Genomic DNA, 110686 nt, shown 5'->3' with positions numbered 1-110686 from the left:
GGGGAGCGAAATCGCGAGGATGCTAAGCGAATCCCCCGAGCCCGGGGGTTCACGATCCGGGAGTTCGCGAGCCGGGAGTCAACGGTACGCCTCGAACTCCCGACCGAAGGCCAGGAAGTATCCGGTTCCGACGACGCCGACGGCGGCCGCGACGGTGAAGGCGACCTCGGGACTCACGAACTCCCAGAGGTACCCGCCGAGGGCCGCGCTGGGGATGACGATCGTATTCCGGAGGAGGTAGTAGGTCCCCGTGACGCGACCGCCGGACCCTCGCTCTGCGGGGCCGACGATCAGCGCCTTGTGGGAGGGCAGCCCGGCGAACCGGAGCCCGGAGAAGGCGAAGACGAGGACCATGGTCCACTCGATCGAGAGGGCTGGAGACAGGATCGCGGGTGCACCGATGAGCACGACCGGAAAGAGGGCGTACACCGAAAAGCCGAGCGCGACGACCGGCTTGAGCCCGATCCGCTCTGCGGCCTTGGCGGCCGGCGCCATCGAGAGGAGGGCGATCAGCATCTCGACGCCGAGGAGGTACCCGAAGAACGCCTCCGGGGAGAGGTCGACGGCGAACGATCGACCGAGCGCCGACACGGTCGCATCGAGCCCGACCTCGTAGAACTGCGTGATCACGAGCACGAAGAAGACGTAGACCATGCCGTTCGCGAAGCGGACGAGCGTGTCCCCGACGAGCAGCGGCCGAAGCTCCGGGGGCATCTCGCGGAGGTCGCGTCGGATCGCGTCGATCCCGGAAAACGAGTCGCCGAGGGTGTCCTCGCTCGCGTCGTAGAGGAGGTGCTGGGCGACGGTCCCGACGATTCCGAAGACGACCGCCACGGCGAGGACGTACCGGAAGCTCACCTCGAAGTTCGGATGGAGGCCGATGAGGACGGCGGCGAGGACCGGGCCGATCAAAAACGCCGTCCGCCGGAACGTCTCCGTGCTGGCGAAGCCGGCCGCGAGCCGCGAGGGATCGGTCGCCTGTTTGACCACTGCGAAGGTCGCGCCGAGCCCGAACGACTTCCAGGCCTGCGCGAAGACCAGCCCGACGAAGATCCAGATCCACGGCCGGATCGCGACGTCGGCGACCGTGATCGTTCCGACGCTCGGGGCGAACAGCCAGACGGCGAACCCGAGCGTCGACACCAGTCCGAACAGCGTCAACGCGTACCGCGATCCGAGCCGATCGGAGATCGCGCCGCCGGGGTACGGATAGACGGCCGAGATGACGTTGCCCGCGGTGCCGAAGAGCCCGACGACGAACCCCGAAGCTCCGAGCGCCACCATGTACTCGGGGAGAAATCGGTTCGTCATCTGGAAGCCGAGGCTGAACGCGAACATCGCGAGCGACAACACGAGCACGTCGCGCTCGAGGGCGAAGAACCGTCGAAACGCGTTCAGAGCCCCCGATTCGTCCAGGTCGTCCGCCGATCGATTTCGTGTCATGATCGGATTCGCCGCGGTCACCTCGAGCGGGTCGGCGGCCTCGTTCCTACGTGGATCGTAGGGGGGCAAAAAGGACCACCATGCCGACGGAGACCATCAACAGGAGGACGTTGAGTCCGGCCGCCTACCCGTGGTCAGTCGCCCCGGGGCTTGACCCCGAGGTATTCCGCCCTGACTGCGGATACATATCGGTGGGAGTGATCGACGACTTCCCCAACGCGGATCGACCCCGTCGGAGCGATCGATGGCCGTACGATCCAATGGAGAAGAAGCGGGCTCGGCACTCACGACCCGCTGCGGCCCTCCCGGCCCCGATAAGCCAACCGAACACCCTTCTTGTAGCGCCCGGTATATGCACCAATGCGTGTTCTCGTCGTTGGATCGACCGGGTTCGTCGGCAGTCGGCTCGTCGAGTCGCTGCGCTCGGCCGGCCACGAAGTCGTCGCCTTTTCGAGGAGCGCGAGCCGGTCGACGTTCCCGGACGACGTCGAGAGATTCGAAGGCGACCTCGGTGACCCGGCATCGCTGAAGGGGCTCTGTGAGGGGATCGACGCGGCCTACTACCTGATTCACTCGCTGACGGCCGCGAATTTCGCGGAACTGGACCGGACGTATGCCCGCCGGTTCCGGGAGCTGGCGTCGGCGGCCGGCGTCGACAGGGTGGTCTACCTGAGCGGCATCAGCGGCGATGAGCGGAACCTCTCGCCACACCTCGCCTCCCGCCGGGAGGTCGAGTCGGTGCTCGAGGCAGGGAGCTTCGATCTGACCGTTCTCCGGGCGGCGATCATCATCGGTGCCGGCAGCGCGAGCTTCCGTATCGTCGACGACCTCACCGACCGACTGCCCGTGATGGTGGTCCCGAAGTGGGTTCGGACGCCGTGTCAGCCGATCGGCATCGAGGACGCCGTCGCCTACCTGATCGGCGTCCTCGACGTCGACGAGACCCGGGGCGGAACCTACGACATCGGCGCGCCGACGGTGTGGTCCTACGAGTCCCTGCTGAAGTTGACCGCCCAGGAGAAGGGAAAGCGCGTCCTGATCGTGCCGGTGCCGGTGATGTCCCCGAGGATTTCCTCGCACTGGCTCCGACTGACAACGGACGTCCAGTACGCCATCGCCCGGCCGCTGGTAGAGAGCATGCGGAACCCCGTGACGGTCGACCCCGAGCGCGATCTGCAGTCGGTCGTCCCCATCGATCAGACGCCGGTCGAGGTGGCGGTCCGGCGGGCGCTTGCGGAGGACTGATCAGGGCTCCTCGGCGGAGGGATCCTCGACAGGTATCTCTCGGGCTCGGCGGAGGTCCTCGAGGTGGGCTGCGGCGTCCGCCGACAGCGGGAACGTGCCGTCGAGTTCCGCCACCGTTCGCCCGTGGATCAGTCGTCCGAAGGGGACGCCCCCGACAGCGTAGGTTCGTTTCAGCCCGTCAACGAGCGGGTCAGCCAGGCACGTCCGGCGGAGGACTTGCGAGACGGTCTCCTCGCCGACGTGGACGGAGTCACCCTCAACGAGGATGAACGCGAAGGGGCGAGCATCGAACTGCGCCTCGAGGAACGCCTGTACAGGCTCTGCGTCCCAGCGGACGGCCACGATCTCGTCCGACCGATGGGTGGCCGCCTCGACGACCGCGCGGAACAGCGGATTGCTACCGTCGTAGACGAGGAGCGACTTTTTCACGGGGGCTGTAGGTGCTTTGAGGGTTTGAGTGTTTGTGAGGAGGGGGTCGTCTAGACTGGCCTCGGCACTCATAGGGCTCGTCACGGCCGGTGCCGAGCCGGCTCGGAGCGGTCGATCGTCATCGGCCGGGGCCACGTACGGTCGTCCGGCGGGTAAATCCTCCCATCGAGCGGGCGCGTGTCCCGCCGCCGGAAGTCGCTCGACGTCGAGTCCGTGTTCCGGGGATACCGCGGGAGGGTCCCGACGTCGATCGACCCGCGAAGCGATCCGGGTCCCAGGCGATTCGCGCCCGGATCTCGAACGGTTAATCGCCACGGTCCTCGGGACGAATGGGCGGGATTTAAGCGCCCGACGACCCCCTCTTCGGATGGCAATGAAGCTTCACGAGTATCAGGCGAAGGATCTCTTCGCCGACGCCGGAATCCCGGTTCCGGACTCGCGGCTGGCGGAGACCGTCGAGGAGGTTCTCGACGCCGTCGAGGAGATCGGGTATCCGGCGGCCATCAAGGCACAGGTACACGTCGGCGGCCGCGGCAAGGCCGGCGGCATCAAGATCGCGGGCGACCGCGAGGAGGCCGAGCGGTACGCCGAGGAGATCCTCGGGATGGATCTGAAGGGCTACACCGTCGACCGCGTCCTCGTCGAGTCCGGCGTCGACTTCGTCGACGAGCTATACGTCGGCGTGACGATGGACCGCGGCGCGGGCCGACCCGTCCTGATGGTCTCCACCGAGGGCGGCGTCGACATCGAGGAGGTCGCGGCCGAGACGCCCGACGCGATCGCACGCGAGCACGTCGACCCGGCGTTCGGCCTGCACCCCTACCAGGCCCGCAAGGTGGTCTACGAGGCGGGCGTCGACCGCGACGTGGCCGGCGACGTCGCCTCGATCCTCTCGACGCTCTATGATCTCTACGAATCCAACGACGCCTCGGAGATCGAGGTGAACCCGGTGATGATCACGGGCGACCGCGACGTGGTCGCCGCCGACGCCGTGATGAACATCGACGAGGACGCGCTGTTCCGCCAGCCCGAGCTCTCGGAGCTGGCCGAGGAGTCCTACGAGGACGACCTCGAGCGGAAGGCCGGCGAGTACGGGTTCGATTACGTCCGGCTGTCGGGCAACGTCGGCATCATCGGCAACGGTGCTGGCCTCGTGATGACGACGCTCGACCTCGTCGACCACTACGGCGGCGAGCCCGCGAACTTCCTCGACGTCGGCGGCGGCGCGAAGGCCGAGCGCATCTCGAACGCGCTCGACATGGTGTTTTCGGACCCCAACGTCGACTCCGTCGTCTTCAACATCTTCGGCGGGATCACCCGCGGGGACGAGGTCGCAAAGGGGATCAACGAGGCGTTGAGCCAGTTCGATGAGATCCCGAAGCCCGTCGTCGTCCGCCTCGCGGGGACGAACGCCGAGGAGGGCATGGAGATCCTGAACACGGACCTCATCGAGGTCGAGGAGACGCTGGAGGAAGCCGTCCAGCGTGCGGTCGAGAACGCCCAGGAGGTGGCCCAATGAGCATATTCGTCGACGACGACACGCGCGTGGTGGTACAGGGCATCACCGGCGGGGAGGGCAAGTTCCACGCCGGCCAGATGATCGACTACGGCACGAACGTCGTCGCGGGCGCGGTGCCGGGCAAGGGCGGCCAGGAGGTCGCCGGCGTCCCCGTCTACGACACCGTCGACGAGGCCGTCGAGGCCGAGGACGCCGACGCCTCGGTCATCTTCGTGCCGCCGGCGTTCGCCGCCGACGCGATCTTCGAGGCGCTCGATACGGACCTCGATCTCGCCGTGGCGATCACCGAGGGCATTCCGACCCAGGACATGGCCAAGGTGAAAAAGCGGCTCTCGGAGGTCGACACGCGGCTGCTCGGTCCCAACTGTCCGGGCATCATCACGCCGGGCGAGGCCAAGCTGGGCATCCTGCCGGGCAACATCTTCGCGGACGGCAACGTCGGGCTCGTCTCCCGGTCCGGAACGCTCACCTACCAGGTCGTCGACAACCTCACCAACCGCGGCATCGGGCAGACGACCGCGGTCGGCATCGGCGGCGACCCGATCATCGGGACCTCCTTCATCGACGCGCTCGAGGCGTTCGAGGCCGACGAGGAGACCGAGGCGGTCGTGATGTGCGGCGAGATCGGCGGCGAGGACGAGGAGCAGGCCGCCCGGTTCATCGGCGAGCACATGGACACGCCGGTCGCCGGCTTCATCGCCGGCCGCACCGCGCCGCCGGGCAAGCGGATGGGCCACGCGGGCGCCATCGTCTCCGGCTCCGGAACCGGCACCGCCGAGTCGAAGATCGACGCGCTCAACGCCGCGGGCGTCCCGGTCGGCGACACCCCCGAAGAGGTCGCAGACCACATCGAGAGCTTCCTGTAACGCTCACCGCAACGATTCCGCCACCGGCTTTTCCGATCGTAAAACCGACCACTTAGACGCCGGCGACGTCCTCGCGATACGTCGAGAGCCGGTCGCGGGCGGTCGCTATCTCGTCGCCGTCGTCGATCTCGGCTTCGATCTCCGAAAGCGCGTTCTGGAGCCGCGCGAGCGTCCCGTGATCGAGCGTCCGACCGGCGTCGACCGCGCTCTCGAGCCGGTCGGCGATCGACGCGAGACGATCGTCGAGTTCGCCGTCGGTTCGTTCGCGAGCCGTCTCGATCGAGTCACGCGCCGCCGTGAGTAGGTCGGGGTCGGGCATGATCCGGAGTAGAGCGTCGACCGGCAAAACGGTACGGTTCGAAGCGACGGCGGGACGACGCTGAGACGGTCGAGGCTTATATACCGTCGGCGAGTACGGAGGAGACGACCCCAATGGGACTGTCCTCGATCCTCGGCGGCGTGGTGAAACTCGGGCTCGCGTTCGCGGTGATCGTCGCCGTCGTCGGGGTCGGGGGCGTCATCGGGATCTGTTCGGCCACCGAGATGACCTGCGTCTCCGATCCGGGCCCGATCGAGACGCCGACGCCGGACGGAGCCACGACGTCGGAGGCCTCCTCGACGCCGAGCGAAGCCTCGACGTCGGACGGCGACGAGACGGGTACCGAGGCGTCACCGGGGACGGAAGCGGCGGGCGGGACGACCCGCACCGAAACACCGGATCCGGAGCAGGACAGGATAGAGGGGCCCGATCCGCCCGCGTATCCGCCCAGAACGGACAAGCAGTGGGACGGGACGCTGGAGTTCGACGGCGACCCCGGCGAGACGATCGCGGAGGGGGACCGCTGGCGGGTCTCCTCGGAGGACGTCGAGCGGTTCCTCGCCGAGGACGTCAACGACTACCGCGAAGAGAACGGCAAGAGCCGACTGGAGTACAGCCACGCGCTGGCGAGCGTCTCCCGCGAGCACAGCGAGGACATGCACGACAGGGACTACTTCGCCCACGAGAACCCCGACGGCGAGCGTGCGTGGGACCGATGGGGACACGGCCACTGTCGCGAGTGGTACGGCGAAAACCTCTTTCGGAGCTGGGCCAACGCGCCGCTGGAGGGGGCAGACGAGCCGCTACGCACCGCTGACGGCCTGGCTCAGCGAACCCTTCGCGGCTGGAAGAACTCCCCGCCGCACGACGAGGCGATGTTGGAGGACTCCTGGGACGCCGTCGGCTACGGGGTCTACCTCGTGTACAGCGACGACGACGACGGAAGCTACGAGATGTACGTGACGATGAACATGTGCACCTACAACGAGAACGAACGGTGAGAACGGTCACACCGTGCGGATGAACAAAAATGAACGGGCACAGTGAGTCTTGCCTTGGGGGGATTGAGCTACCTGTAGTGCCGGATTCATCACCTCCGAACTCCCGCACCTCGTAGACGTTGAATTCGCGTTCCTCGTCGGCGTCGTCAGGCGTGTAGGTACGGGTTTCCTCGGTACACTTGATGATATCGACTACATCGCCCCTCGCCGAGATCGTTGGACTCGAGCAGACGATCGATCTGCTTGTTCGACCACATGCACACGACGTCGCCGAGACCGCGAGCGATCTCGAGAACGGTCGTGTCGTAGTCACCGCAGTTGGGAGTGATCGCACGAACCTCGCCCACGACGTTCTCGTCGGGCTCGAGATCGATCCATTCGGTATCGTAATCGTCCTGTTCCTCCGTGTTGGCCTCGACGGGTTCGAGATCGTCGAAAGCCGGGGTTTTCTGGGTCGACATCTGCAAATGGGTCAAGACGCAAAACCATAGTTAAACTCGATATGGCTCTGTGAAACTATAAATTAAAAGAAACGATGAGTATAGATGATCGTATGTCTGTCGAAGAGTGTTGTACTCCGGTAATGAAGTGTTAACTAATTCTCATTTCCGAGAAACGCATCCTCAAATATAAGTATCAGACCATCAACGTAGGAGTATACACACACGGTTTGTCAGAGGTGTGTGTTGTTAATCAACCATGGAACTCAAAAAGATATTCAACGAGGATAGGGCTGTGAGCCCCGTTATTGGGGTAATTCTCATGGTCGCTATCACTGTGATACTGGCGGCTGTGATTGGTACATTCGTATTAGGTCTTGGAGACTCAGTGGGACAGAACGCCCCACAGGCATCATTCAGCTACGACTATAATATGTCCGCAACACCAACTGAGGTTACAGTCACTCACGAGGGCGGGGATACCATCACTAGCGACAATGCGAATTCGATTAATATCACCGATGAAGCCGGAGGTTCCACAAACTGGGGTCTAGATATCTCAGCAGGTGATAATAAAACACATACCGGCTTTAGCGCCGGAGATGAAATCCGGGTTATCTGGACTGCACCAGACGGTTCAGCCACGCAAACGATCGGGAGCTCCACGGCACCAAACTAATGAACATTAAAAAATTACTCAACGACGATCGAGCAGTGAGCCCCGTTATCGGGGTCATACTCATGGTCGCTATCACCGTGATACTGGCGGCTGTGATTGGTACGTTTGTACTGGGGCTCGGTGATTCGATTGGAGACAACGCGCCGCAGGCATCATTTGACTTCGACTACGGAAACACCGGCTCCGTCACGGTCACACACGAAGGAGGCGATACTCTGAACTCAGATAATTCAAATCAAGTGAACGTAACCAGTCCTAGTGGTACTGACACATGGGACCTTCCGATTAGTGCTGGATCAACCTCACCATCGGTGAGTGTCAGTAGTGGCGAAGAAGTCCGCGTGATTTGGGAATCACCAGGCGGTGGTGAATCCGCGACACTCGCCAGATCGACCGCGCCGTAATCAACGGAATAGACAATCCATTTTTTGTAGATCGTGGAACCAACTGCCCAATCAGTAGCGCGTACATACTCCGATCGGGTGTACACCGATCCGTGGGAGAAAGTTCTTGACTATCGACAGGTCAAGGAATATCGGGCGAAACACCCGAACGCCGGTCGTACCAGAATCGGAAAGGCACTCGAATTGCCTCCGGGTCGAGTTCGAGCGTGGATCAACGACGGAATGCCGGATTCCGTCCACGGCATTCAAACTGCGCTCGATTACGGCTGGATCGATCCCGATCCAACTAGCGATACGGCCCAAGCGCTCATCGAGCTGCTTGCGCACGTGCTCGCTGGAGGAAGCATCAACGCCAACTTTTCACCACGTCTCACGGGTGGCAATCGGGTTGGTTTGGAAGAATTACAGCGAGCGTTCACATCCGTTGGCGTGGACTCGACGATCCAACACGAAGACGTCGAGGGACGAGCGACCGAAGTGGTCGCAGCTGATGACGGTTCAGTCCTCGGCCGGTGTCTCGTCGCGATGGGTGCAGTCCACGGATCGAAAACCGATCTAAAGACCTTCCCAGGCGTCGTTGAAGACGTTCCCGTCGACGTCCGGGCGTCGTTCGCGCGCATCTATGCACGGCATCGCGCGGTGAGCTACGAACAGAAGGATACCACCCGCATCACGGAAGATCGACCGGAAAGGTACCGTAACGACCTCCGTGATCTATTCGTCGACGTGACTGGCAAGCAAGTGACCGTGGACGACAGCGGTCTTACCCTTTCAGCAGCTGCGTCGCGATCTCTCGGGATCGGACGGATTGAGATCGATCCGTAAGATGGGGACCAATCCGACCACGATCGCAAGATCGTAACGGTCCCCGTCAAGAGGTCGCCGATCGCACTCCAAAGTGACGAGCGCCAGCTGACCACGCGGCAGGCATATCTGACCACCGAGCTGCACCGACGAACTCGAACGAGGGATGTTTCGGCGAAAGCCACTAAACCGCAGGTTTTGGCACGGGCACGGTGGGATTCGAACCGGATCCAGACGTGCTCGCTTCGCTGCGCGCGACTGGCAGGGTTCGAACCCCGGTGTCGTCACTCCTCGCTTTGCTCGGAGATGACGGGCACGGTGGGATTCGAACCCACGACCATCGGATTAGAAGTCCGACGCTCTCATCCTGGCTGAGCTACGTGCCCTCATCCGTAGCTGTGTCCGATCGGTTAAAAGCGGTGAGGTTCGTCGCCGACGCCTCGTGAGGGTCGCCGTCGACGTTCGGAACCGATCGCAAAACGCGGATCGGGGCGGAGAGGCCGCGCTCCGCAGGCCTTAATGTCGGGCGCGGCGGACGAACCTACGATGCGCGTTATCGGCACCGTCGGGCTTCCCGGCAGCGGAAAGGGGGAGGCGGCGACGGTCGCGAACGAGGAGGGGATCCCCGTCGTGGTGATGGGCGACGTGATCCGCGAGGAGTGTCGAGAACGGGGACTCGACCCCGCCGAGGACCACGGGCGGATCGCGGGTGCCCTCCGCGAGGAGGAGGGCGAGGACGCGATCGCGAAACGGACCGTGCCGCGGATCCGCGAGGCGCTCGCGGAGTCCGACGCGGACGCGGTGGTGGTCGACGGCCTCCGGTCGATGGTCGAGTTGGAACGCTTCCGTGAGGCCTTCGGCGACGACTTCACGCTCGTGTCGATCCACGCCCCCTTCGACGTTCGCGCCGACCGGCTGGCCGACCGAGGTCGCGACGCCGCCGACGAGTCGATCGAGGCGCTTCGCGAGCGCGACGAGCGCGAACTGGATCTCGGCATGGGCGAGGTGCTCGAGGCCGCCGACGTCGAGATCGACAACGTCGGCTCGCTCGCGGCGTTTCGCGAGCGGATCCGGAAGGTGCTCGGCGTGTCGGAGGGCGCCGTGGAGGGGGACCGATGATCTACAGCATCGACGTCCGGATCGAGGCGCCGGTTCGAGACACCGAGGTGACGGACCGGGTCGCGGACGCGGTCGAGAACGTGTTCCCGGAGGCGGACCTCGAGTTTCGAGACGGGAGCCTCGTCGCCGAGACCCACACGCTCGATCCCTTCTCGGACGTGCTCCACGAACAGGAGATCCTCGACACCGCCCGCCGGGTGTTCCGCGACGGCGCCGACGAGGAGGGCTTCGCCTTCGCGTTGAAAAAGCAGGCCGCCTACGAGGGGGTCGTCAACTTCGCGGTCGGGTCGCCGGACGAGCTCGGCGACATCGCAGTCGACGTGACCGTTCGGGAGCCGGACGTCGACTCGTTCATCACCTACGTCGCGCCCGAGACCGAGGAGGGCGTCCCGATCGACGCCGACGCCCGCGATCGCGGGTCGTGACACGGACGGGTACCCACTCCACGGACGCGTTTCGCTTCTCGCTCGAGAACACGTCTCACTCGACGTACTCGTAGGTTCGCTCGTTCATCCGACCCCAGCCGGTGAAGACGAACTCCGCTTCGGGCGCCGTCAGCTCCTCGACCTCGACGCTCTTGTCGAAGTCGTGAACGTCGTGGACCTGTTCGTACTCCTCGAAGGCCAAGTCGTATCGGCTCTCGAGCTGGTCGTCGATGTCGAGCGCCTCGATCTCCTCGCGCCAGCCGTCGCGGACCGTCTCGGCGTGGATCTCCGCCTGGGCGCCGGATCCGTAGGAACCGACGAGAAGCCGGCGGCCGACGAACTCCGAATCGAGCCCGCGGGCGGCCGCATGGCGGAGCGCGCTCGCGCGTGCGAGGTGGACCGAGCCGGTGTACCAGTTGCCGACGACCCGCGAGAGCTCGAGCGTCGGCTCGATCGTCTCGGCGTACCACTCGCGGTACTGTTCCGCCCCCTTCAGTTCGTCCATGTACTCGCGGATCGCCTCCTCGTAGGCCTCACGGGAGTCGTATTCGTCCTCGCGGGGCTGGCGACGGCCGATCGCGGCCGCGATCTCGTCCTCGACCGGGGAGTCGCGGGTGATGTGGCGGTAGGCGAACAGGCCGGCCTTCCGAACCATCCCCGGGAAGGGCGTGTGGAACGGCGCGTAGGACACGTCCTCGACCCCGACGGGACCCGCGACGGCCTCGTAGTCCTCCAGGGCCTCGCGCATCCGCGAGAGGTAGACCTGCACCGAACGCTTGCCGTCGACGCTCGGGAACTGCTGGTTCGGCTTGAGGAAGTCCGTCTCGTCCATGCTCCCGTAGCCCTGATCGGTCGACAGCTCGACGATCGAGGGATCCTCGTCCACGAGCATGGCGACGGCACCGGCGCCCTGGGTCGCCTCGCCGGGATCGCCGCGCTCGTAGAGGGCCGTGTCGGTCGCGATCACGAGCGCCGACCGGCCGCGGTTTCTGCCGGCGCGGATCCAGTTGTAGGCGTCGTCGATGGCCTGGGTGCCGGCGACACAGGCGAACTTGCGCTCGCCCTTGTTGGCGTGTCGAAAGTCGCCGTCGTAGACCTGCTCGAGACAGCCCGCGATGTAGGTCGACACCGGCTTCGCGTGGTCGAAGGCGGACTCCGTCGCGACGTCGATGCGGCCGACGTCCTCGGGGGCGATCCCCTTTCGGTCCATCAGTCGCTTCGCCGCGTTCGCGCCCATCGTGACGATGTCCTCGTAGACGTCCGGGAACGAGGAGGCCTCCAGTCCGAGCCCCTTCGTGTACTTCTCGGGGTCCTCGCCCTTCTTCGGCGCGAAGGTGTTCGGCAGGTCGAGCCGGAGCTTGCCCGTTCGGATCTCGATCGCGTCGATGCCGACGGCGGTCATGCTCCGAGGTTCGGGAACGCCCCATAAGGGCCTGTCGATGGGCCGTTACGTCGATGATCGAAATCCCGAACGGAATCGGCGGTGATTCCGGTTCGATTCGTACACATCTGTGACCGCTTTCGCACACACTTTCACACCTCCGAACAGGTACACGTCCGATCAGTTACGTCTCCGATCAGTTTCGCGTACACGAGAAGTCCGCGAGGGAGTACGTCTCGGAGCCGCCGACGTCCTCGACGGTACACGTAACGCCGCCGTCCGGACCTTCGACGACCGCGCGGAGGGTGAGGTCGCGGTCGTTCGGCTCCTCGAAGGTCACCGAACCCGACTCGGCGTCGGATCCCTCGAACTCCGCCTCCGCGATGTCGTCGCCGCCGGCGTCGAGCACGACGAAGGAGACGCCCTCGACGTCGTCGGCACGCCACTCGAAGGTGACCGCGTCGACCTTGCCGGAGTTGCCTGTTTCGTCGGTCGTCGCCGTCAGCTCCTCGAAGTGGCCGATCGCTTCGACCTCGAAGTCGTCGGTCGTCGTGATCGGCGCGGCCCGGTCGGCGTCGACGGTGATCTCGTAGGCGTACTCGCCCGACTGGAGCGTTCCGACATCGAAGCTCGCGGTTCCCGACTCGTCGCTGAGGTCGCCAACCGACGCGTTCGTTCCGTCGTACACGACGGTTCCGTCGGAGTCCACGAGGACGAGACGGACGGAGACGTTCTCGGCGAGGATGCCCTCGTCCTCGACGACGTCCACGGACGCGGTGGTCGGGGTGACGGAGTCCGCGCCGTCGAGGCCGCGAACCTCGTCGACCGCCAGCTCGGGCCCCTCGACCTCGAAGTCGCCGGCGTCCGACACCGCCTCGGCTCCGTCCGCGTCGACCGTCGCGGTCCACTCGTACTCGCCGCGGTCCAGTCGACCGACGTCGAATGCGGCCGTCGCGACCTCGTCCGGATCGAGATCGCCGACCGGAACGGTACGGTCGAAGGCCGTTGTGCCGTCGGTCCGGGTGAGACGGAGGCGGACGGACGCGTTCTCGGCGCGCACCTCCTCGGCGCCGACGTCGATCTCCGGCGTGTAGCGGTCGTCGGTGTCGCCGTCGTCGAGCCCGCGGTCGTCCTCGATCGACAGCTCGGGACCGGCGACCTCGAAGGAGTCGTCGTCGCTCGCGCTCTCAGCGTTGTCGGCGTCGACGGTGACCTCGTAGACGTACTCGCCCGACTCGAGCGTCCCGACCTCGAAGGCGACGGTGTCGGTTGCCGCGATGAGGTCTCCGACCGACGCGTTCGTCCGCTCGAAGACGACCGGCCCCTCGCCGTCGTCAGCGAGTATCCGCAGGTCGACGGTCACGTTCTCCGCGAGCGCGCCGTCGCCCTCCGCGACGTCGATCTCGGGGCGGTAGTCGGTGAAGACGTCGCCGTCCTCGAACCCGCGGACCGCATCGATCTCGAGACTCGGCGTCTCGCCCTCCTCCTCGACGACGAAGGATCCCGTCTCCGTGACCGTCTCGGCGGTATCGGACTCGACGGTGACCGTCCACTCGTACTCGCCGACCGACAGCTCGCCGATGTCGGAAACGGTGACCGAACCGGTCGTTCCCGTGAGGTCACCGATATCCCGGGTCGCGACGTGGGAATCGGGCCCCCCGATGGCGAGTTCGACCGTGACGTCCTCGGCCGTCCGGCCGGCGGTCTCCTCGACCTCGATGGTCGCCGCGTAGGCGTCGTCCTCGGTGCCGTCCTCGAGCCCGGAGACGTCCGCGATCTCGAGGGTCGGATCGGGATCCGGCGTCGGCGTGGGGGTTGGCGTTGGCGTCGAAGTAGCGCCGTCATCGTCACCACCGCCTCCGTCCCCGCCGTCACCGAAGACCGCACGCTGGCGATCGAGGATCGTGTTCGTCGGCTCGTGGATGACGTACGCGTCGACGGTGACGTCGGAACCGTAAGGAACCGCCTCGAGAGCCCACTCGTCCCCCGGTTCGAAGGCTCCCTCGATCGACGTCCCGTCCGAGTCGAGCCGGTAGACGTCGGTGGTCCCGCCGTGGTCGATGCGGACGACCACCTCCGCTGCCGGCAGGGACTCCCCGCCGGCGTGAACGACGCTCACCGAGTCGAGGGAGACGTCGAGGTCCACGAGCGTCGTCTGGGTGCGGTCGGTGTCCTCGGGAGTGATCATCGCGAGCCCGGTCACGCCGACCGTCGTGGCGACGACGACGACGCCGAGGAGAACGACGACGCCGACGGTCTCGGACTGGGCGCGCACGAGAACGTGTTACTCGGGCGAGGAGTATAACGCTGTCCGTGTTCGAACGGCGAGGAAAGGGCGCCGATCGGGAGTCACTCCGAGGGGGAACACCGGGCGAATACGGCGGCGACCGCGGCGACGCCGACGACGGCGACAGCGACCGCGATCGGGCTCGAGATCGGGATCCCGAGGACGCTTCCGACGCCCGTCACGAAGGTGAACGCGAGGAAGACGGGCAACGCGACCGCGATCGCGACGTACCAGGGAAGCGAGACGAGACGGGCGAGGCGACCGGCGCCGCGTTCGAACTCCTCGCGGGCGAGGCGACCGAGGACCCACCCGTCGAAGAGCAGGAAGCCGATCAGCCCCGCGGTGAGCACGAGGTTGGCGATCGTGTCCGCGAGCAGGCCGAAGACGGCGGGGGAGGCGGCCGCGACGCTGCCGGTAACGAGGAGGAGCCCCCCGGCGCCGAGGGTCGCCTGAAGGCGGGAGCGCCCGTGTTCGTCGATGAGGTAGGAGACGAGCACCTCGAGGATGCTGATCGCAGACGAGAGCGCGGCGAGCAGCACCACGCCGAAGAAGACCACGCCGACGATCCGCCCGTACGGGAGGTCGCCGAACGCGCCCGCGAGGCTGACGAACAGCGCGCCGGGGCCGCCCTGGCCGGGCGACACGCCGAGGGAGAACAAAAGCGGAAAGACGACCAGCCCGGCGAGCACGCCGATGGCGGTGTTGAGCACCGCGATGAGCGTCCCGTCGGCGGCGAGCGACCGGTCCTCGCCGAGGTAGGACGCGTAGGTCAACATCGCGCCGGCGCCGACCGAGAGGGTGAAAAGCGCCTGGCCGGCCGCCGCCACGAGGACGTCGAGGAAGTTCTCACGCAGGTAGCCGACGTCGAGCGAGAGGTAGAACGCGTATCCCTCGGCGGCGCCGGGCAAGGTGGCGACCCAGACGGCGAGCCCGCCGAGGAGGACGACGATTCCGGGAACCATGAGGGTCGTCGAGGCCTCGATCCCGCGGTCGACGCCGAGGTGGACGACCGCGACGGTGGCGAAAAGGAAGGCGGCGTGAAACGCGACGGCGCCGAGGCCGTAGTCGATCGCGGCGAAGTACTCGCCCGGCGCCGCGAAGTAGGCTCCCGTGGCGCTCGAGAGCGTGTATCGGAGTATCCAGCCGCCGACCACCGAGTAGAACGAGAGGACGACGGCGGCCGCGAGGAGCGCGATGGCGCCGAGGAACCGAAACCGATCGCCGCCGAGCTCGCGGAAGGCCCCGACCGGGTTTCGGCCGCTTCGCCGGCCGATCACGAGCTCCCCGATCAGTCCCGGGACCCCGACGGCCACGATCAACGCGAGGTACAAAACCAGGAAGGCCGCGCCGCCGTTCTCCGCGGTCAACCACGGGAACCGCCAGACGTTTCCCAACCCGACCGCGCTGCCGACGGCGGCGAGGATGAACCCGATCCGCGTCCGCCAGGTGGCTCTCGTCATCGACGCGTCCTCGGCGACGGCGGCGAAAAAGGGTGACGAGACGCGACGAAGAAAAGGGGCGGCGAAAACGCGGCCGTGAGACGGCGGTGTCGCGAGTTCAGGCGGTGGTCGGCCTCAAAGCGGCTCGAAGAACGCGGCGTCCTCGACGAGGAACATCTCGTTGACGCCGAGCGCGAGCGTCGCGAGGACGGCGATCACGACGACGATCCGGATCGTCCACAGCCAGACGGTTCCGAACGTTCGATATCCCTCGGCGCCCGAAAGCAGCTCCTCGAGGGCCTCCTGGCCGACCACCCAGCCGACGAAGACGATGAGCAGCAACACCGAAAGCGGGAGGAACACCTGGTAGGCGAAGTTGTCGAACCAGGTCAGCCACGCGGTGTCCATCGCGGAGGGGACGCCGAGCAGGAACAGGGCAATTCCGATGCCGATGGAGAGCACGGGACGCGAGACGTCGAAGTTGTCGTTGGCGTAGGAGACGGTGACCTCGAGCAGGCTGATGGCCGACGAGAGCGCCGCGATGAGCACGACGCCGAAGAAGACGATCCCGAAGAGGCGGCCGAACGGGACCGACCCGAACCCGGCGGCGGTGGCGACGAACAGCGCGCCGGCGCCGCCGGTATCGGTGGTGACGTCCGCGCCGATCGTGAGCAGGATCGGGAAGACGACCAGCCCGGCGAGGACGCCGACGATCGTGTTGGTCACGACGACCGAGGCGCCGTCGACGATCAGGTTGTCGTCGCGGCCGACGTACGAGGAGTAGGTGATCATGATCGCCATCCCCAACGAGAGGGTGAAGAACGCCTGTCCCACCGCGAACGGGATGATGCTGCCCGCGTTCGCGATCATGGTGTCGACGTTGGGGGAGAGGAAGAAGGCGTATCCCTCCGCGGCGCCAGGCAAGGTGGCGACCCAGACGGCGAGGGCGATCATCAACACGACGATGCTCGGGACCATCACCTTCGTGGCTCGCTCGATGCCGTCCTCGATCCCGAGGGCGACGATGGCGACGACGATCCCGAGGAAGAGGGCCTGTGCGACCACGGCCTCCGGGCCGGACGAAACCGCGCCGAAGTAGGCGGCCGGATCGTCGAAGTAGGCCCCGGTCGCGCTCCCGAGGATGTACCGCATGACCCAGCCGCCGACGACGTTGTAGTACGAGAGGATCCAGAAGCCGGTCAGGACGGCGAGGACGCCGACGATCCGCCAGGACCGGTGGCCCATCCGGGAGAACGCGTCGACCGCGTTGCGCTTCGTCCGGCGGCCGAGCGAGAACTCGGCGAGCATCGCCGGGAAGCCGATGAGCAGGACGGCGACCAGGTAGAACACGACGAAGGCCGCACCGCCGTTGGTCGCGGTCTTGAACGGGAACTGCCAGAGGTTCCCCAGACCGACGGCGCTTCCGATCGCGGCGAGGATGAATCCCACCCGGGTCGCCCAGGTTTCTCGTTGTGGCATATACCGGCGTGCTACAGCGTTGAACACGATAATCCCTGTGATCCGAAAGCGGGCGCGGTGATCGCCGAGTGTGAGGGATGGTGATGAGCCGGAACCGGACGGCTCCGAACCGACATTTATACCCGGGGCGCCCGTACCGATCGGCATGGACGTTTCGCCCGATATCGGGTCGCTTGCCGGCGAATCCGTGGTCGTTATCGGCGGCGGGTTCGGCGGGCTCTCCACGGCGTGTTACCTCGCCGACGCTGGCGCCGACGTCACCCTGTTGGAGAAGAACGGGAGCCTGGGAGGTCGCGCCAGCCGGCTCGAGGTCGACGGGTTCCGGTTCGACATGGGGCCGTCGTGGTACCTGATGCCCGACGTCTTCGAGCGGTTCTTCGCCCACTTCGACCGGACGCCGGAGGAGTACTACTCCGTCTCGCAACTCGACCCCCACTACCGGGTGTTCTGGAAGGACGGCGATCAGGTCGACGTGGTCCCGGAGTTGGAGGCGAACCGAGAGCTGTTCGAGTCCTACGAACCCGGCGCCGGCGAGGCGCTCGATCGGTACCTCGAGAAGGCGAGGTACAACTACGAGGTCGGGATGGAACACTTCGTCTACGAGGACCGCCCGCGCCTCCGCGACTACGTCGACACCGACGTCCTCAGACACGCACACGGGCTCTCGCTTCTGGGATCGATGCAGGGACACGTCGAGGACTACTTCGAGCACCCGAAGCTCCAACAGCTGATGCAGTACTCGCTCGTCTTCCTCGGCGGGTCGCCGACGAACACGCCCGCGCTCTACAACCTGATGAGCCACGTGGACTTCAACATGGGCGTCCACTACCCCGACGGCGGGATCGCGGCGGTGGTCGACGGGATCGTCGAACTCGGCTCGGAACTCGGCGTCGAGTACGTCACCGACGCCGAGGCGACCGCCATCGAGGGGCACCGAGGCGGGTTCGCCGTCGACGCGGCGAACGGCGAGCGCTATCTCGCCGACCTCGTCGTCTCAGACGCCGACTACGCCCACACCGAACGGGAGCTACTGCCGCCGGAGAAACGGCAGTACACGGAGGAGTACTGGGAGTCGCGCACCTACGCGCCCTCGGCGTTCCTCGTCTATCTCGGCGTCGAGGGCGAGGTTCCGGAGCTGGCCCACCACACGCTCGTGTTGCCGACCGAGTGGGACGACCACTTCGAGCGGATTTTCGAGGACCCGTCGTGGCCCGAGGACCCGGCCTACTACCTCTGTGTGCCCTCGAAGACCGACGACGCGGTCGCCCCGGAGGGACACAGTAACCTCTTCGCCCTCGTCCCGATCGCGGCGGGCTTGGAGGACGACGCGGAAACGCGCGAACGATACAGAGAACGGCTGCTCGCGGACATCGCGGAGAACACGGGAACCGACCTGCGCGACCGGATCGTCGTCGAGGAGACGTTCTCGGTGAGCGAGTTCGCCGATCGGTACAACAGCTACCGCGGGTCGGCGCTCGGGCTCGCGCACACGCTCTCACAGACGTCCCTCTTGCGTCCCTCGCACGCCTCCGATGCGGTCGACGGGCTCTACTTCACGGGATCGTACACGACGCCGGGGATCGGCGTCCCGATGTGTCTCATCAGCGGGCAACTGACCGCGGAGTACGTCGCCGGATCGGAATGAGCGACGACGGAGCCGAAGATGGAGGTGGAGCCGAAGACGGAGACGGAGTTGGGAGCGTCGATCTCGACGGTGGCGGCGCGAACGGACCCCGTGACGGCGATCGAATTCGGTACCTCCTCGTGCTCTCGCGTCCGCGGTTCTGGTTGTACCTCGCCGGGCCGGTCGTCGTGGGTGTCGCATACGGCGCCGACGCGCTCTACGATCTGTTCGCGCCCGGCGCGCTCGTCCTGTTCGGGTACTTCCTGCTGCCGGCGAACGTGCTGTTGTACGGGATCAACGACGCCTTCGACGCCGATCTCGACGCGCACAATCCGAAGAAGGCCGACTCGGACTCGCGTGAGGCCCGCTGGCGAGGGGACCGTCTCGCGACCGCGGCGATCGCGGTCGCGGCCGGTCTCGGCGTCGTGACGTTCGCCGCCAGTCCCCCGGCCGCGTGGCCGTACTTGATCGGGTTCTTCGCGCTCGCGGTCGGCTACAGCGCGCCGCCGTTCCGGTTCAAGACGACCCCGTTCCTCGACTCGCTCTCGAACGGCCTCTACCTCCTCCCGGGAGCGGCGGCCTACGTGACGGTCGCTGGCGCACATCCTCCGTGGGCCGCGATCGCCGGGGCGTGGACGTGGACGATGGCGATGCACACCTTCTCCGCGATCCCCGACATCGGGCCCGACCGCGAGGCGGGGATCGAGACGACGGCCACGTTCCTCGGTGAGTCGCGAGCCTACGCGTACTGCGGGGCCTGCTGGCTCCTCGCGGCCGGCGCCTTCGGGCTCGTGGACGGTCGCCTCGGGGCGCTGCTTTGCGTCTATCCGGCCTTCGTCGCGGTCGTCGCGGGAACCGCCGTGTCGGTCGAGCGGGCCTACTGGTGGTTCCCGGCGCTCAACACGGCCGTCGGGACGGCGCTCACGATCGGCGGGCTCTGGCGTATCGCGCCGCTCGCGGAGGTGATCGCGGGTGTCGCGTGATCCCGCCTGGGCCCGCTACCTCCCCGTCCCAATTCCGGAGACGCGAGGGGACCTTCAGATCGCATTGGACCGGCTCGTCTCGCGCAATCGGTTCACGATCGCCGTCGTCTTCCCGGCGATCGGAGCGCTCTCGCTCGTCGCCAGCGCGGAGGGGTGGCTCCCCACGCCCCTGCGGTTCAACCCGTGGTTCCTCCTCGTCGGCGTGTTCGTGATGCGCTCGCCGCTCGTCGTCGGCGTGCTGCCGCTCGTCAACCGACGGGCCGGGGCGTGGATCGGCCTGCTGGTGGGATACACCTACGCGATCGAGGTGGTTGGAGTGCGGACCGGGTGGCCGTACGGCGCCTTCGAGTACGGCGTCGACCTCGGGCCGATGGTCGGCGGCGTTCCGCTCGCGCTGCCGGTGTTTTTCATCCCGCTCGTGATGAACGGGTACCTGCTTCGCGAACTCGTGTTCGGAGCGCGGGCCTCGGGCACGGTCGGCCGGTTCGCGATCGTGACCGCCATCGTGGTCGCGATGGACGTCGTGTTGGACCCTGGAGCGGTCGCGCTGGGGTTCTGGGCGTACGCCGCCGGCGGGGCGTTCTACGGCGTTCCGCTCTCGAACTACCTCGGGTGGGTGCTGTCGGCGGCGGTCGCGGTCGTCGCGCTCGATCGGGCCTTCGATCGCGAGCGGCTGGCGCGACGCCTGCGGACGTGTCCGTTCATGCTCGACGACGTCGTGAGCTTCGTGCTCCTGTGGTGTGGGATCAACCTCTGGTTCGGGAACGCGGTGCCGGCGGCCGTCGCCGTGGTCCTCGGGATCGGACTGCTCCGGTCGGACCGGTTCGACGCGCGGGCGTTCGATCCGCGTCGATCGTCGGGAGGCGAGCCGGGAACGAACCGGAGTTAGAGGGACGCCGAGAACGGATCGAAATTAAGAGGATGTAGAACGGCGATCGAAACGTGTCAGATCGAACCGGGAACGGCGGGACCGACGCCGGAGAAGGGGAGGTGCCGCGCGGGCGTCCCTGTCCGCTCTGTGGCGTCTCGATGATCCACCGCCACTGCAAGTACGTCTGTCCCGAACACGGCGTGATCTACGACTGCAGCGACACGTTCTATTGAGCGATGGACCGCCGCCCGCACAAAGCGATCGGGGGGCACACAAGCGCCGAACTGCACGAACAATTATGGTTCTACATGCCGTACGGATCGACGGCATGGGCACCCGCATTCTCAGATTCGATCGCTGTTCGGCGGTGTGTGAATGATCGACGACGATCGGGTCGCTCGCGGGAAACGGATCCAGCGACGCACGGGCCGGACCTTCCACGTCGCGACCAGGCTCCTTCCGGAGCGCATCCGGTATCCGACCTACGTCCTCTACGGGTTCTTCAGGGTGGCCGACGAGGTCGTCGACGCCGAGGACGCCGGCCCGCCGGCGAAACAGCGGGCGGAGCTCGCACGGATCCGCCGGGTGGTCTTAGGCGAGGAACCCGCGGGCGACTCCTCGACCGACGACGTGCTCGCCGCCTTCCGCGACCTTCGTTGTGAATACGGGATCGCCGAAAGCGACGTGGACGTGTTCCTGGACGCGATGGCCTCGGACGTCGATCGCTCGCGGTATGAGACCTACGCCGATCTCGAGGCGTACATGAACGGGTCGGCGGCCGCCGTGGGACGGATGATGACCGCGGTGATGGACGTCGAGGAGCCCGAACGGGCCCTTCCGCACGCCACGAAGCTCGGGGAGGCCTTCCAGATGACGAACTTCCTGCGGGACGTCGGCGAGGACGTCCGCGAACGCGAGCGGGTCTACCTCCCGGAGCGCACGCTCCGCGAGCACGGCGCCTCGGCCGAACAGGTTCTCGAGGGGCGGTTCGACGAGTCGGTCGCCGCCGCGATCCGCTCGGAGCTCGAACGCACCGAGGAGCTCTACGCCGAGGGCGTCGCCGGGATCCGATATCTCCCCGAGGACTGCCAGCTCGCGGTCCTGCTTTCGGCCGTCCTGTATGCCGACCACCACCGGCTCATCAGGGAGCGTGGGTACGACACCCTCTCCGGGACGCCGAGCCTCTCGCTTTCGCGAACGATCCGACTGCTCGTCCACACCCGGTGGCTCTGGCAGTGGAACGACGACCCCGAGACGGTCTTTTATGCCGTCGTCGACTCCTTCGACGCCGACACGCCGGCGTCGGGGACGCTCTCGAAACACGGATTCCGGAGCTGTCGGATCGTCTCGTACCTCTCGCGGTGATCGACGACCGATCGTTCGAATCGACGACGATCGTGAAAAACGACGTCAAAAGACCGCACCCCGCGTCAGTTCGCTCGCGTCGTCCGGATCAACACTCCGACCAGCCGCAGGACTCACACGTCTTACAGCCCTCCGAGAAGTAGAGGCTCATCCCGCCGCATTCGGGACACTCCGGCGACTCGCCGGCCGCGATGAGGTCCTGGGTGACGTCCTGGTCGGGCTCCGCCTCGTCCGCCGCGTCCGGGACGGGTGAGGAAGCGGGACCCTCGCCCACCGAGTCCGCGGCGACTCCGCCGCCGTCGGTCTGTTCGCTCGGGGTCGAAGCGCTGCCCTCGGCTCCCTCCTCGAGGTCGTCGAGTGATTGCTGTTGGGGGATGCCCTTGTCGATCTCGTCGTCGAGATAGCGGCGCAGCGCCGTGCCGATGGCGTCCGGGATCGACTGGATCTGCTCGCCCTTGTCCCAGGCGACCTTCGGGCTGCGAGTGCCCTGCAGCTCGTCGACGATCTCGTTCGGATCGACGCCGGAGCGGAGGGCCGTCGAGATGACCTTCGCGAGCGCCTCCGTGAAGGAGTTCGTGTAGCCGCCCGAGTGGCCGATGTTGGCGAACAGCTCGAAGGGGCCGCCGTTCTCGTCCTCGTTGATCGTCACGTAGAGCTTGCCGTAGCCCGTCTCGATCCGCTGGGTCACGCCGTTGAGCGAGTCGGGACGGGGACGCGTCTCCGCGTAGTTGACCGTCGGCCGCTCGCTCGCCTCGAGCAGGTCGTCGATCTCCGCGTCGAGTTGCGCCCGGACGTCCTCGTTGTCGAGGAACGCCTCCACGCCGCCGAAGACCTCCTCGATCTGCTCGACGATCGTCTCCGCCGCCTCGGACTCGTCGGCGAACTCCGCGTTCTTCGCGCGCGTCGTCAGGACCTGCTTCGAGCGCGTGCCGTCGCGGTAGACGGTGACGCCCTTTCCGCCGTGGTCGTAGATGTAGCGGTAGACCTCGTCCATGTCCTCGAGCGAGGCCGAGTTCGGGAAGTTGCAGGTCTTCGAGATGGCCGAATCGACCCCGCGCTGGCAGGCACACTGGACCGCCGCGTGCTGTTTGCCCGAGAGGTCGCCGGTGACGACGAACAGCTCGCCGATCGGGTTCGGAACCGTCTCGAGTCCCTCGACGCCGTCGAACTCGTTTTCGGCCATCTGTGCTTGGGCCTCGCGTTTGACCGCGTCGACGTCGATGTCGTTGGCCTCCAGGGTCCGCAGGAAGTAGTCGTCGAACTCGACGAGCATCTCGTCGCCCTGGACGTCGTCGGAGACGTTCTTGTAGTAGGCGACGTTGTAGATGGGCTCACAGCCGCCGGTCGTGTTGCCGACCATCGAGGTCGTTCCGGTCGGGGCGATCGTCGTCGTGTTGTGGTTGCGGATCGGGAAGCCGTCGGCCCACTCGTCGGCGTCGAGTCCCGTGTGGTGTTCGAACCACTCGCGGTACTCGGTCGGGTCGGCGTACTTCGAGTCCGCCCAGTCGTTGAACGAGCCGCGCTCCCGGGCGAGTTCGTGTGACGTCTGCTTCGAGACGTGGTTGATGTGGGTCATCAGCTGGCCGGCGATCTCGTTTCCGGTCTCCGAGCCGTACCGGACGCCGAGCTGGATGTACAGCTGGGCCAGCCCCATCACGCCGAGACCGATCTTCCGCATGTCCCGGACCTTCTGTTCGATCTCCGGGACCGGGAAGTCCGACATCGTGACCACGTTCTCGAGGAAGCGCGTGCCGTAGTCGATGCGTTCGTCGAACGCCTCGAAGTCGATCGCCTCCTCGAGGAAGGCGTCGATCGCCGCCTCCTGCGTGTCGTACTCGTCGGCGTGCTCCTCGCTCCAGACGCGCCAGTCGGGCGCGTCCATATCCGCGAGCGTCGAGAGGTTGATGTGGCCGAGGTTGCAGGCCTCGTACTCCTCGAGCGGCTGTTCGCCGCAGTTGTGAACCACGAGACCGTTAGCAACGAACGAACTGGTCTCGGGTTCAGTTAGGTCATATACGGTTTCGTGACCGTCCGGATCAACGGACGCGACCGTCGCTTCAAATCGCTCGGAATAGGGGCCACGATCGTAGTCGTCGAGTCGCTCATCGAGTGCCTCGTTCTTCGAGTCGAGCAGGAAGCCGATCTCGTCGCGGAACCGTAGCAGATTGTCCTTGGAGATGACGAGATCGTGATCCGCCTGACGTTCGTACTCGGCCGTTCCACCGTTTCCGTCCGGCATTTCCTGAACGCCGGCCTCGTGACGTTCCTCGTAGATCTTGCTGTGGACTCCGAAATTAAGCAGGAGTCGCTGTACCTGTTTCAGAAGGTCCGTACTCGTACTTGTCAGACGAACCGAGTTACCCTTCTCGTGAGTTCCGTGTACGCCGCCATCAGCAGTAAACAGAGCGCGAAGGAACCCGCGGGCCATCTCCTCGCTTCCTCGCATTACTGCGTCGGGTACCTGGAGTTTCTCGTCAACGAGGTCAGCCTCCGCAGCGTACTCGTACAGTCGAGACGACCGAACGCGCTGCTCGACTGCCTGTGCGCCGCGATAGTCATCGCTCCGAGCGATCTCCGAAACGCCGATCTCGTAGTCAGCGTTTCCGGCCGGCTCACGGACGACGTCATTTACGTCCGTGGCGAACGCATCGGAAATTTGACTGTCCTCGTCGTAGAAATTGAGAACCGCGCGTTCCTCGCCGTGCTTGAGGTGTCCGTCACCGACGAGCCAGCCAAGGACTCGACCCTCCTCGGCCGATCCGTGCTGTCCAAACTCGCCTTTCCGGTTCTGAACGTGGACGGAATCACCGGCCTCGAGGTTCTCCGCCTCGACCCAACCGTCGTCCGTCATCACGCGGTGGTCGGCAGTCAGACGGAGTTCGTACCCCTCCTCGGTGGTGAGCTTATAAACGTCCTTTTTACCGGTCTTGTAGACGCTGCTCGCTTCCTTGAGCGTCTCTTCACTGAGACGACCGTCGACCACGACGTCGCGCGCGACGCCCTGTTCGTAGAGTTCTTCAGCTTCGATGAGACCGTTTTCCGTACTGATCAGCGTGTCACCGGTGACACACGGATTCGTCGCCAGGATCCGGTGGTCGGGGTGTTCCTCGACGTCGAAGGAGTGCTGTTTGTTCACCCGTTCGAGGTAGATGACGCCTGGCTCGCCGTTCTCGTGGGCGCCCTCGACCATGTGCTCCCAGATCTCGTCGGCCGGGATCGACAGCTCCTCGCCGACCTCGACGTGGTGGCCGAGGTCGAACATGTCGTAGAGCTCCTTCGTCTCGGCGGTCGCGATGTGGGGCTCGTCGGTGCGGGGGTTCGTGAAGACGAACTCCTCGTCGTTGTACAGCGCCTCCATGAAGTCGTCCGTGACCCCGACGGAGATGTTGAAGTTCGACAGGTGGCCCTCGACGGCGTTCCGGAGGTGCTTGGGGACGCGCCCCTCGTCGTCGATCAGCTCGCGGGCCTCATCGAGGGCGTCCTTGAAGGAGGTGTGGGTGTAGTCGTCCGGGTCGTTGAGCCGCAGCGAATGGGCCAGGGAGACGTCCTTGTTCTTGGCGTGGATGAACTGGATGACGTCCGGATGGGAGACGCGCATCACGCCCATCTGGGCGCCGCGCCGCGCGCCACCCTGGGCGATCGTTTCGCACATCTGGTCGTATGTGCGCATAAAGGTGATCGGTCCGGAGGCGATGCCGCCGGTTGACCCGACCGAATCGCCGTACGGTCGAAGCTGCCAGAACGCATATCCCATGCCGCCGCCGCTGTTGTGCGAGACGACGCCGTTGGCGACGTATTCGTGATTGTCCGCGACCGTGACGTCGTAGACCGTCGCCGGGTCGGACTCCTCGACCGCGGTGACCTCCTGGGTCCACTCGCTCTCCGAGTCGAGGTCGCCACAGGTCGTCGCCTCGAGGTCGGCGTCGGCGATCGAGTCGGCCATCGTTTCGCCGCGATCGTCGATGAAGCCGACGTGGTCGGCGTATCGCGTCAGGCCGAGATCGTCGGTCGGCGCGACGGTGTAGTACTCGCGCTCGTCGTTCTCCCACTCCCACTTCGTGGCGGGGATCCCGACGCCCAAGAGGAGCTGGTGAACGCCGTCGATGAGGTCCTCCGAGGCGCTGTAGAGTCGGGGGTAGCGGTCCTTCGAGAGCGTGCCGTCGGCCGAAAAGAGGCCACGGACGAAGGCGCACACGCGCTCGCGGTCGGCCGCTCGGACCGCGTCGGGCACCGTCGCCTCCGCCGAGGAGGGTTTGGCGTCGCCGAAGTTCCGGAGCCAGAACCGCTTGATCTCGTGGCTGTGGATGACGGCCTCGTAACACCCGTCGCTCCAGGTCCAGTCGGCGCCGACGTCGAAGAGGTCACGCGAGAGGCGGTCGACGCATTCGAGCGTCTCCTCACGGGCGATGTGGAAGCGGATCCCGTCCTCGTGGATCGACCCGTCGCCGATCCACAGCCCGAGCAGCTCGGCGAGAGCGCTCGAGAGCGTCTCCGGCTGCGTGACGGTCTTCACGGCCCGGCCGTTCGCCGGGAGCGACTCGGCCGCTCGAGCGTTTCGAACGGTCGTCTGATGGACGCCGAGTTCGGCTGCGATCTCCGCGTCGGTGTGGCCGCCATCGTGGAGCTGTCGGAGTCGATCCTCGTCGAAGCTTCGACCCGCGGGGCGACCGCCGGATCCGTTCGCCGGAAGGTCGAGCTCGCCGGCACGCCGGCGCTGGATGGTCGACGGGGAGGAATCGAGTCGTTCCGCGATCGCGTAGTCGCTGAGTCCCGCCGCGTGCAGTTCCGCGACCGCCTCGTTGGAGACGGTTCGATTGGCCGCCCACTGTGGGCCCGCCTCGACGGACTCCAGCTCGACGTGGTTCGCAGTCTTCTCGGGGAGCCAGCCGAGACGGACCGAGACCGTGCTTCCGGCCTCGATCTCGTCGAGTCGAGTCCACTCGCCGTCGACGAGCAGCCGGTGGTTCGGCGTCCCGCGAACCGTGAGGCCACCCTCCGTCCGGAGCGTCATCGTCGGCGCATCGTCGTAGGCGTGAACCTCCTCGACGGTTCGCGTTCGATGGCTCTCGCCGTCGCGCTGCCGGATCGAATCGCCGGGCTCGACGTCGGCGATCGACACGAGACCCTTCCCCTCGACGTGAACGGTCGCGTCGGCGGTCAGACACTGGAAGACCTCCGCGGCCTCCTTGGCGGTCTGGTGGATGTCGGTGATGTCGTCGTCGGGGGAGTCGACGAAACACGCGGACAGCTGCTGGAGCTCGTCGCCGGCGTTCATCAGCGTCGGCGAGTTCGGCATGAAGGAGAGCGACTCCATCCCCTCGCGGAAGGTCGCGGCGGTCTCCTCGACGTGTTCGCGGATCTCCGCGGGGAGCTCCGGGACGATCGTCTCGTAGGAGAACTTGTTGACGTTGTGGGCTGTGAGCGTCGTCTCCGCGTCGTCGTCGGCGGTGACGCCCGCGCCGAAGACCTCGCTCGCGAGCTCGTCACGTCGCGGGTGGTCGGGTTTGATCTGGTCGGGCGTGACCGTGATCTCGACGTCGCGTCTCTCGGACTCGTAGACGGCCTCCGCGAGCGCGACGTTGTTCGCGACGCGGACGAACAGCTCCTCTTGGGTCTCGATCTGGTTCCCGTCGGCGTCCTTTCGCAGATAGCGGGCGGGGAGAATGTTGTGGTAGGCGTTCGACGTGAGGCGGTCCTCGAGCGTCTCGCCCGTGGTTCGTTTGATCGGCAGTTCGAGCTCGTCTGCGGAGAGATCGCTCCCGCTCATCGCGCGAGAGCGCCTCCTCGGTCACGTGTCGTATGGTGCATCTATCGTGGTGTGGTACTGGCGAGGTGGCCCCTTGTATCTTCGGCTTCCGGGTCCAAACGGACGTCTTTCTATACGATCACTGACACTCGTTCGGTCGCACGGACGAGGCCGTGCGTGTACGTAAATCTGATCGTCCCGGAAGCCACATAAACATGACCCCTCCGGGGCGAAAGTGAAAAATCGAATCGATGATCGCCAGATAGAGACCGGACACACAGTGGAACCGAAGGGGAGGTCGAGGGACGTCCTCGCGGTCGTGTCGGAGGAAACGGGCCGATCGAGCCTCGGCGTCGATCGGTCGTCACGGTCGTTTCGTCCGCGAAATGATCGAATTCATATATTTTTCGGGCGGGCCGAACAGCGCCGTTCCGTCACGCTCGCGCGCGATGGGACGATCGACGCAGAACGGGCCCGGAACGAACCGGTGGCCGGCGAGGGCGTCAAAGGGCGGTCGAATCGGGGGCGGTCAAATCGGTCGTCTCCGAACGCGCTCGGACGCGTTCGACACGTACACTTATACGGTCGGTAGCCCTGCATCCGGACATGTACGATCCGACATCGCTGATCGCGACGGCACCCATGCAGGCGGGCATCGCCGCGAGTCCCTTCGGACGGCTGTTGATCGGGCTCGTCGCCGTCGCGATCGTGATCATCGTCGGGCGCATGGTCCTGGCGGTCGCCTGGCGGCTCGTCACCATCGCGGCCGTGATCGTGGCGCTGCTGTTCGCGATCTCGGCCGCCGGGATCATCTGAACGGACCCGGGATCACTCGGTCGGGAGGTCCGCTCGGGACGAACGATCGGCGACGACCCGCGTCAGGAAGTTCCGGATCACGTCGTGGCCCGCGCCCGTGAGGACGCTCTCCGGGTGGAACTGGACGCACTCGATCGGGTGCTCTCGGTGGCGGATTCCCATCACGAGTTCGGTTCCCTCGTGGTCCGTCGTCGCGGACACCTCGAAGACGTCGGGGACGTCGGTCGCCACGAGCGAGTGGTAGCGGCCGGCCCGAAAGCCCTGATCGAGGCCAGCGAAGACGCCCGAGCCGTCGTGGTCGATCGGGAAGGCCTTGCCGTGGACCGGCTCGGGGGCGTGGCCGACCGACCCGCCGTACTCGTAGACCGCCGCCTCGAGACCCAGACAGACGCCGAGAGTGGGGACCGTCGGCGAGAGCTCCCGGAGCACGTCCATCGTCACCCCGACGTCGCGGTCGTGTTTCGGGTGTCCCGGCCCGGGACTGATCACGATCGCGTCGGGATCGGTGTCGGCGACGTCCGAGAGCGTAGCGCGGTTCTTCAACACCGACGTCTCCACGCCGCCCTCGAGGGGCTGTTCGGAGACGTACTCGACGAGGTTGTAGGTGAACGAGTCGTAGTTGTCGACGAAGGTGACCCTCACGCGCGATCGACCTCCGTCCCGGTCTCGGGTTCCGACCCGGGTTCCGGCGCGACGTCCTCCGAGGCTCCGTCGGGATCGTCGGCGACGTCGCCCTCGCGAATCGCCTCGACGGCGGCCCGCACGCCGTCCATCTTTCGTTCCGTCTCCTCGTACTCCGATTCGGGCACCGAGTCGGCGACGAGTCCCGCGCCGGCCTGGATCGTGATACGGTCGACGTCGTGGTCGCGTCCCGTTCCAGCTCCTACATCGGTGCCCGCGGCGTCGCCGATGTCCACCCCGTGATCGACCGTCGCGGTTCGAATGACGATCGCGAAGTCGGCGTCGCCGGTCCACGAGTAGTACCCCACGCCGCCGCCGTAGACGCCGCGAGGGGAGCGCTCGAGCTCGTCGATGATCTCCATCGCGCGAACCTTCGGGGCGCCGGTCAACGTCCCCGCCGGGAACGTCGCGCGCGTCGCGTCGAAGGCGTCGTTCCCCGCGGCGATCGTGCCGGTCACGGTCGACTCGATGTGTTGGACGTGGCTGTATTTGAGGACGTTCATGAACTCCTCGACGCGGACCGATCCCGGCTCGGAGACCCGACGGACGTCGTTTCGCGCGAGATCGACGAGCATCGTGTGTTCGGCGCGCTCCTTTTCGTCCGCGAGCATCTCGCCGGCGAGCCGCCGGTCCTCGACCGGGCTCTCGCCGCGCTTGCAGGTGCCGGCGATCGGGTTCGAGACGATCCGGTCGCCCTGGACGGACACGAGCGTCTCCGGGCTCGCGCCGACGATCGACCGATCGCCGTGGGACAGCAGATACATGTACGGCGAGGGGTTGATCGACCGCAGCGCGTCGTAGAGGCCGAGCGTGTCGACGTCGCCGTACAGCTCGCGTGTCCGGGAGATCACGCCCTGATAGATGTCGCCGTCGAGGACGCGCTCCTTGGCGGTTCGGACGGCCTCCTCGTAGGCGTCCTGCGGATCCGCCGTCTCCGAGACGCCGCGGAATCCGCCGGTCTCCGGCGTGCTCGCCTCCCGCAGCTCGGCGAGGACGTCTGCCGCCTCGGCCCGAAGCTCGTCGTGGATCTCGCCGGGATCGTCCCCGGAGCGGACGATCGGCGTGAAGACGAGCTCGGCCGTGTCGGCGACCTCGTCGAAGACGAGCGTCCGCGTCGTGAGGCAGAACTCGGCGTCCGGAACGACCGGGTCGGGGCGGTCGACGCCGACCTCCTCGAGCCAGAGATCGTAGACCGAGTCGTAGGCGAGAAATCCGACGAACCCGCCAGAGAGCGTCTGTCGCTCGGTGTCCGGGAATCCGCGCCGCTCGACGTCGGGGAATGCGTCGCGGACGCGGTCGAGGACGTCGCCCGTCCCCGGATCGCCGGCTTCCGCGAGCAGATCCGCGCCCGGACCGAGACGGGTCAGCTCGGTTCGGTCGGGATAGACGGAGAGGACCGCCTCGGGGTCGTAACCGACGAACGAGTAGCGCGCGTGCCGGTCGGCGTCGGTGCCCGCCGCGAAGGCGCCGTCCGGATCGCTGGAGGCGACCTTCTCCGCGGACTCCAACAGGAAGCTGTGGTCGCTGCGGTCCGCGAGCGCCGCGTAGGCGGCGAGCGGCGAGACGTCGGCGTCGAGGGCGACCGAGACGCGAACGACGACCGCGTCGGCTTCGTCGCTCAACGCGTCCTCGGCGTGGTCGACGAACGCCTCGCGGGACGTCGAGAGGTCGACCTCGATCGAGGCGGACTCGGAGCCCGGGGTCACGCGAGGGTCACCTCCCGTCCGGCGTTCCTGACGAACCGGGCGAGCGCGTTGTGGTCCTTGCGGCCACCCTCGAGCTCCACGCCCGAGGCGACGTCGACGGCGAAGGGGTCGGCCACCTCGACCGCCTCGGCCACGTTGTCGGGCGTGAGGCCGCCGGCGAGCACGACGGGCGTGGTGAGTCGCGCGGCCAGGTCGCCGGTCGCCTCCCAGTCGTGGGTGCGTCCGGTCCCGCCCGCGCCCTCCTCGGTGGTCGAGTCGACGACGAGCGCGTCCGCGGCCTCGGCGAGACGCTCCGCACGCTCGTGTTCGTCGGCGTCGACGGTGAGGAGCACCTTCGTTCCGGTCTCGGCACGGACGTAGGCGACCTCCTCGGGCGTCCACTCGCCGTGGAGCTGGAGGGCGTCCGGTCCCACGAGCCCGGCGAGTTCGACCGCGCGTTCCGGCGAGTCGGGCATCGTCACGAGCGTGCCGGTCACGAACGGGGGGACGTCCGCAAGCAGGTCCGCGGCGGCGGCCGGATCGACCTCCCGGGGCGTCTCGACGGGCACCTCGGATACGACGCCGACCGCGTCGGCGCCGGCCTCGATGGCGGCCCGAACGTCCGCGTCCCGGGTCAGCCCGCAGATCTTCGCGCGGGCCATCACTCGCCCGCCCGCGTTCCGCCGGCCCCGTCGGCGAGCGCGTCGGGGGACTCACCGCATAACGCGGCGAACTTCTCTGCGGCCGCGCCGGAGTCGATGGCGTCGCCCGCGACCCCCACGCCCTCCTCGATCGAATCGGCGAGACCGGCGACGTAGACGGCCGCGCCGGCGTTCGCGAGGATCAGGTCGCGTTTCGGGCCGGTCACCTCGCCGGAGACGATGCCGCGGAGGTCGGCCGCGTTCTCCTCGGGCGTGCCGCCGGAGACGTCCTCGATCGGGGCGCGTTCGAGTCCGAGGTCGGCCGGCGTGATCGCGTACTCGGTCACCTGATCGCCCTCGACCTCCGCGACGGCGGTCTCGTCGTGGAGCGCGATCTCGTCCATGCCGGAGCCGTGGACGACGAGCGCGTGTTCGACGGGCATGTGCGCGAGCGAGTTCGCGATCTGGGGGACCAGATCGGGATCGTAGACGCCGAGGACCTGCGCGTCGGCCCCGGCGGGATTCGTGAGCGGTCCGAGCACGTTGAAGATCGTCCGCATCTCCAGTTCCCGGCGCGGGCCGATCACGGCCTTCATCGCCGGATGGAACACCGGCGCCAGCATGAACCCGATCCCGTCCTCGTCGATCGCCGCCTCGACGGCGGGCGGTTCGGCCTCGACGTTCGCGCCCGCGACCTCCAGCACGTCCGCGCTGCCCGACGAGGAGGAGACGGAGTAGTTCCCGTGTTTGGCGACCGCCGCCCCGGCCCCGGCGGCGACGATGGCCGCCGTGGTCGAGACGTTGATCGTGTCGTAGTCGTCGCCGCCGGTCCCGCAGGTGTCGACGAGGTACTCGCGGTCCGGGTCGATCGTCCGTGCCGCGTCGCGCATCCCCTTCGCGAATCCGGCGATCTCCCGTTCGGTCTCGCCCTTCGTCCGAAGCGCCGCCAGCAACGCCCCGATCTGTGCCTCGGTGGCGTCCTCGAAGACGAGCCGGGCCGTCTCGCGAGCCTCCTCGACGGTCAGGTCCGCCCCCTCCGTCACGCGTGTGATGGTGTCGTTGATGGTCGTCATTGATGTATATGTCCGTCTTGTAGTGTACATATGTGTACATCTTCTTAAGCCTATCGTCCCGGGGAGTGCGTCCGCGGCGGGAACGGAGGGACGGAGGGCCGCGGAGAAGAAAGAAAAGAGGAGGAAGGACAGGGAAAAGAAAGGAGAAGAACGCCCCCGGGGGACCGGCGACGTCGGGAAAACGGGCTCCGGACACGTCTCACGTCGAACTGACCGACACCCCGTCTCCCATGGTCGACATGCCGAAACGGCCTATACGTCGCGGGGTCTCCCGATGTGACGCAGTTCGCCGCCGCAGTCCGGGCAGATTCGAACGTCGGGATCGGTCGTGCGCCCCATACATTCGAAACATTCGTACATCGATTCGGATCTAACGTCGATCTTTGGACGCATATGTCGGGTGAAACGAACCGAACATATAGTTCGAACCCTGAAACACCTAATATTCTCGTGTTCCGTTCAAGGCGAGGGGTCGCAACGAAGCGCGGAACGTCCGGCGACCGTCAGCCCGGGGTCCTACCGTGCGTCGTGAACGATCTCCCCGTCGACGACCGTCAGATCGACGTCGATCTCCCGGATGGACCCGGGCTTGTCCCAGGGGGACTCCGAGAGCGCGACGAGGTCGGCGCGCTTGCCGCGTTCGATGGTGCCCAGATCGTCCTCGTCGAACCCGGCGTATGCGGGTCCGCTCGTGGCGGCTCGAAGCGCCTCGGAGACCTCGAGACCCGAGCGCTCGTCTCCGACGTCGACCGCCCGGTGGGCGTCGGAGAGCGGATCAACGGGTCCGCCGCCGGATCCGAACGCGAGAGGGATCCCGGCATCGAGGAACGTGCGGTAGGAGATTCCGCCGTCGTCCGGGTCGGGCGCGGACGGCCGGACGGACGCGACCGCGTTCGCCGCCGCGATCCGGTCGATCTGCTCCTCACGTACGTGCTCTGCACGCTCGATCCGGTGGCGGGCCCCTCGATGTGGGTCGCCTTCTCCCGGTATCGTTTTTCCGCCCGCACCGTCCGTCGTTTTCCCGCCCGCACCGGCCCCGGAAGCGTCGAGAACTGCGTCGACGGCCTCGGCGTCCGTGGCGTCGACGGAGAGTTGGTAGCCGCCACCGATCGCCTCGGCGACATCCGCCGTCGTCTCCTCGGCTGGCGCGAACGCGATCGGACCGACTCGAACGTGCTCGCTGCCCGCGTTCGTGGGGAGTCCCGCCTCCGCGACCGCGTCGAGACGCTCGGCGCCGTAGACGATCCGAACGCGCAGGGACAGCTCGCCGGCCGCCCCGAGTTCCCTGAACGCGCGAGGGGCGAGCGCGGCGGCGGACGCGTCATGAACTCCCGTGACTCCCCGAGCGTTCGCGTGGGCGATCGCCGCCGCGAGGATCTCGCGCGTCTCGCGCGCGTTCGGCTCGTCTCCCGAATCCCCGGAGGCGCTCGTTCGTTCGGCATCGAGAAGCCGGCGTCCGAGGGACGTGAGATCGGCGTACGCGTCGACGAAGCCCGGCAGGAGGACCCGCCCGTCGAGGTCGACGACGGTCGTGTCGATCCCCGCGAGGAACTCGACGTCGTAGCTCGCGCCGAGACGCACGATCTCGCCGTCGCGAACCGCGAGCGCCTCGTGGGTTCGATCCGGATCGGTGAGCGTGTGGATCTCGCCGTCGAGCAGGACGAGGTCCGCGGCGTCGGTCATGTTCGTTCGAGCGGCGCAGATCGGGTTAATTGTTCGGGAGCGGGACGGTCGACGTGATCGCGATGGCGACAAGAATCGCGATAGCGACCGGGATCGATCCCGAGAACCGATACGCCTTAGCGTCCGCCGCGAACACGTCCGTCCATGCCCACCCCAGAGGAACTCGCGGATCGCGTTCGCGCGTGCGAACTCCGCCTACACGAGCTCGAGTCGCACGCCGACGCCGACATCGCCGCCGCGGCCCGGCGACGGCTCGTCGCCGAAACGGCGGATGCCGATCTCGAGACGATCGGCGAGTACACCTTCGAGGCCGCCGCCGCCGAACCGAACGTCGAGAACATGGTCGGAGCGGTCCAGGTTCCCCTCGGCGTCGCCGGCCCCGTGACGATCGACGGCGGCGCGCTCTCGGGGGATCGATACCTCCCGCTCGCGACGACGGAGGGCGCGCTCGTGGCGTCGGTGAACCGCGGCTGCTCAGTGCTCGAGGCCGCCGGCGGAGCGAGCGCGCGAGTGACGAAGACCGGCATGACGCGCGCGCCGGCGTTCAAGACGTCCGGAATAGTCGAATCCGAGGCGCTCGCCGGATGGGTTCGGGACAACGAGGATCGGCTGGCGGCCGCCGCCGAGTCGACGACGAACCACGGCGAGTTGACCGACGTCACGCCCTACGTCGTCGGCAACAACGTCTACCTGCGGTTCCGCTACGACACGAAGGACGCGATGGGGATGAACATGGCGACGATCGCCACCGGCGAGGCCTGCGAGCTGATCGAGGCGGAGACCGACGCCTCGCTCGTCGCGCTCTCGGGGAACCTCTGTACGGACAAGAAGCCGGCGGCGATCAACGCGATCGAGGGGCGCGGCCGGTCGGTGACGGCCGACGTGCGGATTCCCGAGGACGTCGTCGAGGAGCGGCTCCACACGACGCCCGACGCGGTGGCGGAGATCAACACGCGAAAGAACCTCGTCGGGTCGGCCAAGGCGGGGTCGCTCGGCTTCAACGCCCACGTCGCGAACGTCGTCGCGGCCATGTTCCTCGCGACCGGCCAGGACGAGGCGCAGGTCGTAGAGGGCGCGAACGCGATCACGACCGCGGAGGTGACGGCGGACGGCGACCTCTACGTCTCCGTCTCGATCGCGAGCCTGGAGGTGGGGACGGTCGGCGGCGGAACGAAGCTCCCGACGCAGGCGGAGGGACTCGACGTGCTCGGCGTTCGCGGCGGGGGGGACCCCGCCGGCGACAACGCGGACGGGCTCGCGGAGGCGATCGCGACGGGCGCGCTCGCGGGCGAGCTGTCGCTTCTGGCCGCGCTCGGGTCCAGACACCTCTCGTCGGCACACGCCGACCTCGGTCGATAGGGAGTCGAAGACCTGACTATACGGCCTCAGATCGACGCGCCCCCGCGTCCCCCGCGAAGGATCGCGTCCTGTAACAACAACACGCCGCCGACCCCCAGAAGGGCGATCCCGAGCCACGCGATGGCCCCGTCGGCGTCGAGCGCGACCACGAGGAATCCCGCGCTCGCGAGCGTGTGCCCGGCCATCTGCTCGTAGTAGCCCTCACGGGCGTACGCGATCGCGACGACGGCGAACCCGACCCCACAGACGCCCAGCGCGACCCGGACCGCCGCGGCGCTCGCGAGCCCGGGAGCGAACACCGTCGCGGCGACGGCGAGGACGACCGCCCCCACGAGCACCCCCCCGACCGTCCCGATTCCTCGAACCGGATCGACTGCCATGGTAACTGTACGCACAGCACCGGCTTAAACACCAGTCAGACGCCCGTCATCGACTGGAGGGACGGCGAGCGCGATCCGGGGGTCGTCAACTGCGAGTCACAGCCGCCGATAGACACCGCGGGACTCGGAGACCTCCCCCCGACGCCGAAGCTTCTCGAGCAGATCGCGGGCGGCATCGGGTGGAACGCCGTCGTCCGTCGCGTAGGACACGACGTCGTCCTCGGTCGGTTCCTCGAGATCGTCGAGGGCGCCACGGACCACGTCGATACGGGACCCGCTCCCGGATCGGGCGTCGCCGCGGGACGACCGCTCGCCGGCCGTCTCGATGGCGTCGGCGTCCAGTCCGGACCCCTCGAGGTACTCGCGGTCGTCGATGCCCGAGTCGTCGATTCGGTCCTCGAGCTCGCTCACGTGTGCCACCTCCGAGAACGCCTCGCTGTCGTCGTGTTTGTTTGCGAGGAGCGCCGCGCGGGCCTGACGGGCCGCGGCGCGGTCCTCTGACTCGAAGAAGCGCTTCAGCCGTTTCGTCCGGTGGGTCTTGCGACAGCGCGGGCAGGTGGCGGACTCGCTCGTCTCCGGGTCCGCGAGCAGCCACATCGTGCCGCATCGGTTGCACCCGACGACCGCGTACATACGGACCGGTTCGGCGCCATCGTACCTGAACGTGATGGTCGATCCCGGCATCATCGTACCTGAACGAGGTAGTCGGTCCGCCGCCCGAACTGCCACCCTTTTTACTTCGGCGAGCCGGAGTCGACGCCAATGAGCGAGTACGACTACGAGGAACTGGGCCTCGTCGCCGGCTTAGAGATCCACCAGCAGCTGGACACGGAGACGAAGCTGTTCTGTGAGTCGCCGACGACGCTTCGCGAGCCCGAGGAGTCCGACCGGGAGATCACCCGGTACCTCCACCCGACGAAGAGCGAGCTCGGCGAGCTCGACGAGGCCGCCCTCGAGGAGAGCCGCGTCGACCGCGAGTTCACCTATCTGGCCTACGACACCACCTGTCTGGTCGAGGAGGACGACGAGCCGCCCCGCCGCGTCGACGAGGAGGCGCTCTCCGTCGCCCTCCAGATCGCGGAACTCCTCGACGTCACCGTCGTCGACGAGGCGCACGTGATGCGCAAGCTCGTCATCGACGGCTCGAACACCTCGGGCTTTCAGCGCACCATGCTGCTCGGCCAGGACGGCGAGATCGAGACCGAGGAGGGCCCCGTCTCGATCGTCGACCTGCTGCTCGAGGAGGAGTCGGCCCAGCGCGTCGAGGAGACCGACGACGGCGTCGTCTACTCGCTCGATCGCCTCGGAATCCCGCTCGTGGAGATCGGCACCGGACCGGACGTCCGCACGCCGAAGCAGGCCCGCGAGGCGGCGGAGCGGATCGGAACCCTGCTTCGGTCGACCGGCTCGGTCAAACGCGGCCTCGGGACGATCCGACAGGACGTCAACGTCTCCATCGCCGAGGGCGCCCGCGTCGAGATCAAGGGGGTACAGGACCTCCAGGGGATCGAGGACATCGTCCGCAACGAGGTCGGCAGGCAGGCCGAGCTCGTTGAGATCGCGGCGGAACTCGACGAGCGCGACGCGTCGGTCGGCGAGACGCGTGACGTCACGGACGTCCTTTCCGACACCGACTCCGGAGTCATCCGGGGCGCGCTCGAGTCCGGGGGGTCGGTGACGGCGGTTCCGCTCTTCGGCTTCGACGGCCTCCTCGGCCGGGAGATCCAGGATGACCGCCGGCTCGGGACCGAGCTCTCCGATCACGCGAAGCGCCACGGCGCGGGCGGGATCTTCCACACGGACGAGCTGCCGGCCTACGGGATCACGGACGGGGAGGTCGCGGCCCTCCGCGAGGCGGTCGGCGCCGGTCCCGAGGACGGGGTGGCGATCGTCGCCGCGGATTCGGAAACCGCCGAGCTCGCGATCGAAGCGGCGGCCGACCGCGCGCGAACCGCCATCGAGGGCGTCCCCGAGGAGACGCGCGACGCGAACGAGGACGGCACGACCCGGTACCTCCGGCCGCTGCCGGGCGCCGCCCGGATGTATCCCGAGACCGACGTTCCGCCGGTCGAGCCCGACCCGAGCGACGTCGAGACGCCGGAGCTGCTCGACGAGAAGGCCGATCGGTACGTGGCGGACTACGACCTCGATCCGGGACTCGCCGAGCAGATCGCCTTCGGCCGGCGGTTTCCCCTGTTCGAGACGGCGGTCGAACGCGGGGTCGATCCGACGTTTGCGGCATCCACCCTCGCGTCGACGACCACGGAACTTCGCCGAAACGACGTGGCGATCGAGCGCGTCGCGGACGAACAGTTCCTCTCGACCATGGAGCTCGTCGAGTCCGGAGAGCTCGCAAAGGAGGGCGCCCCGGAGGTGCTCGCGGAGATCGCGGCCGATCCGACGCTGTCGGCCGAGGAGGCGATCGAGGAGGCGGACCTCGCCGGCGTGGACCGCGAGACCGTCCGCGAGGCCGTCGTGGCGGTCGTCGAGCGCAACGCCGACCAGGTCGAAACGGAGGGCATGGGCGCCTTCTCCGGGCTGATGGGCGAGGCGATGGGCGAACTCCGCGGGAAGGCCGACGGGGAGGTCGTTTCCGAGGTGCTCCGCGAGGAGATCGGCAAGCGGTCGTGACCCGGACGCGAGAGAACGGACCGCCGCCCGCCACGCCTCACTCGGCCAGCTCGTCGATGAGCGTCTCCAGGTCGTAGGTCGCGGGCGCCCGGGACTCCTCGCGCAACGACGAGATGACGAAGGTGGAGTTGGTCCGCTCGACCTCCGGGATCGCCTCGAAGTCCCCTATCAGCCGCTCGACGGCGTCCGACGAGGAGAGCCGAGCGATCACGATGAAGTCGGTCTCGCCCATGGTGAAGAACGCCTGGGTGACTCCCTCGACGTCCAAGAGCTCCTCCGCGACCTCCTCGTAGGGACCGTCGTAGTCCGCGAGCACCTCGACGATGACGGTCACCCCGAGCCCGAGCGCCTCGTGATCGAGGTCGTAGAGGTCGTTCTCGATGACGCCCGCCTCCCGGAGGTTGTTCAGCCGGTAGTGGATCGTGGAGACGGGGATGTCCGTCTCCTCGTGGAGCCGCTCGGGACTGCCCGTTCCGAGGTCGGCGATCGCCTTGAGCAACCGCACGTCGCGTTCGTCCATGTCGGCGGTATGGTCGCGATCCGTATTGATTGTGTGGGCGAGAGAATTGTATCATTCTCCAATCGAACCCCCGATATCGGAATCGATGTCGAACGAGGCACAATTGTTTGATTCTACATGTAGGAAAAGCTCTTTTCGTAAAGATTAGTTTAAATATTTGAATCTCGTTCGATCCAACAACCAATGTCACGTCTTTCGTTGCAGTCATCTCCGGTTGCGGCGGCGAGCGCGTTCGTCCTGCTGGCGGTGCTTTGGGGCGGCTCGTTCGTCGCCATCGAGGTCGGACTGGCGTATTTCCCCCCGCTGCTTTTCGCCGGGATACGGTACCTCCTCGCCGGGGTCGCGGTGCTCGCCTACGCGGCGGTCGTCGCCGACGGGTGGATCCCGACGACCCGCCGGGAGGTCTCGAGCGTCGTCGTCACCGCCGTGTTCGTCATCGCGATCTACCACGGATTCCTCTACGTCGGCGAACAGTACGTTCCGGGAGCGATCGCCGCCGTGATCGTCAGCCTCTCGCCGGTGTTGACGGCGGCCGTCGCCGCGGTGGTCCTCCCGAACGAGCGGGTCGGTCCCGTGGAGGTCGGCGGGTTCCTCCTCGGCATCGTGGGCGTGAGCGTGGTCGCGAACCCCTCAGCCGACGCGCTGGTCTCCACGCAGACGCTCGGGATCCTCCTCGTGTTCTGTAGCGCAGTCGCATTCGCCGTCGGGGCGGTCCTGTTGCGCCCGCTCCGGACGGACTTCCCCGTCGTCGCGCTCCAGGGATGGGGAATGACTCTCGGCGCCGTACTGCTCTTCGCGGGGGCGGGCGCGCTCGGGGAGTCGCCGGGCGACGTCTCCGTCACCCCGACCGCGATCGTCTCGCTCGCGTACCTCTCGGTGCTCTCGGGCGTTCTCGCGTTCCTCATCTACTTCGCGCTCCTGGACGCCGTCGGGCCGACACAGCTCCACCTCGTCGGCTACGCCGAGCCCGTGACGGCCGCGCTCGCGAGCTGGCTCGTCCTCGGCCACCTGATCGAAGGCGACGCGCTCGTCGGTTTCGCGGCGATCCTCGCCGGATTTCTCGTCCTGGAGCGCCACTCGGTCAGGCGGATGCTCGTGAACCGCGGTCGGACCGCGTGACCGGCTACAGCTCCGGCGGCTCCCCGCGGCCGATCACGAGCCGTCGTCCCTCGACGTCCTCCAGGGCGGCGACGCGGCCGCCGATCTCGACGCGGCCGTCGTCGGTCTCGACGACGAGCGCCGCGATCTCCTCGTTGTCCTCGAGCGTGACGCCGACGATCCGGCCGCGAACGGTCACGGCGTCGCCGGTTTCCACGTCGCGACCCTCGACGGTCGCGTAGAGATCGTCGCCGTCTCCGCCGTCTCCGTCGTCGTCGACCGTACCGATCTCGGAGACGTCCTTGACCGCGCGGCGGATCGACGCGTATCGACGCGGGAAGGGCCGGCCGTCGTCGCCCTCGGCGAGGGTCTCCGCGGTCGTCCACAGGACGGTTCCGAAGAACCCGGAGACGAGAAAGCCGAGCGCGGAGCGGTTGAAGATGACGCCGTAGCGCTCGCGCTCGTCGCGGAGGGCGTCCTGGGTGGTATAAAGCGAGTAGGTGCCGTCGCCGACCGCCACCACGGGCGTCGTGATCCCGCGTCGCGCGCGTGCGACGGTGGCGACTGCCGCGTAGTCGTACGAGCCGGGGTTCGGAGCGCGGCTCGCCGGCGTCACGAGCAGCTCGATGCTGACGCCCGCGCGGCGCTTTTCGGCGAGCCGGTCCTCGAAGCGGCGAAGCAGGTCGGGAGTCAAAGAGACCGCGAGTTCGTACTCCGCGGAGTCGATCACGTCCTCGAGGTACCGCAGGATCGTAGACCGCGACTTCACGAGCGAGACCGCCTCCGTCTCCCTGGCCGGTGCGGTATAGCGGGCGGACAGCTCGTCGACGAGCTCCTCCAGGGAGTCGTTGATGTCACCGAACGACTCGGTGGGATCGACGGCGGCGACCTTCATCGGGCGCGACTCGCGAAGCTCCACGAGTCCGCGGTCGGCCAGTCCGCGAACGGTGTCGTAGACGCGGGGCTGCGGGATGTCCGTGTGGTCCGCGATCTCGCTCGCGGTCAGCTCCCCGCGTTCGACGACCGCGAGGTAGGCGTCGATCTCGTAGGCGCCCAGATCGAAGCGGTCGCCGACGTACTCGAGCGTGCCGCGGAGATCGTCGGTCATACCGGGATACTCTCGACGGGGTCGTAAATCGATTACTATACATCGAGTTGCACGCGATTCCGAACTCGGTCCATCCGGGACGGGACTGCGAACCGGAGGCTCCGGGACGAAGCTCCGAACCCTGCCCTCCGGAGAGCGGGCGCGAACGGGTCACATGTACATCCGGTCGTCCGGGAGGTCGGCCTCCCGCTCGTTCATCCGCTCCGCGAGGTCGGCGTAGTACTGGCGGATCTCCTCGGCGAACGCCTCCAGCGGCCCCGAATCCACCTCGAGGTCGTAGACGGTGGAGACCGTCTCGACGAGACGGATGGCGGCCTCGACGTCGGGCACCTGTGCGTGGACGGGGGTGACGTACACGCAGACGCCGAGGGGAGAATCGATCCCGCGCTTCAGGAGGGCGGCGTTCGTTCCGTCGAGGAACCCGGAGTTCATCCCCTCGATATCGCCGTCCGCGAGGCGATGCTCGCGGTAGTCGTCGGTGGCGATGTAGTAGGTGCGGTGACCCTCGGGGCCGTGCGGAACCGGAACGCCGGAGACGACGGCGATCTCCGAGACGTCGTTCGCCTCGGTCCACCCGAGGATCGAGCCCGCAAACGGGTCCCCAAGCGCCGAAGGGACGAAGAGCTCGCCGACGAGCACGGTGAGGTCGACGTCGGGAGCCGAGAACAGCCGAGTGGGATGTCTCGGCGTCCCGTTCTCGAACGGGGTGATCGAGGGGAGCCCCTCGACCTCGATGTGGCCCGTCTCTCGAAGCTCCAGGGCGTCAACGAGGTAGTTCGCCGCCGTGAGCCCCGCGAGCCCGTACGAGGAGAACCCGGCGAGCAGGACGTCCGATGGCGCCGTCTCGTGTGTGACCTCGAAGGTCGGGTTCCGTCGAATCGAGCCGAACATGGGAACCTCTTCGCTCGGTCGTGTCTTAGCAGTTTGGGCGGGTCGCTCCTCGGCGGTTTGGGCGGGAGCCATCGCGGACGGCGACCCCGTCCGTCGCGGCGAGGAAACGCTTTTTCCGGTGGGGGTCACCCATAGGCCATGGGCAACACGGCGGTGGCGCTCGCGTCATCGATCACCGACTCGCTGCCGGCGTGGGCGGACGTCCCGGGCGTCGACGCACTCCTCGCGGTGCTCGTGGCGGTCGCCGGGTTCTGGTTCTCGAAGCTGCTGGTGCGGCTTCTCGGGCGTCCCATCGCGCGGCGGTTCCACCGCCAGAGCGTCGCACAGACCGTCCTCCGTGGCGTCCGGGTCTCGACGATGGTCACGGCGCTGCTGTTGGCCGGCTGGGTCGCCGGGCTGGGCCTCCCCGATCTGGTCCTCTCCGTCACCGTCTTTTCGGCCGTGGTCGGCGTCGTCCTCGCGCCGCTCATCGGGAGCGTCGTGAACGGCCTGTTCGTGCTCGCCGACCAGCCCTTCGAGATCGGCGACATGGTCGAGCTCGACGACGGCACGAGGGGGTTCGTCGACGACATCACGATCCGATATACGAAGGTGTTCACCGTCGACAACACGTTTCTCGTGATCCCGAACGCGAACATGCGCGATCGCGACGTGATCAACTACTCGGCCGAGGACGAGCGGACCCGGCTCTCGCTCGACCTCCTCGTCACCTACGAGTGCGACGTCGACGCGGCGCGGCGGATCATGGAGCGGGCCGCCCGCGACTGCGAGGGCGTGATCAACGGCGGGCCGGACATTCGAATCGGCGCGGCACGCTACGCGGCGGGACCCGACTGCCGGATCGCGGAGTTCGCCGACGACGGAATCCTGCTTCGGCTGCGCTACTGGGCGAAGAAGCCGTACAAGATCCCGAAGCTCGAATCCCAGGTGAACGTCCGGATCCGCGAGCTGATCGCGGACGCCGACGTGGAGATCGCCTACCCGCACCGCCACCTCGTCTTCGACGAGACGAGCGGCGTCGCCCGCGTCGGCGAGCCGCTCGGACCGAAGGCGAACGCGGAGACGGGGACGTCCGCGGAGCCCGCCCCCGAGGACCCGAACGACTCCCGCGGGAACACAAACGACCCAAGCATGGGCGTGAACGACTCCGGCAAGGACGCGAACGACGAGTCGACGTCGAGCGGCGAGCCGACTCGAGAATCGGCCGAGGGGGCCGAGACGAATCCGACCGATGAACGGTCCTCGGGCACGGAGCGCTGAGGAGGAGACCGATCGAACCGTGGAGAGGCCGGTCGAATCGGAAGAGGCCGGTCAGGGGAACGGGTGGTACTCGCGGTCGAGGTCCGGCTCGAACCCCATCGACTCCGGGACGGAGCGGACGCGATCGCCGAAGAACGGGTCGCCGGTGAAAAGCGGCTGTGCCTCGGGAACGAGCACGCGAGCAGCCTCGAAGCCGAGGTGGGCAACGTCGCGCGTCGTCGTTCGGGAGGCGTAAGCCGTCAACCCGCTCTCGGAGAGCCGATCGAGTACGGCATCGAGTTCGGCGGTGCCTTCGAGATCCGGTTCGCCGAGCCCCTCGGCGTCGACCGCGACGTCGGGAGAGAAGAACTCGCGTGTGACCGCGGGGAAGTCGGCGTGGTGGCCGATCGCGGCGCCCTCCTCCGCGGCCGCCTCCGGGCCCATCGACCGAAGCTCCATCCAGTTTTGCAACGCCTCCCCGACGGCCGAGCGGGCGCCTGCCGCGGGATCGAGGTTCGCCGCGGAGCCGGCCGCGAACCGGGGCCACTCGTCCTCCCGATGGACGGCGGCCGCGACGACCGGGACGTCCACGTCGACGGTGGCGAGAAGCGTCGTGACGGAGAGGTCCTCCGCACGCGCTCGCGATTCGAGATCGGAGAGGGTTCCGTGGTCGCCGGAGGGGCTCCCGTCGTCGAGCGACAGCTCGACCGGCTCGATCGTGGAGTACCACGCGATCATCGTCGCGTCGCGCTCGATCGTCTCGTAGAGCCCGGAGAGCGTGGCCTCGATGCCGGAGTTTCCGAGCCCCAGTCCGGTCGTGATCGACGGACGAAACCGGCTCGAGGGGGGCGGAAAGTGGACGAACTCCGCGGGCAGCGAGACCGGATCGCCCGTGTCGAGGCGCTCGCCGGCCACCCACGGGATGGAGCCCACGTCGTCGGGAGCGACCGGCTCGGGGGTCAAAAATCGATCCGGGGGGATCGGGGACTCGAGGTCGTCCGGGCGAGCGTGCTCGAAGTCCTCGTCGCGGTAGACCCCCGCGGCGTAGCGCTCGAGCCCCTCGCCGAGGGCGCGCATGAACGCGGCGTCCCAGTCGACGTCGACGCCGGCGGCGAACTCGGCGGCGCGGACGTCGCTGAACGGGGTCGTATCCGCGATCCGGGAGATGTAGTAGGGGACCGGGAACGACTCGCGCTCGCCGACCTCCGCGACCGGACCGATCCGGTCGTCGACGGCGCGCTGGGCGCGGTCGAGCGCGTCGTCGAGGGGAACGTCCTCGTGATCGCGGGGGATCGACCGCGTTCGGTCGCCGTCAGTGCACGAACAGCCGGGAACCGGAAGCAGGATCCGCTCGTCGCCGGGAACCTCGACGACGGTGTCCGCGACCGGACGGCCGCCGGAGAGGAGGTCGATCGTCCGCCGGCCGGCCACCGCGCCCGCGTACCGCACGGCGGATCGAACGCCGGTCGGCCGGTCCGCCGGCTCGACGTCTCCAGCCTCGACGCGGGCGTGGAGGCAGTCGTAACACGTCTCATCGAAGACGGTGACGGCCGCATCGAGCGGGTCGATCGGGAAGCCGCCGATTCCGCCGACCTCGATCGCGATCCAGCGGTCGAGCGCGTCGTCGACCGTCCGGAAGGCCGGGTCGCCGGTCGTTCCGGCGACGACCGCCACCGACAACGACTCGAGCACGGCCGGATCCGGATCGACGGGGAAGACGTTGACGCCGACGTCCGAGAGCGCGGCCTCAACCGCCTCTATCGCGGGACCGTCGCCGACGAGACCGATATCCATATCCGTGCCACGGCGGGCGAAGGGAAAGGCGTTCGGAAGGGTCCATGCGCTCGAAAGGGGCCATGCGTTCGGGGAACTCCATGCGTTCGAAACGACGTCGATCTCACCCGAGGACGTCCGACGCCGCGGCGGCGAATCGGTCCGCCGGGAGGTCGGCCAGTCGATCGTCGCCGAGCTTGAGCCGCAGACGCGGACGGCCGACGTCGATGGGGACCTTCTCCGTGTCGATCACGCCGTCGTCCTCGAGGTCGGTCTTCGTCCGCGAGAAGGTGGCCTTGGAGGCGATCCCGACGTCCTCGCCCCACTTCGAGAGGTCATAGAGCAGCACCTCGTTTCGCGCGGCCACGAGCAGCGCGATCGTCACGGCGTCGAGAACGTCCGCGTCCCCGTCGCCGCCGGCGACGGCGTCGAGGATCGCATCGAAGTCGTCTCGAACGTCCTCGCCGAGCGCGTCGGCCATCGTCTCACGGACCTGGCCGATCGCGGGAGTCCGGAGCCGATACGCCGTCGCCTCCTCGAACCGCTTTCGGTAGCTCGAGGCGACCGCGTCGACGAACTCCCCGTCGTCGCTCGAGAGCGCAGCCGTGCGGTCGGCGACATCGACGACGGCGAGTACCCGGTCGTCGGAGACGAAGAGGGCGTTCTCAGCGGGCGACTCGAGCGTTCGCAACGAGAGGGCCTCCCGATCCACGAACTCCGCGATCGTCGAGGCGATCGGGAACGTCGAAAGCGCGTCCTTGAGTGCGTCCTCGTCCGCGAGGAGCAACAGTCGGGGAATCGACTCCCGGTCGGGGTCGACGTCGGCGATCGAAGCGATCGTGTCCACGGAGGGATCGACAACGAGCACCTCCGTCGTCGTGGGAAACGCCGTAGAGAGGATCCCCTCGAGATCCGGTTCGAGTAGGCTCGAGGCCATCGGTGTCGTAGTATGTCCGCCTCGTTGTTACTTAATCTTATGCCCGAGAGACGTATATCATCCGAAGATTCGGTGAAAAAACCGATATCGAGGCCCGAGGACGGCGATGCACACGAGACACCTCCGGAGCCGAGAGAGCGAGGAGCGACGTCGGCGGAGGAGACCGGACACGGAGGCGATTCACGGTCCCGGACCGGACGGACAGGCTTATTGTCGCGTCTCACGCGGAATTCAATATGGAGTACGACCAGGTTAGGGAGGTCGATCCGGCGGTCGCTGACGCGCTCGCGGGCGAACTCGAGAGACAGGAACGAACCCTCGCGATGATCGCGAGCGAGAACCACGCGAGCGAGGCGGTCCTCGAGGCGCAAGGGAGCGTGTTGACGAACAAGTACGCGGAAGGCTATCCGGAATCGCGGTATTACGCCGGCTGTGAGTACGCCGACGACGTCGAGCAGCTCGCCATCGATCGGGCGAAGGAGCTGTGGGGGGCCGACCACGTCAACGTACAGCCGCACTCGGGGACGCAGGCGAACCAGGCCGTCTACTTCGCCATGTTGGATCCCGGCGACCGGATCCTCTCGTTGGATCTCACCCACGGCGGCCACCTCTCACACGGCCACCCCGCGAACTTCGTGGGACAGCTCTACGACGTCGAACAGTACGAGATCGATCCCGAGACGGGGTACATCGACTACGACGCGCTCCGCGATCTGGCGGAGTCGTTCGATCCCGACGTCATCGTCTCGGGGTACTCCGCGTACCCGCGGGAGGTCGAGTGGGAGCGGATCCAGGAGGCGGCCGACGAGGTCGACGCCTACCACCTCGCCGACATCGCCCACATCACGGGACTCGTGGCGGCAGGCGTCCACTCCTCGCCGGTCGGCGTCGCCGACTTCGTCACCGGCTCGACCCACAAGACGATCCGGGCCGGTCGCGGCGGGATCGTCATGTGTGACGAGGAGTACGCCGATGCCATCGACAAGGCGGTCTTCCCGGGCGGTCAAGGCGGCCCGCTCATGCACAACGTCGCCGGCAAGGCGGTCGGCTTCGGGGAGGCCCTCGAGCCGGAGTTCACCGAGTACGCGGAGCAGGTCGTCGAGAACGCGGAGGCGCTCGGCGAGCGACTGGCCGAGCACGGTCTCTCGCTCGTCTCTGACGGAACCGACACCCACCTCGTGCTCGTCGACCTGCGGGAGTCACACCCCGACCTGACCGGCGGCGATGCCGAGGACGCGCTCGCGGCGGCGAACATCGTGCTCAACGCGAACACCGTGCCCGGCGAGACCCGCTCGGCGTTCAACCCCTCCGGGATCCGCGCCGGGACGGCCGCCCTCACGACCCGCGGGTTCGGCACCGAGGAGATGCGCGAGGTCGCAGACCTCATCTACCGCGTCGTCGACGACCACGACTCCGAGGACGTCATCTACGAGGTCGGCGAGCGCGTCGACGAGCTGTGTGGACAGTACCCGCTGTACGAGTGAGCGCACGGCGACGCCGTGCTACTGGCCGCAAACGGCGGTCGTTTTGACCGGCCTCGATCTCGACCGGCCTCGACCGACGGTGAGACGGCCGACTCGGACGGCGATCACGCCAGCCGATCGTCTCTGAACGCGCGGATGACGTCCTGGCGTGCGATGATCCCCACGATCCGGCCCTCCTCGTCGACGACCGGGATCCGGTTGACGTCCGGGTCGCCCGAGAGGTGATCGAGGACGACTTCGACGTCGGTCTCCGGGGTCACCGTGACGACCGCCGTCGTCATCACCTCCGAGACGGGGCGTCCGGACTCCCGGACGAAGTCGATTCCCGTCTCGATCTCGCTCCAGGGAACGTCGATCTGATAGGTCAGCGTGTCCACGAACGGGGGCAGACCGATCGGTATCCAGAGCGTCTCGTCCTCCGGTTCGAACAGGTCGACGAGATCGGACTCGGTGACGATGCCCAGGACGACGTCGTCATCGCCGACGACGGGGAATCCAGAGAACTCGACGCGAGCGAACCGCTTGAGCACGTCTGAGACGTCGTCGTCGGGCGAGACGGTCTGGACGTCCTCGACCATCAGATCGCGGGCCTGCATGCCGGAGGGATCGACCGCGGGGGAGGTAAGTCTTCGGCGATCGGTCTTCGAGCGGGTCGTTCCGATGTTCGACCACGTCGATCCGGCCCCTCAAGCGCTTCGAGACGCTAACGCGATCCATGAGCGACGGTTACACGAGTCGCCTCGAGGAGAGTCGAGCCGAAAAGGACGAGTTCTTCGCCGAACACCCACAGTCGCCGATCCCCCCGGAGGACCGCGAATCGTTCGACGGGCTCCGATACTTCGATCCGGATCCGGACCATCGCGTCGAGGCAACGGTCCGTGTCCACGACGATCCCGAACCGGTGGAAATGGAGACGACCGCCGGACCGAACGTCCGCTATCTCCGCGTCATGAGCTTCGAGTTCGAGCTGGACGGCGAGACGCACACGCTGTCCGCGTACCGTCAAGAGACCGAGGAGGATGCCGTGCTTTTCGTCCCGTTCCGGGACAAGACGACGGGCCAGGAGACCTACCGCCACGGGCGGTACATCGAACTCGAGCCCGAGACGGAGCCGACCGACGGCGACCGGGTCGTCATCGACTTCAATCTCGCGTACAACCCGTTTTGTGCCTACAGCGAGACCTTCTCGTGTCCGCTCGCGCCCGAGGAGAACTGGCTCGAGACGGAGATCCGCGCCGGCGAACGAACCCTCACCGAGTGAGGATCGATCGGCCCTTCAGTGGTCGTGAGCGTGATCGCTGCCGTGATCGTGAGCGTCGTCGTGATCGTGAGCGTCGTCGTGGTCGGGATCGCCGCCGTGGTCGCCTCCCGCCGTCTCTCCACCGTCGCCGGCGACCGCCGCGCCCTTCCCGTCGATCATGTCCATGTTCTTCAGGTTGTCCCGCTCCTCGAAGTCGGCGACGGCCTGCATCACGTCGTCCTGTGTCAGCGTCGTCCGCTCCTCGGTGAGCGCCTGCAGGACCGCCTCACGAAGGACCATCCGGAGGTCGGAGCCGGTGAGTCCCGACGTCCGCTCTGCGACCTCCTCGGGATCGAAGTCGGCGATGTCCATCTCGCGGGTGACGATCCGGAGGATGTCGGCGCGCATCTCCCGGTCGGGCTTCGGGAAGTTGATGATCTCGTCGAACCGCCGCCAGGCGGCGGCGTCGAGCTGATCCGGATGGTTGGTCGCGCCGATGAGGAGCACCTCGTCGCGGATGAGCGAGATGTCGTCGATCGACTTGAGCAGGGTGTTCACCGCCCGCTTTAACGCGGCGTGTTCGTCGGACCGGCGCGTCTTGGCGACCGAGTCGAACTCGTCGATGAAGAGGATACACGGCGAGAGCCGCTTTGCCACCTCGAAGGTCTTCTCGACGTTCTTCGCCGTCTCGCCGAGGTACTGGCTCGTGATCATCGACAGCTTCACCTCGACGAACGGCAGTCCCAGCTCGTGTGCGAGGGCTCGGGAGATGGTCGTCTTGCCTGTCCCCGGCGGACCGACGAACAGGAGCTTGCCGATCTCCCGGAGGCCGATGCTGGCGAGGTACTCGCGGTGTTCGATCGCCTTGACGATCTTCGTGACCTCCCCCTCCTGGTCGGCGGTCAACACGAGGTCCTCGAGGGTCGTCTCGATCTCCTCGGGCGCCCGAACGTTGACGAGATCGAGCATCTCCGCGTCCTCGTCCTCGTCGAAGTACTCCGCCAGCAGCGCGTCGATCCAGACGCGGTCGGCGTGTATCGGTCGCGTGTTCTCGCGTGCCTCCTCGTGGGTCACCGTCGTCTCGAGGTCCTCGCGGTCCTCGATGGCCGCGGCCAGGGTCGGGTTCGTCTCGACCCGATCGGCGTCGGCCCGCTCGTGGACCCACTCGATCGCCATTCCGGGCTGGGTGAGCGAGATCTCCCCGGAGAAGTCCGTTCGCTGGGTGAAGAGCAGATCCGAAACCGCCTCCCAGGGGCGATCGACGCCCGTCGCCGTTCGCACGTTCTCGTCGGTCGCCTTGATCGGGCGATCGACGCCGCCCGGGCCGTCCTCGCCCGGGCGATCGCTCCAGAAGACCTCGCGGAACCGTGGCGGCAGATCGTTCTCCTCGAGGTCCCGGTCTTCCGTGTACAGATGTGTCGTCAGGACGAATTCGACCACGTCGAGGGCCGGGTCACTCATCCCGAACTAGTTGGATCGGCCCGCGTTTAAGCGCATCGAACCACGGCGTCATCGTCGCCCGATACGTGTCCTCGTCCCATACGTGTCGTTGTCCGGGCCGCCTCGGACGCTACCCGGAAAGGTCGCGCTTCGCCTGTCGAGCCCGCTCTGCCGTCCCCGCGTCGCCCTCGACGTCCGCGAGCGTCTCGACCGCCTCCATCGTTCGGATCGAGTCGTCGAGGAACGACCGGACGTCGCCGGTGTAGGCGTAGACCATGTAGTCGTCGGTCATCACGTCGACGATCCGGTCCGGTCCGAGGCCCTCCGCGCGAAGCTCCAGCAGGTACCGCGTGAACTTCCGTTCGGGACAGCCGCAGTAGGGGTTTTGATCGCAGTCGCAATCGAGGAAGTCCTCGGCGAAATCGAGCACTCGATCGCGGGTCGCGGAGTCGAGCTCGGCGATCCCGTCGCCGGTGAAGACGAGATCGAGGGTCGCCCCGGAGAAGGCTCCACGCGGGACGTTCGCCTCCAGCTGGGAGGCGATCTGCCGGTGGTTCTTCAGGTAGATCTTGTCGGTGATGGCCACGCGTGGAGGCGATAGGCGCCGATCGAGTAAAAGCCCGGTGGTGTTCCCCGTGTGCGGGGAAAGCGCATGGGGACGCGGAGTCGTAACGTATATCACCTCCAACCCGATAGATGAGGATGCGTGTCCGGGCTGGGGTAGTGGCATCCTACAGGCTTGTGGTGCCTGTGAGGCGGGTTCAATTCTCGCGCCCGGACCTGTAATTAATCTAATACCATATCGATTCACCCCCGATCGTGTTGTGGTTCTTCCGAAACGGTTCACTTTCACCGTCTGGTCGAGATTAATATCGGATGGGTAGATACCGATCGTATGGCTCACGACTGCCCGACGTGTGATCGATCGTTCGAGAGTACACGCGGCCTCGGCGTTCACCACTCGCATGCACACGATGAACGATTACCGAACCGAACGTGTGGGAACTGCGGGGAACGATTCCACTCTCCTCACGAACGGAAATATTGTTCCGAGGAGTGTTTGCGGGCCGCGAGCCCGTACGCTGGCGAGAAGAACGGAAACTATCGGGGAGCCCGGGATGAGTCGATCTGTGAACTGTGTGAGTCCGCCTTCGAGTATTACCCATCCGAAAAGCCCGGCCGGTTCTGTTCACGCTGCGTCGAGACGCGCCAATGGCGTGACCTTCCGGACGTAGAGGGAGAGCTGAATCCGCGGTGGAAGGGCGGGAAGCGCGAGATCGATTGTCATCATTGCGGGACCGCCATCGAGCGGTACCCTTCGGCGGTGACGGACGGGCGGAACTTCTGTTCGATCGAGTGCCGATCGAACTGGCTCTCCGAGCGGTTCGCGGGGGAGGGACACCCGAACTGGACCGGCGGTTCGGACCACAGCTACGGACCCGGGTGGGCCGCGGTTCGGCGTCGCGCGCTCGAGCGGGACGGACACGCCTGCGTGCTCTGTGGGGCGACCCGGGCGGAGATCGGACGTAACCCCGACGTCCATCACCTGATCCCGGTGCGACTGTTCGCGGGCTCGCCTCGCCACGCGATCGCGGACGCACACCACCTCGGCAACGTTGTCTCGCTCTGTGTCGGCTGCCATCGACGCGCGGAGTACGGTCGCGTTCGCGAGGTCCGCCTCCGTGAGGCCGCCGGGCTGACCGGCTGATCGTCGGCGCGACCTATCGCCTCTCGGATCGACCTATCTACCGTCGGATCGGTCGGGTGGCCGCCGGACTGATCGATCGTCGTATTCGTCGACTGATCGATGGATCGATCATTCACCGTTTGACTCTCGTATCCCTACACCTGCCAGTAGGGTTATCCCGTTTCGAGACAATTAATAGCACATGTCTGACTCGAAACCGTCGGGGACGCTCTCCGAACTCTATCGAACGCGGATCGGAACGCCGCGGACCGACGACGAGGTGCGCGGGTACTGGCTCTTCGCCCTCGGCGTGATCCTCACGCTGTTGGGGGTCGTCGTCTACGCGTACAGCAACGCGGTCGACTCGGCGGCCGTGAACTACACGTACCGCCAGTACGGCGTCGTCCTCAGCGGGATCGGCGCGCCGCTGGTCATGCTCGGCTCGATCGTTCGGTTTCCGCTTCGACGGACCGCGACGACGCTCGCGTCCGTCGGCGTCGCGTTGTGTGTCATCGCGGTGGCGTGGTTCATCGCCGTCTATCCCGGCGGGTGGCAGCCGGGCGTCGGTCGCGTCGACGTGATGGGACTGTACGCGCTCGGCGTCGTGCTCATCGGACTGGCCGGGGCGGTCGTCCCGCTCGTCACCGATCCGGTAGACGTGGCACACGCGGCGCTTCAGGAGTCCGCCGCCGAGACGTCCGCCGAGCTGGACGAGACGGAGACGGAACTCGAGGAGACCCAAACGCGCGTTCGCGAGCTCGAGGAGGAGAACGCTGCGACGACGGCACAGCTGGAAACGCTTCGGACGAGCCGGGCCCGGTTCGAGCTGTACGAGGACGCCGGCGGAAAGCACCGCTGGCGGCTCCGCCACCGGAACGGCAACGTCATCGCCGACTCCGGACAGGGATACGCCTCCCGACAGAAGTCCCAACAGGGCATGCACAGCGTCATGCGGAACGCGCTCGGGGCCGGAGTGTTGCGGATCGATCCGGAGGAGATGGCCGGCGACGAACCGGAGCCGGCCGACGCCGACGAGCCGGAGCTCGCCGTCCCCGACGAGCCGGCCGAGAGTCGGGCGAGCTTCGAGCTCTATGCGGATTCGGCCGACGAGTGGCGCTGGCGGCTTCGCCACGACAACGGCAACGTCATCGCGGACTCGGGCGAGGGGTACGCCTCCCGTTCGAACGCGATGCGATCGATGAACCGGGTTCGCTCGCACGTCGCCGGCGCCGACTACCTGCGTATCGACCCCGCGGCCTTCGAGCTGTATCGTGATTCTTCGGGGAAATACCGCTGGCGACTGCTCCACGAGAACGGGTCCATCCTGGCCGACTCGGGGCAGGGATACGCCTCCCGGGCGAAGGCGCGCCAGGGCGTAGAGAGCGTTCGGTCGAACGTCGCCGACGCGGAAACCGAGGTGATCGAGGAGTGACCCCCCTCGGTCCTCGACCGCCTCGAACGGCGAGAACAGTTATCCCCCTCGACGCCGACTTCCCGGGTGCACCATGAGCGCGACCTTCGAGGTCTACGAGGACGCGGCCGACGAGTGGCGCTGGCGCCTCCGGCACCGGAACGGCAACATCATCGCCGACTCGGGGGAGGGATACGCCTCGCGGTCGGGCGTCGAGGACGCCGTCGAGCGCGCCAAGGAGTACGCCCCCGACGCCGACGTACTCGACGTCGGGGACGCGGCCTTCGAGATCTACGAGGACGCGGCCGACGAGTGGCGCTGGCGCCTCCGGCACCGAAACGGGAACGTTCTCGCCGACTCGGGAGAGGGGTACACCTCGCGGTCGGCCGCGGTCGACGCCGTCGACGGCGTCAAACGGAACGCGCCGGACGCCGACGAGACGGAAACGGACGAGTAGTTCCCGTCCGGAGTCTTGAACCGTCTCGGGGATCGATCCCCGATGATGGATCGCTCATTCGATTCGCCGGACGCCCCGCGGCTCCTCCTCGCCGGAACCGCGGAGTGGCTCGGCCCGTTCGCGGAGGCGGCCGAGGAAGGGATCGGCGCACGGACGCGGATCGCCTCCTCGCTCGCCGAGGCCCGTTCGGCGTCCCGCGCGGGGTCGATCGACTGCGTGCTCGCGGCTGATCGCCTCTCGGATGCGACCGGGATCGAACTCCTCCGGTCGATCCGCGAGGACGACCCCGCCCTTCCCGTCGTCTTCGCCCCCACGGATGGCTCCGAGGCGCTCGCGAGCGAGGCCGTCGAGGCGGGCGTCTCGGAGTACGTTCCGCTCTCGATCCCGAACGAGGACGCGTTCGGCGAGCTGCTCGGCCGGATCGAGGCCGGCCTCGAGTCGGCGCGCCTCGAGCAGGACCGCCGCGAACGGGCCGAGGGGTTCGACGCGATCGTCGAGGACGAACGGACCGCGACGTGGGTTCTCGATCCTGACGGTACGCTCCGTCGTGCGAACCGAACCGCGCGCGAGCTCGCAGCCCCCGACGCGGGAGACGTCTCTCCCGGTCGGTCGTTCCCCTCCCTGCTCCCGTGGTCGCGCGACGGGCAGCTCCAGTCCGACGTCGAACGTGTTCTCGAGCGTGCTCGCGGCGGTGACTTCTCCACGGCAGTCCTCACGGACGTGCCGGGACGCGACGACGGGGACGCTCACGTCATGGAACTCTCCGCGCGCCCGATAGAGACGAGTCGAGGAACGATCGCGTCCGTCCTGGTCGAGGGCGTCGACGTCACCGAGCGCGTCGAGCTCGAACGCGATCTGCGCCGGTCCGAACGGCTCCACCGAGTCACGCTCAACAACATGACCGACACCGTCCTCATCACCGACGAGGACGGCGAGTACACCTACGTCTGCCCGAACGTTCACTTCGTCTTCGGCTACTCGGCCGCGGAGATACGCGAGCTCGGAACGATCGACGAGCTCCTCGGCGAGGACCTCTTCGACCGCGAGGAGCTGGCCGAGCGGGGCGTGTTGAAGAACATCGAGTGTACCGCCACCGACAGGGCCGGACGCGAGCACGTCCTGCTCGTCAACGTCCGGGAGGTGTCGATCCAGGGCGGAACACTCCTGTACAGCTGTCGGGACGTGACCGAACGAAAACGCCGCGAGGAGGCGCTTGCGACCCTCCAGAACACGGCTCGCGAGTTTCTGTATGCGGAGACGCATCCGGAGATCGCGGCCCGCGTCGTCGAGGACGTTCCCGGCTCCCTCGACCTCGACGCCAGCGCCGTCTTCCTGTTCGGCCCCGACGGAAACCGGCTTCGGCCGACCGCGGTCTCCGCGGGCATGGAACGAGCCGTCGGGTCGCTTCCGGAGATCCCGCTTGACGCCGACGGACCGGTCACCCGGAGCTTCCTCGAGGACGAATCCCGGTTTCTCGAGGACGACCGCGACATCGACGTCGGCGGGGATCCGACGACGGAGCTCGCGAGCGCCGGGTACATCCCGCTCGGCGAGCACGGCGTGTTCGTCGTCGGATCGTCGAACGTCGGGGCGTTCGACGAGATCCGCCGCGAGATCGCCGACCTGCTCGCCGCGACCGCGGAGGCTGCCCTCGACCGCGTGAGCCGCGAGCGTCGTCTGCGCGAGCAGGACCGTTCACTCAAGCGTCGAAACGAGGACCTCCGGGCGGTGAACCGGATCAACGAGACGATCCGCGCCATCGATCGGGCGCTCGTCGAGGCGGAAACCCGCGAGGAGATCGACCACGCGGTCTGTGAGCTTCTCACCGCCGAGGACCGGTTCCGGTTCGCCTGGATCGGGGAGATCGATCCGTCCACGGAAACGGTGGTCTCTCGCGCGTGGGCGGGCGAGGAGCGCGGGTACCTCGACGATCAGACGATCGACGTCGGGCTCGAAGGGACCGAACCGGCGGGCCGTACCGCCTCGACGCGGGAGACGACGGCGGTGGCGAACGTCGCCGACCGGCTTCGCGAGGAGCGGTGGCGGACGGACGCGCTCGCGTGTGACTTCCGGTCCGTGGTGAGCGTTCCCCTCGACTACAACGACGTCTCCTACGGCGTGTTGACCGTCTACGCCGACGCCCGCGACGCTTTCGATGAGACCACCCGCGAGGTGCTCGCGGAGCTCGCCGGAACGATCGCCTCGGCGACGAGCGCGATCGAGCGACGAAACGCGCTCGTGACCTCCTCCGCGGTCCGTCTCGAGTTCGAGATCCCGGACGCGACGTTCGTGTGCTCCCGGCTCGCGGAGGCGGCGTCCTGTACGATCGCCTACCGCGGCGGCGTTCGACAGACCGCGGCGGGAAGCGACGTCTTCGTCGAGATCGAGGATGCGCCCGTGGACCGGGTCGAGACCGCCGCGGCGGGCGTCCTCGGCGTGGAATCGGTCGATCGAGTGAGCGAGGACGACGACGGCGGCGTGCTACGGCTTCGACTGTCCGGGTCGTTCCCCGCGCTGGAGCTTGCAGACCACGGTGCCGTGCTTCGTGAGGCCTCAGCCACGCCCGATTCGACCGCGATCGTGGTCGAGATCGCGGAGAACGGGGACCTCAGACACGCCACCGACCTCATCACGGAGCTGTTCGGCGAGGGCGAACTCCGGTCGAAACGGACGATCGACCGGTCGCCGGGCCACCTCCGGTCGCGAGCCTTCGATCGGCTGACGGATCGCCAACTCGAGGTGGTGCGGACGGCCTACTACAGCGGGTTCTTCGAGTCGCCGCGTGAGAACACCGGCGAGGACGTCGCCGAGATGCTCGACATCTCCCCGACCGCCTTCTACCGCCACGTTCGCACGGTCGATCGAACGCTGCTCGGGCTGCTCTTCGACGGGTTCGATCCGGTCTCGACCTCGCAGCCGTGAGGAAATCGTCGGCGCGCCGGGGGCCGGTTATCGACGGAGAGATGTGGTGAGGAGGGTGGGAGAAGAGGGTGGGAGGAGAATGGGAGGAGGGTGGGAGAAGAGGGTGGGAGGAGAATGGGAGGAGGATGAGAGGGGGGAGGGGGTTTAGCATCAAACCCCCTAGTCGATCTGGGGTTGAAATACGAACCAACCCATATTTCCTTATACACCTTGTATGATTCCCCAGATCGTCACCACCACGGCAAGGGGTGGCGGACACCTACCCATGATCGACGTCGAACACCACGACGACCAGGATCGAACCTACGAGTGTTTCGAGTGCGGCGAGGTGATTCCCTCCGAGGAGCAGCCCTCCATCTGTCCGAACTGTGGCGGGTCGCTTCGTAATCGACACGTACCGGTCGAGTGAGCGGCCGACCGCGCGAGCGACCACGCAAGCAGTCGAAGGGGCAGGCGATCACGGGATCGAGTTCGTCGAGGGGCCGCCTCCCAACGATCGTTGGACGATCGCGTCCGGCGGGCCGCTCGACTGGATGACGTTGAACGCCGTCATCAGATCCGTCCGGGAGATGAGTCCGACGAGCTCGCCGGATTCGTCCATCACGGGAAGTCGACCGACGTCGTTTCGCTGCATCGTCTGTATTGCCTCCATCGCGTCCGTCTCCGGCGTCACCGTCACGACGTCGGTTTCCATCACGTCCTCGACGCGATACGCGTCTCGTTCGACCTCCTTGACCTCGCGGGCGTCGGAGAGCGTCACCATGCCCACGAGCGAGTCGCCCCGCATCACGGGATAGCCCGTGTGGCGTTCGCGGAACATCCGGTCCATCAGCTCCGCGACCGTCGTCTCCTCGGCGACGACGTCGAGCTCCGAACGGGGAGTCATCACGTCGGCGACCGTGACGTCCTCGAACGCGGCCGCGAGCGTGGTCTGTTGGGCCTCCCCGGAGGCGGCGATGTAGATGAACAGCGCGAGGAAGATGAGGAACCAGTTCGAGAACAGCCCCACGACCGCGAGCATGAACGCGAACACCTTCCCGATCGAGGCGGCACGCTGGGTGGCGACGGCGTGTGGCATGTTCCGGGCCAGCAGCGCTCGAAGCACCCGTCCGCCGTCCATCGGAAACGCCGGAAGCATGTTGAACACGGCGAGCACGACGTTCAACACGGCGAGGTAACCGACGACGAACCGGACGGCGGAGACGCCGCCGGCGATCCCCAACGCGTCCTGTGGCAGTCCGCTCGTCGCCACGATCGCGACGTAACAGACGACGCCGACGCCAATGGAGACGATCGGGCCCGCGATCGCGATCCAGAACTCGTGTCTCCAGTCGTCCGGGATGTCCGCGAAGTTGGCGAGCCCGCCGAGCAGCCACAGCGTGATCGAGTCGATCTCGTAGCCGTACCGCATCGCGACGATCGAGTGGCCGAGCTCGTGAAGCAGGACGCCGACGAACAGGCCGACGACGGAGGCGAACCCGAGTATCCACGGGAGATAGCCCTCCTCGAGCAGCGCCACGTCGATCTCGGCGGGCAGCGTCCCGCCGATCATCCCGGCGATCACCGACACGTCACGTCCGATCAGGAAGGCGAAAAGCGGGAGAACGAGAAGGAACGTCCAATTGAGTCGGATCGGTATTCCGAACGCGCTCCCGATCTGGATGCCTCGCATGTCCGTTCCTTCGACGCCATCACGTAAAAGCGTGGAGGCACGCAGGGCCCGTTTCCGATCACTTTTTATCCGAACCGGCACACGCCGCGTACGGATGTCGATCGTCTCCGCGTTCACCTCCGCCATTCTCCCCATACTCGCGATCATGGGGCTTGGTTACCTGCTCTCCGAGACGCTCGATATCGCTCTCAAGCCACTCAACGACGTCGCGCTCTACGCCTTCCTGCCGGCGCTCGTCTTCCACAATCTCGCCACGACGTCGCTCGGCGGGGCCGTTCTCCTCAAGGTGGTGATGGGCGTCGTCGCGTTCGTCGCCGCGATGTGGACGGTCGCCGAGGTCGTCGGCCGCACCGCGGAGATCGCAGAGCCGTTTCGAAGCGCCGACGTGCTCGCCGCGATGTTTCCGAACGCGGGGTTTTACGGCGTTCCGCTGGCCGCCTTCGCGTTCGGCGAGGCCGGCCGGACGACGGCCATCCTGTGGATGACGCTCCAGTCGTTTCTGATGTACACGGTCGGCGTCTACGTCGCCTCGCGGGGCGGAGGCGAGACCGGGTGGGGCGCGGTCGGCTCCGTCTTCCGGCTCCCGCTCATATACGCGATCCTCCTCGCCCTGATCGCGAGGGTGGCGGACGTCGTTCCGTCGGAGACGGGCGTGGCGATGCAGACCGTCCAGATGATCGGCGAGGCGTCGATCCCCCTCATGCTCGTCGTCGTCGGCATTCGACTGGCCGAGATGGAACACACGTCCTTTTCCGGCGCCATCTCCCCGTCCGTCCTTCGGCTGTTCGTGGCCCCGGCGGTGGCTCTCGCCGTCGCGCTGGCGTTGGCGTTCGACGATCCCACGATCGCTCGAACGTTCGTCGTCCTGTCGGCGACCCCGGTCGCGGTGGTCCCGCTCGCGCTGGTCATCACCTACAGCGACGACCCCGGCCGTGACGGGCGGGCGGCCTCCGAACACCTCACCACGACCATCTTCGTGACCACGCTGGCCAGCGTTCCGGTGCTCACGGTGCTCATCACCGTGATGCAGTCCGGAGCGATCGTTTGAGCCCGCGACCGCCGCGGCGGGGTCGCCGCGACCGTCGTCGGTCGTGTTATCACCCTTCGACGTGTGGGTACGCGTGTACCCACATGAACAGCAACGCTATCACGGCGTCACCCTCGACGAACGCCACCACGGGGAAGACGATCGCTCCGGACCCGATCGCCGCACAGTACTGCGCCCTCGAGGTCGATCACGAGAAACCGCCGCGGACGGGAGCCCGATCGCGATGAGCGACGGCCCCACGATCAACCGCGACGACGAGATCGACTACGAGGTCGTCGAGGCGGCCGACGGCATGGGTCGCGGCGTGTTGATCGACGAGACGGACGGCGCGCCCAACTTCGCGATGCGTCGGTTCATTCTCGAGCCCGACGCGACGGTGCCGAGACACACGAACGCGGTCGAACACGTCCAGTACGTCCTCGCCGGCGAGTACACGGTCACCCTCGGCGATGAGGACCGGACCCTCTCACACGGCGACTCGCTTTTCATCCCCGCCGGCACGGAACACGCCTACCACAACGACGGACCAGAACGCGCCGCGTTCATCTGTGTCGTCCCCCACGGCGACGACGAGATCGAACTCGTGAAGTGACGCTTCGGCTCCGTCGAAAGCGAAAAGAGAGATATCCGCATCGTTCGGTCGCCTCGACGCTGTGACCGCCGGCGGCCGTTTCTGCTTGGCGGCGGCGGCCTCCGATCAGTCGTTAGGGTCTCCGATCGCTCGCGGCAGTCCCCGATCAGTCGTCGGCGGGGGCCGCGCCGCTGCCGGACTGATGCTGCTTTTTCGTCCACGAGAGCTTGCCGCCGGCCGCGAGGATCTCGAGCTCGCGGTCGGAGGCGTCCAGCTCGGCGGTGAACTCCCAGTCGTCGTTCACGCGGGCGGTGAACGTCTCCTGGCCCTCACGGACCGCCGCGTCGACGTCGTCGAGGATCTCGACGTCGTCGCCCTGGTCGATCTTCTCGTAGGTCTCCGCGTCGATCTCCAGCGGGACGATCCCGAAGTTGAACAGGTTCGCCTTGTGGATGCGCGCGAAGCTCTGTGCGAAGACCGCCTCGATGCCGAGGTACATCGGACACAGCGCGGCGTGTTCGCGCGAGGAGCCCTGTCCGTAGTTCTCGCCGGCCACGAGGACGCCCTCGCCGGCCTCCTTCGCGCGGGTCGCGAACGTGTCGTCGACCCGCGAGAGGGTGAACTCCGAGAGCTTCTCGATGTTCGAGCGGTACTTCAGGATGTCCGCCGTCGCCGGGATGATGTGGTCGGTCGTGATGTTGTCCTCCATCTTGAGCAGCGCCTCGCCGCTGATGTCGGAGTCGATACCCTCCCGGATCGGGACGTCGCCGATGTTCGGGCCCTTGATGAGCTCGTCGTCGATGGCCTCCTCGGGGTTGATGATGTCCGGGTCGTCCCTGCCCATTCCCTCGGAGTAGCTGTCGCCCATCTCGAGGCCGGGTGCCTCCATGTCGCCGAGCTCGTCGGCGAGGTCCCGCGGGTCGACGATCTCGCCGGCGATGGCCGCGGCGGTCGCCACCTCGGGCGAACAGAGGTAGACGGAGTCGTCCTCGATGCCCGAGCGTCCCTCGAAGTTGCGGTTGAACGTACGCAGGCTCACGGAATCGGAGGCGGGCACGTGACCGATGCCGATGCAGGCGCCACAGGTCGACTCGGAGAAGTTGACGCCGGCGGCCATCAGCTCGGCCGTCCAGCCCTCGCGGGCGAGCATCTCGGAGGCCTGCTTCGATCCGGGCGCGACGATCATCTCCGTGTGTTTGGCGACCTCGCGGTCCTCCAGCATCTTCGCGCCGGGCAGGATGTCCTCGTAGGCGCCGTTGGTACACGAGCCGATGATGACCTGCTCGACCTCCGTGCCGGCGACCTCGCGGACGGGCACGACCTTGTCGGGCATCGACGGACACGCGATGAGCGGCTCCAGCTCGTTCAGATCGACGGTGATCTCCTCTGCGTACTCCGCGTCCGCGTCGGGCTGGAGGTCGACGTACTCGTCCTCGCGGCCCTGGCGGGCCAGCCAGTCCTCCGTCTTCTCGTCGGTCGGGAAGATGGAGGAGGTGGCGCCGAGCTCCGTGCCGAGGTTGGTGATCGTCGTCCGCTCGGGGATCGTGAGCGACTCGACGCCCGGACCGGTGTACTCGAAGATCTTGCCGACGCCGCCCTTGACGGTCAGCTCGCCGAGCAGGTGGAGCGCGATGTCCTTCGCCGTCGCCCACTCGGGCAGCTCGCCCTCGAGGTGGACGTTGACGACCTCGGGCATCTCGACGTAGTAGGCGCCGCCGCCCATGGCAACCGCGATGTCGAGCCCGCCGGCGCCGATCGCCAGCTGGCCGAGCCCGCCGGGGGTCGGCGTGTGCGAGTCGGAGCCGAGCAGCGTCTTGCCGGGCGCCGCGAAGTTCTCCTTGTGGACCTGGTGGCAGATGCCGTTTCCGGGTCGCGAGAAGTAGGCGCCGTAGGTCCCCGCCGCCGAGCGGAGGAACCGGTGGTCGTCGGTGTTCTTGAAGTCGAACTGGTAGGTCTGGTGGTCGCAGTACTGGGCGGCGAGTTCGGTCTGGACCTCCTCCATCTCCAGCGCCTCGAACTGGAGCCAGACCATCGTCCCCGTCGTGTCCTGTGTGAGAACCTGGTCGATCTCGATGCCGATCTCCTCGCCGGGGGTCAACTCCCCGTCGACGAGGTGATCATCGAGGATCTTCTCAGCGATGGTTTGTCCCATATCACCGAGAACTCGACTCGCCTCGAATATAAATCCCGCGAGTCACTTTCCACAATATTCGTGTAGGATCGGGCGTCTCGGGCAACGTTCGCGGGAAAACCGGCGTGTTAACTCCCGACACCTCGGGATCGGAGCCGGATCGATCCGTGCGTGGTGGGGACGTATCCTCGCCTCCGGCCCCGTTCCAGTCGATACGGTTTTATCGACCGGATCCGATCGGCCGGTATGTTCGAGTCCGGGAGCTACGTCGCACGCGAACTCGAGTCGGCCGGCGCCGACCTCGACGCCGAGCAGGTACAGCCGAACGGCGTCGATCTGACCGTCGGGGAGGTCCTCGAACAGACCGAACCCGGGACGATCGGACGCGACGGGAAGACGGTGGGCGAGCGGGAGCCGGTCCCCGGGGAGGTCCGATTTCGCCTCCAGCCGGGATACTACGTCGTCGAGTACGGCGAACCGGTCCGTATCCCGGAGGGGCACGTCGGGTTCGTCTACCCGCGCTCCTCGCTGCTCCGGAACTCGTGTATGCTCAACACGGCCGTCTGGGACGCCGGCTACGAGGGCGTCGGCGAGGGCCTCCTCCAGGTCGGACACCCGATCACGATCGAACGCGACGCGCGCATCGCCCAGCTCGTCCTCGCCGAGGCCGGCCACGAAGGGACCTACGACGGCGACTACCAGGGCGAGGGACTGTAGACGGTCGGTTTCGGGGCGTCGATCGCGGCGTTGTCACTGCCCACGATTTCGCAGGAAAGCGGGCCGCGAGGGATTCGAACCGCGAGGACCCGCCGTGCTCGTCCTCTGGGCCGCGAATCCCTGTGGCCGTTTCGTTCTCACTTCGTTCGAACGAAAACGGGCCGGGAGGGATTCGAACCCCCGACCGTCCGGTTAAAAGCCGGACGCTCTCCCTAACTGAGCTACCGGCCCGCGGTGGGTTCTAACGCCAGGGTACGCATAAGCGTTTACAAACCCGCCGTCCCGTTCGCGCCGATCGGGTCGCGTCCGTCGTCCCGCACGCCGAACGACCCGCGTTCGCGACTCCCGCCGTCGAACCCGTTCGAGCGGCCTCGGACGCGACCTTTTAAGTCCAACCACGCCCCCGTCTCGGGCATGCTCGACGAGTTGCTCGGCCGGGCCGAACTGAAGGCGCGGATCGAGGACCTGGAGGAGGAGAACCACCACCTCGAGCGACAACTGGAGGCCGAGCGGGAGCGCCGATCGGACGCGGTCGCCGCCAGACAGGACGCCGAGGAGCGCGTCAACCGCCTCGAGGACCGGATCGTCGAACTCGAGGACCGCGTCGAGCGGGCGACCGACGACGAGCCGGACCGCGACTTCCGTCGCGTGAGCGACGCCCGCGGCGCGCGAACCCGCGACCTCCTCGGCCGGCTGTCGGCGATCGAGACCGGCGACGAGGGCGCGCTCACCGCCGCAGTTCCGGAGGAGGGCGACGTCCCCGACGCCGTGATCGACCACTTCGGCGCGGACGCTCCGCTCGTTCGCCGGGCCGCGCCCGCGATGGTTCTCGCCGACGATTCGGGGGTCGTGAGCGCCGCGTTCCGTCCGCCGATCGAACCGACGGAGTCGTTCGCGCGATGGGACGATGCCTTCGAGCTGCCGCCCGAGCGGTTCCTCCCGACGGGCCGCCTCGGGTTCGCGCTCGTCCGGTCGGACGTCTTCGCGGTCGGCGTGTACGACGCGATGAACGGATCGGATTCGGCTGCCGCCGCCGGGGCGACCGCCGCCGATGAAGTGGGACCTCCCGAACGCGTCTCCTTCGAGGGGTTCGAAAGCGACGTGAAGGGGGCCCACTCGAAGGGCGGGTTCTCGCAGGGACGCTTCGAGCGACGCCGTGACGACCAGATATCGGAACACCTCGAGTCGGCTCGGGCGGTCCTCGCTCCGATCGCGGACGACGTCGACCGCCTCGTGATCGTCGGCGAACGGACCGTCCTCGGCGAGGTTCGCGATCTGGCGGACGTCACGGACGTCTCCGATGCGACCGGCGATCCGGAGGCGGCGCTCTCCGACGCGTTCGAGGACTTCTGGACGACGCGCGTCTACGCGATCTGAGACGTGTCCCGACGACTCCGTCCCGCGGTCACCGCGGACGCCGACGCGATGTGCGACATCTACGCCCCGTTCGTCGAGGAGACGGCGATCTCCTTCGAGACGGAGCCGCCCACGAGCGAGGAGTTCGAGACACGGATCGAGAAGACGACGGAGACGTATCCGTGGCTCGTGGCCGAGCGCGTCGACGGCCAGGAACGGGGGGCCGCCGATCGGGAATTCGACGAATCCGATCCCGGATCGGGAACCGTGATCGGATACGCGTCCGCGGACGCGCTCCGCTCGACGCCGCCGTATCGCTGGACCGCCGAGCTCTCCGTCTACGTGGCGGACGGCCACCGCGGAGCCGGCGTCGGGTCGATGCTCTACGCCGCGCTCTGTCGGATCCTCCGCGAGCAGGGGTTCTACAGCGCCTACGCCGCCACGACGCTGCCGAACCCCGCGAGCGTCGCGCTCCACGAGCGGTTCGACTTCGATCCTGTCGGAACTTTCCCCGCGGTCGGGCACAAACACGGTGAGTGGCACGACGTCCGGTGGTGGCACCGGCAGCTCGACGAGCGCCCCGCCGATCCCGATCCGCCCGTCCCCTTCTCCGAGATCCGAGACGCGCCGGAGCTTCGCGCACTGCTCGAGGAGCGTGTGGACGGTGCGTTCGAGGACTGAAGCGTCGACCTCGCGTGCGAGGACCGGGGCGTCGACGCCGCGGACGGCAACTCCTAAGTCCGGCTCGCTCGGCCTTCCGGTATGGACGTCGACATCGGCAACGCGCTCGGTACCACGCCGGGCGTGACGACGGGGGTCCTCGACCGGCTCGACGATCGGGTCGCGGACGCACACGAGACGATAACCGACGGGATGGCGAACGACGCGTTCGGTTACGCGGCGTTGAACCTGCCCGAGACGGCGGACCCGGACGCGATTCGATCCGCAGTCGATCGATACGACGACCCGGAAGCGGTCCTCACGGTCGGGATCGGCGGCAGCGCGCTCGGGGCCGCGACGCTCGCGAACGCGCTCGACTCGGAGGTCGACGCGTACTTCCTCGACAACGTCGATCCCGACCAGGCGAGGCGGCTCCTGGCCGAGTTGCCCCTCTCGGAGACGGTCGTCAACGTGGTCTCGAACTCCGGGACGACCGCGGAGACGCTCGCGAACTTCCTCGTCGTCCGAGAGGCCATGGACCGGGCCGACGTCGACTGGACGGACCGAACGTTCGTCACGACCGGGGGCGAGGGGAACCTCCGTCGATTGGCCGAGAAACACGACCTGCCCGCGCTGGACGTGCCGGCCGGCGTCCCCGGTCGATTCTCGGTGCTCTCGACCGTCGGGCTGGCGGTCGCCGCCCTGCAGGGACACGACGTCGAGGCGATCCTCCGCGGCGGGGCGGACGGACGCGAAAATCTCTCGGGATCGCTTTACGACTCGCCCGCGTACGCCTACGGCGCGGTCTCGTACGCGCTCGCGCGACGCGGCGCCACGACGAACGCGATGATGCCCTACGCGGAGTCGCTCGAGACCTTCGCGGAGTGGTTCGCCCAGCTGTGGGCCGAGAGCCTCGGCAAGGACGGGGTCGGACAGACGCCCGTCCGCGCGCTCGGCGCGACCGACCAGCACTCCCAGCTTCAGCTCTACCGAGCCGGCCCCCGCGAGAAGCTCGTCACCCTCCTGCGTCCGCGCGAGCGCGCCGACGTTTCGATCCCCGAAACGGACCTCGAGGGGCTCTCGTACCTCGGCGGGTCCTCGCTCGGCGAGCTGCTCGACGCCGAGTTCGAGGCGACGGAGGCGAGCCTCGCGGCGGCGGAGCGCCCGAACGTTCGGATCGAGATCGATCGCGTCGACGAGCGTTCCCTCGGCGAGCTCCTGTACGGCATGGAGGCCGCCTGCGTTCTCTACGGCGAACTCGACGGCGTCGAGACGTTCACCCAGCCCGCCGTGGAGTGGGGCAAGAAGGCCGCCCGCGGGCTGCTCGGCGGCGGCGAGTTCGAGGAGGCCGAGGCCGTCTCCGACAAGCGGGAACTCGTCGTCTCCGGCGGGCGTTGAACGCGCGATCCGGCGATTCGTCTCTCGTCCACTCATTCTCTCTCGTCGGTTCCCTCTTCGAGCGCCCTCGATCCGGTCGCCTCTTCCGGTGCGCCTTTAGGATCCCTGCGCGTACGCCCGCTCGATGGAATCGGGGTCGAACGCCGACGGATACGCGAAGCACGCCGACCGTGCACGTGCGATCGGACAGGGCGCGCTCGTCGTCATCGGCGCGCTCCTCGTGGCGACCGCGATCACGCAGCCGGTCTCGCAACTGCTCGTCGACGCCGGCGTCGTCGCGGCGGGATCGCCGATGGAGACCGTCGCTCAAACCGTCCTCCAGTTCCTCGGGTTCCTGATCGCCGTCGGCGGGTACGTCCTCGTGACCGCCGACCGGTCGCTCATCGAGTTCGACCGGCCCGACCGGCGGGAGGCGATCACGGTCCTCGCCGGGACGGCGGTCCTCCTCGCGTTGCAGTTCTCCGCGCTCTTCGTCTTTGGACTTCTCGGCATCTCGACCGGCGAGAACCAGGCGCTGCTTCCGGGACGGGCCGATCCCACGTACTTCCTGTACATGATCGTCGTCTCCGTCGTCCTCGTCGGGCCGGGCGAGGAACTGCTGTTTCGCGGCACCGTTCAGGGACTCCTCCGTCGCGCCTGGGGCGTCTGGCCGTCGATCCTGATCGCGAGCGTGGTCTTCGGAGTGATACACATCCCGGGAATCGTCGGCGCGCCGGGCGAGGCGCTCATGTACGCGCTCGTCGCCACCGGCCTGGGGTGCGTGCTCGGCTACCTCTACGAGCGGACCGGAAACGTGATCGTGCCGTCCCTGATCCACGGCCTGTACAACGCCACGATCTACGCGCTGCAGTACGCGACCCACGCCGGTTGAGACGACGGGGATCGTACCGCCGGCCTCCGGTTCCCTTTCGTCGCTCCACTCGCCACTTTCGTTCCGGCCGCCCCTTCACCCCTCGACGTCGGGCCACCGGACGTCGTCGTACGACCGGAGTCGGTCGGTGTCGAACTGCTCCTCGAACTTCCGGCGGATGGAGGCCTTCTCGCCGGCGTCGATCCGCGCGAGCTCGTCGGCCTTCGCGACCGCCGTCGGCGGTCCGCGCTCGGCGGCGACCTCGGAGAGGATCTGCGTCGTGAGCGCCCGGCGCGTGTCGGGATCCCGGGTGAACGCGTAGGGCGCCTCGAGCTTGTAGGTCACGTCCGTTCGCGGGTCGTAGATCACGAGGAACGTGGGCTCGTACAGCTCCGGATCGAGGCGTCGCTCGACGCCGAGGGCGTCGCCGTCGGCCGCGAGGTGGCGGTCCGTGCCGCCGCGCGCGTGGAACCAGGTCGTCGCGGTGAGTTCGTCGGTCCGGGGGCCAGATCCGCCGGTTCCGCGTCCGCTTTCGCGTCCGCCTCCACTTCCGCGTCCGCCTCCGGTTCCGCTCTCGATTCCGTCGCCACCGTCGGACCCGTCATCGTCGGCGGGGCGTTCGAGCAGTCGGTTGAACAGCGCGGCGTCGTCCGGCCAGGGGCCCTCGATCCCCTTGCTCGCCAGCGTTCGCGTGATCGCCCGTCCCGAGGGGTTCTTGACGAACCCCGCGAGCGGGACGTCCGCCTCGTAGAGCTTCTCGACCAGTCGGACGTAGTTCTCGATCACGGCGTGGGGTTTCGCCTCGCGGGCGAGATCGCCGAGCTCCGGATCCCGGTCGACCCAGGTGAAAAGCTCCTTCGGGTAGATGGGTCCGTCGAGCACGAGCAGGTCGCCCACCGCGTTCGCGTGATCGAGCGCGTGTTTGCTCTCGGCGAGGTACAACGCGAGAGCGTGGACGACTCCTTCCGCGTACCGGCTCACCCGCGGCGCGTGGAGTACGCGCTGTTGAGTATATCCCTCGTCCCGGCGTCCCCAGTCGGTGTCGTGGTCGACCGTCGTGTCCGCGGTGTGGACCGTGGCGACGATCGTCCGCGAGCGGTGGAGGTCCAGGTCCGTCGGCTCCACGGCCATCGCGGCGTGGGCGACGTCGACGACGAGTCCGTTCTTGAACGTCGTCGGGTTGATCGTCCCCGAATCGAGCCCGTGGCTCGTCTCGAAGGGACGGTCCACGAGCGCGATCTCGTCGATCGCGACCCGCCGTCTCGCGTGTTCGCCCACCGGCTCGAGGATCACTCGCCCCTCCCGGCGCAGTTCGGGGAGCCACTCGGTCCACACGCGTTCTGCGAGGTCCTCGTGGTCGGTCGTCTCCACCGTCCCGGCGATGGTGGAGGCGAGCCGGGCGATGTTGTCCACGTGGATCGGATCGAGCGTCACGACTACCCAGGGAACGCGAACCCCGAAAAATGACCCGGTCGCGGCGGGCGTCCGACGAATCGAACGATCCGTATGAGCCAGAATCCGACGATCCGTGTGAGTCGGACACGGACCGCGTCTCGACCGAAACGTGCTAAACCGTTCGGCACGTTTCGGGGCGTGTATGTATCCGCTCGATCCCCCGGAGGTGATCGCCGCATGACGCGCGAGTTAACCGAGATCACCGTCGTCGGAGGAGACAAGACGGGACTCATCGCGCGGGTCACCACCGTGTTGTTCGAGCGGGGAATCAACATCGAGGACCTCGATCAGGCGGTTCGCGACGGCCTGTTCCGGATGACGATGCGGGTCGACGCGAGCGAGATGGACACCTCGAGCGACGAGCTTCGACGCACCCTCGCCGACCTCGGCCGCGAACTCGGCGTCGACGTCCAGGTGCGGTTCCCGAGCGACCGAACCGCCCGCCGGATCGCCCTCCTCGTCACGAAGGAGACCCACGCCCCCGAGACGCTGCTCGAGGCCGAGGCCAACGGGGAGCTGACCGACGGCGAGAACGAGGAGGCGGAGATCCCCGTCGTCATCGGCAACCGCGGCGACCTCCGCGAGCTGGCCGAACGCTACGGCAAGCCGTTCTACGACGTCGGCGACGGGAGCGGCTCGCCGGACGAGGACCGCCTGCTCGACCTGCTCGCCGAATACGAGGTCGACCTCGTGGCGTTGGCCCGCTACATGCGGATCCTCTCGCCCGAGGTCGTCTTCCGGTACGAGGGCCGGATCATCAACGTCCACCCCTCGCTCCTCCCGGCGTTCCCCGGCGCGCAGGCGTACCGACAGGCCAAGGAGGCCGGCGTCCGGATCGCGGGCGTCACCGCCCACTACGTGACGACCGACCTCGATCAGGGCCCGATCATCGCCCAGCGCGCCTTCGACGTCCCCGACGGCGCGAGCGTCGAGGAGATCCGCCGCCGCGGACAGCCCCTCGAGGCCGACGTCCTGCTCGAGGCCGTCCGGCTCCATCTGGCCGACGAGGTCGCCGTCCACAAGGGGCGCGTCCACCTCCGATCGGACGACGGGACGACGGACGAGACTGGCGGCGAGTCGGCGGTCGAGTCCGGCTCGTCCCCGCTTGACCCGCAACTCGGGCTACCGCCTGAGGCACGCGAGGCCAACCCCGACGCGCCGGTCGACGGCCAGCCGGTCTCGCGTCCGGCTCCCGGTGACGACTGATCCGAACACCGGACGCTTCCGAAAGGTCGGACGATCCGCTCCGTTTCGACCGTTAAAGTTTCCGTACCGCGTCGACCGCGGCCTCGATCGACGGCGCGTCGAACAGGTCCGTCCCCGTGTAGGCGTTCGCGCCCGCGGCGTACATCTCCGAGACGGCTTCGACGATCCCGGGCGGCAGCGACGTCGGCTCGCGTTCACAGATCGTTCGCCAGTCGGCGACGTCGCGGTCCGCGACCTCGGCCTTGGCGGCCGAGACTGCCTCCACCCACTCGGGGTCGTTGCGTTTGTACCACTGTCTTACGACCTCCTTCGAGACCTCCTGGCCGTCGAAGGCGAAGCGGTTCTCGTCGAAGGTGCCGACGACGTCGGCGACGCGCAGCTCCCCGCCGACGTAGAGACACTCGATCTTGCCGTCCTCGTGGGTGAATCCGGCTGACTCGGCCTGTTCCGTCACGATCCGGTTCACCTCGCGAGCGAGCGCCTCGAGGTCGTCGATCCCGGCCGCGCCGGCGATCCGATCGGCCTCCTCGCGGGTCAGGTACCGGTCCTGCTCCTCGTACTTCGTGGAGAACTCCACGATCGGCTCCGGCAGTTCGACTACCTCATCGGGCCACTCCCCGACCGCGAGGCCGACCTCCGACGGATCCCGCCTCCGGCGAAGGCTCGATCCGATGGGGACGGTGTTCCGGAAGACGATCTCCAGCGGGACGAGGTAGTTGTCGCCGGCGTCGGCGTGGTAGACGTCGTAGTCGTAGCCTTCGCCGTCGCCGAGGTACGGGAGATCCGGAACCTGGGTCAACTCGATCGCCATCTCGGTCGGCGGCCCCGCGACGTCCGCGAGACCGACGACGGCCCCCTCGGGCGTCGACGATTCCGACCCATCCTGGGCGGCTGGATCCACCACGCCGCGGTAGTGGGTCGCGACACCCTCGGCCTCGAGACGCTCGAAGTTGAACGCGCCCATCGTACAGAGGCTCGCGCCCTTCTCCGGGATCGGATCGGGCATTTGGCCCCAGTCGAAGACGGAGTAGGCGTCGGTGAAGACGAATCGGCCGCGGCCGAGTTCCGCCGCGGTGGCAGCCTCGAGAACCCGGAACTCCTTGACACTCGTCATACCCGAGAGCGGGGGCCCCCGCCAAAGAATCTTTCAGTTGTGCCCGCTCGCGACGGCTTCGACTCGTCCATCGGATGTCGACCTTCGTCGATCGAATGCCGACCTCCATCGGATCGGGTATCCTGATTACGCTTCGACCTCAACGATGCGTATGAGCGTGGAACGGACCGTCGAGCTCGAGGGGCACATCATCGACTCCGGGCGGATGCAGGCGTGTTTCACGGCCGTGATGGATCTCGGGGGTTCCTTCGAGGTCGAGGCGTTCGACGTCGGCAAACACGAGACGGACGAGTCCTACTGCCGGCTTCGCGTCACCGCGGCGGACGACGTGACGCTTCGGGAGATCCTCCACGAACTCCACCAGAACGGAGCGGTCCTCGAGGACCCGCCGAACGTCACGCTGGAACCCGCTCCCGAGGATCGGGTGGTCCCCTCGGGGTTCTACTCGACGACGAACCACCCGACTGAAGTCCGATACGACGACGCGTGGATCCCGGTCGAGCACATCGAGATGGACTGTGCGATCGTTCTCGAACCCGAGGGGGGACCGGACGGCGATCCGCGCGCGTACACGAAAGTACTCAACGCCATCGAGTCCGGCGATCTGGTCGCCACCGACGAGTCGGGGATCCGCGTCAGGCCGCCGGAACGTCCCCGCGGATCCGACGGCCCGTTCGGGTTCATGCAGGGCGGGATCTCCGCCGAGCGCCCCTCCGAGTCGACGATCCGACAGGTCGCGGACGAGCTGGTCGAAACCGCCGAGAACGGCGGAACCGTCCTCGTCGTCGCCGGTCCGGCGGTCATCCACTCCGGCGCCGGCGAGGCTCTCGCACGGCTCGTTCGCGAGGGGTACGTCGACGCCCTCTCGGCCGGCAACGGCTTCGCGACTCACGACCTCGAGCGGTCGATCTACGGGACCTCACTCGGGATGGACGTCGAAACCCTCGAGCACCCCAGAAAGGGACACAAACACCACATCTGGACGATCTCGGAGGTGATCCGCGAGGGCGGGATCGCGGAGGCGGTCGAGGCCGGCACCGTCACCGAGGGGGTGATGTACGAGTGCGTCGAGAACGACGTCCCCTACGTGCTCGCCGGGTCGATCCGCGACGACGGGCCCCTTCCGGACACCATAACGGACGCGGTCGAGGCACAAAACGCCATCCGCGAGCAGGCTCGCGAGGCCGATCTCGTGTTGATGCTCGCCACGCTCCTCCACTCGGTGGCCGTCGGAAACTGCCTCCCGTCGACGACCCGGACCGTCTGTGTCGACATCAATCCCGCGACGGTTACCCAGCTCCTGGATCGCGGATCCGCCCAGGCGATCGGCATGGTGACCGACATCGGGACCTTCGTGCCGACGCTCGCCGACTTCGTGCTCGAGTCGGACGCCGAGTGACCATCCGGAACGCGAGACAGCCATTCATCGGTCACCCGTCGATCCATCCGGTCCGACGGTTTATCACGGATACCGAACCACCCCGTCGCGTGAGCTGATCCGCGTCCCGCGGCGGTCGAGGCGGGTGTTCGACACGCCGCCGCGGGTACGTTCCACGTGTCGGCTGTTCGCAAGTTCGGAGCTTCGATACGCGTGCGTGTCGTGTTCGGCGTCCTCGCTTTGATCCTCGCTCCTGTGGTCGCCTCACCGACCGACCCCGAGCCGGATCGGGTCTCGGCTCTCCCGGATCGAGACCCGAACCGCCGTGCCGACCTCGAATCGGCTGTCGGGGCAGACGAGCTTGACGCCGAGTGACGGTCCCCGCGCCGCGAAAAGCGACAGGCCGGTGATCCGGTCGCCGTTCGCGAGGACGTCGACGTCTGCCCAGGAGATGGTCCGTCCGGCAGCTATCCCGATCTGCTGGCCGAGCAGCGACAGGTGGCTTTCGCCGCCGTCACGTCCCACAGCTCCTTCACGCCCGTGCCCGGAGAGCGCTCCGCCGCCGGCATAGTGAGCGAGCCCGCCGTCGATCGCCGTCCCCTCATTGCTCGCGATCGCGGTGTATCCATCCACGTCGTCCGCCGGCGGACCGTCCAACAGCGCGTAGCTCGCTCCGGTTTCGACGACCGTACCGTGTCCGTTCCAGGCGACCGGCTCGACGTCGACGCCGACGGCCACGCGTAGCGATCCGCTCGCACGGAACGGGTCGGCGTCCCGGTCGCGGAACTCGAGGTGGACGTGGTCGTCGACCCATCGGCCGAAGAATCCCGACCGGACCGTTTCCCCAAGCGAGTCGCCGACGGACACGCGATCCCCCCCTCGAACGGCGGGGTCGACGTGGAGTATCCGGGCCGAAAGCGATCGCTCGATCCCGGCGGACGCACACCAGTCGTCGTCCACGTCGATCACGATCACGTGGTCCTGCTCGACCGCGTACTCGCGGTTCGGACAGCCGACGGTCCGCACCTCGCGGACGACCCCATCGACGGGAGAGATCCCGACTCCCGTTCCGGGATAGAGATCGATCGCGTGGCCGCGATCGTGGGCCGGATACGGGGAGTTGTACAGCGAGAATCGCGGATACCGATCGACGACTCCGTCGGGGATCGTCACCGTCGTCGCGTCCCGTTCCGTCATCGTCCGTCCGTGATTCTCCGACCGTATAGCGCCACCGGAACGGTCCGTTCCGGCGACTCGCTTATTGGCTTCCGGCTTCGACGCAGGGACATGCGCGTGGTTCGTGGCCGTGGCCCGACCCGACGGACGGATCGCGAAGCCACGGCGGATCTTCTCGATCGGGCTGCGGACGCCGGCGAGCCGGCCGTTCGCGTCTGGACGCCCCACCGACAGGTCGCGTTCGGCCGGCGGGACGTTCGTTTGGACGGGTTCGAGTCGGCATCGCAGATCGCCCGCTCGCACGGGTTTCCGCCCGTGGAACGCCGGGTCGGCGGGCGAGCCGTCGCCTACACCGGTCGAACCGTGGCGTTCGCGGTCGCGATCCCGATCGCGGACATGCGGTCGGGGATGACGCGCCGATACGAGGCGGTCTCGGAGACCATCGTCGACGTGCTGACCTCGATCGGCGCGGCCGTCGAGACGGGGGAACCTGACGGATCCTACTGTCCGGGAAGCCACTCGATCCGTGCCACGGACGGCGGAAAGATCGCCGGGATCGCCCAGCGCGTTCGACGGGGCGCGGCTCTCGTTGCCGGCTGTCTCACCGTCGTCCCGTCGGACGTGGACGAACTCGTCGACGTCCTCACTCCGCTGTATGCCGCACTCGACGTCCCGTTCGAGCCGCACTCGGTGGGATGTGCCGTGGATGCCGGCGGTCCCGACGATCCGACGCGTGTGACGGAGGCGCTCGAGTCCGCGCTGGTCCGTGGCCCCTGGAGCGACGGATCGACGACGATCGAGTCCATTCGATGACCGTCGAGCGGGCGGTTTCGACGTGTTTTTACTCGGCGGGCAAGTGGTTGGCCGTATGGCAGAATTCAAGGTCACCGTCGCCGACCCCGACGCCGGTCGGACCTATCAGCGCGAAGTCGACGGACAGGACGCGAACCGATTCCTCGGACGAAACCTCGGCGAGGAGGTCGACGGCTCTGCGGTCGGCCTCGACGGGTTCACCCTCGAGATCACTGGCGGTTCCGACGAGACCGGCCGGCCGATGCGCGCGGACGTTCCCGGATCGAGCCTAAAGGAGCTCCTCCTCGAGGGCGGGGTCGGCTACAAACCGACCAAGGACGGCGAGCGAAAACGCGTCACCGTTCGCGGCGCGGAGATCGCCGACGACGTCGCACAGATCAACGTCTCCGTCGTCGACGGCGACGGCGACGTCGCCGCGGCCTACGGCGAGGGCGAGGAAGATCAGGACGACGCCGACGACGCCGAGACCGACGAGGAATAGGAATTCACGGGTCGATGGCGCGTTTTACCTCCGAGGACGACGACGTTCCGTCGATCCGCGTTCATCTCGCTCGAAGCGGTGGAACGCGCCGTCCGTGCGTTCGTCTCCCCGACGACTCGGGGATCGATCGACATCTCGAATCGGGTGTCACCGACCGGCTCGGGGTTGAGGCGGGCGACGTCGTTCGTCTCGTCGTCGATCGCGAGACCAGTTACGCCCGGATCGACGCCGATTCCGACGGTAGAGTGATCCGCGGTGCCTTCGAGAACCGGCGTCTCGCCCGCTCGCCGGGGCGAGGTGAGAACCGGCTGGTCGAGTGGCTCCGCGCGAGAGAACGAGAGGAAGGGGATCCGCTGTTGCTCGACGTACTCGTCCCCGGCGAGGCCTACGGTCTCCGACTTCCCGGCGAACGTACGGTCTACGACGTCGATTCGGGGCCGCGTGAGTCGCTCGCGGACATCGCGAGCGACCTCGAGGAGTGAGGCATCTCCCGTAGCGAGCGACCGGGGAGCTTCGCTCCGAACGGCTTAATCCCGACGCGCCCCCACGTCCGGACATGAAACGGGTCGACGCGGAGCTGTCGACGCTCGACCGGGCGATCATCAACGGGTTTCAAGGCGGGTTTCCGGTCGTCTCACGCCCCTTCGATGCGGCGGCCGCCGCGCTCTCGGATCGCGGCGTGGAGGTGACCGGAACGGAACTCCGCGAGCGCGTTCTCGAGCTCGATGAGGAGGGCGTCCTCTCCCGGTTCGGCGCGCTCGTCAACGCCGAGGAGATCGGCGGGGCGGCCTCACTCGTGGCGATGCACGCTCCCGAGGACCGGTACGACGAGATCGCCGACCTCGTCAACGACTTTCCGGAGGTCGCACACAACTACGAGCGCGAGCACCCGCACCTCAACATGTGGTTCGTCGCGAGCGTGGCCGACCATCCGGATCCGGACAAGGACGCCCGCGACCGGATCGCCGAGGTGCTCTCGCGGATCGAGGACGCCACGGGCCAGGAGACCTACGACCTCCCGAAGCGACGCGAGTTCCACGTCGGCGCGAAGTTCCTGCTCGAGGGACCGATCCCCGACGGCGATCTCGACCTGTCGGATCTCGGTCCCGCCGTCGAGCCGAGCGATCGCGACTCGATCACGCCCGCCGAACGCGATCTCGTCGTCGAGATACAGGGCGGACTCCCGATCACCGCGACGCCGTATGCCGACGTCGCCGACGCGATCGACGCCGATCCGGAGTGGGTCGTGGAGACGATCGCGCGGTTCAACGCGGAGGGGAAGGTGCGGCGAGTCGGCGTCATCCCGAACCACTACGCGCTCGGGTACACCGAAAACGGGATGACCGTCTGGGACGTCCCGGAGGACGTCATCGACGAGGTCGGACCGGCGGTCGCGGATCTCGATTTCGTCACCCACTGCTACGAGCGTCCCCGCCACGAGGGGGTCTGGGAGTACAACTTCTTCGCGATGACGCACGGCCGCACCGAGGCGGAAAGCGAGCGTCGCATCCGGGAGGTCAAACGGACGATGGAGGAGTTCTGGGACGTCGAACCCGACGACTGGGACACGCTGTTTTCGACCCGTATCCTGAAAAAGACGGGTATCAGGCTCGACGAACGCGCCGCCGGCAACACGGACGTCGGGATGGATTCCGCCACGGAGTCTGGATCCACCGACGAATGATCCCCCTCGTCCACGACCTCTCCGGCGAAACCGTACTCGTCTTCGGCGGGGGGAACGTCGCAACCAGGAAGGCGAAACGATTCGTGTCCGAGGCCCGGCTGATAGTCGTGAGTCCGACGTTTACCGACGAACTTCGATCGCTTGCGGAGGATCGCTCGCTCGAGCTGGTTCGTGACGCGCCCGATCCGGACGGCGTTCGCGAGTTGGTGGACCGGATTTCTCCCGCCTTGATCGTCGCCGCGACCGACGATCCGGCGGTGAACGCGGCCGCCGAGGCCGAAGCCCACGAGCGCGGCGTGCTCGTCAACCGAACGGACGTCTCGGGTGCGCGGGACTCCGGGAGCGTCGTGGTCCCGGCGACGGTCGAGGACGGACCGGTGACCGTCGCGATCACGACCGGCGCGAACAGCCCGGCGTTGGCCCGCCACCTTCGCGAGCGGATCGAGGCGGAGATCGAGGGGGCCGGCGAACTGGCGCGGATCACGGGCGACCTGCGGGCGGAGCTCGCAGAGCGGGAGGTACCCCCCGAGGGACGTCGGGAAGCGCTCCGTGCCGTGGTCCGGTCGCCGGACGTTTGGAAGGCTTTACAAGTCGGGGGGGCCAATCCCCGTCAAACGGCGAGACGGGTCGCCGAAGGGACGTGTACCGATGACGGGATCGAACGGCGTACCGATGACGGGACGCGGAAATCGTGAGGAACGTAGATAGGCCATGACTGAGACGGGAGTGATCACCGGAGTTAGCGTCGCCCATACGCACGCGAGCATCGACGAGATCGACGCGGCGGGCGAGGAGTCCGAGCGGGGGATCGTCTCCGATCTGCTCGCGCGCACCAACGTCGAGGAGGCGTTCGCCATCCACACGTGCAATCGTGCGGAAGCGTACGTCGTCACGAACCACGCGGCCGACGGGCGCGAGGCGTTGTCGTCGTTCGCGCCAACGGTCAGGGAGGGCGCCGTCAGACATCTCGAACACGAGGCGGCCATCCGCCACCTGATGCGCGTCGCGGCGGGGCTCGAGTCGATCGTGCTCGGCGAGGACCAGATCATCGGACAGGTTCGCGATGCGTTCGAGTCGGCCCGCGCGGCCGGCGGGATCGGCCCGGTGCTCGAGGACGCGGTGACGAAGGCCATTCACGTCGGCGAACGCGCCCGGACCGAGACGGCGATCAACGAGGGCGTCGTCTCGCTCGGCTCTGCTGCGGTCGACCTCGCGTCCGAGGAGGTCGATCTCGAGGGGTCGACCGCGCTCGTGATCGGTGCGGGCGAGATGAGCACGCTCGCGGCACGCGCGCTCGAGGAGACCGGCGTCTCGCGGATCCGCGTTGCGAACCGGACGGTATCACGTGCACGGGAGATCGTCTCCGACCTCGAGGTCGAAGCCGAAGCCCGCCCCATCGACGCCCTGGAGGAGACGCTCGGAACCGCCGATCTGGTCGTCACCGCCACCGGGAGTCCGGATCCGGTCCTCGACTCGGAGATGCTGTCCGGGACGGGCGAACTGGTCTGTGTCGACATCGCGAGACCACGAGACGTCGACCCGAGCGCCGGCGAGTTGGCCGGGGTCGAACTCTACGACATCGACGCGCTCGAGTCAGTCACCGAGCGGACGCGGGAGCGCCGACGGGCCGAGGCGCGCGAGGTCGAGACGATGATCGACGAGGAGTTCGACCGACTGATGGAGTCGTTCAAGCGCAAACGCGCCGACGACGCCATCGCCGCCATGTACGAGTCCGCTGACCGGGTGAAGGCACGCGAGCTCGACCGGGCGGTCTCGAAACTCGAGGCGCAGGGCGGATTGACCGACGAGCAGCGCGAGACGCTCGAGGCGCTCGCCGACTCGCTCGTCGGGCAGTTGCTCGCCGCGCCGACGAAGTCGCTTCGGGAGGCCGCCGGCGAGGACGACTGGACCACGATCCACACCGCCCTCGAACTGTTCGATCCGGAGTTCGACGCGCCGCCCTCGACTCCCGAGGACGCGACGCGCTCGCCTCGCGTCCCGGAGGGCTCGGACTCCAGCTCCGAGGACGCCGTTCCCGAAAAGCCCTCCGAGTAGGAGTCGGTGGCGCTTCGGAGCGGATCCAGGTCACCGCGCTTTTTATCGCCGAGTATCACCCACAGTCGCCGTCTTTACTTCCCCTCGCGTGAAACCGCCGGCCATGCGACTGCCCACGCTCGTCGATCGACTCGATGAGACGCTCTCGACCGCCGGCTACGCCGACGTCGACGCGAGCGCGAACGGCCTGCAGGTCGGCCCGGATTCGGGGACGGTCGACCGGGTCGCCGTCGCGGTCGACGCCGCGGAGGCGACGATCGAGGCGGCCGCGGAGGCGGACGCCGACCTCCTCCTCGTCCACCACGGGATCTCCTGGGGCGGGATCGAACGCGTGACCGGACGCCAGTACGGGCGGATCGCGGCGCTCGTCGAGAACGACGTCGCCCTGTACGTCTCCCACCTCCCGCTCGACGGCCATCCGGAGCTCGGAAACGCTTCGGGCGTCGCCGACGAGCTCGACCTCGACGACCGTGAGCCGTTCGGTTCGCTCGGCCCGGTCCACCTCGGCACGATCGGCACCGCCTCCGAGCCGTTCTCCGCGAGCGACCTGCGGCGACGCCTCGACGCCTTCGAGGGCAGCGAGCGGGACACCAGAGTGCTCGAGTTCGGCCCCGACCGCATCGAGCGCGTCGCGGTGCTCACCGGTTCGGGCGCCGACTGGCTCGACGAGGCGGTGGAGGCGGGGGCGGACGCGCTCGTCACCGGCGAGGGGAAACAGAAGGTCTACCACGAGGCGCGCGAGGCCGGCATCTCGGTGTTCCTCGCCGGCCACTACGCCACGGAGACGTTCGGGGTCCGGTCGCTTGCGGGTCGCCTCGAGGAGTGGGGGATCGAGACGACGTTCGTCGACCATCCGACCGGGCTGTGAGGTCCGACGGGTCGTGAGACTCGACGGGAAGCGAGGCCCGACGACTGTGGGATCTCACTGTCGACTCCTCACTCGCGTCCGTTCCGGATCGCGGATTCGTCGTCGGCCCCCGCCTCGCCGTTTCGCTCCGCGATCCGGTCCGCCACCTCGCGACCGGCCACGACGCCGCCGTTCAGCGAGCGTTCGGGGTACTGCGCGCGGCTCGCCATGCCGGCGTAGTAGACCCCGGATAGCCTCTCGTCCGCCAGATCGTAGGGGATCACGGTCTCGAGGTAGCCGCGCTCGTAGACGGGCGCCGCACGCGGGTTCCGCGAGATACGGACCTCGCGCACCCGCTCGCGGGAGAAGTCCGGGAAGAGCTCCTCGATCCCCGAGATCCACCGATCGGAAAGCGCGTCGTCGTCCTCCTGCCAGTTTCGCTCCTCTGGCGACTGGACGTAGCTGGCGACGTAAAGCAGATGGTCGCCGCCGTATCGCTCGGGCGGAACGAAGTTGGTGTGTTCGATCAGCGCGCCGAAGGGCGCCTCGTCGGCCACGTTGAGCCAGTAGGTGTTCGAAAGCGGCTCGTCCATCGTGAGGACCGCACAGACGGCCCCCTGGAAGTCGATCGCACACCGATAGCCGGTGAGATCCTCGAGCACGTTCGGCATCGCCGCGACCACGACGCCGTCGACCTCGCGGGTCGTCGTTCCCGCCGGCGTCTCGACGGTGATCGTCTCGACGGCGCCGTTCCCCACCGCCGCCTCCGCGTCCGAGTCGTCGATCGGCTCTGCGGTCGCCTCCGCTTCGCCACCGGAGAATCCGACGTCCGTCACCCGCGCGTTCGTGGTGACGTGCTCGCGTCCCACGGCGTCGACGAGGGCGTCGAGCAGGACCGCGAAGGAGCCCTCCAGGTAGCCGAGCACCTCGCCGCGAAGCAGGTCGCGCTCCCCGCGGAACTTGATCCGGCCGAGCAGCCAGGCCGCCGAGACGTCCTCCTTGCGGTCGCCGAACTTCGCGTCGAGCAGCGGCTCGAAGAACCCCTCGTAGACGCCGCGGGTCGTGTGCTCGATCAGGAACTCGCGGACGGGAACGTCCTCGAAGTCGCTCAGGTCCTCGTAGGTGTCGAACGCGGGGAGCCCGCCGCGTAGGTCGACCTCCTTCGTCAGGGCCGCCAGTCGGAGGGTGTCGTAGGTGCTCAAGTGGGGATACGCGAGGATCTGCCAGGGCGTATCGAGCGGGTGAACCACGCCGTCGACGTAGTAGGCGTTCCTCCCGATCCGCCACTCGATCCGGTCTTCGATCCCGAGTTCGGCGGCCAGCTCGAGGATCGTCTCCTCGGACCGCGAGAGGTGGTGGTAGAAGCGCTCTATCGGATCGCCGTCGGTCTCGTAGACGCCGGCCAGCCCGCCGACGTCGTCGGAGGCCTCGTAGACGTGGGCGTCGATCCCGTGCTGTCGGAGGCGATGGGCGGCCGCGAGCCCGGCGATTCCGCCCCCCACGACTGCGTACATACGAATTCGTGGGCGCGAGTCGCGTAAGTGCGTTGTGGAGTCGGAGCCGTCGGTCGTCTCTTCCGTCAGTCCGCGGTCACGTCGAATCGGGAGGCGTTCTCGTCGTCGACGTGGTCGGTCGCGAGCGAGACGACGACGACGAGCACGGCGGCGAGCGCCATCAACCAGAGCGCGACGTCCCAACCGCCGTAGGTCCCCGGCAGGGCCAGCCGAACGTCGACGAACGGCAGCGGAACGGGCTCGAAGACGTGCGCGAGGTAGACGATCTGAGGGATCGAAATGGAGACGATCATCCCGGTTCTGGTCGTTCGATCCCAGTAGAGGGCGACGATGACCGCCGGCGCCAACAGGGCGAATCCGGAGAAAGCGGTGTCTCCGACCTCGATGAGGGTTCCGGGACGCGTGAGGCTCGCCAGGAACGCGAGCGTCGCGAAGACGGCGACGCCGATACGGGCGACCCACGCCTCGCGCGTTTCGCTCGCGTCGGGGGTGATGAAGGGCCGATACAGGTCCCGGGTGAAATACGACGACCCCGAAAGCAACATCGAGTCCGAGGAGGACATCATCGCGGCCATCGCGCCGGCGATCACGAGCGCGGCGAACCAGACCGGGGTGTACTCCCGAAGGAGCACCGGGAGGACGTTCGCGCCCTCGGGGACGTCGATCGGGAGGCCGGCCGCCCACGATCCGAGCATGAACGCCGGGACGAACAACAGGAGCACGAGCACCGGCCACAGCGCGAAGGACCGCTTGAGCACCCGGGCGGAGTCGGCGACGAAGAACCGCTGGTTGATCTGCGGGAACATCGTCACGCCGAATGCGATGGTGACCGCGGAGGAGATGATGAACTGCGGGGTGTAGGTCCCGCCGCCGAGCGAGGCGAACTCGGGGTTCGCCTCGACCATCGCGCCGGTGGCGGCCTCGGGCCCGCCGACCGCGGCGAGCACCCACGCGACCGCGATCCAGACCACGGAGAGCATGAACAGCCCCTGGATCGTGTCGGTCCAGGCGACGCCGCGCATCCCCGCGAGCATCACGTAGACGATCATGAACGCGGTGATGAGCGCCGCGCCGCCCCAGTAGGGGATCGCCCCGTTCGTCAGCCCGGCGATCGCCTCGCCGGCGCCCATCTGCTGGAGCATCACGTACGGAAACAGCCACAGGAGGCTGATGCCGGCGACGAGCGCACGAAGCCCCGGCGATCCGAACCGATCGCCGAGCATCTCCCCGAGCGTCACGTAGCCGTGGCGTCGGCCGACGAGCCACTGTTTGAAGCCGATCACGTACCAGAGGATCGCGAAGATCACACCGTCCATCACGCCCATCACGAGGATCCACTCGGGGCCGGCGGCGTACGCGAGGTTCGGCCCTCCGAAGAAGGTGAACGCCGAAAGCAGCGTCGCGAACGTGGTGAAAAGCAGCACGAGCGTCCCGATCGACCGGCTCGCGAGGTAGTAGTCCTCGGCGCCCGACTCGGCGACCCGATAGGCGAAAAGGCCGATCGCCAGCGCGACGAGCAGGTAGCCGACGACGATGCCCATCTCCAGGACGGCGCTCACGGTCCCTCACCCCCCGGATCGCCTCCGGACGTCTCGAAGGAGCCGGCGTCGACGTCGTCTCCCCGACCCCGGTCGACCTCCGGATCGAGGCCCATCCCCCGGTCCCACGCGCCGGCCGCGAACCGGCGGAAACAGGCGGCGGCGAGCACCATCCAGCCGACGTGCCACCACAGCCAGATCGGCAGTCCCGCGACGATCGCGTCCGTCCCCCACATGAACCACGGCACCGAGAACGCGACGAGCACCGCGAAGACGGGGATCCAAAGCAGGTCTCGCGACGTCATTTGGTGTAACCCTCTCCGTGACCGCCGTAAATGTATCCCTCCAGGTACCGTTTGCGTCCGTTTCGCTCGGACGACGTCCCGTGGGTCGGTCGCGATGCGATCGCCATCGTTCATGGTCCGATCGCGGTCGCTCCCCACGGATCCGTTTCCAAACCGACCGAATCCGTTTCTACACCGACATGATCGGCGGTACGACAGCTATTTCCGCCCCACCGACGTATATAAACAGGATGACGGACCAGTCCGTCAGTTCACGATCGACGCCGGGATCGCGACGCGTCGCGTCCCGTCCGTCGCCATCACGATCACCATCACTCACGAGGGTTCGAAGCCATGGAAGACACAGCCAAATACCTCATTCACGCGACCATCGCCGCCGACGGCGTCGTCGAACGGTCCGACGTCGTCGGGGCGGTCTTCGGCCAGACGGAGGGTCTGCTCGGGGAGGAACTCGACCTCCGGGACCTCCAGCAGGCCTCGAAGGTCGGTCGCATCGACGTCGCGATAGAATCGGAGAACGGACAGTCGTTCGGGGAGGTGACCGTCGCCTCGAGTTTGGATAAAGTCGAGACGGCGATCCTCGCCGCCGCGCTGGAGACGATCACCCGGGTCGGCCCGTGTCGGGCCTCCGTCGAGGTCACCCGGATCGAGGACGTCCGCGCGACCAAACGGCGGGAGGTCGTCGACCGCGCGAAGGAGCTTCTCGCCGGCGGATTCGAGGAGACGGCCCTCTCGAGCGACGAGGTGTTAGAGGAGGTCCGCGACGCGGCCCGCGTCGAGGGCATCGACGAGTACGAGGACCTGCCGGCGGGTCCCCGCGTGGCCGACTCCGACGCGGTCATCGTCGTCGAGGGGCGCGCGGACGTGCTCACGCTGTTGGAGGCCGGCATCAAGAACGCCGTCGCGGTCGAGGGGACGAACGTCCCCGACGCCGTCGCCGATCTCACCCGGGATCGGACCGTCACGGCGTTCCTCGACGGGGACCGCGGCGGCGAGTTGATCCTCCGCGAGCTGAGCCAGGTCGGCGAGGTCGATTACGTCGCGTTCGCGCCGGCCGGCCGATCGGTCGAGGACCTCGACCGCAGCGAGGTGCTCGAGGCACTTCGCGGCAAAGTTCCACACGAGACGCTGGCCGACGAAGCTGACGTCTCCGAGGCGATCGAGGGCCCTCGAGCGGGGTCGCCGACGACTGAGAACGGGTCGGCGACCCACGCGGATTCCGCCATCGAACGCGGATCCGCCACCGACGATTCCGGACCGAACGAGACGGAGGACGTGGACGCCGGTGACCCCGCCGGCGACACCGACGACGTTCGACCCGCGGACGAGTTGAAGGACTCGAGCGGGTCGGACGACGTGGACGAGCCGGACGAACCGAACGAACGGAACGACACCACGGAGGACGGCGAGACCGAGATCACCGACACGATCGAGGCACACGCGAGCGAGATCGTCGGCGGGGACAGCGGCCGCGCCAGGCTCCTCGATGCCGACGGCGGCGTCGTCTCGGAGGTCGAGGCCGCCGACGCGTTCGACGCGCTGGAGGACGCCGACGACGCCCCGCACGCGCTCGTCGTCGACGGGGAGATCTCCCAGCGGCTCCTCGATCTCGCGGCCCAACGCGGCGTGTCCCAGCTTCTCGGCCGCAGCGAGGGATCGTTCGTGAAGCGTCCGGTCGGAACGCGGATCCGGACGCTCGACGACCTCCGAATCGAGGCCTGATCGGAGCGAGGTGCCGGGGTCGGTCGAGGCATCCGGATCGAGCGAGGTGCCGGGGTCGGTCGAGGCATCCGGATCGAGCGAGGTGTCGGGCTCGATCTAGGCGTCCGGATCGAACCGATAACACAGCGCGTCCCGCTCGCCGTACTCGTTCGGCCGTCGTTCCGCCGCCTCGAAGCCGCAGGACTCATAAAGCGATCGGGCCGCGTCGTTTTCGACCGCCACGAGCACCGACAGCGTTCCCGGACTCCCCGTGATCGCCGCCTCGATGAGTTCGCGTCCCCGTCCCGTTCGGCGGTTCGCCGGATCGACGACGACCTCGGCCACGTGTCGGTTGTCGCCCCCGTCGACGTGGAGAAGGTAGCCGGCCACCGGGGACGGCCGGTCGGCGGCGTCGGAATCGGCGGTCGAGCCGCCACGCTTCGATGGGCCGGACTCGGGTACGGTCGAGACCAACACGTTCGCACCGCCCGCGGCGTTCAATCCCATCCCGAGGAGATTCGGCGATGGGCGATCGAGGTGTCGTTGGAGCCGGATCACTGCGGCGGCGTCCGACTTTCGGACGGGACGCACGCGCACACCGGTGACTGGGCGATCCGCCGTGGGGTCTCGCCGGGCGCCGTTGCGGCGATCGGTCATCCGATCACGAGCGGCGTGGACGCCGCGGCGACGATGGCCCCGGCGAGCGTGGCGAGCAGGTTCACCGCCTGATTGCCGATCCGGTCGCCCTCGATCAGCGCTCCGAGCAGGCTGTCGACGGTCATGCCGAGGAAGCCGGCGGCCGTGACGACGGCGCCGCCGACGAGTCCGGGTCCGATCGGCATCCCGAACGCCGCGAGCGCGCCGACGAGCAGCGCGCCCGCCAGTCCGGCGAGTTCCCCCTGGAGCGTGACCGCGCCGTCGGTCCCCGGCGACACGGGCTCCAGGGTCGTCACGAGCCGCGGCCGCTCGTAGAGCCCGCCGATCTCGGAGGCGAGCGTGTCGGCCATCGCGGTCGAGACCGCGCCGGCGAACGCCAGCGCGAAGACCGCGCCGTGGACGGACAGGTGGACGGTCGCGGCGTACCCCACGACCGCCGCAAGCGCGACGGCGGAGTTGGCGAGGACGTTACTCGTTCCGCGGGCGCCCTCGTTCTCCTGGGCGACGCCGCGTTCTGCCTTCCGGTCGAACCGGAACTTCGAGGCGAGTCCGCCGATCGCATAAAACGAGATGAGGACCAGAAACCACCCGACGTCACCGAGAATGAGCGTGAGAAGCCCCAACAGGACGCCGGTCAACATGCCCGGCACGGATGCCGTTCCGAGCGCGTAGGAGACGTATCCGAGCGCGACCGTGACCGCGAGCGCGAACGCGATCCCCTCGACGGTCACCCCGACGGCGAGCGCGTCGAACAGCCACAACAGGAACCCGACCGAGATCATCACGATCGGGTCGTCCCGGGCCAGCAACATCGCACGCAACAGCGCCGCGGCGAGCGCGCCCACCGCGGCCAGGAACGTGAATCGGGGGAAGTCGAGCGCTCCGCCCGTCTGGAGGACGATCGCCGTCTGCGCGAGGACCCCCGCGACGGCCCCGACCGCGACGAAGGCGGTCGCGTGGAGGAACTCCTCGTCGGTCACGGAGCGCGCGATCTGTCGACCGAGGTTGCCGACCGCGAGGAGGATCACCGCGGCGGCGTAGACGCGGACGGGCATCGCGACCCGGGGGATCGTCGCGAACAGCCCGAGTCCGGCCGCCGCCAGCGCGAACCCGGCCAGACCGTTGAGTCGACGGTCCCGCCTGTCGCCGGGACGCGCGAACAGCTCGAAGGCGGGACCCTCGCGGATCGCGAACGCGGCCGCCCCGGCCACGACGAGAAACGGGACCGCCGCCGCCACGCCGAGCGCGGGCGCGAGGAGCGAGAGCAACGCTACGGCGGCGAATCCCCCCGCACGTCGGATCCTCGAGTGCACGTTCGCGGATACCTCCGACGCTCACTTAACCCTCCCGACATCGCCCACCGCCGGAACCGCCCGGTACCCCCGATCGTCGGGAGCCGCCTATCGGTCGACGGCGGTCGACGTGCCGGACCCGCGAGTTTTTGCCCATCCACGGTCTGGTGGGCCACGTGGGGCTCTACGACACCTACCTCGCGGTTCGCTATCGGCTTCGCGACGGCGACGCCCCCGGCCACGTCGCGGTCGTGATCACCGAACGCGACCTGCTTGAGCAGGGCGCCTACGACACCCTCGAGCGGTTCCTCCGGTGGGCGTTCCGCTACGGCGCGGAGCGGGTGACCGTGCTCGTCTCGGTCCTCGACGAGGCGGTCGTCTCGACGCTCGAGCGCGAACTCCGCGATCTGGAGACGCCACGCGAGGTTGCGATCCGGGGCCCGACCGACACCGAGCGCGCGGACGCGCCGATCCGGGTGAGCATCGGACTGGGCGGAAAACGGGAGTTCGCGGAGGCGGTCCGCGACATCGCCGCGGACGTGGACGCCGGCGAGATCGAACCGGAAGACGTCGACGAGTCGACGATCTCCGAGCGGCTCGTGTTCCCGGCCGAGCCCGACCTCCTGATCAAGACCGGTGCCGAACGCCTCTCGGACTTCGCGATCTGGCAGTCGGTCTACTCGGAGCTGTACTTCACGGACGTCAACTGGCGCGACTTCCGCGAGCGGGATTACCTGCGCGCACTCATCGACTTTCGGAACCGGAAGCGGCGGTTCGGAACCTGATCGAGAACGGAAGCGCACCCCGGACCCTGATCGGGCTGGAAGCGAAATCGGAAACGGCACCTCAAGAGCCGTTCCGATCTCGAACGGGTCGTCGGTCTTATCGGAGTTCGGGCCCAACCGCCGCCGTGTCCCGTCCCGACGAGGTGATCGTGAGGGAGGCCGTCCGGGCCGATCTGCTCTCCGTCTTCCGCATCGAGCGGACGGTTTTTTCGGATCCATGGCCCTACGACGCCTTCGAGCGGCTGCTTCGCGAGCCGGCGTTCCTCGTCGCCGAACGGGAGCCGGACTCGGCGATCGTCGGCTACGTCGTCGCCGACGTGACGCCGAACTACGGCCGCGACATCGGACACGTGAAGGACATCGCCGTCCGCCCGGACGAGCAGGGGAGGGGGTTCGGCGGCCGGCTGCTCGCCGCCGGGCTCTCCAGGCTCCGGATGCAGGGCGCCTCGGTCGTGAAACTCGAGGTCCGCAAGGGCAACGAGCGCGCCCAGTCGCTGTACCGCTCACACGGGTTCGAGACGCTTCGACGGGTGAACCGCTACTACCAGGACGGCGAGGACGCGATCGTGATGGTACTCGATCTCGAGGCGTGGGCCTCGGAGTCCGGCTGACCCTGGAATCCGAACAGCAGTGGATTCGTCGAGACGCGCGTCGGTTGGGAACCTTTAGGGCCGACGACGCCGTCTCGAACCGTATGAGTTCGGTCCCCGAACGCGAGGAGATCGACCCCGAGTACCGCTGGGACATCGAGGACGTCTACGCGTCCGACGAGGAGTGGGAGGCCGCTTACGAGTCGATCGCGGGACGCGTCGACCAGCTCCGCGAGTACGAGGGACGCGCCACGGACGATCCGGAGACCCTCCTCCAGTTGCTCGAACTTCGCGAGGAGATCATGCGCGAGGTCGCCACGGTCGCGGTCTACGCCCGGCTACGAAGCGCCGAGGACACGACGAACGGAACCTACCAGGCGATGGCCGCCAAGGGGTCCTCGCTGCGTTCGGAGGCCTCGAGCGCCATCTCGTACCTCGAGCCGGAGCTGCAGGAGCTGACCGAGCGGGACCTCGAGGCGTTCCTCGAGGCCGAGCCGGAACTGGAGGCCTACGACCACTACCTCCGGGACGTCCTCCGGATGAAGCCGCACACCCGGTCGGCGGAGGTCGAGGAGGTGCTTGCGGACCTCTCGGAGGTCACGAGCGCGCCCTCGGAGATCTACTCGATGCTCACCAACGCGGACATGTCCTTCGGCACCGTCGAGGGGCCGGACGGCGAGCCGGTCGAGATCACCCAAGCCAACTTCACGAAGCTGCAGACGAAACCCGACCGTGAGTTCCGGCGGACGGTTCACGAGACGTTCTACGACGAGTGGGCGGACGTGCGGAACACGGTCGGCACGTCCCTCGAGAAGGCCGTGCGCGAACACGTCACGAGCGCCGAGATACGGGGGTACGAGACCGCCCGGGCTGCCGCGCTCGACGGCCCGAACGTCCCGACCGAGGTCTACGACACCCTCGTCGACACGGTTCGAGACGAGATCGACGCGCTCCATCGCCACGCCGAGTTGAAGCGGTCGGCCCTCGGCGTCGACGAGCTTCGGAGCCACGACCTCTACATGTCGTTGACCGGCGAGGAGGGCCCGGACGTCGAGTACGAGCAGGCCGCCGAGTGGGTGAAAGAGGCCGTCGAGCCGCTCGGCGAGCCCTATCGAGAACGGATGGCCGAGGGGCTCGAGAGCCGCTGGGTCGACGTCTACGAGAACGAGGGCAAGCGGTCGGGGGCGTTCTCCTCGGGAACCTACGACACCCAGCCGTTCATCCTGATGAACTACCAGGACGACATCGCCTCGATGTTCACCCTCGCCCACGAGCTCGGCCACTCGATGCACTCCGAGCTGGCCGGCGACGCCCAGCCGTGGCACGACGCGAGCTACGACATCTTCGTCGCGGAGATCGCCTCGACGGTGAACGAGACGCTTCTCACCCACCACCTGCTCGAAACCCTCGAGGACGACGAGCTGCGGACCCACGTCCTCGACGAGTACCTCGAGCGCTTCCGAAGCACGCTGTTTCGACAGACGATGTTCGCCGACTTCGAACACCGCATCCACGGGCGCATCGAGGACGACGAGGCGCTCACCCCGGACGTTCTCGACGAGCTGTACGGCGGCATCAAACGCGAGTTCTACGAACCGGCAACGCTCGAGGGCGGGATCGAACGCGAGTGGGAACGGATTCCGCACTTCTACTATGACTTCTACGTCTACCAGTACTCGACGGGGATCGCGGCGGCGGCCGCGATCGTCGACCGCATCCTCGAGGAGGGCGAACCGGCCGCCGACGACTACCGCGACATGCTCGCGGCCGGCGGCTCCGACTACCCGCTCGAGGTGGTCCGGCTGGCCGGGATCGACATGGCCGAGCCGGAGCCGATCGAGTCGGCGATCGGCGTCTACCGGAGCTACCTCGACGAGATCGAGACGCTGTTGGACCTGTAGGAAGCTCCCGTCGTACACGCAGTAGGGTCCCCTCCTCGTTCACCCGCGACCGGACTCGAGGACCGCAATCGAGACACATCGGACGGTTTTTCTCCCGTCCGGGAGACGATCGGACATGGCCAAACAGCCGCATCTATTGATCGAGGAGGGGGACGTCGCCGACGTCGCGATCGTCCCCGGCGATCCCGGCCGCGTCGACCGGATCGCGGATCGGTGTGACGACGCGGAGACGGTGTCCGAAAACCGCGAGTACACGATCGTCAACGCCAGCTACGAGGGCGTCCCGCTCACGATCTGCTCGACGGGGATCGGCGGTCCCTCCGCGGCCATCGCGGTGGAGGAACTCGCCGCGGTCGGCGTCGACACCTTCCTCCGGTGTGGGACCTGCGGGGCCCTGCAGTCGGACATCGAGATCGGCGACATGGTCGTCGCGAACGGCGCCGCCAAGGAGGAGGGAACCTCGAAGCGCTACGAGTCGGCGGTGTATCCGGCCGTCCCCGACTACGAGGTCCTCTCCGCGCTCGTCGACGCCGCCAGAGCGAACGACGAGGACGTCCACGTCGGGCCCATCGTCTCCGACGACGCCTTCTACAACGAGAGCGAGGACTTCGTCGACGACTGGGAGGCCGCGAACCTGCAGGCGATCGAGATGGAGGCGGCGACACTCTTCGCGCTCGCGCGCCGCAAGGGGCTCCGCGCCGGCGCGATCTGTACCGTCGACGGCAACCTCGTCGAGGGGACCCAGAAGGGCGCCGACTCCGACGACGAGCTGCCGGAGAAGGCGAAGGACAACGTCGAGCGCGCGATCGAGTTGACCCTCGAAGCGGTCACGGCGCTGTAGAACCTGAACGGTCACGACGTCGGAGGACCTGAACGGTCACGACGTCGGAGGACCTGAACGGTCACGGCGCCGGTCGGATCGTCGCTTCCACCCTCGAGTTGTTGGGTCTCACCGTTCCGACTTCTCCGCGTCCTCACCGTTTGTGCCCTCGGTCACATCCCCGCCCGGAACACCGCCGTCCACGGATTCCTTGGCGGTCGGTTCCGACTCCTCCATGATCTCGTCGGCGACGGCCTCCGAGTCCGCGCCGAACGCGGAGTCGACGAGGAGGTGGCCCCCGAGCGTCGCCGGCGAGATGACGTGGTCCGCGCCGGCGCGGCGCAGTTTGTCCACGTTCTCGCGCTGGGTCGCGGCGGCGACGATCCGGACGTCGGGGTTGAGCTGGCGGGCGGTGAGGATCGACAGCGCGTCGGCCGCGTCGTCGTTCGTCGCGACCACGATGGCGCGTGCGTCCCCGATCCGTACGGTTTCGAGAGGAGCGACGTCGCTCGGGTCGGCTGCGAGGACCGAGATGTCCCGGTCGCTCAACCGGCTCGCCTCGCGTTCGTCGTCGGTGACGACGACGTAGGTGGTCCCGCGTTCGGTGAGTTCTTCGAGTATCGGTTCCGTCAGGTCCCCGTATCCGAGCACGAGGACGTGGTTTTCGAGCAGGTCGAACTGGCGTTGTGTCATCTTTCCGAGTGCCTTCGAGAGTTGTGCCTCGATCGCGGGCGTCAACAGGACCCCGAGCGCGACCGCGAAGGCGGCCACGTTGATCACGAGCACCGAGACGCCGAACATCCGGCCGATCGCGGTCGTCGGCGTCACGTCGCCGTAGCCAACGGTCGAGGCGGTCACGACGGTGTAGTAGAACGCGTCGACGAGGGTGTCGATCCCGGTGAACTCCTCGCGCAGGGCGAAGGAGCCGAACGTCCCGTAGGCCAGCGCGGTCGCGAGCGCCGTCCCCGCGGCAAGCTGTGTCGGCGAGGGCCGGTAAGTCCGCGTGAACCGGCCCCGGTTGACGACGAGCGCCGGGATCGACACCGTCGACAACACGACGAGGGGCAACGAGACGACGGAGACCTGTAACAGCCCCTGGATCGCCGTCAACGGGAGGAGCACGGCCGTCGAGTACAGCCCGACGCGGTACCCGCGTTTGAGCGCGTAGCCGCTCGCGAGCATTGCGAATCCGGTGAGCGTCCCGGTGAACCCGACCGCCTGTCTGACGAACTCGGGGATGTACGCCGACAGCGGGCCGTCGACCCCGACGCCGGCGATGTGGAGCAGCCCGACGAGGATCGAAAACACCGCGACGGCGAACGTCAAGACGATCGACGCCCGGACGGTCACCCACTCGCGACTCCACTCCATGTCGGATGGAGAACCACCGTCAACTTAAAAGGGTCGTGCAAACCGCGACGTGGAAGCGTTCTCGATCGCCGCCGAGCGGTGGACTCGCGTTCACCACCGAGCGGTGGTTCCGCGATCGACGCCGGATGCTGGCCCGGACGGGCTCACCGGTCGAGCGCGGAGAGGGCCTCCGCCGCCTCGCGTGCGGCCTCGAGGTCCTCCCGGGCGCGGCGCGGTCCGTCCGCCCGCTCCGCCGCCTCCGCGAAGCGGCGGACGGTCCGCGACAGCGATTCGCGGGCGGCGCGCAGATCCTCCGAGGGGTCCGGGTTCGTCTCCCTGTGGCCGGCTCGTGGGTCCCCCTCGCTTCGGATCGCATCGCTCGCGGGTCGGCTCGGGGCGTTCGTCCCGGCCGGTTCCGACGGTGCCGCGCGTTCGGGCGTGGGTCGCCCCTCGACGACGTTCCGCTCAGCGCTTCCGTTGGCCGTCGGCGCGTCCGTGTTCGCGTCCGCCGCGTTCGCCGTGTTCGCGTTCGCCGTGTGTTCCTCCGGCGAACCCGCATCCACCGTGTGTTCGTCCGGCGGGCTCGGGTCAGCCGGATCCGCGTTCGTCGCCGACCCGGCCGCCGTGGACTCCGGGTTCGATCCGGCCCCGTTCGTGGTGGTTTCCGCGCCCGCGTCGATCTCGGCTCCGGTCTCCTCTGCGGCATCCTCGCGGGCACACGTCGGGCAGAACTCCCGGCCGTCGTGGCGAAAGATGGGATCCCCACAGGCGTCACAGTGGCTGTTCGTCATCGTGGCACCCTTCAACAGCAGCTCGGACATGTGCTGGGTGTGTTCGCGCTTCTTGCGGTCACGCTCGTACTTCTCTCGAAGCTTCTCGCGTTCGGCCTCCTTGTCGAACTCCTCGCTCATACATCGGTACACGGGGTCGACCCGCAAAAGCTCGGCGGGCTCGGGTGAACCCCACGTTCGACGGGAGCGGTCGGTCGCGGAAGGCCTCGGGGGTTGGTCGCGGAGGGTCGGTCGCGTCGCGGTCGTTCGTGCCGTCGTCCGCGCTCAGTCCTCGGTCTTCGTTCGATCGACGTCGAGTTCGCCCCGCTCGATCTTCACGCCGTCCTGGGCGACCTGCCGGCCAAGCACCGCACACTTCACGCGCATCGGCGAGATGTCGACGCCGAGCATCTCCGTGACGTCGTCGGTGTCGAGCTCCTCGAGCTCCTCGATCGTCATCCCGGCGAGCCGCTCGGAGAGCATGCTCGCGGAGGCCATCGAGATGGCACACCCGTCGCCGGTGAAGCTGACGTACTCGATCGTCTCGCCGTCGTCCGCGAGCCGGATGTCCATCCGGATCGTGTCCCCACACGAGGGGTTCTCGCCGACGTGCGTGATGTCCGGATCCTCCATCTCCCCGTAGTTTCTGGGGTTCTTGTAGTGATCGAGGATCTGCTGTCGGTACATGTCCGAGCCCAGTCCCATGCTGTCTCACGGTAGCCGACTCGGGGGGAAAAGCGTTCCGCAGCGTGGGTGAACGTGCCGCGATCGGTCGAAATCCCCTCCGTTGTGTCGACACGGCCGCGTCGAATAGCGCGGTCGCGCCGCTCAGGCGAAGAGTTCGCGCGCCTCGTCGATCGCCTCGACCAGCGTGTCGATCTCCTCGAGGGTGTTGTAGACGTAAAAGGACGCGCGGGCGGTCGAGGAGACGCCGAGCTTGTCGTGGAGGGGCTGGGTGCAGTGGTCGCCGGCGCGGATCGCGACGCCGAAGTCGTTGAGGATGCTCGAGAGGTCGTGGGCGTGGACGCCGTCGACGTTGAACGAGACGAGTCCGCCGCGACGATCGCCGGGCGGGCCGTAGATGGTCACGTCGTCGAACTCGCTCAGCCGGTCGTAGGCGTAGGCGGCCAGCAAGTCCTCGTGGGCGCGCACGTTCTCCATGCCGATGTCCTCGACGAAGTCGATCGCGGCCGCGAAGGCGATCCCCTGGGCGATGGACGGGGTTCCGGCCTCGAACTTCCAGGGGAGGTCCTCGAAGGTGGTCTCCTCGTAGCTCACCCGGCGGATCATGTCGCCGCCATAGTTGAACGGCCCCATCGCGTCGAGGATCTCCTCGCGGCCGTAGAGCGCGCCGATGCCGGTCGGACCGCACATCTTGTGGGCGGAGAACGCGAGGAAGTCGGCGCCGAGGTCGTCGACGTCGACCGGACGCGTCGGGACCGACTGGGCGCCGTCGACGAAGACGTACGCGTCGTGGTCGTGTGCGAGGTCCGCCAGCTCGCGAACGGGGTTGATCGTTGCGAGCGCGTTCGAGACGTGGACCGCGGAGACCATCGCGGTCGCGTCGTCGATGCACTCGGCGGCGTGATCCATGTCCAGGGTCCCGTCCTCCTCGACCGCGATGAATCGGACCTCGGCGCCGGTCCGCTTGCCGATCTGCTGCCAGGTGACGAGCGAGGAGTGGTGTTCCATCTCCGTCAGGACGACGTTGTCCTCGGGCCCGAGCTCCCGAAGGCCCCACGCGTACGCGACGAGGTTCTCCGCCTCGGTCGTGTTCTTGGTGAAGACGATCTCCTCGCGCCCCTCGGCCCCGACGAACTCCGCCACGCGGTCGTGGGCCTCCTCGTAGGCGACGGAGGCCTCCTGGCTCAGCTGGTGGATGCCGCGGTGGACGTTCGCGTTGTACCCGCGGTAGTAGTCCGCGATCGTCTCGACGACCGGCTCCGGCGTGTGGGTCGTCGCCGCGTTGTCGAGGTAGACGAGCGGCGTCTCGTCGCCGGGGCCCTCGCCGGGCGTCGTCGCGTCCCCGCCGACGTGCCGCTTCAGGATCGGGAACTCGGCACGTATCGACTCGACGTCGAACGGATACCGTTCCTGTTGGCTCATTGTGGTGGGGTTGGGGCTCGAGCGTGAACACGCCTTCGGTCCGGGCCCGCGCCGGAACGACGCCCGGATGTCTCGACCGTAACTTCGAACGGTTTCACCGATCCGGAAAGGACTAAGTACGTTGCCGGATAGCGTTGTATCGTATACGATGCAACGACGGGAACTCCTCGCCGCGGCCGCAGGTGGATTGTCGATCGGGATCGCAGGCTGTGCGGGCGCTCCGTCCGGATCCGAAGAGCAGGCCGCCGGCGTGTCCGGCGAGACGCTCACGCTGACGACGACCACGAGCACGTACGACACAGGTCTGTTGAGCGAGCTCAACGCCCCCTTCGAGGAGATGTACGGGGTGACCGTCGACTCGGTGGCACAGGGCACCGGTGCCGCGCTGGAGACGGCCCGAAACGGCGATTCGGACGTCGTCATGGTTCACGCGCGGTCGCTGGAGGACGAGTTCATGCGCGAGGGCTACGGCGTGAACCGTCGGGACCTGATGTTCAACGACTTCGTGATCGTCGGCCCCGGATCGGATCCGGCCGGGATCTCGGGGATGGAGTCGGCCACCGACGCCTTCGCCGCGATCGCCGACTCCGAGGCTCCCTTCATCTCCCGAGGGGACAACTCCGGGACGCACACGAAGGAGCTCGCGATCTGGGAGGCGGCCGGAACCGATCCGGGCGGCGACTGGTACCGCGAGACCGGACAGGGGATGGGCGAGGTGCTCAACATCGCGAACGAGGCGGACGGCTACACGCTCGCCGATCGCGGGACGTATCTCTCACAGCGGTCGGAGATCGATCTCGAGATCCTCGTCCAGGGACCGATCGAGGGCGGACCCGAACTCCTCTCGAACCCCTACGGCATCCTCGCCGTGAACCCGGCGATCCACGAGAACGTCAACTACGACCTCGCGATGGCCTACATCGGGTACGTCACGAGTCCGGAGGCACAGGAGCTGATCTCGAACTACGAGGCCAACGGCGAACAGCTGTTTTTCCCCCGTGCGCTCTCCGAGGATCCGGACTTCCAGCAGTACGTTCCGGAAGGGTGGAGCGGGAACGCGTCCGATAACTGACCGTGCCGATCGAATCGACCGCGACGCTCGTGACGCCGCCGACGTTCCTGCTGCCGGCCGGATTTCCCTTCGAGCCGGTCTACGTTCGAAGCATCATCGGCGTCTCGCTGTACGTGAGCGGGGTTGCAGTCCTCGCGAGCGCCGCAGCGAGCCTGCCGATCGCGCTCCTCGTCGGGTTCAACGACTTTCCAGGGAAACGGCTCCTGACGGCCGCCATCAACACCGGGATGGGCTTTCCGAGCGTCGTCGTCGGCCTGGTGGTTCTGTTCCTCGTTTCGAACCAGGGACCGCTCGGCGAGCTCGAACTGGTCTTCACCAAGGAGGCGATGATCCTGTCGCAGTTCGTCCTCGCGACGCCGCCGATCACGGCGATCAGCCTCGCGGCGATCGACGGCGTCGACCGCGGCGTTCGCGACGCGGCACACGTGCTCGGCGGGACTCGACTCGACGTCGCGCTCGTCACGATCAAGGAGGCCCGATACGGCATCGCGACCGCGGTGCTCGCCGGGTTCGGCCGCGCGATAAGCGAGGTCGGATCGGTCCTCATCGTCGGCGGCAACATCGCCGGCTCGGGCGGCGTCTCGAAGACCCGCACGCTCACCACCGCGATCCAGCTCGAGGCCCGCCAGGGCCGCTACGAGACGGCCATGGTCCTCGGCGCCGTGCTCGTGGTTCTCGTCCTGGTCGTCAACGGGATCGTGATCCGACTCGGCGACGGGGGGGTTCAGCGATGACGCTTCGCGCCGTCGGCGTCTCCAGAACCTACGGGGGGGAGACCGTCCTCCGGGACCTATCCCTCGACGTCGGCTCGGGCGAAGTGCTCGCCGTGATCGGCCCCTCCGGCGTCGGGAAGTCGACCCTGCTCCGGCTGCTCGCGCTGGCGGAGGAGCCGAACGAGGGGACGATCGAACTCGACGGGACCGACGCGTGGGCCCTCGACAACGGCGAGCGGCTCCGGCTTCGACGACGGGTCGGGATGGTCTCCCAGGAGGCGAACCTCTTCGACGCTTCCGTGGCTCGAAACGTGGCCTACGGGCTCCGAGTCCGCTCGTCGTGGCGGGATCGACTTCGCGGATCGCTCGCCTCGGTCGTCGCGTCGAACGGGACGGCCGACGCGGTCGAGGAGTCCCTGTCGATCGTCGGGTTGAGCGACGAACTCGACCGGGAGGCCGACTCGCTGTCGGGCGGCGAGGCTCAGCGCGTCTCGTTCGCCCGGGCGATGGCCTACGACCCGGACGTCCTGCTCCTCGATGAGCCCACCTCGGATCTCGATCCCCGAAACACGGCCGCCATCGAGGAGGCGATCGCCGCGGCACGCGACCGCGGGATCGGCATCGTCCTCGCCACCCACGACATGCATCAAGCCGAACGGGTCGCCGATCGGGCGGCGGTGCTGCTCGGCGAGTCGATCGCGGAGATGGGGCCGACCGAGCAGGTCTTCGAGGACCCTCACGACGAGCGGACCCGGAAGTTCATCTCCGGGGAACTGGTCTATTGACGATCGGGGACGTGATCTCCGAACGCAGATCCCACGCCGGATCCGCATCGATCGGACTCACGCCAAACGAAGGGAACGGAAAAACGGACGCTGCCAGCGGGTCGGTCGACGCGAACCGACTCAGAACGGAGCCTGCGGCCCCTCGTCGTCCTCGCCGCCGTCGTCGGACGTCTCGCCGGGGAACGAGGGGGACATGCCGCCGCCTCCCGTGCCGCCCAGGTCGCCGTCGGCGCCGGAGCCCATGCCGGTGTCGGCGTGGACCGTGTCGATCTCGGGGATCTCCTTCACCATTCGGGACTTGATCGCCTGGATCGTCATCGGCGAGATGCCGCAGCCGGAACAGGCGCCGCCGAGCTGGATGTGAACCTCGCCGCTCTCGCGGTCGAGGTGGCTGATCGCGGCGTCGCCGCCGTGCATCTGGATCTGCGGGAAGTTCCGCCGCAGGAAGTTCGTGATCCGGTCTCGCAGGTCGTCGTCCGTCTCCGCCGTTTCCGTGCTCATGTCACCGGGTTGGCCGCGAATCGGCTTATGCCTTTGGTTCGGATCGATCCGACCGTGATCCGTGCTCAGGTTCGTCAGTTCTCGGGCTGTTCGACCCCGAAGACGCGGTGCAGCTCCGATTCGATGCGCGAGACGTAGATCCCGAGCGTCTCATCGAACTTCTCGTCGTCGACGAGCACGCCCTGTAGCCGATCGCGAGGGTTCTCGGGCAGCTCGACGACGAACTCGCCGTCCTCGTAGAACGGCTCGGACTCGTTGAGCACCTGCTGGTCGATCCCGTGGATCAGCTCGGAGTCGTACCGCTCGTTCATGTACTCGAAGGCGTTCTTGTAGGCGCGTTGCAGCTCCGTGAAGTAGTTCGCGTACTTGTCCTCGAACTTCTCGGGGTCGAACTCCGTGGCCATGTCCGCCGGTGGGAGTCGATCGGGGAAAAGTCGGCCGGTCGACCGCGGTCGGGAGCCGACGCGACTCGTTCCCGAGACCGACTCGAACGGGCTTATATGCTCGGGTCCGGTAGCATCACGCGTGTCGGAACTGGTGTTACTCGCCGTCGGGATCGTGGTCGCCGCCTTCGTCGGCGTCAACATCGGCGGATCGGGGACCGGGGTCGCGTTCGGCCCGGCCGTCGGCAGCGAGCTGGTCTCCAAGGTCGTCGCCGGGGGGCTCATGTCGATATTCGTCCTCTTCGGCGGTTGGACCATCGGCCGCCGCGTCGTCGACACCCTCGGCGCCGGACTCCTGAGCGGGAACCCGTTCACCCTGCGGACGTCCATCGTGGTGCTGTTCTTCGTCGGCGGCGCGCTGTTCGTCTCGAACGTCTTCGGGGTCCCCGCCTCGACGTCGATGACCGCGGTCGGCTCGATCGCCGGCCTCGGGATCGCCCGCGGAACCCTGAACCAGGGGATCGCGCTCGAGATCGTCGCCTGGTGGCTCGTCGCCCCGATCGTCGGCTTCTGGGTGAGCGCGGTCGTCGGGCGCTACTGGTACGATCGGCTCGCGGCGAAGCTCGCGATCGACCGCTCGGAGGGCCCTCCGGCGCACATCGACCGATCGGGGCGAATTCCGACGATCCAGGTCGCGGCCGGCGCGACGAGACGGGAGGTCGTCGGCGCCGGGATCGTGATCGCGATCGCGTGTCTCAACGCGTTCTCGGCGGGCGCCTCGAACGTGGCCAACGCGGTCGCCCCCCTCGTCGGGAGCGGCGATCTCTCGATGAACGCCGGCGTGCTGTTGGCCGCCTTCGCGATGGGCATCGGGGCGTTCACCCTCGGCCGACGGACCCTCGAGACGATGGGCAACGACCTGACGGAACTGCCGCTCACCGCCGCGCTCGTGGTCTCGCTCGTGACGTCCGTCCTCGTCGTCGGGCTCTCGGGGCTCGGGATCCCCGCCTCGTTCGTCGTGATCGCGACGATGAGCATCGTCGGGCTCGGTTGGGGGCGCGCCACCCGCCTCGATCGCCTTCCCGAGACGCCGACGGAGCGGCCGGCGGAGATCGGCGCGCCCGTCGAGAGCGGGGACGCACCCGGGGCGATCGACGACGAGGACGGGTCGATCAACGTCGCCGACCTCTACGAGCCGACGACGACCGCGCGCGTGATCTTGTTACAGAACGCGGTTCCGGTCGCCGCCACGGTCGGCTCCTACCTCGTCTTCCTCGCGGTTCCCTCGCTGTAGCGAAATCGGTCGATCGGGCACGGATATCCGTGATAAAGCGACACCCGAACACGTTTCGGCGATCGCGGCGTCATTCGTACCGAACAGCAAAGCCTAATGAGGTGGGTGGTGAAACGAACGGTGATGCCCACAGTAGAATACCTCAACTACGAGACGCTCGACGACCAGGGCTGGTCGGTCGACGACGACGACCTCTTCGAGAAGGCGGCCGACGCCGGACTCGACGACGAGGACTACGGGTCCCTCGAGGTCAACCAGGGCGAGTACATCCTCGAAGCCGCCGAGGCGCAGGGGTACGACTGGCCGTTCTCCTGCCGCGCCGGCGCGTGTGCGAACTGCGCGTCCATTCTCAAGGAGGGCGAGATCGAAATGGACATGCAACAGATCCTCTCGGACGAGGAGGTCGAGGAGAAGAACGTCCGTCTGACCTGCATCGGCAGCCCGGCCGCCGACGAGGTCAAGATCGTCTACAACGCGAAACACCTCGACTACCTGCAGAACCGCGTCATCTGAAGAACGGCGTTCACCGTCCGTTCAGATCGGGCGTTTCCGGGGTTGATTAACGCTCTCCCGGGCGCTTTCTCTTGGCTCGTCACGTGGTAAATGGTTAAGTCATCATCAGGAGAACCCCCATTGAGACATGATACCACTTCAACAGGGGGTTTCCCTCGATCCACAACAGTACGTTCCGGCACTCGTGGGTGCGGTCACGACGGTCGTGTTGTTCGTCGTCGTGTTCGCCGTCATCTACCTGCTCGGGAAGTACTTCGTGACCCGAGCGGTCGAACGCAGCCTCAGGCGGCGGGACTTCGACGAGACGCTCGTCGGGCTGGTGGTCAACACGACCGTCGTGGTAGTCGGCGTCGTGTCGGTGGCGCTCGCCGCGACGGTCGCCGGCTTCGGCGTCGTCCTCGCGGCGTTTGCAACCCTCGCCGGTGCGCTCGCGCTCGCGGTCGGCTTCGCCGCCCGAGACCTCATCGCCAACTTCGTCGCCGGCGTGTTCATCATTCAGGATGAACCGTTCACCGTCGGCGACTGGATCGAGTGGGACGGGAACGGCGGCGTGGTCCGGGACATCCACCTGCGGGTGACGAAACTGGACACGTTCGACAACCAGCTGGTCACCGTTCCGAACAGCGCGCTCGCTAATGCCGCGGTGATCAACAACGTGGAAAACGATCACCGCCGGGTTTCGGTCGATTTCGGCATCGGGTACGACGACGACATCGAACGGGCGCGGGAGACCATCATCGACGAAGGTGGAGCCATCGACGACGTGCTTTCGGAACCCGCCCCCACGGCGCCCGTCACGGGACTCGGCGACTCGGCCGTCGTGCTCCAAGGGCGGATCTGGATCGACCCGTCCGAGAGCGGCTACGGGGCAGTGCGTGCACGATTCGTCGAGGCGGTCAAACGACGCTTCGATAGCGAGGGGATCGACATGCCGTACCCCAATACGGAACTCTCGGGTGGCATAGAGATCACGAACCCCGGAGAGGTCCAGGGGATTTCCGGCGACTGAGGAGTGGTGGACCGCTCCATCACGCGCCGCCGCGTGTGACGGTCGATCAGGGTTCGTCCCGCTTTTTCGCGTCATCCCGTCCGAGTTCCCCGTCACAGTTCCCGGCCAGTTTCCCCGTCGTGTGTGCGTTTTATCGCGCCGGAGCGCCGATCGGACATCGATGAGCGAGACGGAGAATCTCCACCAGTTCGCGGTCGAGGCACGAAGCGAGAGTTCCACGAGGACCGCCGTCGAGGTCCGTGATTTCGAGTTCGTCGTCGACGAGCCGGAGCCGCTCGGCGGGACCGACGAGGGGCCGAACCCGGTCGAGTACCTGCTCGGCTCGTGGGCCGGCTGTCTCAACGTCGTCGCCAACCTGGTCGCGCGAGAGCGCGACATCACGATCGACTCCCTCGACATCTCGATCGAGGGCGATCTCGATCCGCGCGGGTTCAAGGGCGCTTCCGACGACGTACGAGCCGGGTATCAGGAGGTCCGCGTGGAGATCGACGCGGAGACCGACGCCGACGACGAGGAGCTCCGCGAGTGGCTCGAGGCCGTCGAGCAGCGCTGTCCGGTCGGCGACAACCTCCAGCACGAGACGCCCACCGAGATCGAACTCGTCGACGAGTAGACGCCTGCTCCGGCCAGGCGGCCGGCTGGATGAGCGTTCGTCCGGAGATCGTTCGATCGGGTCGTCAGTAGACGACGAGCGACAAGTAGAGCTGTCCGATCCCCGCGAACACCATCACGACGCCCGCGAGCTGTTTCAGTCGAGCGGAGTAGGCCACGAGCCGGCCGGCGTTCGACAACAGCCCGACCCCGGTCGCAACGGTGGTGGCGACCATCAAGACGGCGACGACGCCGGCGTAGACTCCGAGCAGGAGGACCGCGACGTCGCCCGGCAAGGCGATCGCTCGAGCGACGACCGCGAGGAATATCGGAGCGACACACCCCGCTCCGGCGAGCGCGTATCCCGCCCCGAAGAGACCGAATCCGAGCACGCTCGACCGCCGCTTCGGCAGGGGAACGGAGACGGAGGGAGCACGACCCGCCGCGACGAGCAGTCCGAAGACGACGAGCAGCCCCCCGACGAGCGACTCGAAGATCGTGATGTTCGAGAGCGTCGCGTTTCCGATCCGCACGGTCGCTCCGGCGAGGATCGCGAAGGTGGCGAGCACGCCCGCTCCCGCGGCGACGCCTCGGATCCCGGCGCCGCCGACCGAGGCCTCGTCCGCCTCGACCTGGTTCACGTAGAAGCCGACGTACCCCGGTAAAAGCGGATAGGCGCACGGCGAGAAGAACGTCGCCACGCCCGCGGTGATCGCGAACGGGAGGTTCGCCGCGAGCGTCGCGTCGGTCATCGGTTCCGGGCGCTCTCGATCCGTTCTACGAGCGCATCAGCCGTGTGAACGCCCGAGTCAGACCAGCGAACGCGGCCGGTGTCGTCGATGACGACGGCGGTCGGATAGCCACCGACGTCGAGCTTGGAGGCGAGCTCCGCGGTCGGATCGGCGCCGACGAGCCAGTCGCCGTCGTGTTCGCGCCACCAGTCGGCGACCTCCCCCTCGGTCACCGACCGGCCGACCGCCTCGGTGGTGACCGAGACGAAGAGGACGTTCTCGCCGACCCGATCGCTCGCCTCGCCGAGGGCGGGCATCTGCTCGATACAGGGGGGACACCACGTCCCGAAGAAGTCGACGAACGTGGTCCGGTCCGGCGCGGGGATCGTGACCTCGCCGTCGCGGCTCCCCGGCGCCTCGATCGTCTCTATCGTCACCGGGTCCACGGGCTCGACGTCCGATCCTCCGAGCATCGCCGGCGCGGTCCCGGTCGCGAGGAGGCCGGCGCCGCCGAGCGCACCGACGCTCGCGATCCCGGCGAGGAGGTCCCGGCGTCGCATCCTACCCGTTCACCACCCGTTCGAAGTCGTTCACGACGGTCTCGACGTCCACGTTCGGTCCGTTCGGGTAGGCGCGTTCGACGTATCCGCGCCGATTCGCGAGCAGGATGAGCCCGTAGTGGGGAAACTGGTACTCCAGGTTCTCGTAGTCGTCCGCGGGGGCCTTCTCGATCTTCAGACCGAACTCCTCCTCGATGAGGGTTTGTCCCGCCTCGTAGCTCTCCGGCCGCAGGAAGTGCCAGTTGCCCACCTCGAGGTTCACGCCCTGTTGGCCCGCGTACTCGTGGAGGACGTCGGCCGTGTCCCGCTCCGGATCGAAGGTGACCGCGAGGAAGGCGGCGTCGTCGCCGTATCCCTCCTCGGCCGCGACCGCCTGTGCACGCCGGAGTCGAAGGATGAGGGCGGGGCAAACGCCGTCGGGACAGTTCGTGTAGAAGAAGGTCATCAACACGGCCCGCTCGCCCTCGAGATCCTCGGTCGAAACCGCCTCGTCCGCGATCGGATCCGGCAGGCTGACGGCCGGAAGTTCGTCGCCGTAGCTCGGATGGACGGACTCGCTCAGATCCCGTTCGGGCGGTCCGAGGACGGTGTTCTCGTTGCCCGTGCCGGGAACCATGCCGAGACAGCCGGCGGTGGCAGCGGTGGCGGCGGCGCCGGAGGCCGCAAGGGAGCGTAGATACTGACGGCGGTCCATGTTCGTGGATACGTCGCGGTACATAAATGTACCACGTTGATCCCCAATCGGTGCGAATCGCGCTCGAACTCGCCGGGTGCCAGAACACCCATTACCGTGGCGGGAGTACCTCGAGACGTCATGTCCGACGACCGCGTGATCGACCTGCTTCGGAAGGCGTACGGCGACGAGATCGAGACCGTGATGAACTACCAGACGAACGCGATCGTCCTCGACGGCGTGCGCGCCGAGGAGATCAAAGAGAGCCTCCAGACGGACATCCAGGAGGAGCTCGGCCACGCCGAACAGCTCGGCCAGCGGCTCAAACAGCTCGACGCGCGGCCGCCGGGATCCGCGGAGTTCACCGCCAGGCAGGACTCCCTGCAGCCTCCCGCCGACTCGACGGACGTCCTCTCCGTGATCCGCGGCGTCCTCGACGCCGAGGAGGGCGCCATCGACACCTACCGCGACCTGATCGACGCCGCCGAGGCGGCTGACGACCCGGTCACGGAGGACCTGGCCGTGACGCTGCTCGCCGACGAGGAGGCCCACCGGACCGAGTTCCGCGGCTTCGAGAAGGAGTATCAAAGCGACTGACCGCGGCGTTCGGGCCCGCTCCCCTCGAGAGCCGTCGTCACGGCGAGGCCATTCCGAGCGGTTCAAACCGATCGGGACGCATCACACGGTATGAACGACGACGACGCCTCGGCCGGCGGCTCCCCGGACGACGAAACCCGGGACAACGTCCTGCCGGGCAGCGAGGAGGAGCTTTCGACCCCGGACGTTCGCGGTCCGGACTTCCGCGGCGAACTCGACGTCGACGACCTGCTCGAGACGTACGCGACCACCGGATTTCAGGCCACCCACCTGGCCGAGGGGATCGAGATCGCGAGACGGATGCGCGAGGAGGACGCGACGATCTACCTCACCTTCACCTCGAACATCGTCTCCTCGGGGCTCCGCGAGACGGTGGCCTACCTCGTCCGCGAGGGCTACGTCGACGTGATCATCACGACCTCTGGCTCGCTCACCGAGGACGTGATCAAGACGGCCAAACCCTTCAAGATGGGCGAGTGGGACGTCGACGAGGGCGAGCTTCGCGAGCGGGGGATCAACCGGCTCGGCAACATCTTCGTCCCCTCCGACCGCTACGTCTGGCTCGAGGAGTACCTCTACGACTTCTTCGACGACTTCTTCGCCGAGGAGAAGGTCCGGACGCCGACCGCCTTCGCCCGCGAGATCGGCGAGACGCTCGACGACGAGGACTCCGTGTTGAAACAGGCCGCCGACAACGACGTGCCGGTATACTGTCCCGCCCTCACCGACGCGGAGGTCGGCAACTTCCTCTACTACTACCGGCAGGGGTACGACTCGGAGGTCGGCATCGAGATCCTCGACGACTACGACTCGCTGATCGAGGACGGCCTGCTCTCCGACACCACCGGCCTGATCGCCGTCGGCGGCGGCGTGCCGAAACACCACGCCATCATGACGAACCTCTTTCGCGGCGGCGCCGACCACGCGATCTACATCTCGACCGGCATGGAGGGCGACGGCTCCCTCTCGGGTGCGCCGCCCGACGAGGCCGTCTCCTGGGGGAAGATCAAGGACGACGCGGAGACGAACTACACCCAGATAGAGGCCGAGGCCACGCTCGTCTTCCCGCTGCTCGTCGCGGGCGCGTTCGCCTGACCGCGGGAGCCGTTGAAACGCCGTGAAACCACGTCGAAAGGACTACAATCGCCGCCCATCTTGAACGAGGAAGAACGGACACCGATGGACCGAACGGACGCCGTACAGCCGCTTGCCGCCGCGGTTGTAGCCTCGCTCGGGCTTCTCCTCGCGAGCATCTTCACCTTCGACGTCTATCAGGACGTCGTGATCGAGGGGGATCGGCTCTGGTTCACCCTGTTGGAGAACAGCGTTCCCTATCTGTTGAGCGCCGCGATCGTCGCCATCGGCCTCTGGCTGGGGACCGTCTCCGATCGGATCCGATCGACCACGGTTCTGCGGTGGATCGTCGCGAGCCTCGCGGGAGTGTTGATCCTCTCCTCCTGGGTGTACCTCTTCCAGCAGCAACAGGGCCGGATCAAACCGCGGATCATCGCCGCACAGCTTTCGGCCGCGGCGATCCTCGGCGGGATCGTCGTCGGGATCTACAGCGATCGCCAGCGGCGCCGTCGCGAGGAGCTCGCGGTCGAGAAGTCGCGACTCGAGGCGCTCTTCGAGAACACCTCCGAACCCGTCACGCAGGTCGCCTTCGAGGGCGGCGATCCGGTCGTCGTCGACGTCAATCCGGCGTTCGAGTCGACCTTCGGATACGACGCGAGGGAGGCACGCGAGCGGTCCTTCGAGGAGCACGGACTCCACTGTTATCACGGCACCACCCTCGTCGTCGACGGAGAGCTCTACGGCACGGTCTGTTTCGTCTCCACCGATCCGCGCCCCGATCCGTTTACCCCCGCGGAGACGACGTTCGCGGAACTGCTGGCGCGGATGCTCGCACGCGAGATCGAACGCGACCACGCGGCGGCGCGGATCGAACGGCTGGAGGAGTTCGCCGACGTCCTCTCTCACGACCTCCGAAACCCCCTGAACGTCGCACAGGGGCGGATCGACATGGAACGCGAACGAGCGGACGAGGAGAACCTCCGGATCGCCGCGCGCTCGCTCGATCGGATCGAGGCGATCATCTCCTCAGTCCTCGCCGTGGCTCGCGAGGGACGTGACGTCGAGGAGACCGAGCCCGTCCGGCTGTCGGCGCTCGCCGAACGGTGTTTCGAGACGGTCGAAACGTCCGAGTCGACGCTTCACGTGGACGACGACTTCCGGTTCCATGCCGACCCGGATCGGATTCGGGGGGTTTTCGAGAACCTGTTTCGAAACTCGATCGAACACGGTTCGGCGAGCCCTTGCTCGAGAACTCGCGAGGACGCCGACGAGCAGCGCGACGGCGTCATCATCCACGTCGGACCACTCCACGACGGGGACGGTTTCTACGTCGCCGACGACGGACCGGGGATCCCCGAGTCGGAACGCGAGACCGTTTTCGAGGCCGGACACACGACCGGATCGGAGGGGATCGGGATCGGACTCGCGATCGTCGAAAGCATCGTCGAGGCGCACGGCTGGTCGATCGAGATCGTCGACGACGCCGACGGCGGTGCGCGGTTCGAGGTGTCCGGCGCCATCCCCGCCGAGTGAGAGGACCCCCCGCGGTCGCTCCGATACGGTTTTGGGTGCCCCGCAAAAACCCCACGTAAATGCTGTCGCGACAGTTCGTTCGTGAGAACCCGGAGACGGTCCGCGAGGCCCTCGAGCACAAGGGGGTCGACGTCGACCTCGATCGGATCCTCGAGATCGACGCGGAGTGGCGAGAACTCAAATCCCGCGGCGACGACCTCCGTCACGAGCGCAACGAGGTCTCCTCGCGGATCGGCCAGCTGAAGGCCGACGGCGAGGAGGAGGCGGCCCAGGAGGCCATCGAGCGCTCCCAGGCGCTCAAATCTGAGCTCCAGGAGGTCGAGGAACGCGCGACCGCGCTCGAGGACGATCTGGAGGAGGCGCTTTTGACCCTCCCGCAGATCCCCGACGACTCGGTCCCGGTCGGCGCCGACGAGTCCGAGAACGTCGAGCGCCGCCGCGAGCTGTTCGACGACCTCAGGGACCTTCCCGGGGAGGTGATACCCCACTACGAGCTGGGCGAGCAGCTCGAGATCCTCGACTTCGATCGCGGCGCCAAGGTGAGCGGCGGCGGCTACTACTTCGCGAAGGGCGAGGGCGCCCGGCTCGAACACGCCCTCGTGCAGTTCATGCTCGAGCTGCACCGCGATCAGGGCTATCACGACGTCTTCCCGCCGATCCCCGTCAACAGCCGATCGATGCAGGGGACCGGCCAGCTCCCGAAGTTCACGGAGGACGCCTACCGGGTCGAGGGGTCGAACGACGAACCCTACGACGAGGAGGACCTCTGGCTGCTCCCCACCGCCGAGGTCCCCGTCACGAACCTCCATCGCGACGAGATCCTCCTCGCGGAGGACCTCCCGCTCAAGTACCAGGCCTACTCGCCCAACTTCAGACAGGAGGCGGGCGAACACGGCACCGAGACCCGCGGGATCGTCCGCGTTCACCAGTTCAACAAGGTCGAGATGGTCAACTTCGTCCGTCCGGAACGAAGCGACGAGCGCTTCGAGGGGCTCCTCTCGGAGGCCGAGGCGGTCCTCCAGCGGCTCGGGTTGCCCTACCGGATCCTCGAGATGTGTACCGGCGATCTCGGGTTCACCCAACGGAAGAAGTACGACGTCGAGGTGTGGGCGCCCGGCGACGACATGCCCGACGGCCCCGACCGCGGCGGGCGATGGCTCGAGGTCTCGAGCGTCTCCAACTTCGGCGACTTCCAGGCCCGCCGCGCGGGCATCCGCTACCGCGAGGAGCACCACGAGTCCGCGGAGTTCCTCCACACGCTCAACGGCTCCGGCCTCGCCGTGCCCCGCGTCGTGGTCGCGATCCTGGAGTACTACCAGAACCCCGACGGCACCGTCACGGTTCCGGAGGCGCTCCGGCCGTACATGGGCGGGCTCGAGCGCATCGAGGGCCACGACCCGGTCGGCGAGTCCGCGCTCGGCGACGGGGAGTGACCGAGCCCCCGCCTACAGGAACTCGCGGACCTCCGAGTACCACATGTCGTGGTGGTCGACCGCGTCGACCCGCTCTGCGATCTCGACGGCCAGCACGTGCCAACACCGCTGTTCGGGGTCGGCCTCGTCGAGGTTGTAGCGCGCGTCCGCACACGTACACTCTCCCCCCTCGATCACGTACTCGTCCTCGTGGCCGACGACGACGGTGAAATCGCGGTACCGCTTCACGCGCCGCTCCGCGACCGCCTCCATCGCCCGTCGGCCCCGATCGCCGTGCGTCTCGAGGATGGCCGAGGCGACGTCCCCGGTCAGCTCGCCCGCCTCCGCGAGCGTCGAACGCCAGTCGTCTCCGGGATCCACGAGTCGGGGTTCAGGAGGCAGCGGCAAAACGGCGTCGGTGCGACCGAACCCGCGTCGATCGGACCTGCATCGATCGGACCCGCGTCGGAACGTCCCGCTTTTAGGCCCGCCGGGCGAAGCCCGGGCATGGAACTGGCGGAGGGCGGCGTCGTGATCGACGTCCCGGAATCGCGGGACGGCGCGAGCGAGGGGACCGGCGAGGGCGTCTTTTTCAACCCCACACAGGAGCTGAACCGCGACGTGACCGTCGCCGTGTTGCGCGCCTACCGCGACCGGGAGCCGCGCGCGGCGAGCTACCTCGACGCGATGGCCGCCTCCGGGATCCGGGGCGTCCGCGCGGCCGCGGAGGGGTACGACGTCACCTGTGCCGACGTCGACCGGGACGCCGTCGAGTTGGCCCGGGCGAACCTCGAGCGCAACGACCAGGAGGGGACGGTCAGTCATCGCAACGTCAACGCGCTGCTCCACGAGGAGGTCTTCGACGTCGTGGATCTCGACCCCTACGGTACGCCCATCCCCTTCGTCGACGCCGCGTTCGCGAACGCTCGCAACCTCGTGTGCGTCACGGCGACCGACACCGCCCCGCTTTGTGGCGCCCACCAGCAGTCGGGAATCAGGAAGTACGGCGCGGTCCCGCAAAACACCGACTACCACCCCGAGATGGGGCTTCGGACCCTGCTTTCGGCGCTCGTTCGCACCGCCGCGAAGTACGACCTCGCCGCGCGCCCGATCTGTTCGCACGTCTCGCGTCACTACGTCCGGACCTACCTCGAACTCGAGGGCGGCGCCCGCGCGGCCGACGACGTTCTCGACGAGCTCGGGTACGTCCACCACTGCGAGGACTGCCTCCATCGAACCCACGAGCACGGACTGATCGCCGCCGCCGATCGTCCGACACGCTGTCCGCGATGTGACTCCAAGCGGTATCTCGACGCCGGGCCGCTCTGGCTCGGCCCGATCGCGGACCCGGCGTTCGTCCGTGACGTTCACGACGCCATCGACGACGAAATGGGCGAGGCCAAACGCGCGAGGAAGCTGCTCTCCCGGGTGGCCGGCGAGCTCGACACGCCGACCCACTACGACCAGCACCGCCTCTACGAGCAGTGGAGCGAACCGGCCATCGGGATGGACGAGTTCGTCTCACGCCTTCGGGCGGCCGGCCACGACGCGACCCGAGCCCACTACCGGGGGACCGCGTTCAAGACGCGGGCGTCGATCCCCGAGATGCGCGAGGCGGTTCTGGGGGAGTGAGGGCTCTCCGGATATGAGGCTTTCCCGGGGTGGGATTTCCTCGGGGAGTGCGATCCCTCCGAGAGACCCCCTGGCTTTTGTACGATAGCGCCGAACTCCGTGCCGTGCGAGAGACGATCGACGCGACCGTCCGGACGGCCCGAGCGATAGTCGCGACCGTTCAACGGGCGGACGTCACGTTCCTGGCCGCCAGCGTCGCCTACTACGCGTTCATTTCGCTCATCCCCTCGCTTTTGCTCCTCGTCTCGGTCGCGAGCCTCCTCGTCGGCGACGCGTTCGCGGCCGTCGTCCTGGCCGAGAGCCGGCAGTTCCTCACGCCGGCCGGACAGGACGCCGTCGCGGCGGCCATCGCCTCCGCGGAGGGTCGGACCGGGGCGACCGTCCTCGGCGTCGCGGTGCTCGTCTGGTCGACCCTCAAGGTGTTTCGCGGCCTCGACACCGCCTTTCAGGCCGTCTACGGGATCGAGGACGATCCGAGCCTGCTCGAGGAGCTGTCGGACGCCGCCTCGGTCGCGGCCGGGATCGGAACCGGCATCCTGGTCATGTTCGCGTTGGGCGCGCTGATCGCGACGGCCGGCGGCGGCCGGCTCGCGGGACTCGGACCGTTCGCCGGGGTCGCGGGGCTCCTCGTCTTGCCGGTCGTGCTCG

General features: G+C 67.5%; 103 protein-coding genes, 3 tRNA genes and 5 pseudogenes (1 of these 111 only partly in view). 61 read left to right on the top strand and 50 right to left on the bottom strand.

Annotation, left to right across the window (positions count from 1 at the left end; genetic code table 11):
- Positions 1-78: 78 nt before the first annotated feature.
- The gene (locus tag ACZ5YD_RS12715) at positions 79-1443 is read right to left on the bottom strand and encodes an MFS transporter (RefSeq protein WP_379744039.1); all 1365 of its coding nucleotides are present in this window, start codon (positions 1441-1443) and stop codon (positions 79-81) included.
- A 360-nt stretch (positions 1444-1803) separates the two neighbouring features.
- On the opposite strand from ACZ5YD_RS12715, the gene ACZ5YD_RS12710 reads away from it, so the two are divergent.
- Complete coding sequence (locus ACZ5YD_RS12710) at positions 1804-2688, top strand: NAD(P)H-binding protein (RefSeq protein WP_379744041.1); 885 nt, start codon at positions 1804-1806, stop codon at positions 2686-2688.
- Here the strand turns inward: ACZ5YD_RS12710 and ACZ5YD_RS12705 are convergent, their stop codons facing one another.
- Positions 2689-3117: a hypothetical protein gene (locus ACZ5YD_RS12705; protein ID WP_379744043.1), complete on the bottom strand. Its 429-nt coding sequence runs from the start codon at positions 3115-3117 to the stop codon at positions 2689-2691. It abuts the gene before it with no gap.
- A 373-nt stretch (positions 3118-3490) separates the two neighbouring features.
- Here ACZ5YD_RS12705 and sucC point away from each other — a divergent pair, with 373 nt between their 5' ends.
- Both sucC and sucD read left to right on the top strand, forming a co-directional pair.
- Complete coding sequence (gene sucC / locus ACZ5YD_RS12700) at positions 3491-4636, top strand: ADP-forming succinate--CoA ligase subunit beta (protein WP_379744045.1); 1146 nt, start codon at positions 3491-3493, stop codon at positions 4634-4636.
- The gene (gene sucD / locus ACZ5YD_RS12695; RefSeq protein ID WP_379744047.1) at positions 4633-5502 is read left to right on the top strand and encodes a succinate--CoA ligase subunit alpha; all 870 of its coding nucleotides are present in this window, start codon (positions 4633-4635) and stop codon (positions 5500-5502) included. Before sucC ends, sucD begins: the two co-directional genes overlap by 4 nt.
- A 52-nt stretch (positions 5503-5554) precedes the next feature.
- Here sucD and ACZ5YD_RS12690 read toward each other — a convergent pair whose 3' ends face one another.
- Positions 5555-5821 carry a DUF7553 family protein gene (locus ACZ5YD_RS12690; RefSeq protein ID WP_379744049.1) on the bottom strand — a complete coding sequence of 89 codons (267 nt, stop codon included), beginning with the start codon at positions 5819-5821 and terminating at the stop codon, positions 5555-5557.
- Between the two features lie 113 nt (positions 5822-5934).
- Between ACZ5YD_RS12690 and ACZ5YD_RS12685 the strand changes: the two genes are divergently transcribed.
- A complete protein-coding gene (locus tag ACZ5YD_RS12685; protein ID WP_379744051.1) occupies positions 5935-6822 on the top strand; it encodes a CAP domain-containing protein in 888 nt (295 codons plus the stop codon).
- Positions 6823-6968: 146 nt separating this feature from the next.
- Here ACZ5YD_RS12685 and ACZ5YD_RS12680 read toward each other — a convergent pair whose 3' ends face one another.
- Positions 6969-7283: a hypothetical protein gene (locus ACZ5YD_RS12680; RefSeq protein WP_379744053.1), complete on the bottom strand. Its 315-nt coding sequence runs from the start codon at positions 7281-7283 to the stop codon at positions 6969-6971.
- A 238-nt stretch (positions 7284-7521) separates the two neighbouring features.
- On the opposite strand from ACZ5YD_RS12680, the gene ACZ5YD_RS12675 reads away from it, so the two are divergent.
- The 3 genes from ACZ5YD_RS12675 to ACZ5YD_RS12665 are packed head-to-tail and all read left to right on the top strand — an operon-like array spanning position 7522 to position 9170.
- A complete protein-coding gene (locus ACZ5YD_RS12675) occupies positions 7522-7941 on the top strand; it encodes a type IV pilin domain-containing protein (protein WP_379744055.1) in 420 nt (139 codons plus the stop codon).
- Positions 7941-8345, top strand: coding sequence for a type IV pilin domain-containing protein (locus tag ACZ5YD_RS12670; RefSeq protein WP_379744057.1), 405 nt, complete (start codon positions 7941-7943; stop codon positions 8343-8345). Before ACZ5YD_RS12675 ends, ACZ5YD_RS12670 begins: the two co-directional genes overlap by 1 nt.
- Before the next feature lie 33 nt (positions 8346-8378).
- Positions 8379-9170, top strand: a complete 792-nt coding sequence (locus ACZ5YD_RS12665; RefSeq protein WP_379744059.1) for a hypothetical protein — start codon at positions 8379-8381, stop codon at positions 9168-9170.
- 289 nt (positions 9171-9459) lie between these two features.
- Here the strand turns inward: ACZ5YD_RS12665 and ACZ5YD_RS12660 are convergent.
- Positions 9460-9535: transfer RNA gene (locus ACZ5YD_RS12660), tRNA-Arg, on the bottom strand.
- 160 nt (positions 9536-9695) lie between these two features.
- On the opposite strand from ACZ5YD_RS12660, the gene ACZ5YD_RS12655 reads away from it, so the two are divergent.
- On the top strand, positions 9696-10268 hold the full coding sequence (locus tag ACZ5YD_RS12655; RefSeq protein WP_379744061.1) for an AAA family ATPase: 573 nt from the start codon (positions 9696-9698) through the stop codon (positions 10266-10268).
- On the top strand, positions 10265-10693 hold the full coding sequence (locus ACZ5YD_RS12650) for an RNA-binding domain-containing protein (protein ID WP_379744063.1): 429 nt from the start codon (positions 10265-10267) through the stop codon (positions 10691-10693). The genes ACZ5YD_RS12655 and ACZ5YD_RS12650 overlap by 4 nt, the downstream gene beginning before the upstream one ends.
- Before the next feature lie 55 nt (positions 10694-10748).
- On the opposite strand, the gene hmgB is transcribed toward ACZ5YD_RS12650, so the two are convergent.
- The 4 genes from hmgB to ACZ5YD_RS12630 all read right to left on the bottom strand — a co-directional run bounded on the left by hmgB (position 10749) and on the right by ACZ5YD_RS12630 (position 17279).
- Complete coding sequence (hmgB, locus tag ACZ5YD_RS12645; protein WP_379744065.1) at positions 10749-12095, bottom strand: hydroxymethylglutaryl-CoA synthase; 1347 nt, start codon at positions 12093-12095, stop codon at positions 10749-10751.
- A gap of 175 nt (positions 12096-12270) precedes the next feature.
- Complete coding sequence (locus ACZ5YD_RS12640) at positions 12271-14349, bottom strand: COG1361 family protein (protein WP_379744067.1); 2079 nt, start codon at positions 14347-14349, stop codon at positions 12271-12273.
- Between the two features lie 74 nt (positions 14350-14423).
- Entirely contained in the window at positions 14424-15821 is a 1398-nt protein-coding gene (locus ACZ5YD_RS12635) for a sodium-dependent transporter (RefSeq protein WP_379744069.1), read from the bottom strand.
- Positions 15822-15935: 114 nt separating this feature from the next.
- The gene (locus ACZ5YD_RS12630) at positions 15936-17279 is read right to left on the bottom strand and encodes a sodium-dependent transporter (RefSeq protein ID WP_379744071.1); all 1344 of its coding nucleotides are present in this window, start codon (positions 17277-17279) and stop codon (positions 15936-15938) included.
- Between the two features lie 145 nt (positions 17280-17424).
- Here ACZ5YD_RS12630 and ACZ5YD_RS12625 point away from each other — a divergent pair, with 145 nt between their 5' ends.
- From ACZ5YD_RS12625 to ACZ5YD_RS12605, 5 genes are all read left to right on the top strand, one after another.
- On the top strand, positions 17425-18924 hold the full coding sequence (locus tag ACZ5YD_RS12625; RefSeq protein ID WP_379744073.1) for a phytoene desaturase family protein: 1500 nt from the start codon (positions 17425-17427) through the stop codon (positions 18922-18924).
- Positions 18921-19886: a prenyltransferase gene (locus ACZ5YD_RS12620; protein ID WP_379744075.1), complete on the top strand. Its 966-nt coding sequence runs from the start codon at positions 18921-18923 to the stop codon at positions 19884-19886. The genes ACZ5YD_RS12625 and ACZ5YD_RS12620 overlap by 4 nt, the downstream gene beginning before the upstream one ends.
- Positions 19876-20775: a bisanhydrobacterioruberin hydratase gene (gene cruF / locus ACZ5YD_RS12615; RefSeq protein WP_379744077.1), complete on the top strand. Its 900-nt coding sequence runs from the start codon at positions 19876-19878 to the stop codon at positions 20773-20775. Before ACZ5YD_RS12620 ends, cruF begins: the two co-directional genes overlap by 11 nt.
- 101 nt (positions 20776-20876) lie before the next feature.
- The gene (locus tag ACZ5YD_RS12610) at positions 20877-20990 is read left to right on the top strand and encodes an HVO_2523 family zinc finger protein (RefSeq protein WP_379745576.1); all 114 of its coding nucleotides are present in this window, start codon (positions 20877-20879) and stop codon (positions 20988-20990) included.
- 142 nt (positions 20991-21132) lie between these two features.
- Positions 21133-22122, top strand: a complete 990-nt coding sequence (locus ACZ5YD_RS12605; protein WP_379744079.1) for a phytoene/squalene synthase family protein — start codon at positions 21133-21135, stop codon at positions 22120-22122.
- 88 nt (positions 22123-22210) lie between these two features.
- Here the strand turns inward: ACZ5YD_RS12605 and ACZ5YD_RS12600 are convergent.
- The 4 pseudogenes from ACZ5YD_RS12600 to ACZ5YD_RS12585 all read right to left on the bottom strand — a co-directional run.
- A pseudogene (locus ACZ5YD_RS12600) lies at positions 22211-22777 on the bottom strand (TSCPD domain-containing protein); the annotation flags it as partial.
- A gap of 140 nt (positions 22778-22917) precedes the next feature.
- Positions 22918-25891 (bottom strand): annotated as a pseudogene (locus tag ACZ5YD_RS12595) (LAGLIDADG family homing endonuclease); the annotation flags it as partial.
- Between the two features lie 24 nt (positions 25892-25915).
- Positions 25916-27241, bottom strand: a pseudogene (locus ACZ5YD_RS12590) (LAGLIDADG family homing endonuclease); the annotation flags it as partial.
- A 45-nt stretch (positions 27242-27286) separates the two neighbouring features.
- Positions 27287-27889 (bottom strand): annotated as a pseudogene (locus ACZ5YD_RS12585) (ribonucleotide reductase N-terminal alpha domain-containing protein); the annotation flags it as partial.
- A 585-nt stretch (positions 27890-28474) separates the two neighbouring features.
- Here ACZ5YD_RS12585 and ACZ5YD_RS12580 point away from each other — a divergent pair.
- Positions 28475-28684 (top strand): hypothetical protein, encoded by a 210-nt coding sequence (locus ACZ5YD_RS12580; RefSeq protein ID WP_379744081.1) that lies wholly within the window; start codon positions 28475-28477, stop codon positions 28682-28684.
- Between the two features lie 12 nt (positions 28685-28696).
- Here ACZ5YD_RS12580 and trpG read toward each other — a convergent pair whose 3' ends face one another.
- The 6 genes from trpG to ACZ5YD_RS12550 form a co-directional block, all read right to left on the bottom strand.
- A complete protein-coding gene (trpG, locus tag ACZ5YD_RS12575) occupies positions 28697-29326 on the bottom strand; it encodes an anthranilate synthase component II (protein WP_379744083.1) in 630 nt (209 codons plus the stop codon).
- On the bottom strand, positions 29323-31071 hold the full coding sequence (gene trpE / locus ACZ5YD_RS12570) for an anthranilate synthase component I (protein WP_379744085.1): 1749 nt from the start codon (positions 31069-31071) through the stop codon (positions 29323-29325). Before trpE ends, trpG begins: the two co-directional genes overlap by 4 nt.
- Complete coding sequence (locus ACZ5YD_RS12565) at positions 31068-31712, bottom strand: phosphoribosylanthranilate isomerase (RefSeq protein WP_379744087.1); 645 nt, start codon at positions 31710-31712, stop codon at positions 31068-31070. The genes trpE and ACZ5YD_RS12565 overlap by 4 nt, the downstream gene beginning before the upstream one ends.
- Positions 31712-32764, bottom strand: a complete 1053-nt coding sequence (gene trpD / locus ACZ5YD_RS12560) for an anthranilate phosphoribosyltransferase (protein WP_379744088.1) — start codon at positions 32762-32764, stop codon at positions 31712-31714. Before trpD ends, ACZ5YD_RS12565 begins: the two co-directional genes overlap by 1 nt.
- A 252-nt stretch (positions 32765-33016) precedes the next feature.
- Complete coding sequence (locus ACZ5YD_RS12555; RefSeq protein WP_464384474.1) at positions 33017-33103, bottom strand: hypothetical protein; 87 nt, start codon at positions 33101-33103, stop codon at positions 33017-33019.
- Between the two features lie 177 nt (positions 33104-33280).
- Positions 33281-34447: an amidohydrolase family protein gene (locus ACZ5YD_RS12550; RefSeq protein ID WP_379744091.1), complete on the bottom strand. Its 1167-nt coding sequence runs from the start codon at positions 34445-34447 to the stop codon at positions 33281-33283.
- Positions 34448-34591: 144 nt separating this feature from the next.
- Between ACZ5YD_RS12550 and hmgA the strand changes: the two genes are divergently transcribed.
- A complete protein-coding gene (hmgA, locus tag ACZ5YD_RS12545) occupies positions 34592-35806 on the top strand; it encodes a hydroxymethylglutaryl-CoA reductase (NADPH) (RefSeq protein ID WP_379744093.1) in 1215 nt (404 codons plus the stop codon).
- A 26-nt stretch (positions 35807-35832) separates the two neighbouring features.
- On the opposite strand, the gene ACZ5YD_RS12540 is transcribed toward hmgA, so the two are convergent.
- Complete coding sequence (locus tag ACZ5YD_RS12540; protein WP_379744095.1) at positions 35833-36186, bottom strand: hypothetical protein; 354 nt, start codon at positions 36184-36186, stop codon at positions 35833-35835.
- 96 nt (positions 36187-36282) lie between these two features.
- The gene (locus tag ACZ5YD_RS12535; RefSeq protein ID WP_379744097.1) at positions 36283-36819 is read right to left on the bottom strand and encodes a DUF5817 domain-containing protein; all 537 of its coding nucleotides are present in this window, start codon (positions 36817-36819) and stop codon (positions 36283-36285) included.
- A gap of 129 nt (positions 36820-36948) precedes the next feature.
- Here ACZ5YD_RS12535 and gatE point away from each other — a divergent pair, with 129 nt between their 5' ends.
- A complete protein-coding gene (gene gatE / locus ACZ5YD_RS12530; protein WP_379744099.1) occupies positions 36949-38817 on the top strand; it encodes a Glu-tRNA(Gln) amidotransferase subunit GatE in 1869 nt (622 codons plus the stop codon).
- 37 nt (positions 38818-38854) lie between these two features.
- On the opposite strand, the gene ACZ5YD_RS12525 is transcribed toward gatE, so the two are convergent.
- Positions 38855-39337: an Lrp/AsnC family transcriptional regulator gene (locus ACZ5YD_RS12525; protein WP_379744101.1), complete on the bottom strand. Its 483-nt coding sequence runs from the start codon at positions 39335-39337 to the stop codon at positions 38855-38857.
- Positions 39338-39520: 183 nt separating this feature from the next.
- Here ACZ5YD_RS12525 and ACZ5YD_RS12520 point away from each other — a divergent pair, with 183 nt between their 5' ends.
- Positions 39521-40456: a DMT family transporter gene (locus ACZ5YD_RS12520; RefSeq protein ID WP_379744103.1), complete on the top strand. Its 936-nt coding sequence runs from the start codon at positions 39521-39523 to the stop codon at positions 40454-40456.
- A 4-nt stretch (positions 40457-40460) separates the two neighbouring features.
- On the opposite strand, the gene trmB is transcribed toward ACZ5YD_RS12520, so the two are convergent.
- Positions 40461-41543 (bottom strand): HTH-type sugar sensing transcriptional regulator TrmB, encoded by a 1083-nt coding sequence (gene trmB, locus ACZ5YD_RS12515; protein ID WP_379744105.1) that lies wholly within the window; start codon positions 41541-41543, stop codon positions 40461-40463.
- Positions 41544-41693: 150 nt separating this feature from the next.
- Positions 41694-42434: a proteasome assembly chaperone family protein gene (locus ACZ5YD_RS12510; RefSeq protein ID WP_379744107.1), complete on the bottom strand. Its 741-nt coding sequence runs from the start codon at positions 42432-42434 to the stop codon at positions 41694-41696.
- A 138-nt stretch (positions 42435-42572) separates the two neighbouring features.
- On the opposite strand from ACZ5YD_RS12510, the gene ACZ5YD_RS12505 reads away from it, so the two are divergent.
- Entirely contained in the window at positions 42573-43694 is a 1122-nt protein-coding gene (locus ACZ5YD_RS12505; RefSeq protein ID WP_379744109.1) for a mechanosensitive ion channel family protein, read from the top strand.
- A 51-nt stretch (positions 43695-43745) separates the two neighbouring features.
- Here the strand turns inward: ACZ5YD_RS12505 and ACZ5YD_RS12500 are convergent, their stop codons facing one another.
- Positions 43746-45467 carry a YcaO-like family protein gene (locus tag ACZ5YD_RS12500; RefSeq protein WP_379744111.1) on the bottom strand — a complete coding sequence of 574 codons (1722 nt, stop codon included), beginning with the start codon at positions 45465-45467 and terminating at the stop codon, positions 43746-43748.
- Positions 45468-45570: 103 nt separating this feature from the next.
- Entirely contained in the window at positions 45571-46383 is an 813-nt protein-coding gene (tbsP, locus tag ACZ5YD_RS12495; RefSeq protein ID WP_379744113.1) for a transcriptional regulator TbsP, read from the bottom strand.
- Between the two features lie 236 nt (positions 46384-46619).
- On the opposite strand from tbsP, the gene glyA reads away from it, so the two are divergent.
- Positions 46620-47867: a serine hydroxymethyltransferase gene (gene glyA / locus ACZ5YD_RS12490; RefSeq protein ID WP_379744115.1), complete on the top strand. Its 1248-nt coding sequence runs from the start codon at positions 46620-46622 to the stop codon at positions 47865-47867.
- A 104-nt stretch (positions 47868-47971) separates the two neighbouring features.
- Here glyA and ACZ5YD_RS12485 read toward each other — a convergent pair whose 3' ends face one another.
- Positions 47972-48463 (bottom strand): CBS domain-containing protein, encoded by a 492-nt coding sequence (locus ACZ5YD_RS12485; protein WP_379744117.1) that lies wholly within the window; start codon positions 48461-48463, stop codon positions 47972-47974.
- Positions 48464-48582: 119 nt separating this feature from the next.
- Between ACZ5YD_RS12485 and ACZ5YD_RS12480 the strand changes: the two genes are divergently transcribed.
- The gene (locus ACZ5YD_RS12480; protein WP_379744119.1) at positions 48583-49128 is read left to right on the top strand and encodes a DUF1684 domain-containing protein; all 546 of its coding nucleotides are present in this window, start codon (positions 48583-48585) and stop codon (positions 49126-49128) included.
- A 15-nt stretch (positions 49129-49143) separates the two neighbouring features.
- Here the strand turns inward: ACZ5YD_RS12480 and ACZ5YD_RS12475 are convergent, their stop codons facing one another.
- Positions 49144-50568 (bottom strand): ATP-binding protein, encoded by a 1425-nt coding sequence (locus ACZ5YD_RS12475; protein WP_379744121.1) that lies wholly within the window; start codon positions 50566-50568, stop codon positions 49144-49146.
- A 109-nt stretch (positions 50569-50677) separates the two neighbouring features.
- A complete protein-coding gene (locus tag ACZ5YD_RS12470; protein ID WP_379744123.1) occupies positions 50678-51133 on the bottom strand; it encodes a DUF5814 domain-containing protein in 456 nt (151 codons plus the stop codon).
- Positions 51134-51256: 123 nt separating this feature from the next.
- On the opposite strand from ACZ5YD_RS12470, the gene ACZ5YD_RS12465 reads away from it, so the two are divergent.
- The 5 genes and pseudogenes from ACZ5YD_RS12465 to ACZ5YD_RS12445 all read left to right on the top strand — a co-directional run bounded on the left by ACZ5YD_RS12465 (position 51257) and on the right by ACZ5YD_RS12445 (position 57433).
- A tRNA-His gene (locus ACZ5YD_RS12465) sits at positions 51257-51327 on the top strand.
- Positions 51328-51871: 544 nt separating this feature from the next.
- Positions 51872-52255 (top strand): HNH endonuclease, encoded by a 384-nt coding sequence (locus ACZ5YD_RS12460; protein ID WP_379744125.1) that lies wholly within the window; start codon positions 51872-51874, stop codon positions 52253-52255.
- Between the two features lie 181 nt (positions 52256-52436).
- A pseudogene (locus tag ACZ5YD_RS12455) lies at positions 52437-54102 on the top strand (YegP family protein).
- A 45-nt stretch (positions 54103-54147) separates the two neighbouring features.
- Positions 54148-57024 carry a bacterio-opsin activator domain-containing protein gene (locus ACZ5YD_RS12450; RefSeq protein WP_379744127.1) on the top strand — a complete coding sequence of 959 codons (2877 nt, stop codon included), beginning with the start codon at positions 54148-54150 and terminating at the stop codon, positions 57022-57024.
- A gap of 214 nt (positions 57025-57238) precedes the next feature.
- Positions 57239-57433: a rubrerythrin-like domain-containing protein gene (locus ACZ5YD_RS12445; RefSeq protein ID WP_379744129.1), complete on the top strand. Its 195-nt coding sequence runs from the start codon at positions 57239-57241 to the stop codon at positions 57431-57433.
- Positions 57434-57481: 48 nt separating this feature from the next.
- On the opposite strand, the gene ACZ5YD_RS12440 is transcribed toward ACZ5YD_RS12445, so the two are convergent.
- Complete coding sequence (locus tag ACZ5YD_RS12440) at positions 57482-58696, bottom strand: CBS domain-containing protein (RefSeq protein ID WP_379744131.1); 1215 nt, start codon at positions 58694-58696, stop codon at positions 57482-57484.
- A 94-nt stretch (positions 58697-58790) separates the two neighbouring features.
- Here ACZ5YD_RS12440 and ACZ5YD_RS12435 point away from each other — a divergent pair, with 94 nt between their 5' ends.
- From ACZ5YD_RS12435 to ACZ5YD_RS12425, 3 genes are all read left to right on the top strand, one after another.
- On the top strand, positions 58791-59744 hold the full coding sequence (locus tag ACZ5YD_RS12435) for an AEC family transporter (protein WP_379744133.1): 954 nt from the start codon (positions 58791-58793) through the stop codon (positions 59742-59744).
- Positions 59745-59827: 83 nt separating this feature from the next.
- Positions 59828-59971, top strand: a complete 144-nt coding sequence (locus ACZ5YD_RS12430) for a hypothetical protein (RefSeq protein ID WP_379744135.1) — start codon at positions 59828-59830, stop codon at positions 59969-59971.
- Positions 59968-60336, top strand: a complete 369-nt coding sequence (locus ACZ5YD_RS12425) for a cupin domain-containing protein (RefSeq protein ID WP_379744137.1) — start codon at positions 59968-59970, stop codon at positions 60334-60336. The genes ACZ5YD_RS12430 and ACZ5YD_RS12425 overlap by 4 nt, the downstream gene beginning before the upstream one ends.
- Before the next feature lie 145 nt (positions 60337-60481).
- Here ACZ5YD_RS12425 and ACZ5YD_RS12420 read toward each other — a convergent pair whose 3' ends face one another.
- Positions 60482-62467 carry an aconitate hydratase gene (locus ACZ5YD_RS12420; protein ID WP_379744139.1) on the bottom strand — a complete coding sequence of 662 codons (1986 nt, stop codon included), beginning with the start codon at positions 62465-62467 and terminating at the stop codon, positions 60482-60484.
- A gap of 225 nt (positions 62468-62692) precedes the next feature.
- Between ACZ5YD_RS12420 and ACZ5YD_RS12415 the strand changes: the two genes are divergently transcribed.
- Entirely contained in the window at positions 62693-63163 is a 471-nt protein-coding gene (locus ACZ5YD_RS12415; RefSeq protein WP_379744141.1) for a deoxyuridine 5'-triphosphate nucleotidohydrolase, read from the top strand.
- A 157-nt stretch (positions 63164-63320) separates the two neighbouring features.
- Here the strand turns inward: ACZ5YD_RS12415 and ACZ5YD_RS12410 are convergent.
- Positions 63321-63394, bottom strand: a tRNA-Lys gene (locus tag ACZ5YD_RS12410).
- Between the two features lie 183 nt (positions 63395-63577).
- Between ACZ5YD_RS12410 and ACZ5YD_RS12405 the strand changes: the two genes are divergently transcribed.
- From ACZ5YD_RS12405 to ACZ5YD_RS12390, 4 genes are all read left to right on the top strand, one after another.
- Entirely contained in the window at positions 63578-64540 is a 963-nt protein-coding gene (locus ACZ5YD_RS12405; protein ID WP_379744143.1) for a Vms1/Ankzf1 family peptidyl-tRNA hydrolase, read from the top strand.
- Between the two features lie 3 nt (positions 64541-64543).
- Positions 64544-65200, top strand: a complete 657-nt coding sequence (locus tag ACZ5YD_RS12400; RefSeq protein ID WP_379744145.1) for a GNAT family N-acetyltransferase — start codon at positions 64544-64546, stop codon at positions 65198-65200.
- Positions 65201-65281: 81 nt separating this feature from the next.
- Positions 65282-66577, top strand: a complete 1296-nt coding sequence (locus ACZ5YD_RS12395) for a glucose-6-phosphate isomerase (protein ID WP_379744147.1) — start codon at positions 65282-65284, stop codon at positions 66575-66577.
- 124 nt (positions 66578-66701) lie between these two features.
- Positions 66702-67448, top strand: a complete 747-nt coding sequence (locus tag ACZ5YD_RS12390; protein WP_379744149.1) for a CPBP family intramembrane glutamic endopeptidase — start codon at positions 66702-66704, stop codon at positions 67446-67448.
- A gap of 75 nt (positions 67449-67523) precedes the next feature.
- Here ACZ5YD_RS12390 and ACZ5YD_RS12385 read toward each other — a convergent pair whose 3' ends face one another.
- The gene (locus ACZ5YD_RS12385) at positions 67524-68861 is read right to left on the bottom strand and encodes a DNA double-strand break repair nuclease NurA (protein ID WP_379744151.1); all 1338 of its coding nucleotides are present in this window, start codon (positions 68859-68861) and stop codon (positions 67524-67526) included.
- Between the two features lie 198 nt (positions 68862-69059).
- Between ACZ5YD_RS12385 and ACZ5YD_RS12380 the strand changes: the two genes are divergently transcribed.
- The gene (locus ACZ5YD_RS12380) at positions 69060-70088 is read left to right on the top strand and encodes a formyltetrahydrofolate deformylase (RefSeq protein ID WP_379744153.1); all 1029 of its coding nucleotides are present in this window, start codon (positions 69060-69062) and stop codon (positions 70086-70088) included.
- Positions 70089-70140: 52 nt separating this feature from the next.
- Here ACZ5YD_RS12380 and ACZ5YD_RS12375 read toward each other — a convergent pair whose 3' ends face one another.
- On the bottom strand, positions 70141-71202 hold the full coding sequence (locus ACZ5YD_RS12375; RefSeq protein ID WP_379744155.1) for a phosphoribosylaminoimidazolesuccinocarboxamide synthase: 1062 nt from the start codon (positions 71200-71202) through the stop codon (positions 70141-70143).
- A gap of 151 nt (positions 71203-71353) precedes the next feature.
- Between ACZ5YD_RS12375 and ACZ5YD_RS12370 the strand changes: the two genes are divergently transcribed.
- Complete coding sequence (locus ACZ5YD_RS12370) at positions 71354-72601, top strand: ornithine cyclodeaminase, nickel-pincer nucleotide-dependent (RefSeq protein ID WP_379744157.1); 1248 nt, start codon at positions 71354-71356, stop codon at positions 72599-72601.
- Between the two features lie 243 nt (positions 72602-72844).
- Here ACZ5YD_RS12370 and ACZ5YD_RS12365 read toward each other — a convergent pair whose 3' ends face one another.
- The gene (locus ACZ5YD_RS12365; RefSeq protein WP_379744159.1) at positions 72845-73777 is read right to left on the bottom strand and encodes a DUF8155 domain-containing protein; all 933 of its coding nucleotides are present in this window, start codon (positions 73775-73777) and stop codon (positions 72845-72847) included.
- A gap of 90 nt (positions 73778-73867) precedes the next feature.
- Between ACZ5YD_RS12365 and ACZ5YD_RS12360 the strand changes: the two genes are divergently transcribed.
- The 7 genes from ACZ5YD_RS12360 to ACZ5YD_RS12330 all read left to right on the top strand — a co-directional run bounded on the left by ACZ5YD_RS12360 (position 73868) and on the right by ACZ5YD_RS12330 (position 79657).
- Complete coding sequence (locus ACZ5YD_RS12360; RefSeq protein WP_379744161.1) at positions 73868-74569, top strand: lipoate--protein ligase family protein; 702 nt, start codon at positions 73868-73870, stop codon at positions 74567-74569.
- Between the two features lie 55 nt (positions 74570-74624).
- Positions 74625-75050 (top strand): 30S ribosomal protein S6e, encoded by a 426-nt coding sequence (locus ACZ5YD_RS12355; protein ID WP_379744163.1) that lies wholly within the window; start codon positions 74625-74627, stop codon positions 75048-75050.
- Between the two features lie 14 nt (positions 75051-75064).
- Entirely contained in the window at positions 75065-75532 is a 468-nt protein-coding gene (locus tag ACZ5YD_RS12350) for a DUF7112 family protein (protein WP_379744165.1), read from the top strand.
- A 74-nt stretch (positions 75533-75606) separates the two neighbouring features.
- Positions 75607-76734 carry a siroheme decarboxylase subunit beta gene (gene ahbB, locus ACZ5YD_RS12345; protein WP_379744167.1) on the top strand — a complete coding sequence of 376 codons (1128 nt, stop codon included), beginning with the start codon at positions 75607-75609 and terminating at the stop codon, positions 76732-76734.
- Positions 76731-77429: a precorrin-2 dehydrogenase/sirohydrochlorin ferrochelatase family protein gene (locus ACZ5YD_RS12340; protein WP_379744169.1), complete on the top strand. Its 699-nt coding sequence runs from the start codon at positions 76731-76733 to the stop codon at positions 77427-77429. The genes ahbB and ACZ5YD_RS12340 overlap by 4 nt, the downstream gene beginning before the upstream one ends.
- Before the next feature lie 16 nt (positions 77430-77445).
- The gene (hemA, locus tag ACZ5YD_RS12335; protein WP_379744171.1) at positions 77446-78789 is read left to right on the top strand and encodes a glutamyl-tRNA reductase; all 1344 of its coding nucleotides are present in this window, start codon (positions 77446-77448) and stop codon (positions 78787-78789) included.
- A gap of 103 nt (positions 78790-78892) precedes the next feature.
- Positions 78893-79657 (top strand): Nif3-like dinuclear metal center hexameric protein, encoded by a 765-nt coding sequence (locus ACZ5YD_RS12330; RefSeq protein ID WP_379744173.1) that lies wholly within the window; start codon positions 78893-78895, stop codon positions 79655-79657.
- Positions 79658-79725: 68 nt separating this feature from the next.
- Here the strand turns inward: ACZ5YD_RS12330 and ACZ5YD_RS12325 are convergent, their stop codons facing one another.
- The 3 genes from ACZ5YD_RS12325 to ACZ5YD_RS12315 all read right to left on the bottom strand — a co-directional run bounded on the left by ACZ5YD_RS12325 (position 79726) and on the right by ACZ5YD_RS12315 (position 82993).
- Complete coding sequence (locus tag ACZ5YD_RS12325) at positions 79726-81150, bottom strand: NAD(P)/FAD-dependent oxidoreductase (RefSeq protein WP_379744175.1); 1425 nt, start codon at positions 81148-81150, stop codon at positions 79726-79728.
- Between the two features lie 65 nt (positions 81151-81215).
- Positions 81216-82691, bottom strand: a complete 1476-nt coding sequence (locus tag ACZ5YD_RS12320; protein ID WP_379745579.1) for a sodium:solute symporter family protein — start codon at positions 82689-82691, stop codon at positions 81216-81218.
- Positions 82692-82705: 14 nt separating this feature from the next.
- Complete coding sequence (locus ACZ5YD_RS12315) at positions 82706-82993, bottom strand: DUF3311 domain-containing protein (protein ID WP_379744177.1); 288 nt, start codon at positions 82991-82993, stop codon at positions 82706-82708.
- Between the two features lie 333 nt (positions 82994-83326).
- Between ACZ5YD_RS12315 and dnaG the strand changes: the two genes are divergently transcribed.
- Positions 83327-84715, top strand: coding sequence for a DNA primase DnaG (gene dnaG, locus ACZ5YD_RS12310; RefSeq protein ID WP_379744179.1), 1389 nt, complete (start codon positions 83327-83329; stop codon positions 84713-84715).
- A gap of 96 nt (positions 84716-84811) precedes the next feature.
- Here dnaG and ACZ5YD_RS12305 read toward each other — a convergent pair whose 3' ends face one another.
- Positions 84812-85252 (bottom strand): GNAT family N-acetyltransferase, encoded by a 441-nt coding sequence (locus tag ACZ5YD_RS12305; RefSeq protein ID WP_379801096.1) that lies wholly within the window; start codon positions 85250-85252, stop codon positions 84812-84814.
- A 95-nt stretch (positions 85253-85347) separates the two neighbouring features.
- Entirely contained in the window at positions 85348-86664 is a 1317-nt protein-coding gene (locus tag ACZ5YD_RS12300) for a DUF92 domain-containing protein (RefSeq protein ID WP_379744183.1), read from the bottom strand.
- A 155-nt stretch (positions 86665-86819) separates the two neighbouring features.
- Between ACZ5YD_RS12300 and ACZ5YD_RS12295 the strand changes: the two genes are divergently transcribed.
- From ACZ5YD_RS12295 to ACZ5YD_RS12280, 4 genes are all read left to right on the top strand, one after another.
- Positions 86820-87428: an undecaprenyl diphosphate synthase family protein gene (locus ACZ5YD_RS12295; protein WP_379744185.1), complete on the top strand. Its 609-nt coding sequence runs from the start codon at positions 86820-86822 to the stop codon at positions 87426-87428.
- Between the two features lie 125 nt (positions 87429-87553).
- Positions 87554-88039: a ribosomal protein S18-alanine N-acetyltransferase gene (gene rimI / locus ACZ5YD_RS12290; RefSeq protein WP_379744187.1), complete on the top strand. Its 486-nt coding sequence runs from the start codon at positions 87554-87556 to the stop codon at positions 88037-88039.
- A gap of 83 nt (positions 88040-88122) precedes the next feature.
- Positions 88123-89919 carry an oligoendopeptidase F gene (gene pepF, locus ACZ5YD_RS12285; RefSeq protein ID WP_379744189.1) on the top strand — a complete coding sequence of 599 codons (1797 nt, stop codon included), beginning with the start codon at positions 88123-88125 and terminating at the stop codon, positions 89917-89919.
- Positions 89920-90034: 115 nt separating this feature from the next.
- Positions 90035-90760 carry a nucleoside phosphorylase gene (locus ACZ5YD_RS12280; RefSeq protein WP_379744191.1) on the top strand — a complete coding sequence of 242 codons (726 nt, stop codon included), beginning with the start codon at positions 90035-90037 and terminating at the stop codon, positions 90758-90760.
- 108 nt (positions 90761-90868) lie between these two features.
- On the opposite strand, the gene ACZ5YD_RS12275 is transcribed toward ACZ5YD_RS12280, so the two are convergent.
- The 4 genes from ACZ5YD_RS12275 to ACZ5YD_RS12260 form a co-directional block, all read right to left on the bottom strand.
- Positions 90869-92110, bottom strand: coding sequence for an NAD-binding protein (locus tag ACZ5YD_RS12275; protein ID WP_379744193.1), 1242 nt, complete (start codon positions 92108-92110; stop codon positions 90869-90871).
- Positions 92111-92253: 143 nt separating this feature from the next.
- A complete protein-coding gene (locus ACZ5YD_RS12270) occupies positions 92254-93000 on the bottom strand; it encodes an Sjogren's syndrome/scleroderma autoantigen 1 family protein (protein ID WP_379744195.1) in 747 nt (248 codons plus the stop codon).
- Positions 93001-93144: 144 nt separating this feature from the next.
- Positions 93145-93564, bottom strand: coding sequence for a Fe-S cluster assembly sulfur transfer protein SufU (sufU, locus tag ACZ5YD_RS12265; protein WP_379744197.1), 420 nt, complete (start codon positions 93562-93564; stop codon positions 93145-93147).
- 123 nt (positions 93565-93687) lie between these two features.
- Entirely contained in the window at positions 93688-94965 is a 1278-nt protein-coding gene (locus ACZ5YD_RS12260) for an aminotransferase class V-fold PLP-dependent enzyme (protein ID WP_379744199.1), read from the bottom strand.
- A gap of 148 nt (positions 94966-95113) precedes the next feature.
- Here ACZ5YD_RS12260 and ACZ5YD_RS12255 point away from each other — a divergent pair, with 148 nt between their 5' ends.
- The 3 genes from ACZ5YD_RS12255 to ACZ5YD_RS12245 are packed head-to-tail and all read left to right on the top strand — an operon-like array spanning position 95114 to position 97535.
- Positions 95114-96037, top strand: coding sequence for an ABC transporter substrate-binding protein (locus ACZ5YD_RS12255; protein ID WP_379744201.1), 924 nt, complete (start codon positions 95114-95116; stop codon positions 96035-96037).
- A gap of 8 nt (positions 96038-96045) precedes the next feature.
- On the top strand, positions 96046-96771 hold the full coding sequence (locus ACZ5YD_RS12250) for an ABC transporter permease (RefSeq protein ID WP_379745582.1): 726 nt from the start codon (positions 96046-96048) through the stop codon (positions 96769-96771).
- Positions 96768-97535, top strand: a complete 768-nt coding sequence (locus tag ACZ5YD_RS12245) for an ABC transporter ATP-binding protein (protein WP_379744203.1) — start codon at positions 96768-96770, stop codon at positions 97533-97535. Before ACZ5YD_RS12250 ends, ACZ5YD_RS12245 begins: the two co-directional genes overlap by 4 nt.
- 120 nt (positions 97536-97655) lie before the next feature.
- On the opposite strand, the gene ACZ5YD_RS12240 is transcribed toward ACZ5YD_RS12245, so the two are convergent.
- Entirely contained in the window at positions 97656-98036 is a 381-nt protein-coding gene (locus tag ACZ5YD_RS12240) for a NifU family protein (RefSeq protein ID WP_379744205.1), read from the bottom strand.
- A 74-nt stretch (positions 98037-98110) separates the two neighbouring features.
- Entirely contained in the window at positions 98111-98440 is a 330-nt protein-coding gene (locus ACZ5YD_RS12235) for a DUF5783 family protein (RefSeq protein WP_379744207.1), read from the bottom strand.
- A gap of 121 nt (positions 98441-98561) precedes the next feature.
- Here ACZ5YD_RS12235 and ACZ5YD_RS12230 point away from each other — a divergent pair, with 121 nt between their 5' ends.
- The 4 genes from ACZ5YD_RS12230 (at position 98562) to ACZ5YD_RS12215 (ending at position 101848) form a co-directional block, all read left to right on the top strand.
- The gene (locus tag ACZ5YD_RS12230; protein WP_379744209.1) at positions 98562-99713 is read left to right on the top strand and encodes an inorganic phosphate transporter; all 1152 of its coding nucleotides are present in this window, start codon (positions 98562-98564) and stop codon (positions 99711-99713) included.
- A gap of 123 nt (positions 99714-99836) precedes the next feature.
- Positions 99837-100226 carry a ferredoxin Fer gene (fer, locus tag ACZ5YD_RS12225; RefSeq protein ID WP_379744211.1) on the top strand — a complete coding sequence of 130 codons (390 nt, stop codon included), beginning with the start codon at positions 99837-99839 and terminating at the stop codon, positions 100224-100226.
- Positions 100227-100353: 127 nt separating this feature from the next.
- Positions 100354-101235, top strand: coding sequence for a mechanosensitive ion channel family protein (locus ACZ5YD_RS12220; RefSeq protein WP_379744213.1), 882 nt, complete (start codon positions 100354-100356; stop codon positions 101233-101235).
- A 160-nt stretch (positions 101236-101395) separates the two neighbouring features.
- Entirely contained in the window at positions 101396-101848 is a 453-nt protein-coding gene (locus ACZ5YD_RS12215; RefSeq protein ID WP_379744215.1) for an OsmC family protein, read from the top strand.
- A 64-nt stretch (positions 101849-101912) separates the two neighbouring features.
- Here the strand turns inward: ACZ5YD_RS12215 and ACZ5YD_RS12210 are convergent, their stop codons facing one another.
- From ACZ5YD_RS12210 to ACZ5YD_RS12200, 3 genes are read right to left on the bottom strand one after another with little or no spacing between them, the layout of a single operon-like run.
- Complete coding sequence (locus ACZ5YD_RS12210; RefSeq protein ID WP_379744217.1) at positions 101913-102578, bottom strand: cytochrome c biogenesis CcdA family protein; 666 nt, start codon at positions 102576-102578, stop codon at positions 101913-101915.
- Positions 102575-103117 carry a TlpA family protein disulfide reductase gene (locus ACZ5YD_RS12205; RefSeq protein WP_379744219.1) on the bottom strand — a complete coding sequence of 181 codons (543 nt, stop codon included), beginning with the start codon at positions 103115-103117 and terminating at the stop codon, positions 102575-102577. The genes ACZ5YD_RS12210 and ACZ5YD_RS12205 overlap by 4 nt, the downstream gene beginning before the upstream one ends.
- A 1-nt stretch (position 103118) precedes the next feature.
- Positions 103119-103811, bottom strand: coding sequence for an SCO family protein (locus ACZ5YD_RS12200; protein ID WP_379745585.1), 693 nt, complete (start codon positions 103809-103811; stop codon positions 103119-103121).
- Positions 103812-103931: 120 nt separating this feature from the next.
- Between ACZ5YD_RS12200 and ACZ5YD_RS12195 the strand changes: the two genes are divergently transcribed.
- The 4 genes from ACZ5YD_RS12195 (at position 103932) to serS (ending at position 108427) form a co-directional block, all read left to right on the top strand.
- A complete protein-coding gene (locus ACZ5YD_RS12195) occupies positions 103932-104387 on the top strand; it encodes a ferritin-like domain-containing protein (RefSeq protein ID WP_379744221.1) in 456 nt (151 codons plus the stop codon).
- 90 nt (positions 104388-104477) lie between these two features.
- Positions 104478-105482: a deoxyhypusine synthase gene (locus ACZ5YD_RS12190; RefSeq protein WP_379744223.1), complete on the top strand. Its 1005-nt coding sequence runs from the start codon at positions 104478-104480 to the stop codon at positions 105480-105482.
- A gap of 84 nt (positions 105483-105566) precedes the next feature.
- Positions 105567-106994 (top strand): ATP-binding protein, encoded by a 1428-nt coding sequence (locus ACZ5YD_RS12185; RefSeq protein ID WP_379744225.1) that lies wholly within the window; start codon positions 105567-105569, stop codon positions 106992-106994.
- 59 nt (positions 106995-107053) lie between these two features.
- Positions 107054-108427, top strand: a complete 1374-nt coding sequence (gene serS / locus ACZ5YD_RS12180) for a serine--tRNA ligase (RefSeq protein WP_379744227.1) — start codon at positions 107054-107056, stop codon at positions 108425-108427.
- 12 nt (positions 108428-108439) lie between these two features.
- On the opposite strand, the gene ACZ5YD_RS12175 is transcribed toward serS, so the two are convergent.
- Positions 108440-108787: a hypothetical protein gene (locus ACZ5YD_RS12175; protein WP_379744229.1), complete on the bottom strand. Its 348-nt coding sequence runs from the start codon at positions 108785-108787 to the stop codon at positions 108440-108442.
- A gap of 126 nt (positions 108788-108913) precedes the next feature.
- On the opposite strand from ACZ5YD_RS12175, the gene ACZ5YD_RS12170 reads away from it, so the two are divergent.
- Both ACZ5YD_RS12170 and ACZ5YD_RS12165 read left to right on the top strand, forming a co-directional pair.
- On the top strand, positions 108914-110038 hold the full coding sequence (locus tag ACZ5YD_RS12170; RefSeq protein ID WP_379744231.1) for a tRNA (guanine(26)-N(2))-dimethyltransferase: 1125 nt from the start codon (positions 108914-108916) through the stop codon (positions 110036-110038).
- 104 nt (positions 110039-110142) lie between these two features.
- Positions 110143-110686, top strand: partial view of a YihY/virulence factor BrkB family protein gene (locus tag ACZ5YD_RS12165; RefSeq protein WP_379744233.1) — the 5' end (the start) only. The gene runs 722 nt beyond the window's last position; 544 of the gene's 1266 nt are visible here — the first part of the coding sequence; its start codon is at positions 110143-110145; its stop codon lies off the right edge, out of view.

This window comes from Halopenitus salinus (assembly GCF_055397165.1).
Note: the sequence above shows the minus strand (reverse complement) of the source record. Positions and strands in the feature narration are given on the sequence as shown.

What these genes read in the sequence shown, in the direction of transcription:
- ACZ5YD_RS12715 (WP_379744039.1), bottom strand. Translation starts at nt 1,443, where the DNA reads ATGACACGAAATCGATCGGCGGACGACCTGGACGAATCGGGGGCTCTG.
- ACZ5YD_RS12710 (WP_379744041.1), top strand. Translation starts at nt 1,804, where the DNA reads ATGCGTGTTCTCGTCGTTGGATCGACCGGGTTCGTCGGCAGTCGGCTC.
- sucC (WP_379744045.1), top strand. Translation starts at nt 3,491, where the DNA reads ATGAAGCTTCACGAGTATCAGGCGAAGGATCTCTTCGCCGACGCCGGA.
- sucD (WP_379744047.1), top strand. Translation starts at nt 4,633, where the DNA reads ATGAGCATATTCGTCGACGACGACACGCGCGTGGTGGTACAGGGCATC.
- ACZ5YD_RS12690 (WP_379744049.1), bottom strand. Translation starts at nt 5,821, where the DNA reads ATGCCCGACCCCGACCTACTCACGGCGGCGCGTGACTCGATCGAGACG.
- ACZ5YD_RS12685 (WP_379744051.1), top strand. Translation starts at nt 5,935, where the DNA reads ATGGGACTGTCCTCGATCCTCGGCGGCGTGGTGAAACTCGGGCTCGCG.
- ACZ5YD_RS12680 (WP_379744053.1), bottom strand. Translation starts at nt 7,283, where the DNA reads ATGTCGACCCAGAAAACCCCGGCTTTCGACGATCTCGAACCCGTCGAG.
- ACZ5YD_RS12675 (WP_379744055.1), top strand. Translation starts at nt 7,522, where the DNA reads ATGGAACTCAAAAAGATATTCAACGAGGATAGGGCTGTGAGCCCCGTT.
- ACZ5YD_RS12670 (WP_379744057.1), top strand. Translation starts at nt 7,941, where the DNA reads ATGAACATTAAAAAATTACTCAACGACGATCGAGCAGTGAGCCCCGTT.
- ACZ5YD_RS12655 (WP_379744061.1), top strand. Translation starts at nt 9,696, where the DNA reads ATGCGCGTTATCGGCACCGTCGGGCTTCCCGGCAGCGGAAAGGGGGAG.
- ACZ5YD_RS12650 (WP_379744063.1), top strand. Translation starts at nt 10,265, where the DNA reads ATGATCTACAGCATCGACGTCCGGATCGAGGCGCCGGTTCGAGACACC.
- hmgB (WP_379744065.1), bottom strand. Translation starts at nt 12,095, where the DNA reads ATGACCGCCGTCGGCATCGACGCGATCGAGATCCGAACGGGCAAGCTC.
- ACZ5YD_RS12635 (WP_379744069.1), bottom strand. Translation starts at nt 15,821, where the DNA reads ATGACGAGAGCCACCTGGCGGACGCGGATCGGGTTCATCCTCGCCGCC.
- ACZ5YD_RS12630 (WP_379744071.1), bottom strand. Translation starts at nt 17,279, where the DNA reads ATGCCACAACGAGAAACCTGGGCGACCCGGGTGGGATTCATCCTCGCC.
- ACZ5YD_RS12625 (WP_379744073.1), top strand. Translation starts at nt 17,425, where the DNA reads ATGGACGTTTCGCCCGATATCGGGTCGCTTGCCGGCGAATCCGTGGTC.
- ACZ5YD_RS12620 (WP_379744075.1), top strand. Translation starts at nt 18,921, where the DNA reads ATGAGCGACGACGGAGCCGAAGATGGAGGTGGAGCCGAAGACGGAGAC.
- ACZ5YD_RS12605 (WP_379744079.1), top strand. Translation starts at nt 21,133, where the DNA reads ATGATCGACGACGATCGGGTCGCTCGCGGGAAACGGATCCAGCGACGC.
- ACZ5YD_RS12580 (WP_379744081.1), top strand. Translation starts at nt 28,475, where the DNA reads ATGTACGATCCGACATCGCTGATCGCGACGGCACCCATGCAGGCGGGC.
- ACZ5YD_RS12565 (WP_379744087.1), bottom strand. Translation starts at nt 31,712, where the DNA reads ATGGCCCGCGCGAAGATCTGCGGGCTGACCCGGGACGCGGACGTTCGG.
- trpD (WP_379744088.1), bottom strand. Translation starts at nt 32,764, where the DNA reads ATGACGACCATCAACGACACCATCACACGCGTGACGGAGGGGGCGGAC.
- ACZ5YD_RS12555 (WP_464384474.1), bottom strand. Translation starts at nt 33,103, where the DNA reads ATGGGGCGCACGACCGATCCCGACGTTCGAATCTGCCCGGACTGCGGC.
- ACZ5YD_RS12550 (WP_379744091.1), bottom strand. Translation starts at nt 34,447, where the DNA reads ATGACCGACGCCGCGGACCTCGTCCTGCTCGACGGCGAGATCCACACG.
- hmgA (WP_379744093.1), top strand. Translation starts at nt 34,592, where the DNA reads ATGCCCACCCCAGAGGAACTCGCGGATCGCGTTCGCGCGTGCGAACTC.
- ACZ5YD_RS12540 (WP_379744095.1), bottom strand. Translation starts at nt 36,186, where the DNA reads ATGGCAGTCGATCCGGTTCGAGGAATCGGGACGGTCGGGGGGGTGCTC.
- ACZ5YD_RS12535 (WP_379744097.1), bottom strand. Translation starts at nt 36,819, where the DNA reads ATGTACGCGGTCGTCGGGTGCAACCGATGCGGCACGATGTGGCTGCTC.
- gatE (WP_379744099.1), top strand. Translation starts at nt 36,949, where the DNA reads ATGAGCGAGTACGACTACGAGGAACTGGGCCTCGTCGCCGGCTTAGAG.
- ACZ5YD_RS12525 (WP_379744101.1), bottom strand. Translation starts at nt 39,337, where the DNA reads ATGGACGAACGCGACGTGCGGTTGCTCAAGGCGATCGCCGACCTCGGA.
- ACZ5YD_RS12520 (WP_379744103.1), top strand. Translation starts at nt 39,521, where the DNA reads ATGTCACGTCTTTCGTTGCAGTCATCTCCGGTTGCGGCGGCGAGCGCG.
- trmB (WP_379744105.1), bottom strand. Translation starts at nt 41,543, where the DNA reads ATGACCGACGATCTCCGCGGCACGCTCGAGTACGTCGGCGACCGCTTC.
- ACZ5YD_RS12510 (WP_379744107.1), bottom strand. Translation starts at nt 42,434, where the DNA reads ATGTTCGGCTCGATTCGACGGAACCCGACCTTCGAGGTCACACACGAG.
- ACZ5YD_RS12505 (WP_379744109.1), top strand. Translation starts at nt 42,573, where the DNA reads ATGGGCAACACGGCGGTGGCGCTCGCGTCATCGATCACCGACTCGCTG.
- ACZ5YD_RS12500 (WP_379744111.1), bottom strand. Translation starts at nt 45,467, where the DNA reads ATGGATATCGGTCTCGTCGGCGACGGTCCCGCGATAGAGGCGGTTGAG.
- tbsP (WP_379744113.1), bottom strand. Translation starts at nt 46,383, where the DNA reads ATGGCCTCGAGCCTACTCGAACCGGATCTCGAGGGGATCCTCTCTACG.
- glyA (WP_379744115.1), top strand. Translation starts at nt 46,620, where the DNA reads ATGGAGTACGACCAGGTTAGGGAGGTCGATCCGGCGGTCGCTGACGCG.
- ACZ5YD_RS12485 (WP_379744117.1), bottom strand. Translation starts at nt 48,463, where the DNA reads ATGCAGGCCCGCGATCTGATGGTCGAGGACGTCCAGACCGTCTCGCCC.
- ACZ5YD_RS12480 (WP_379744119.1), top strand. Translation starts at nt 48,583, where the DNA reads ATGAGCGACGGTTACACGAGTCGCCTCGAGGAGAGTCGAGCCGAAAAG.
- ACZ5YD_RS12475 (WP_379744121.1), bottom strand. Translation starts at nt 50,568, where the DNA reads ATGAGTGACCCGGCCCTCGACGTGGTCGAATTCGTCCTGACGACACAT.
- ACZ5YD_RS12450 (WP_379744127.1), top strand. Translation starts at nt 54,148, where the DNA reads ATGGATCGCTCATTCGATTCGCCGGACGCCCCGCGGCTCCTCCTCGCC.
- ACZ5YD_RS12445 (WP_379744129.1), top strand. Translation starts at nt 57,239, where the DNA reads ATGATTCCCCAGATCGTCACCACCACGGCAAGGGGTGGCGGACACCTA.
- ACZ5YD_RS12440 (WP_379744131.1), bottom strand. Translation starts at nt 58,696, where the DNA reads ATGCGAGGCATCCAGATCGGGAGCGCGTTCGGAATACCGATCCGACTC.
- ACZ5YD_RS12435 (WP_379744133.1), top strand. Translation starts at nt 58,791, where the DNA reads ATGTCGATCGTCTCCGCGTTCACCTCCGCCATTCTCCCCATACTCGCG.
- ACZ5YD_RS12430 (WP_379744135.1), top strand. Translation starts at nt 59,828, where the DNA reads ATGAACAGCAACGCTATCACGGCGTCACCCTCGACGAACGCCACCACG.
- ACZ5YD_RS12425 (WP_379744137.1), top strand. Translation starts at nt 59,968, where the DNA reads ATGAGCGACGGCCCCACGATCAACCGCGACGACGAGATCGACTACGAG.
- ACZ5YD_RS12420 (WP_379744139.1), bottom strand. Translation starts at nt 62,467, where the DNA reads ATGGGACAAACCATCGCTGAGAAGATCCTCGATGATCACCTCGTCGAC.
- ACZ5YD_RS12415 (WP_379744141.1), top strand. Translation starts at nt 62,693, where the DNA reads ATGTTCGAGTCCGGGAGCTACGTCGCACGCGAACTCGAGTCGGCCGGC.
- ACZ5YD_RS12405 (WP_379744143.1), top strand. Translation starts at nt 63,578, where the DNA reads ATGCTCGACGAGTTGCTCGGCCGGGCCGAACTGAAGGCGCGGATCGAG.
- ACZ5YD_RS12395 (WP_379744147.1), top strand. Translation starts at nt 65,282, where the DNA reads ATGGACGTCGACATCGGCAACGCGCTCGGTACCACGCCGGGCGTGACG.
- ACZ5YD_RS12390 (WP_379744149.1), top strand. Translation starts at nt 66,702, where the DNA reads ATGGAATCGGGGTCGAACGCCGACGGATACGCGAAGCACGCCGACCGT.
- ACZ5YD_RS12380 (WP_379744153.1), top strand. Translation starts at nt 69,060, where the DNA reads ATGACGCGCGAGTTAACCGAGATCACCGTCGTCGGAGGAGACAAGACG.
- ACZ5YD_RS12375 (WP_379744155.1), bottom strand. Translation starts at nt 71,202, where the DNA reads ATGACGAGTGTCAAGGAGTTCCGGGTTCTCGAGGCTGCCACCGCGGCG.
- ACZ5YD_RS12370 (WP_379744157.1), top strand. Translation starts at nt 71,354, where the DNA reads ATGAGCGTGGAACGGACCGTCGAGCTCGAGGGGCACATCATCGACTCC.
- ACZ5YD_RS12365 (WP_379744159.1), bottom strand. Translation starts at nt 73,777, where the DNA reads ATGACGGAACGGGACGCGACGACGGTGACGATCCCCGACGGAGTCGTC.
- ACZ5YD_RS12360 (WP_379744161.1), top strand. Translation starts at nt 73,868, where the DNA reads ATGCGCGTGGTTCGTGGCCGTGGCCCGACCCGACGGACGGATCGCGAA.
- ACZ5YD_RS12355 (WP_379744163.1), top strand. Translation starts at nt 74,625, where the DNA reads ATGGCAGAATTCAAGGTCACCGTCGCCGACCCCGACGCCGGTCGGACC.
- ACZ5YD_RS12350 (WP_379744165.1), top strand. Translation starts at nt 75,065, where the DNA reads ATGGCGCGTTTTACCTCCGAGGACGACGACGTTCCGTCGATCCGCGTT.
- ahbB (WP_379744167.1), top strand. Translation starts at nt 75,607, where the DNA reads ATGAAACGGGTCGACGCGGAGCTGTCGACGCTCGACCGGGCGATCATC.
- ACZ5YD_RS12340 (WP_379744169.1), top strand. Translation starts at nt 76,731, where the DNA reads ATGATCCCCCTCGTCCACGACCTCTCCGGCGAAACCGTACTCGTCTTC.
- hemA (WP_379744171.1), top strand. Translation starts at nt 77,446, where the DNA reads ATGACTGAGACGGGAGTGATCACCGGAGTTAGCGTCGCCCATACGCAC.
- ACZ5YD_RS12330 (WP_379744173.1), top strand. Translation starts at nt 78,893, where the DNA reads ATGCGACTGCCCACGCTCGTCGATCGACTCGATGAGACGCTCTCGACC.
- ACZ5YD_RS12325 (WP_379744175.1), bottom strand. Translation starts at nt 81,150, where the DNA reads ATGTACGCAGTCGTGGGGGGCGGAATCGCCGGGCTCGCGGCCGCCCAT.
- ACZ5YD_RS12320 (WP_379745579.1), bottom strand. Translation starts at nt 82,691, where the DNA reads ATGGGCATCGTCGTCGGCTACCTGCTCGTCGCGCTGGCGATCGGCCTT.
- ACZ5YD_RS12315 (WP_379744177.1), bottom strand. Translation starts at nt 82,993, where the DNA reads ATGACGTCGCGAGACCTGCTTTGGATCCCCGTCTTCGCGGTGCTCGTC.
- dnaG (WP_379744179.1), top strand. Translation starts at nt 83,327, where the DNA reads ATGGAAGACACAGCCAAATACCTCATTCACGCGACCATCGCCGCCGAC.
- pepF (WP_379744189.1), top strand. Translation starts at nt 88,123, where the DNA reads ATGAGTTCGGTCCCCGAACGCGAGGAGATCGACCCCGAGTACCGCTGG.
- ACZ5YD_RS12280 (WP_379744191.1), top strand. Translation starts at nt 90,035, where the DNA reads ATGGCCAAACAGCCGCATCTATTGATCGAGGAGGGGGACGTCGCCGAC.
- ACZ5YD_RS12275 (WP_379744193.1), bottom strand. Translation starts at nt 92,110, where the DNA reads ATGGAGTGGAGTCGCGAGTGGGTGACCGTCCGGGCGTCGATCGTCTTG.
- ACZ5YD_RS12270 (WP_379744195.1), bottom strand. Translation starts at nt 93,000, where the DNA reads ATGAGCGAGGAGTTCGACAAGGAGGCCGAACGCGAGAAGCTTCGAGAG.
- sufU (WP_379744197.1), bottom strand. Translation starts at nt 93,564, where the DNA reads ATGGGACTGGGCTCGGACATGTACCGACAGCAGATCCTCGATCACTAC.
- ACZ5YD_RS12260 (WP_379744199.1), bottom strand. Translation starts at nt 94,965, where the DNA reads ATGAGCCAACAGGAACGGTATCCGTTCGACGTCGAGTCGATACGTGCC.
- ACZ5YD_RS12255 (WP_379744201.1), top strand. Translation starts at nt 95,114, where the DNA reads ATGCAACGACGGGAACTCCTCGCCGCGGCCGCAGGTGGATTGTCGATC.
- ACZ5YD_RS12245 (WP_379744203.1), top strand. Translation starts at nt 96,768, where the DNA reads ATGACGCTTCGCGCCGTCGGCGTCTCCAGAACCTACGGGGGGGAGACC.
- ACZ5YD_RS12240 (WP_379744205.1), bottom strand. Translation starts at nt 98,036, where the DNA reads ATGAGCACGGAAACGGCGGAGACGGACGACGACCTGCGAGACCGGATC.
- ACZ5YD_RS12235 (WP_379744207.1), bottom strand. Translation starts at nt 98,440, where the DNA reads ATGGCCACGGAGTTCGACCCCGAGAAGTTCGAGGACAAGTACGCGAAC.
- fer (WP_379744211.1), top strand. Translation starts at nt 99,837, where the DNA reads ATGCCCACAGTAGAATACCTCAACTACGAGACGCTCGACGACCAGGGC.
- ACZ5YD_RS12220 (WP_379744213.1), top strand. Translation starts at nt 100,354, where the DNA reads ATGATACCACTTCAACAGGGGGTTTCCCTCGATCCACAACAGTACGTT.
- ACZ5YD_RS12215 (WP_379744215.1), top strand. Translation starts at nt 101,396, where the DNA reads ATGAGCGAGACGGAGAATCTCCACCAGTTCGCGGTCGAGGCACGAAGC.
- ACZ5YD_RS12210 (WP_379744217.1), bottom strand. Translation starts at nt 102,578, where the DNA reads ATGACCGACGCGACGCTCGCGGCGAACCTCCCGTTCGCGATCACCGCG.
- ACZ5YD_RS12205 (WP_379744219.1), bottom strand. Translation starts at nt 103,117, where the DNA reads ATGCGACGCCGGGACCTCCTCGCCGGGATCGCGAGCGTCGGTGCGCTC.
- ACZ5YD_RS12200 (WP_379745585.1), bottom strand. Translation starts at nt 103,811, where the DNA reads ATGGACCGCCGTCAGTATCTACGCTCCCTTGCGGCCTCCGGCGCCGCC.
- ACZ5YD_RS12195 (WP_379744221.1), top strand. Translation starts at nt 103,932, where the DNA reads ATGTCCGACGACCGCGTGATCGACCTGCTTCGGAAGGCGTACGGCGAC.
- ACZ5YD_RS12190 (WP_379744223.1), top strand. Translation starts at nt 104,478, where the DNA reads ATGAACGACGACGACGCCTCGGCCGGCGGCTCCCCGGACGACGAAACC.
- ACZ5YD_RS12185 (WP_379744225.1), top strand. Translation starts at nt 105,567, where the DNA reads ATGGACCGAACGGACGCCGTACAGCCGCTTGCCGCCGCGGTTGTAGCC.
- serS (WP_379744227.1), top strand. Translation starts at nt 107,054, where the DNA reads ATGCTGTCGCGACAGTTCGTTCGTGAGAACCCGGAGACGGTCCGCGAG.
- ACZ5YD_RS12170 (WP_379744231.1), top strand. Translation starts at nt 108,914, where the DNA reads ATGGAACTGGCGGAGGGCGGCGTCGTGATCGACGTCCCGGAATCGCGG.